The organism is Pseudomonas sp. KH_027, from assembly GCF_057838565.1.
This window is the reverse complement of sequence record NZ_CM174470.1, coordinates 4,195,048-4,306,289: the sequence shown is the minus strand read 5'-3', so window position 1 is coordinate 4,306,289 and position 111,242 is coordinate 4,195,048. Positions and strand designations below refer to the sequence as shown.

Annotated in this window: 114 protein-coding genes, 6 tRNA genes, 3 rRNA genes and 2 riboswitches (2 of these 125 only partly in view); of the genes, 95 read left to right on the top strand and 28 right to left on the bottom strand. The window is 60.8% G+C overall.

What is annotated here, in order from left to right:
* The 3 genes in view from AC3IYG_RS20220 to AC3IYG_RS20210 are tightly spaced (at most 1 nt apart) and all read left to right on the top strand, a layout consistent with a single transcriptional unit that may run on beyond the window.
* On the top strand, positions 1-848 hold the 3' portion of the coding sequence (locus tag AC3IYG_RS20220) for an aminoglycoside phosphotransferase family protein (RefSeq protein ID WP_489311263.1). It extends 178 nt beyond the left edge of the window; only the last 848 of its 1,026 coding nucleotides appear in the window; its start codon lies off the left edge, out of view; the stop codon is at positions 846-848.
* Entirely contained in the window at positions 845-1,516 is a 672-nt protein-coding gene (gene murU / locus AC3IYG_RS20215; RefSeq protein WP_489311262.1) for an N-acetylmuramate alpha-1-phosphate uridylyltransferase MurU, read from the top strand. The genes AC3IYG_RS20220 and murU overlap by 4 nt, the downstream gene beginning before the upstream one ends.
* A 1-nt stretch (position 1,517) precedes the next feature.
* Positions 1,518-2,285, top strand: a complete 768-nt coding sequence (locus tag AC3IYG_RS20210) for a TerB family tellurite resistance protein (RefSeq protein ID WP_489311261.1) — start codon at positions 1,518-1,520, stop codon at positions 2,283-2,285.
* Here the strand turns inward: AC3IYG_RS20210 and AC3IYG_RS20205 are convergent.
* Entirely contained in the window at positions 2,282-3,340 is a 1,059-nt protein-coding gene (locus AC3IYG_RS20205; RefSeq protein WP_489311260.1) for an alpha/beta hydrolase family protein, read from the bottom strand. The two genes, AC3IYG_RS20210 and AC3IYG_RS20205, sit on opposite strands and share 4 nt — an antisense overlap.
* Positions 3,341-3,527: 187 nt before the next feature.
* Here AC3IYG_RS20205 and AC3IYG_RS20200 point away from each other — a divergent pair, with 187 nt between their 5' ends.
* From AC3IYG_RS20200 to trpC, 12 genes are all read left to right on the top strand, one after another.
* Complete coding sequence (locus AC3IYG_RS20200) at positions 3,528-5,873, top strand: PAS domain-containing sensor histidine kinase (RefSeq protein WP_489313970.1); 2,346 nt, start codon at positions 3,528-3,530, stop codon at positions 5,871-5,873.
* 13 nt (positions 5,874-5,886) lie between these two features.
* Positions 5,887-6,516, top strand: a complete 630-nt coding sequence (locus AC3IYG_RS20195) for a response regulator (protein WP_489311259.1) — start codon at positions 5,887-5,889, stop codon at positions 6,514-6,516.
* A 342-nt stretch (positions 6,517-6,858) separates the two neighbouring features.
* Positions 6,859-7,971, top strand: coding sequence for an ABC transporter ATP-binding protein (locus AC3IYG_RS20190; RefSeq protein WP_489311258.1), 1,113 nt, complete (start codon positions 6,859-6,861; stop codon positions 7,969-7,971).
* Between the two features lie 43 nt (positions 7,972-8,014).
* On the top strand, positions 8,015-9,046 hold the full coding sequence (locus tag AC3IYG_RS20185; protein ID WP_489311257.1) for an ABC transporter substrate-binding protein: 1,032 nt from the start codon (positions 8,015-8,017) through the stop codon (positions 9,044-9,046).
* Between the two features lie 151 nt (positions 9,047-9,197).
* On the top strand, positions 9,198-10,445 hold the full coding sequence (locus tag AC3IYG_RS20180) for an ABC transporter permease (protein WP_489311256.1): 1,248 nt from the start codon (positions 9,198-9,200) through the stop codon (positions 10,443-10,445).
* Between the two features lie 25 nt (positions 10,446-10,470).
* Positions 10,471-11,301 carry an ABC transporter permease gene (locus AC3IYG_RS20175; RefSeq protein ID WP_489311255.1) on the top strand — a complete coding sequence of 277 codons (831 nt, stop codon included), beginning with the start codon at positions 10,471-10,473 and terminating at the stop codon, positions 11,299-11,301.
* A 119-nt stretch (positions 11,302-11,420) separates the two neighbouring features.
* Positions 11,421-12,095 (top strand): ribulose-phosphate 3-epimerase, encoded by a 675-nt coding sequence (rpe, locus tag AC3IYG_RS20170; protein ID WP_489311254.1) that lies wholly within the window; start codon positions 11,421-11,423, stop codon positions 12,093-12,095.
* Positions 12,092-12,940, top strand: a complete 849-nt coding sequence (locus AC3IYG_RS20165) for a phosphoglycolate phosphatase (RefSeq protein ID WP_489311253.1) — start codon at positions 12,092-12,094, stop codon at positions 12,938-12,940. The genes rpe and AC3IYG_RS20165 overlap by 4 nt, the downstream gene beginning before the upstream one ends.
* A 211-nt stretch (positions 12,941-13,151) precedes the next feature.
* Positions 13,152-14,639: an anthranilate synthase component I gene (gene trpE / locus AC3IYG_RS20160; RefSeq protein ID WP_489311252.1), complete on the top strand. Its 1,488-nt coding sequence runs from the start codon at positions 13,152-13,154 to the stop codon at positions 14,637-14,639.
* 11 nt (positions 14,640-14,650) lie between these two features.
* Positions 14,651-15,244 (top strand): aminodeoxychorismate/anthranilate synthase component II, encoded by a 594-nt coding sequence (locus AC3IYG_RS20155; protein ID WP_489311251.1) that lies wholly within the window; start codon positions 14,651-14,653, stop codon positions 15,242-15,244.
* Positions 15,244-16,290 (top strand): anthranilate phosphoribosyltransferase, encoded by a 1,047-nt coding sequence (gene trpD / locus AC3IYG_RS20150; protein ID WP_489311250.1) that lies wholly within the window; start codon positions 15,244-15,246, stop codon positions 16,288-16,290. Before AC3IYG_RS20155 ends, trpD begins: the two co-directional genes overlap by 1 nt.
* On the top strand, positions 16,287-17,123 hold the full coding sequence (trpC, locus tag AC3IYG_RS20145; protein ID WP_489311249.1) for an indole-3-glycerol phosphate synthase TrpC: 837 nt from the start codon (positions 16,287-16,289) through the stop codon (positions 17,121-17,123). The genes trpD and trpC overlap by 4 nt, the downstream gene beginning before the upstream one ends.
* 62 nt (positions 17,124-17,185) lie before the next feature.
* On the opposite strand, the gene crp is transcribed toward trpC, so the two are convergent.
* Positions 17,186-17,830, bottom strand: a complete 645-nt coding sequence (gene crp / locus AC3IYG_RS20140) for a cAMP-activated global transcriptional regulator CRP (RefSeq protein ID WP_489311248.1) — start codon at positions 17,828-17,830, stop codon at positions 17,186-17,188.
* A gap of 233 nt (positions 17,831-18,063) precedes the next feature.
* Here crp and AC3IYG_RS20135 point away from each other — a divergent pair, with 233 nt between their 5' ends.
* Positions 18,064-18,486, top strand: a complete 423-nt coding sequence (locus tag AC3IYG_RS20135) for an OsmC family protein (RefSeq protein ID WP_489311247.1) — start codon at positions 18,064-18,066, stop codon at positions 18,484-18,486.
* 244 nt (positions 18,487-18,730) lie between these two features.
* A complete protein-coding gene (speD, locus tag AC3IYG_RS20130) occupies positions 18,731-19,525 on the top strand; it encodes an adenosylmethionine decarboxylase (protein WP_489311246.1) in 795 nt (264 codons plus the stop codon).
* 70 nt (positions 19,526-19,595) lie between these two features.
* Here the strand turns inward: speD and coq7 are convergent, their stop codons facing one another.
* From coq7 to AC3IYG_RS20115, 3 genes are all read right to left on the bottom strand, one after another.
* Entirely contained in the window at positions 19,596-20,243 is a 648-nt protein-coding gene (coq7, locus tag AC3IYG_RS20125) for a 2-polyprenyl-3-methyl-6-methoxy-1,4-benzoquinone monooxygenase (protein ID WP_489311245.1), read from the bottom strand.
* 75 nt (positions 20,244-20,318) lie between these two features.
* Positions 20,319-21,131, bottom strand: a complete 813-nt coding sequence (locus AC3IYG_RS20120; protein ID WP_489311244.1) for a formylglycine-generating enzyme family protein — start codon at positions 21,129-21,131, stop codon at positions 20,319-20,321.
* Positions 21,131-21,469 carry a histidine triad nucleotide-binding protein gene (locus AC3IYG_RS20115; RefSeq protein WP_489311243.1) on the bottom strand — a complete coding sequence of 113 codons (339 nt, stop codon included), beginning with the start codon at positions 21,467-21,469 and terminating at the stop codon, positions 21,131-21,133. The genes AC3IYG_RS20120 and AC3IYG_RS20115 overlap by 1 nt, the downstream gene beginning before the upstream one ends.
* A gap of 79 nt (positions 21,470-21,548) precedes the next feature.
* On the opposite strand from AC3IYG_RS20115, the gene AC3IYG_RS20110 reads away from it, so the two are divergent.
* Positions 21,549-23,030 carry an AAA family ATPase gene (locus AC3IYG_RS20110; protein WP_489311242.1) on the top strand — a complete coding sequence of 494 codons (1,482 nt, stop codon included), beginning with the start codon at positions 21,549-21,551 and terminating at the stop codon, positions 23,028-23,030.
* Positions 23,031-23,178: 148 nt separating this feature from the next.
* Here AC3IYG_RS20110 and AC3IYG_RS20105 read toward each other — a convergent pair whose 3' ends face one another.
* The 5 genes from AC3IYG_RS20105 to hemJ all read right to left on the bottom strand — a co-directional run bounded on the left by AC3IYG_RS20105 (position 23,179) and on the right by hemJ (position 27,929).
* Positions 23,179-23,967: an SDR family NAD(P)-dependent oxidoreductase gene (locus AC3IYG_RS20105; RefSeq protein ID WP_489311241.1), complete on the bottom strand. Its 789-nt coding sequence runs from the start codon at positions 23,965-23,967 to the stop codon at positions 23,179-23,181.
* Between the two features lie 65 nt (positions 23,968-24,032).
* Positions 24,033-25,157, bottom strand: coding sequence for a DUF805 domain-containing protein (locus AC3IYG_RS20100; RefSeq protein ID WP_489311240.1), 1,125 nt, complete (start codon positions 25,155-25,157; stop codon positions 24,033-24,035).
* 87 nt (positions 25,158-25,244) lie between these two features.
* Positions 25,245-26,510, bottom strand: a complete 1,266-nt coding sequence (locus tag AC3IYG_RS20095) for an alanine racemase (protein WP_489311239.1) — start codon at positions 26,508-26,510, stop codon at positions 25,245-25,247.
* Positions 26,507-27,469 carry an NAD(P)H-dependent flavin oxidoreductase gene (locus AC3IYG_RS20090; RefSeq protein ID WP_489311238.1) on the bottom strand — a complete coding sequence of 321 codons (963 nt, stop codon included), beginning with the start codon at positions 27,467-27,469 and terminating at the stop codon, positions 26,507-26,509. The genes AC3IYG_RS20095 and AC3IYG_RS20090 overlap by 4 nt, the downstream gene beginning before the upstream one ends.
* A gap of 34 nt (positions 27,470-27,503) precedes the next feature.
* The gene (gene hemJ / locus AC3IYG_RS20085) at positions 27,504-27,929 is read right to left on the bottom strand and encodes a protoporphyrinogen oxidase HemJ (RefSeq protein WP_489311237.1); all 426 of its coding nucleotides are present in this window, start codon (positions 27,927-27,929) and stop codon (positions 27,504-27,506) included.
* Positions 27,930-28,061: 132 nt separating this feature from the next.
* On the opposite strand from hemJ, the gene argC reads away from it, so the two are divergent.
* Together argC and erpA are read left to right on the top strand one after the other, a co-directional pair.
* Positions 28,062-29,096: an N-acetyl-gamma-glutamyl-phosphate reductase gene (argC, locus tag AC3IYG_RS20080; RefSeq protein ID WP_489311236.1), complete on the top strand. Its 1,035-nt coding sequence runs from the start codon at positions 28,062-28,064 to the stop codon at positions 29,094-29,096.
* Positions 29,097-29,256: 160 nt separating this feature from the next.
* Positions 29,257-29,607, top strand: a complete 351-nt coding sequence (gene erpA / locus AC3IYG_RS20075; RefSeq protein ID WP_489311235.1) for an iron-sulfur cluster insertion protein ErpA — start codon at positions 29,257-29,259, stop codon at positions 29,605-29,607.
* Between the two features lie 72 nt (positions 29,608-29,679).
* On the opposite strand, the gene AC3IYG_RS20070 is transcribed toward erpA, so the two are convergent.
* Both AC3IYG_RS20070 and AC3IYG_RS20065 read right to left on the bottom strand, forming a co-directional pair.
* A complete protein-coding gene (locus tag AC3IYG_RS20070) occupies positions 29,680-30,771 on the bottom strand; it encodes an anhydro-N-acetylmuramic acid kinase (protein ID WP_489311234.1) in 1,092 nt (363 codons plus the stop codon).
* A 3-nt stretch (positions 30,772-30,774) separates the two neighbouring features.
* Positions 30,775-32,217, bottom strand: a complete 1,443-nt coding sequence (locus tag AC3IYG_RS20065) for a peptidoglycan DD-metalloendopeptidase family protein (protein WP_489311233.1) — start codon at positions 32,215-32,217, stop codon at positions 30,775-30,777.
* Between the two features lie 214 nt (positions 32,218-32,431).
* Here AC3IYG_RS20065 and tyrS point away from each other — a divergent pair, with 214 nt between their 5' ends.
* The 56 genes from tyrS to bfr all read left to right on the top strand — a co-directional run bounded on the left by tyrS (position 32,432) and on the right by bfr (position 76,485).
* Entirely contained in the window at positions 32,432-33,631 is a 1,200-nt protein-coding gene (gene tyrS / locus AC3IYG_RS20060; protein WP_489311232.1) for a tyrosine--tRNA ligase, read from the top strand.
* Positions 33,632-34,210: 579 nt separating this feature from the next.
* A 16S ribosomal RNA gene (locus AC3IYG_RS20055) occupies positions 34,211-35,749 on the top strand.
* Between the two features lie 128 nt (positions 35,750-35,877).
* Positions 35,878-35,954, top strand: a tRNA-Ile gene (locus tag AC3IYG_RS20050).
* Between the two features lie 23 nt (positions 35,955-35,977).
* Positions 35,978-36,053: transfer RNA gene (locus AC3IYG_RS20045), tRNA-Ala, on the top strand.
* 239 nt (positions 36,054-36,292) lie between these two features.
* Positions 36,293-39,182 (top strand): 23S ribosomal RNA (locus AC3IYG_RS20040).
* A gap of 133 nt (positions 39,183-39,315) precedes the next feature.
* Positions 39,316-39,431: ribosomal RNA gene (rrf, locus tag AC3IYG_RS20035) — 5S ribosomal RNA — on the top strand.
* Together the 16S, 23S and 5S rRNA genes with 2 tRNA genes alongside form the textbook arrangement of a ribosomal RNA operon.
* A gap of 178 nt (positions 39,432-39,609) precedes the next feature.
* Positions 39,610-40,572, top strand: coding sequence for a bifunctional biotin--[acetyl-CoA-carboxylase] ligase/biotin operon repressor BirA (gene birA / locus AC3IYG_RS20030; protein ID WP_489311231.1), 963 nt, complete (start codon positions 39,610-39,612; stop codon positions 40,570-40,572).
* Positions 40,562-41,311, top strand: a complete 750-nt coding sequence (locus AC3IYG_RS20025) for a pantothenate kinase (protein ID WP_489311230.1) — start codon at positions 40,562-40,564, stop codon at positions 41,309-41,311. The genes birA and AC3IYG_RS20025 overlap by 11 nt, the downstream gene beginning before the upstream one ends.
* Positions 41,312-41,318: 7 nt before the next feature.
* Entirely contained in the window at positions 41,319-41,999 is a 681-nt protein-coding gene (locus AC3IYG_RS20020) for an SPOR domain-containing protein (RefSeq protein ID WP_489311229.1), read from the top strand.
* A gap of 141 nt (positions 42,000-42,140) precedes the next feature.
* Positions 42,141-42,224: transfer RNA gene (locus AC3IYG_RS20015), tRNA-Tyr, on the top strand.
* A 25-nt stretch (positions 42,225-42,249) separates the two neighbouring features.
* A tRNA-Gly gene (locus AC3IYG_RS20010) sits at positions 42,250-42,323 on the top strand.
* A 25-nt stretch (positions 42,324-42,348) separates the two neighbouring features.
* Positions 42,349-42,424 (top strand) — tRNA-Thr (locus tag AC3IYG_RS20005).
* Between the two features lie 83 nt (positions 42,425-42,507).
* A complete protein-coding gene (tuf, locus tag AC3IYG_RS20000; protein ID WP_489311221.1) occupies positions 42,508-43,701 on the top strand; it encodes an elongation factor Tu in 1,194 nt (397 codons plus the stop codon).
* A gap of 52 nt (positions 43,702-43,753) precedes the next feature.
* Positions 43,754-43,829: transfer RNA gene (locus tag AC3IYG_RS19995), tRNA-Trp, on the top strand.
* 49 nt (positions 43,830-43,878) lie between these two features.
* Positions 43,879-44,247 (top strand): preprotein translocase subunit SecE, encoded by a 369-nt coding sequence (gene secE / locus AC3IYG_RS19990; protein WP_489311228.1) that lies wholly within the window; start codon positions 43,879-43,881, stop codon positions 44,245-44,247.
* Between the two features lie 9 nt (positions 44,248-44,256).
* Positions 44,257-44,790 carry a transcription termination/antitermination protein NusG gene (gene nusG / locus AC3IYG_RS19985; RefSeq protein WP_489311227.1) on the top strand — a complete coding sequence of 178 codons (534 nt, stop codon included), beginning with the start codon at positions 44,257-44,259 and terminating at the stop codon, positions 44,788-44,790.
* Positions 44,791-44,906: 116 nt separating this feature from the next.
* A complete protein-coding gene (gene rplK, locus AC3IYG_RS19980) occupies positions 44,907-45,338 on the top strand; it encodes a 50S ribosomal protein L11 (protein WP_119952563.1) in 432 nt (143 codons plus the stop codon).
* Positions 45,338-46,033: a 50S ribosomal protein L1 gene (gene rplA / locus AC3IYG_RS19975; protein WP_489311226.1), complete on the top strand. Its 696-nt coding sequence runs from the start codon at positions 45,338-45,340 to the stop codon at positions 46,031-46,033. Before rplK ends, rplA begins: the two co-directional genes overlap by 1 nt.
* A gap of 209 nt (positions 46,034-46,242) precedes the next feature.
* Positions 46,243-46,743, top strand: coding sequence for a 50S ribosomal protein L10 (gene rplJ, locus AC3IYG_RS19970; protein WP_137888643.1), 501 nt, complete (start codon positions 46,243-46,245; stop codon positions 46,741-46,743).
* Between the two features lie 78 nt (positions 46,744-46,821).
* On the top strand, positions 46,822-47,187 hold the full coding sequence (gene rplL / locus AC3IYG_RS19965; RefSeq protein WP_489311225.1) for a 50S ribosomal protein L7/L12: 366 nt from the start codon (positions 46,822-46,824) through the stop codon (positions 47,185-47,187).
* Positions 47,188-47,408: 221 nt separating this feature from the next.
* Positions 47,409-51,482, top strand: coding sequence for a DNA-directed RNA polymerase subunit beta (gene rpoB / locus AC3IYG_RS19960; RefSeq protein ID WP_489311224.1), 4,074 nt, complete (start codon positions 47,409-47,411; stop codon positions 51,480-51,482).
* Positions 51,483-51,546: 64 nt separating this feature from the next.
* Positions 51,547-55,740 carry a DNA-directed RNA polymerase subunit beta' gene (gene rpoC, locus AC3IYG_RS19955; RefSeq protein ID WP_489311223.1) on the top strand — a complete coding sequence of 1,398 codons (4,194 nt, stop codon included), beginning with the start codon at positions 51,547-51,549 and terminating at the stop codon, positions 55,738-55,740.
* A 193-nt stretch (positions 55,741-55,933) separates the two neighbouring features.
* Positions 55,934-56,305, top strand: a complete 372-nt coding sequence (rpsL, locus tag AC3IYG_RS19950; protein ID WP_003186084.1) for a 30S ribosomal protein S12 — start codon at positions 55,934-55,936, stop codon at positions 56,303-56,305.
* Between the two features lie 117 nt (positions 56,306-56,422).
* A complete protein-coding gene (gene rpsG / locus AC3IYG_RS19945) occupies positions 56,423-56,893 on the top strand; it encodes a 30S ribosomal protein S7 (protein ID WP_002555493.1) in 471 nt (156 codons plus the stop codon).
* Positions 56,894-56,923: 30 nt separating this feature from the next.
* Positions 56,924-59,026, top strand: coding sequence for an elongation factor G (gene fusA / locus AC3IYG_RS19940; protein ID WP_489311222.1), 2,103 nt, complete (start codon positions 56,924-56,926; stop codon positions 59,024-59,026).
* Positions 59,027-59,056: 30 nt separating this feature from the next.
* Entirely contained in the window at positions 59,057-60,250 is a 1,194-nt protein-coding gene (tuf, locus tag AC3IYG_RS19935) for an elongation factor Tu (RefSeq protein WP_489311221.1), read from the top strand.
* A gap of 139 nt (positions 60,251-60,389) precedes the next feature.
* Positions 60,390-60,701, top strand: coding sequence for a 30S ribosomal protein S10 (rpsJ, locus tag AC3IYG_RS19930; protein WP_003186070.1), 312 nt, complete (start codon positions 60,390-60,392; stop codon positions 60,699-60,701).
* Between the two features lie 83 nt (positions 60,702-60,784).
* On the top strand, positions 60,785-61,420 hold the full coding sequence (gene rplC, locus AC3IYG_RS19925) for a 50S ribosomal protein L3 (protein WP_122453851.1): 636 nt from the start codon (positions 60,785-60,787) through the stop codon (positions 61,418-61,420).
* Positions 61,421-61,432: 12 nt separating this feature from the next.
* Positions 61,433-62,035, top strand: coding sequence for a 50S ribosomal protein L4 (gene rplD, locus AC3IYG_RS19920; protein WP_137820055.1), 603 nt, complete (start codon positions 61,433-61,435; stop codon positions 62,033-62,035).
* Positions 62,032-62,331: a 50S ribosomal protein L23 gene (gene rplW / locus AC3IYG_RS19915; protein WP_002555488.1), complete on the top strand. Its 300-nt coding sequence runs from the start codon at positions 62,032-62,034 to the stop codon at positions 62,329-62,331. Before rplD ends, rplW begins: the two co-directional genes overlap by 4 nt.
* Positions 62,332-62,345: 14 nt before the next feature.
* Positions 62,346-63,170, top strand: coding sequence for a 50S ribosomal protein L2 (gene rplB, locus AC3IYG_RS19910; protein ID WP_489311220.1), 825 nt, complete (start codon positions 62,346-62,348; stop codon positions 63,168-63,170).
* Positions 63,171-63,186: 16 nt separating this feature from the next.
* Positions 63,187-63,462: a 30S ribosomal protein S19 gene (gene rpsS / locus AC3IYG_RS19905; RefSeq protein WP_003255482.1), complete on the top strand. Its 276-nt coding sequence runs from the start codon at positions 63,187-63,189 to the stop codon at positions 63,460-63,462.
* 13 nt (positions 63,463-63,475) lie between these two features.
* Positions 63,476-63,808, top strand: a complete 333-nt coding sequence (gene rplV / locus AC3IYG_RS19900; RefSeq protein WP_003210077.1) for a 50S ribosomal protein L22 — start codon at positions 63,476-63,478, stop codon at positions 63,806-63,808.
* Between the two features lie 13 nt (positions 63,809-63,821).
* Positions 63,822-64,508, top strand: coding sequence for a 30S ribosomal protein S3 (gene rpsC, locus AC3IYG_RS19895; RefSeq protein ID WP_027982006.1), 687 nt, complete (start codon positions 63,822-63,824; stop codon positions 64,506-64,508).
* Between the two features lie 12 nt (positions 64,509-64,520).
* The gene (rplP, locus tag AC3IYG_RS19890) at positions 64,521-64,934 is read left to right on the top strand and encodes a 50S ribosomal protein L16 (protein WP_110618209.1); all 414 of its coding nucleotides are present in this window, start codon (positions 64,521-64,523) and stop codon (positions 64,932-64,934) included.
* The gene (gene rpmC / locus AC3IYG_RS19885) at positions 64,934-65,125 is read left to right on the top strand and encodes a 50S ribosomal protein L29 (RefSeq protein ID WP_002555481.1); all 192 of its coding nucleotides are present in this window, start codon (positions 64,934-64,936) and stop codon (positions 65,123-65,125) included. The genes rplP and rpmC overlap by 1 nt, the downstream gene beginning before the upstream one ends.
* Positions 65,126-65,127: 2 nt before the next feature.
* Positions 65,128-65,394, top strand: a complete 267-nt coding sequence (gene rpsQ, locus AC3IYG_RS19880) for a 30S ribosomal protein S17 (protein WP_489311219.1) — start codon at positions 65,128-65,130, stop codon at positions 65,392-65,394.
* A 23-nt stretch (positions 65,395-65,417) separates the two neighbouring features.
* Positions 65,418-65,786: a 50S ribosomal protein L14 gene (gene rplN / locus AC3IYG_RS19875; protein ID WP_489311218.1), complete on the top strand. Its 369-nt coding sequence runs from the start codon at positions 65,418-65,420 to the stop codon at positions 65,784-65,786.
* 11 nt (positions 65,787-65,797) lie between these two features.
* On the top strand, positions 65,798-66,112 hold the full coding sequence (gene rplX, locus AC3IYG_RS19870) for a 50S ribosomal protein L24 (protein WP_119952550.1): 315 nt from the start codon (positions 65,798-65,800) through the stop codon (positions 66,110-66,112).
* 20 nt (positions 66,113-66,132) lie between these two features.
* On the top strand, positions 66,133-66,672 hold the full coding sequence (gene rplE, locus AC3IYG_RS19865) for a 50S ribosomal protein L5 (protein WP_119952549.1): 540 nt from the start codon (positions 66,133-66,135) through the stop codon (positions 66,670-66,672).
* A 13-nt stretch (positions 66,673-66,685) separates the two neighbouring features.
* Positions 66,686-66,991: a 30S ribosomal protein S14 gene (rpsN, locus tag AC3IYG_RS19860; protein ID WP_489311217.1), complete on the top strand. Its 306-nt coding sequence runs from the start codon at positions 66,686-66,688 to the stop codon at positions 66,989-66,991.
* 215 nt (positions 66,992-67,206) lie between these two features.
* A complete protein-coding gene (gene rpsH, locus AC3IYG_RS19855; RefSeq protein WP_119952547.1) occupies positions 67,207-67,599 on the top strand; it encodes a 30S ribosomal protein S8 in 393 nt (130 codons plus the stop codon).
* A gap of 12 nt (positions 67,600-67,611) precedes the next feature.
* On the top strand, positions 67,612-68,145 hold the full coding sequence (gene rplF, locus AC3IYG_RS19850) for a 50S ribosomal protein L6 (protein ID WP_489311216.1): 534 nt from the start codon (positions 67,612-67,614) through the stop codon (positions 68,143-68,145).
* A gap of 10 nt (positions 68,146-68,155) precedes the next feature.
* The gene (gene rplR / locus AC3IYG_RS19845) at positions 68,156-68,506 is read left to right on the top strand and encodes a 50S ribosomal protein L18 (protein ID WP_119952545.1); all 351 of its coding nucleotides are present in this window, start codon (positions 68,156-68,158) and stop codon (positions 68,504-68,506) included.
* Between the two features lie 3 nt (positions 68,507-68,509).
* The gene (gene rpsE, locus AC3IYG_RS19840) at positions 68,510-69,031 is read left to right on the top strand and encodes a 30S ribosomal protein S5 (protein WP_489311215.1); all 522 of its coding nucleotides are present in this window, start codon (positions 68,510-68,512) and stop codon (positions 69,029-69,031) included.
* 2 nt (positions 69,032-69,033) lie between these two features.
* A complete protein-coding gene (gene rpmD / locus AC3IYG_RS19835) occupies positions 69,034-69,210 on the top strand; it encodes a 50S ribosomal protein L30 (RefSeq protein ID WP_003186033.1) in 177 nt (58 codons plus the stop codon).
* Positions 69,211-69,213: 3 nt separating this feature from the next.
* Positions 69,214-69,648: a 50S ribosomal protein L15 gene (gene rplO, locus AC3IYG_RS19830; protein WP_119952542.1), complete on the top strand. Its 435-nt coding sequence runs from the start codon at positions 69,214-69,216 to the stop codon at positions 69,646-69,648.
* Positions 69,649-70,977, top strand: a complete 1,329-nt coding sequence (gene secY, locus AC3IYG_RS19825; protein WP_137888630.1) for a preprotein translocase subunit SecY — start codon at positions 69,649-69,651, stop codon at positions 70,975-70,977.
* Between the two features lie 28 nt (positions 70,978-71,005).
* On the top strand, positions 71,006-71,122 hold the full coding sequence (gene rpmJ, locus AC3IYG_RS19820) for a 50S ribosomal protein L36 (protein WP_002555468.1): 117 nt from the start codon (positions 71,006-71,008) through the stop codon (positions 71,120-71,122).
* Between the two features lie 131 nt (positions 71,123-71,253).
* Positions 71,254-71,610, top strand: coding sequence for a 30S ribosomal protein S13 (rpsM, locus tag AC3IYG_RS19815; RefSeq protein WP_108096520.1), 357 nt, complete (start codon positions 71,254-71,256; stop codon positions 71,608-71,610).
* Between the two features lie 30 nt (positions 71,611-71,640).
* Entirely contained in the window at positions 71,641-72,030 is a 390-nt protein-coding gene (rpsK, locus tag AC3IYG_RS19810; protein ID WP_002555466.1) for a 30S ribosomal protein S11, read from the top strand.
* A gap of 17 nt (positions 72,031-72,047) precedes the next feature.
* Entirely contained in the window at positions 72,048-72,668 is a 621-nt protein-coding gene (gene rpsD / locus AC3IYG_RS19805; protein WP_489311214.1) for a 30S ribosomal protein S4, read from the top strand.
* Positions 72,669-72,690: 22 nt separating this feature from the next.
* Positions 72,691-73,692: a DNA-directed RNA polymerase subunit alpha gene (locus tag AC3IYG_RS19800; protein ID WP_489311213.1), complete on the top strand. Its 1,002-nt coding sequence runs from the start codon at positions 72,691-72,693 to the stop codon at positions 73,690-73,692.
* A 42-nt stretch (positions 73,693-73,734) separates the two neighbouring features.
* Positions 73,735-74,121: a 50S ribosomal protein L17 gene (rplQ, locus tag AC3IYG_RS19795; RefSeq protein WP_489311212.1), complete on the top strand. Its 387-nt coding sequence runs from the start codon at positions 73,735-73,737 to the stop codon at positions 74,119-74,121.
* A gap of 289 nt (positions 74,122-74,410) precedes the next feature.
* A complete protein-coding gene (locus AC3IYG_RS19790) occupies positions 74,411-75,859 on the top strand; it encodes a catalase (RefSeq protein ID WP_489311211.1) in 1,449 nt (482 codons plus the stop codon).
* A gap of 161 nt (positions 75,860-76,020) precedes the next feature.
* Entirely contained in the window at positions 76,021-76,485 is a 465-nt protein-coding gene (gene bfr / locus AC3IYG_RS19785) for a bacterioferritin (protein ID WP_489311210.1), read from the top strand.
* Between the two features lie 63 nt (positions 76,486-76,548).
* Here bfr and uvrA read toward each other — a convergent pair whose 3' ends face one another.
* Positions 76,549-79,395, bottom strand: a complete 2,847-nt coding sequence (uvrA, locus tag AC3IYG_RS19780) for an excinuclease ABC subunit UvrA (protein ID WP_489311209.1) — start codon at positions 79,393-79,395, stop codon at positions 76,549-76,551.
* Positions 79,396-79,524: 129 nt separating this feature from the next.
* Here uvrA and AC3IYG_RS19775 point away from each other — a divergent pair, with 129 nt between their 5' ends.
* Genes AC3IYG_RS19775 through AC3IYG_RS19760 form a run of 4 tightly spaced genes read left to right on the top strand, consistent with a single transcriptional unit; the run spans position 79,525 to position 83,264 of the window.
* Positions 79,525-80,919, top strand: a complete 1,395-nt coding sequence (locus tag AC3IYG_RS19775; RefSeq protein WP_489311208.1) for an MFS transporter — start codon at positions 79,525-79,527, stop codon at positions 80,917-80,919.
* 9 nt (positions 80,920-80,928) lie between these two features.
* On the top strand, positions 80,929-81,432 hold the full coding sequence (locus AC3IYG_RS19770) for a single-stranded DNA-binding protein (RefSeq protein ID WP_489311207.1): 504 nt from the start codon (positions 80,929-80,931) through the stop codon (positions 81,430-81,432).
* Positions 81,433-81,454: 22 nt separating this feature from the next.
* Complete coding sequence (locus tag AC3IYG_RS19765) at positions 81,455-82,339, top strand: sugar nucleotide-binding protein (RefSeq protein WP_489311206.1); 885 nt, start codon at positions 81,455-81,457, stop codon at positions 82,337-82,339.
* Positions 82,332-83,264, top strand: coding sequence for an NAD-dependent epimerase/dehydratase family protein (locus AC3IYG_RS19760; RefSeq protein ID WP_489311205.1), 933 nt, complete (start codon positions 82,332-82,334; stop codon positions 83,262-83,264). Before AC3IYG_RS19765 ends, AC3IYG_RS19760 begins: the two co-directional genes overlap by 8 nt.
* Before the next feature lie 65 nt (positions 83,265-83,329).
* On the opposite strand, the gene AC3IYG_RS19755 is transcribed toward AC3IYG_RS19760, so the two are convergent.
* The 5 genes from AC3IYG_RS19755 to AC3IYG_RS19735 all read right to left on the bottom strand — a co-directional run bounded on the left by AC3IYG_RS19755 (position 83,330) and on the right by AC3IYG_RS19735 (position 87,465).
* A complete protein-coding gene (locus tag AC3IYG_RS19755; RefSeq protein ID WP_489311204.1) occupies positions 83,330-84,001 on the bottom strand; it encodes an OmpW/AlkL family protein in 672 nt (223 codons plus the stop codon).
* A 143-nt stretch (positions 84,002-84,144) separates the two neighbouring features.
* A complete protein-coding gene (locus AC3IYG_RS19750) occupies positions 84,145-84,774 on the bottom strand; it encodes a DUF3299 domain-containing protein (protein WP_489311203.1) in 630 nt (209 codons plus the stop codon).
* Between the two features lie 10 nt (positions 84,775-84,784).
* The gene (locus AC3IYG_RS19745) at positions 84,785-86,050 is read right to left on the bottom strand and encodes an ABC transporter permease (RefSeq protein ID WP_489311202.1); all 1,266 of its coding nucleotides are present in this window, start codon (positions 86,048-86,050) and stop codon (positions 84,785-84,787) included.
* Position 86,051: 1 nt separating this feature from the next.
* Positions 86,052-86,762, bottom strand: coding sequence for an ABC transporter ATP-binding protein (locus tag AC3IYG_RS19740; RefSeq protein ID WP_489311201.1), 711 nt, complete (start codon positions 86,760-86,762; stop codon positions 86,052-86,054).
* Positions 86,763-86,874: 112 nt separating this feature from the next.
* Positions 86,875-87,465 carry a DUF2796 domain-containing protein gene (locus AC3IYG_RS19735; protein ID WP_489311200.1) on the bottom strand — a complete coding sequence of 197 codons (591 nt, stop codon included), beginning with the start codon at positions 87,463-87,465 and terminating at the stop codon, positions 86,875-86,877.
* A 133-nt stretch (positions 87,466-87,598) separates the two neighbouring features.
* On the opposite strand from AC3IYG_RS19735, the gene AC3IYG_RS19730 reads away from it, so the two are divergent.
* Positions 87,599-87,937 carry a hypothetical protein gene (locus AC3IYG_RS19730; RefSeq protein WP_489311199.1) on the top strand — a complete coding sequence of 113 codons (339 nt, stop codon included), beginning with the start codon at positions 87,599-87,601 and terminating at the stop codon, positions 87,935-87,937.
* A gap of 29 nt (positions 87,938-87,966) precedes the next feature.
* Here the strand turns inward: AC3IYG_RS19730 and trxA are convergent, their stop codons facing one another.
* The 3 genes from trxA to AC3IYG_RS19715 form a co-directional block, all read right to left on the bottom strand.
* Complete coding sequence (gene trxA / locus AC3IYG_RS19725; RefSeq protein WP_489311198.1) at positions 87,967-88,839, bottom strand: thioredoxin; 873 nt, start codon at positions 88,837-88,839, stop codon at positions 87,967-87,969.
* A 99-nt stretch (positions 88,840-88,938) separates the two neighbouring features.
* Positions 88,939-89,595 (bottom strand): class I SAM-dependent methyltransferase, encoded by a 657-nt coding sequence (locus AC3IYG_RS19720; protein ID WP_489311197.1) that lies wholly within the window; start codon positions 89,593-89,595, stop codon positions 88,939-88,941.
* A complete protein-coding gene (locus AC3IYG_RS19715) occupies positions 89,592-90,035 on the bottom strand; it encodes a hypothetical protein (protein WP_489311196.1) in 444 nt (147 codons plus the stop codon). The genes AC3IYG_RS19720 and AC3IYG_RS19715 overlap by 4 nt, the downstream gene beginning before the upstream one ends.
* Positions 90,036-90,157: 122 nt before the next feature.
* Between AC3IYG_RS19715 and nrdR the strand changes: the two genes are divergently transcribed.
* The 13 genes from nrdR (at position 90,158) to AC3IYG_RS19650 (ending at position 99,973) form a co-directional block, all read left to right on the top strand.
* Positions 90,158-90,622 carry a transcriptional regulator NrdR gene (gene nrdR, locus AC3IYG_RS19710; RefSeq protein WP_489313969.1) on the top strand — a complete coding sequence of 155 codons (465 nt, stop codon included), beginning with the start codon at positions 90,158-90,160 and terminating at the stop codon, positions 90,620-90,622.
* Positions 90,623-90,624: 2 nt separating this feature from the next.
* On the top strand, positions 90,625-91,761 hold the full coding sequence (gene ribD / locus AC3IYG_RS19705; protein WP_489311195.1) for a bifunctional diaminohydroxyphosphoribosylaminopyrimidine deaminase/5-amino-6-(5-phosphoribosylamino)uracil reductase RibD: 1,137 nt from the start codon (positions 90,625-90,627) through the stop codon (positions 91,759-91,761).
* A gap of 56 nt (positions 91,762-91,817) precedes the next feature.
* A riboswitch (FMN riboswitch) is annotated at positions 91,818-91,973 on the top strand.
* 158 nt (positions 91,974-92,131) lie between these two features.
* Positions 92,132-92,794, top strand: a complete 663-nt coding sequence (locus tag AC3IYG_RS19700) for a riboflavin synthase (protein WP_489311194.1) — start codon at positions 92,132-92,134, stop codon at positions 92,792-92,794.
* Between the two features lie 16 nt (positions 92,795-92,810).
* Entirely contained in the window at positions 92,811-93,905 is a 1,095-nt protein-coding gene (gene ribBA / locus AC3IYG_RS19695; RefSeq protein ID WP_489311193.1) for a bifunctional 3,4-dihydroxy-2-butanone-4-phosphate synthase/GTP cyclohydrolase II, read from the top strand.
* A gap of 213 nt (positions 93,906-94,118) precedes the next feature.
* Complete coding sequence (ribH, locus tag AC3IYG_RS19690; protein ID WP_472523440.1) at positions 94,119-94,595, top strand: 6,7-dimethyl-8-ribityllumazine synthase; 477 nt, start codon at positions 94,119-94,121, stop codon at positions 94,593-94,595.
* Complete coding sequence (gene nusB / locus AC3IYG_RS19685; RefSeq protein WP_489311192.1) at positions 94,592-95,089, top strand: transcription antitermination factor NusB; 498 nt, start codon at positions 94,592-94,594, stop codon at positions 95,087-95,089. The genes ribH and nusB overlap by 4 nt, the downstream gene beginning before the upstream one ends.
* Before the next feature lie 18 nt (positions 95,090-95,107).
* Positions 95,108-96,070 (top strand): thiamine-phosphate kinase, encoded by a 963-nt coding sequence (gene thiL / locus AC3IYG_RS19680; protein WP_489332138.1) that lies wholly within the window; start codon positions 95,108-95,110, stop codon positions 96,068-96,070.
* The gene (locus AC3IYG_RS19675) at positions 96,067-96,585 is read left to right on the top strand and encodes a phosphatidylglycerophosphatase A family protein (RefSeq protein ID WP_489311190.1); all 519 of its coding nucleotides are present in this window, start codon (positions 96,067-96,069) and stop codon (positions 96,583-96,585) included. Before thiL ends, AC3IYG_RS19675 begins: the two co-directional genes overlap by 4 nt.
* A gap of 11 nt (positions 96,586-96,596) precedes the next feature.
* On the top strand, positions 96,597-97,322 hold the full coding sequence (locus AC3IYG_RS19670) for a substrate-binding periplasmic protein (protein WP_489311189.1): 726 nt from the start codon (positions 96,597-96,599) through the stop codon (positions 97,320-97,322).
* A gap of 17 nt (positions 97,323-97,339) precedes the next feature.
* Positions 97,340-98,002, top strand: a complete 663-nt coding sequence (locus AC3IYG_RS19665) for a TIGR02281 family clan AA aspartic protease (RefSeq protein ID WP_489311188.1) — start codon at positions 97,340-97,342, stop codon at positions 98,000-98,002.
* A gap of 140 nt (positions 98,003-98,142) precedes the next feature.
* Complete coding sequence (gene ribA / locus AC3IYG_RS19660) at positions 98,143-98,763, top strand: GTP cyclohydrolase II (RefSeq protein WP_489311187.1); 621 nt, start codon at positions 98,143-98,145, stop codon at positions 98,761-98,763.
* Entirely contained in the window at positions 98,760-99,176 is a 417-nt protein-coding gene (locus AC3IYG_RS19655; protein ID WP_489311186.1) for an MFS transporter, read from the top strand. The genes ribA and AC3IYG_RS19655 overlap by 4 nt, the downstream gene beginning before the upstream one ends.
* On the top strand, positions 99,176-99,973 hold the full coding sequence (locus AC3IYG_RS19650; RefSeq protein ID WP_489311185.1) for a cobalamin-binding protein: 798 nt from the start codon (positions 99,176-99,178) through the stop codon (positions 99,971-99,973). The genes AC3IYG_RS19655 and AC3IYG_RS19650 overlap by 1 nt, the downstream gene beginning before the upstream one ends.
* A gap of 23 nt (positions 99,974-99,996) precedes the next feature.
* Here AC3IYG_RS19650 and AC3IYG_RS19645 read toward each other — a convergent pair whose 3' ends face one another.
* The 5 genes from AC3IYG_RS19645 to AC3IYG_RS19625 all read right to left on the bottom strand — a co-directional run bounded on the left by AC3IYG_RS19645 (position 99,997) and on the right by AC3IYG_RS19625 (position 108,998).
* The gene (locus tag AC3IYG_RS19645; RefSeq protein WP_489311184.1) at positions 99,997-101,910 is read right to left on the bottom strand and encodes a TonB-dependent receptor domain-containing protein; all 1,914 of its coding nucleotides are present in this window, start codon (positions 101,908-101,910) and stop codon (positions 99,997-99,999) included.
* A gap of 103 nt (positions 101,911-102,013) precedes the next feature.
* Positions 102,014-102,242: riboswitch (cobalamin riboswitch) on the bottom strand.
* Between the two features lie 50 nt (positions 102,243-102,292).
* Positions 102,293-104,200 (bottom strand): 1-deoxy-D-xylulose-5-phosphate synthase, encoded by a 1,908-nt coding sequence (gene dxs, locus AC3IYG_RS19640; RefSeq protein ID WP_489311183.1) that lies wholly within the window; start codon positions 104,198-104,200, stop codon positions 102,293-102,295.
* A gap of 107 nt (positions 104,201-104,307) precedes the next feature.
* Entirely contained in the window at positions 104,308-105,261 is a 954-nt protein-coding gene (locus tag AC3IYG_RS19635) for an alpha/beta fold hydrolase (RefSeq protein WP_489311182.1), read from the bottom strand.
* A gap of 17 nt (positions 105,262-105,278) precedes the next feature.
* Complete coding sequence (locus AC3IYG_RS19630) at positions 105,279-108,563, bottom strand: carboxyl transferase domain-containing protein (protein ID WP_489311181.1); 3,285 nt, start codon at positions 108,561-108,563, stop codon at positions 105,279-105,281.
* 30 nt (positions 108,564-108,593) lie between these two features.
* Entirely contained in the window at positions 108,594-108,998 is a 405-nt protein-coding gene (locus AC3IYG_RS19625) for a globin family protein (RefSeq protein ID WP_489311180.1), read from the bottom strand.
* Between the two features lie 279 nt (positions 108,999-109,277).
* Here AC3IYG_RS19625 and AC3IYG_RS19620 point away from each other — a divergent pair, with 279 nt between their 5' ends.
* Positions 109,278-110,147 (top strand): phosphatase PAP2 family protein, encoded by an 870-nt coding sequence (locus AC3IYG_RS19620; RefSeq protein ID WP_489311179.1) that lies wholly within the window; start codon positions 109,278-109,280, stop codon positions 110,145-110,147.
* 52 nt (positions 110,148-110,199) lie between these two features.
* Here the strand turns inward: AC3IYG_RS19620 and ispA are convergent, their stop codons facing one another.
* Together ispA and AC3IYG_RS19610 are read right to left on the bottom strand one after the other, a co-directional pair.
* Positions 110,200-111,087, bottom strand: coding sequence for a (2E,6E)-farnesyl diphosphate synthase (gene ispA, locus AC3IYG_RS19615; RefSeq protein WP_489311178.1), 888 nt, complete (start codon positions 111,085-111,087; stop codon positions 110,200-110,202).
* On the bottom strand, positions 111,084-111,242 hold the 3' portion of the coding sequence (locus AC3IYG_RS19610; RefSeq protein WP_489311177.1) for an exodeoxyribonuclease VII small subunit. 84 nt of this gene lie beyond the right edge of the window; the window shows 159 of its 243 coding nt (coding positions 85-243); the start codon falls outside the window, past its right edge — the gene reads right to left on this strand; the stop codon is at positions 111,084-111,086. Before AC3IYG_RS19610 ends, ispA begins: the two co-directional genes overlap by 4 nt.

Sequence of the window (111,242 nt, the reverse complement as noted above, 5' to 3'; positions counted from 1 at the left end):
TCATGGATGCTCCGCCCCCCCAGGAAGATTGCCGGCCCTTCGTCAAGGTCGCCGGGATGTTGGCTGAGGCCGGAGTGAATGTGCCGCAAATCTTGGCAGCGGATCTGGAGCGGGGCTTTCTATTGCTTTCCGATCTGGGCCGGCAGACCTACCTCGAGGTGATCGACGAGCAGAACGCCGATGCCTTGTTCGCCGATGCGCTGCAGGCCTTGCTGGCATTCCAGCGCTTGCCGCTCGATGGGCAATTGCCGCATTACGACGATGCCTTGCTGCGCCGCGAGTTGCAGCTGTTTCCGGATTGGTACCTGCGCCGGCAGCTGGGCATCGAGCTGAGTGGCGAGCAACTGGCGGCCTGGCAACGGGTCTGCACGCTGTTGATCGACAGTGCCCTGGCCCAGCCCCAAGTGCTGGTGCACCGCGACTTCATGCCCCGCAACCTGATGGACAGCCAGCCCAATCCGGGGGTGCTGGATTTCCAGGATGCGGTCTACGGGCCGGTCACCTATGACGTCACCTGCCTGTTCAAGGATGCCTTCCTCAGTTGGCCGCAAGCACGGGTGCGTGGCTGGTTGACGGATTACTGGCAGCGGGCGGGTGCAGCCGGCATAGCGGTGCAGCCCGAGCTCGAGGACTTTCTGCGGGCCAGTGACCTGATGGGGGTGCAGCGCCACCTCAAGGTCATCGGCATCTTCGCGCGCATCTGCCACCGGGACGGCAAGCCGAAGTACCTCGGCGATGTGCCGCGCTTCTTCGCCTATATAGAAGCGGTGCTGGCGCGTCGGCCGGAGCTGGCCGAACTCGGTGAGCTGCTTGCCAGCCTGCCGCAGGCCGAGGTCGCACCGGCATGAAGGCGATGATCCTCGCCGCCGGCAAAGGCGAGCGCATGCGCCCCCTGACCTTGCACACGCCCAAGCCCCTGGTGCGGGTGGCGGGCGCGCCCCTGATCGAGTACCACCTGCGGGCGCTGGCGGCGGCGGGCGTGCGCGAAGTGGTGATCAACCATGCCTGGCTCGGCCAGCAGATCGAGGACCATCTGGGTGATGGCGCGCGGTTCGGCCTGAGCATCAGCTACTCGGCCGAAGGCGAACCGCTGGAGACCGGTGGGGGCATATTCCGTGCCTTGCCGTTGCTCGGCGAGGCGCCCTTTCTGGTGGTCAACGGCGATATCTGGACCGATTACGATTTCGCCGCGCTCCAGGAGCCCCGCGCGGGCTTGGCCCATCTGGTGCTAGTGGATAACCCCGCGCACCACGCGCGCGGGGATTTCTGTCTGGACGCCGGCCTGGTCAGCGATGCGCAGGAGGTTGTACCGAGCCTGACCTACAGCGGCATCGCGGTGCTCGATCCGGCGTTATTCGCGGACTGTCAGGCGGGCGCCTTCAAGTTGGCGCCGCTGCTGCGCCAGGCGATGGCGGCGGGCCAGGTCAGCGGCGAGTATTTCGCCGGCCGTTGGGTGGATGTCGGCACCCATGAGCGGCTGGCCGAAGCCGAGCGCATACTCGCGGCGCAGGGCTGAGATGCTCTGGCCCGCGACGCTATTGGGAGCGGCGGCAGGTCTGGCGTTGGCCAGCATCCCGGGTGCGCTGCTCGGCACCCTGCTCGGCCAAGTGCTGGATCGGCGCATGGGGCTGCAGGACTGGGCGAGCCTGCGTGAACGCCTGGGCGCCGCGCCCAGGCCGAGCGATGAATACCTGCTCTTTGTGTTGCTCGGCCGCCTGGCCAAGAGCGAAGGGCGGGTGTTGGAGGCGCATATCCAGTTGGCGCGGGCCGAGATGCGTCGCCTGCAACTGGATGAGGCGGGGCAGCGGCAGGCCATCGATGCCTTCAGTCGTGGCAAGGCCGGGCGCGAGGGGTTGCGTCTGCCGCTGCGCCAATTGCGCAGCCGCGACGCGCTCATTGAACCGCTGCTGCAGGCCTGCTGGAGGATGGCTTGGGCGGATGGCCGGGCGAGCGCACGCGAGCGCGAGCTGATTCTGTTATGGGGCAAGTGGCTGGGCTGGCGCGGCGATCGGGTTGCCGCGCTGGGTGTCGAATACGAGCCGCGCAAGGGGCGACTGCAGCAGAGCGCGGCGGCCTATCAGAATGCTTTGCGCTTGCTCGGTGTGACCGCCGAGAGCGAGCCGGCTGCGATCAAGCGTGCCTATCGACTGCTACTGAGCCGGCACCATCCGGACAAACTGCTCGGTGCCGGCGCCGATCCTGTGCGGGTCCGCGAAGCCACGGAAAAGACCCGCGAGTTGCACGGCGCTTACGGTTTGATTCGCGAGCGCCGGGGTTTCCGTTAGATGCCCGGCGAGGCCGGAGCGCTTTCTGCGGCAGGTGCTGCCGGGGTGGCCGGGCTGGGTTGAGCCGGCTGCGGCGCTGCGGCAATCAGGTGCAGGCTGAGCCAGCCGCGAATGCGCCGATAGAGCTGTTCCTGCTCCGTGGCGGGGTTGCCCGGCAGGGCTTTCATCGCCACTTGGATGTAGGCCGGATGTTTCTGCCGTTTGCCGGCCTGGGCGCGTTGGAGTGCAGCCGTGCGGTCGGCCGCCTGATCCTTGTAATAGAAGTCGCCGGTGGCCAGTTTCAGGCTGGGTACCAACTCTTCCAGCGCCGGGCTGAAGCCCGCCGGTATTTGCGCCGCCACCAGCAGCAGGTTCTGAATCGGCTCGGCCTGGTTTTCCGCCAGGTAGCGCGCGGCCCAGTAAGCGCCACTACCGTGGCCCAGCAGCACGATGGTCGTGGCTTTCTGTTGCTGTGCAAAGGCGATGCCGGCCTGGATGCGCGCCAGTACCCGTGCGGTATGGGCGCTGCGTTGTTCTTCGCGGACGGCACTGGGCTGGGGCGTTGCCGCCGCCGAAGTGGTGGTGACGGCCTCGGGCGCGGTTTCTGCACTGGGTTCTTGGCTGGCGGGCGCGGCGTCGCTGCTCGGTGCCGGCTCGACCGGGCGTAGCGGCGGTGCGTCGCCCTGCGGGTCGGGCAGGCTCAGGCTCAGGCTGTGCCAGCCGGCGTCCGGCAGTTTTTCGCGCAATGGGCCGATTGCCTTGGGCCAGTCGGCGCTTTCCGCATCGCCGGGAATGAGGATCACTGCACCACTCGGCTCGGCGGCATTGGCCGGCTTCCAGAGGGCGAGGAACTGCTCGTCGGCGGCGCTCAGTTGCTGTTGCTCTGCTGACGGCAGCTGTTGCTCGAGGGCGACCGCTTCCGCCTGGCTGCGTTCGTCGAGGGCGGGGCGCTCAGCGGCGTGTTCCGTGGTGGTCGCTGCGGGGGGCGGCGGATCGGCGGCCAACAGTGTCGGGGTATGGGGCAGCAAGAGCAGCAGGCACAGCGCAGGCAGTCGTGGGCGTTGCAGAGTGAGCATCGGAACAGTCCAGGCCAGAAGCGATGGCTGCAGCCTAATAGCTTGCCGGGCATTTGTCAGTCCGAGCCTTCGCCTGATCGGCCCGGGCTGGAGTAAGGTAGGGCCGTTGCGTTGGCTAACCGACCTGGGGCTGTGTGCTGTGCGCTGGATGATTCATGTACTGACTGTGTGCCTGCTGGCCTGTGCCATGCCGGTCTTGAGCGCCCCGGAGCCGACCTTCGCGACGGCGCTGGCGCTGAGTGAGCAGCAGCGCGCCTGGTTGGCGGAGCACCGGCAGTTGCGCGTCGGCGTGGTGCTGCAGGTGCCTTATGCGCAGTTCGATCGGCGCCAGCAGCAGCTCTCCGGGGTCAATGTCGAGCTGATGGGTTGGTTGGCGGCAGCGTTGCAGGTCGAGCTGATCTGGCAGCAGTATGCCGATCAGGCTGCGTTGGAGGACGCGGTGCGGGCCAAGCAGGTCGACCTGGCTCCCGGCTTGAGCCAGACCCCGGCGGGGCTGCGGCTGTGGTTGTATTCCGACCCTTATATGCGCGTGCCGCAGTTGCTCGTGGGCGTGCGCAATGGTGGCGCGGCGGTGGACCTGGAGCAGCTCGGCGCGCAAGACCCGGTCGCCGTGCGCATGCCCAGTGCGGTGGCCGATTACCTGCGCGGCACTTACGTCAATCTCAACCTGCAGGCGGTGGCCAGCGAGCGCCAGGCATTGCAGAACCTGCTCGGCCAGCAGGTCAAATATGCGGTGGTCGATGAGGCGCAGCTCAGCCGCCTGTCCCGTGAAAGCGAATTCGCCGAGCTCGCGGTGGTCGGCGATATCGGCTTGCCGCAACTCCTGCGCGTCGCCTCGCGGCGCGATTGGCCGCAGCTGTCGGGGATCATCGACAACGCGCTGCGGGTGATCTCGCCCAAGCAGATGGATCAGCTGCATGGCCGTTGGCTGCAGCTCAAGTACCCGCGGCTCGCCGAGTCGCCGGGCTTCTGGCAGAACCTCAGCGCGTTGTGCGCCGTGTTGCTGCTGGCGGCGGTGGCTTGCCTGTTCTGGTTGCGCCGCCAGGTGCGCACGCTGGAGCGCGGCTTGCTGGCGGCACGCCACGCGATCGAATTGCGCGAGGCGGCGGAAGAAGCGCTGCGCCTGACGCAATTCTCCATCGATCAGAGCACGGTCGGCATTCTCTGGGTCAACTGGGATAGCCATGTGCGCTACGCCAACCGGGCGGCGGAGCAGATGCTCGGCTACCTGCCGGGGGGCGTGGTCGATCGGCCGCTGGTCGAGTTCGAACCGAGCCTGGACATGGATCGCTGGCTGGCGCTGTGGAAGCGCGCGCGTTCCAGTGATGAGGGACCGCTGAGCTTCGAGACCAATTGTCGCCGCGCCGATGGCAGTGCGCTGCCGGCGGATGTATCGCTGAGTTTCCTGCGCTTTCGCCAGGCCGAGTACCTGGTGGTGTACATCACCGACGTCACCGAGCGTCGTCGAGCCCTGGCCGCCCTGCAGGAAAGCGAAGCGCGCCTGCAAGGCATCGCCGCCAACGTGCCTGGCCTGGTGTTTCGCCTGGAGCGCCCGCGCCCCGACGCGGCGGTGGATTTCGCTTTTATCAGCGAAGGCAGCGAAAGCCTGGTCGGCTATACCGCCAGCACGCTGCTGGCCGCGGACCGTGGCCTGCGCAGCCTGGTGCATGTGGACGACAAGGCCAGCTATCACCAGAGCCAGGACCTGGCGCTGGCCGGCGACAGCAACTGGCATTGGCAGGGCCGGATCCTGACCCGCGAAGGCGAACAACGCTGGGCGGATATCAAGGCCATCGCCCGGCGTCTGGAGGATGGGCTGGTGGTCTGGGACGGTATCGTCTGGGACATCAGCGACAACAAGCGCATCGAGCTGGAACTGGGCGAGTCGCGGGCGCAGTTGCGCGAGTTGTCGGCTCACCTGGAGAGCGTGCGCGAAGAGGAAAAAGCCCGCATCGCCCGCGAAGTGCATGACGAGTTGGGCCAAGTGTTGACCGTGCTCAAGCTGGAAACCTCGATGTGCGAGCTGGCCTATGCGGAGCTCGATCCCGGGCTGCAGGAACGCCTGAACAGCATGAAGCGCCTGATCGCCAACCTGTTCCAGCTGGTGCGCGATGTGGCCACCGCCCTGCGCCCGCCGATCCTCGACGCCGGTATCGGTTCGGCGATCGAGTGGCAGGCCCAGCGCTTCGAAGCGCGCACGCAGATTCCTTGCCTGGTGCAGGTGCCGGAGCACGTACCGGCGCTGGCGGATGCCAAGGCCATCGGCCTGTTCCGCATCCTTCAGGAGGCGCTGACCAACGTCATGCGCCATGCGCAGGCGCATACTGTCGAACTGTGCCTGGCGCTGGAGGAGGGCGCGTTGCGCCTGACGGTCAGCGATGACGGTTGTGGTTTCGTCCTCGCACCGGGCCGCTCCAGCTCCTTCGGCCTGGTCGGCATGCGTGAGCGCGTGCTGATGCTCGGCGGCAGCCTGACCCTCGACAGTCGGCTTGGCGAAGGCACCACCCTGAGCGTGCGCATCCCTCTGGACTAAAGGAGACACCGGCTTGATTCGTGTACTGGTTGCCGAAGATCACACCATCGTCCGTGAGGGCATCAAGCAGCTGATCGGCCTGGCCAAGGATCTCTGCGTGGTCGGCGAAGCCAGCAATGGCGAGCAGTTGCTCGAAGCCTTGCGGCAGATCGAGTGCGAGGTGGTGTTGCTGGATATCTCCATGCCCGGCGTCAATGGCCTGGAGGCGATTCCGCGGATTCGCGCCTTGCACAATGCGCCGGCGATTCTGGTGTTGTCGATGCACGACGAGGCGCAGATGGCGGCGCGGGCCTTGAAGGTCGGGGCGGCGGGTTACGCGACCAAGGACAGCGATCCGGCCTTGCTGCTCACGGCGATCCGCAAGGTCGCGGCAGGCGGGCGCTACATCGACCCGGAGCTGGCCGACCGGATGGTTTTCGAAGTTGGCCTGACCGATTCGCGGCCGCTGCATGCGCGGCTGTCCGAGCGCGAGTTCTCGGTGTTCGAGCGCCTGGTGCAAGGCGCCAACGTCAACGATATCGCCCAGCAACTGGCGCTCAGCAACAAGACCATCAGCACCCACAAAGCCCGCCTGATGCAGAAGTTGAACGCCAGCTCGGTGGCGGATCTGGTGCGCTATGCCATGGAGCACAAGCTGGTCTGATGCGCCAAGGCGTACTCGCGAAGCCGTACGCCAGGTCATGCCACGCAACGCAGCGCAGCGCCAGGTGGCGGGCTGTTCGCTGCGCTCCGGAGTCCGCCCTAGAGCATTCCCTGGCGCGGCTTCAGCCGCGACATATCCATTTGCGACTCCCCATTGCGTGGCGCCAGGCCCGGCTCGCGGACGCTGCCCGTCCATCCATATCTGTTCGCGCCGTGCGTGTAGGGCAATCCCTACACGCAGTCGTCCGCTGTTCTTATAGCAATCTCTCATACCCCCCGATTTGCGCTGTCTGCAGGCTTCTCTAGGCTTTAAGCACGGCATACAAAAATCAAAGGTGAGGTTATGGTCGAGACGCAAGCGAACGATGTACTGGTCAGCTTCCGTGGCGTGCAAAAGAGCTACGACGGCGAGAACCTCATCGTCAAAGACCTCAACCTGGACATTCGCAAAGGCGAATTCCTCACCCTGCTCGGGCCGTCCGGTTCCGGCAAAACCACCAGCCTGATGATGTTGGCTGGGTTCGAGACGCCCACCGCCGGGGAAATCCAGCTGGCCGGGCGCTCGATCAACAATGTGCCGCCGCACAAGCGCGACATCGGCATGGTCTTTCAGAATTACGCCTTGTTCCCGCACATGACCGTGGCGGAGAACCTGGCGTTTCCGCTGTCGGTGCGCGGCCTGAGCAAGACCGACATCAGCGAACGGGTCAAGCGCGCGCTGTCGATGGTGCAGCTCGACAGCTTCCGCAACCGCTACCCCGGCCAGCTGTCCGGCGGCCAACAGCAGCGCGTGGCGCTGGCCCGCGCGCTGGTGTTCGAGCCGCAACTGGTGCTGATGGACGAGCCGCTCGGCGCGCTGGACAAGCAGTTGCGCGAGCACATGCAGATGGAGATCAAACACCTGCACAAGCGCCTCGGCGTGACCGTGGTTTACGTCACCCACGACCAGGGCGAAGCGCTGACCATGTCCGATCGGGTGGCGGTGTTCCACCAGGGCGAGATCCAGCAGATCGCCTCTCCGCGTACCCTGTACGAAGAGCCGAAGAACACCTTCGTCGCCAACTTCATCGGCGAGAACAACCGCATCAACGGCCGCCTGCTCAGCCAGAGCGGCGAGCGCTGTGTGGTCGAGCTGGCGCGCGGTGAAAAGGTCGAGGCGCTGGCGGTCAATGTCGGCCAGATCGGCGACCCGGTGACCCTGTCGATCCGCCCGGAGCGGGTGCTGCTCAACGGCTCCAGCGAAACGTGCCGCAATCGCTTCTCCGGTCGCGTGGAGGAATTCATCTACCTGGGCGACCACGTGCGTGTGCGTCTTGAGGTGTGTGGCAAGGCCAATTTCTTCGTCAAGCAACCGATTGCCGAGCTGGATCCGGCCCTGGCGGTCGGTGACGTGGTGCCGCTCGGCTGGCAAGTCGAGCACGTCCGTGCGCTCGACCCGTTACTGGAAACCCTTTGATCGACCCGCGCTTTACCAACCCAGCACTGTGGAGAAAACAACAATGAATATCTCTGTAAAACTCACCGCCCTGGCTCTCGGGTTGGCATGCGCCGCTCAGGCCATGGCGGCCGACCTGACCGTGGTGTCCTTTGGCGGGGCGAACAAGAGCGCCCAGGTCAAAGCCTTCTACGCGCCCTGGGAGGCGGCCGGCAACGGCAAGATCATCGCCGGCGAATACAACGGTGAAATGGCCAAGGTCAAGGCCATGGTCGACACCAAGAGCGTGTCCTGGAACCTGGTCGAAGTGGAATCGCCGGAACTGGCTCGCGGTTGTGACGAAGGCCTGTTCGAAGAACTCGACCCGGCTCAGTTCGGCGATGCGGCCAATTTCGTGCCGGGCGCCATCCAGCCTTGCGGCGTGGGCTTCTTCGTCTGGTCCACGGTGCTGGCCTACAACGCCGACAAGCTGAAAAGCGCGCCGACCAGCTGGGCGGATTTCTGGGACACCGAGAAATTCCCCGGCAAGCGTGGCCTGCGTAAAGGTGCCAAATACACCCTGGAATTCGCCTTGATGGCCGACGGCGTGGCGCCGAAAGAGGTCTACACCGTACTGGCGACCAAGGAAGGCGTGGACCGTGCGTTCAAGAAGCTCGACCAGCTGAAGCCGAGCATCCAGTGGTGGGAGGCCGGCGCCCAGCCGCCGCAGTATCTCGCCTCCGGCGACGTGGTGATGAGCTCGGCCTACAACGGTCGCATCGCTGCGGTGCAGAAGGAAAGCAACCTGAAGGTGGTGTGGAACGGCGGCATCTATGACTTCGACGCCTGGGCTATCCCAAAAGGCGCGAAGGATTCGGCCGAAGCGCAGAAGTTCATCGCCTTCTCGGTCAAACCCGAGCAGCAGAAGATCTACTCGGAAAACATCGCCTACGGCCCGGCCAACAAGCAAGCCGTGCCGTTGCTGGACAAGGCGCTGTTGAAAGACATGCCGACCACGCCGGAAAACATCGAGAACCAGGTGGCCATGAACGTGACCTTCTGGGCTGACTACGGCGAGCAACTGGAGCAGCGCTTCAACTCCTGGGCGGCCAAGTAAGGCCAGTAGTCCCCTCTCCCGTTGGGGAGAGAGTTAGGGAGAGGGGGCTGTCACGCCCCCTCTCCCCCGGCCCCTCTCTCGCATGCGGGAGTGGGGAGTTCAAATGCTTTTGCTTTTGGCCGCGCCAGCGCGGCCTTTTCCGGAGTTCGCTATGGCCATCGCAGTGCCCTTGACCGAGGTCGCCGGCCCCACCCTGAAGCAACGTCTGGCGCGTGCCGAGCGGCTGAACCGCTTGAAAGCCCAGGCGCTGATTCTGCCGCTGGTGCTGTTTCTGTTGCTGATCTTCCTGGTGCCGATTGTCGCGCTGCTCTACAAAAGCGTCGGCAACAGCGAAGTGGTCGACACCTTGCCGCGCACCGTCGAGGCGGTCGCCAGCTGGGATGGCAAGGCCTTGCCTGGCGAGCCGGCCTACAAGGCGCTGAGCCTGGACCTGGCCGACGCCCGGAAGAACCAGACCCTGGGCGATCTGTCCAAACGGCTGAACATGGAATTGGCCGGCTACCGCAGCCTGATGTCGAAAACCGCTCGGGCGCTGCCGTTCAAGACCGAACCGACTTCCTATAAGGAGGCGCTGGAAGGCCTCGATGAACGCTGGGGCGACCCGGCCTATTGGCAGGCGATCCGCCGCAACACCAGTAGCGTGACTCCCTATTACCTGCTGGCGGCGGTCGATCATCGGATCGACGACCTCGGCGAACTGGCGCCGGCCACGCCGGATCAGGCGATTTACCTGGATATTTTCGCCCGCACTTTCTGGATGGGCCTGGTGATTACCGCCATCTGCCTGGTGCTGGCCTACCCGCTGGCCTATCTGCTGGCCAACCTGCCGTCGCGGCAGAGCAACCTGCTGATGATCCTGGTGCTGCTGCCATTCTGGACTTCGATCCTGGTGCGGGTGGCGGCCTGGATCGTGCTTCTGCAGTCCAGCGGTTTGATCAATGGCGTGCTGCTTGGCCTGGGGTTGATCGACAAGCCGCTGGAGCTGGTGTTCAACCGCACCGGGGTGTACATCTCGATGGTGCACATCATGCTGCCGTTCATGATCCTGCCGATCTACAGCGTGATGAAGGGCATCTCGCCGACCTACATGCGCGCGGCGATTTCCCTCGGTTGCCACCCGTTCGCCAGCTTCTGGCGGGTGTACTTCCCGCAGACCCTGGCCGGCGTCGGTGCCGGTTGCCTGTTGGTGTTCATCCTGGCGATTGGTTACTACATCACCCCGGCGCTGCTCGGCAGCCCGACCGATCAGATGGTCAGCTACTTCGTCGCGTTCTACACCAACACCAGCATCAACTGGGGCATGGCAACAGCCCTCGGTGGCCTGCTGCTCTTGGCCACCCTGGTGCTCTATGTGGTTTACAGCTGGCTGGTGGGCGCGAGCCGCCTGCGCCTGAGCTGAGCCGTCTGTCCAAGGAGAAGTCGAAATGCTCAGTCCTTACATGTCCCCCGTTGAACGCGTCTGGTTCTACACGCTGCGCATCATCAGCGGCCTGGTGTTGTTGTTCCTGATCCTGCCGGTGTTGGTGATCGTACCGCTGTCGTTCAATTCCGGCAGTTTCCTGGTCTACCCGCTGCAGGGCTTCTCGCTGCAGTGGTACCAGGACTTCTTCAACTCCGCCGAGTGGATGCGCTCGTTGAAGAACAGCATGATCGTCGCCCCGGCGGCGACCGTGCTGGCGATGGTGTTCGGCACCCTGGCGGCGATCGGCCTGACCCGCGGCGAGTTCCGGGGCAAGGCGCTGGTGATGAGTCTGGTGATTTCGCCGATGGTGGTGCCGGTGGTCATCGTCGGCGTGGCCAGTTACCTGTTCTTCGCGCCGCTGGGCCTGGGCAACAGCTACCTGTCGCTGATTTTGGTACATGCCGTGCTCGGTGTGCCGTTCGTGATCATCACCGTGTCGGCCACCTTGCAGGGCTTCAACTACAACCTGGTGCGGGCGGCCGCCAGCCTCGGCGCCTCGCCGCTGACGGCATTCTTCCGGGTGACCTTGCCGCTGATCGCACCCGGGGTGATTTCCGGCGCGCTGTTCGCCTTCGCCACCTCGTTCGATGAGGTGGTGGTGACGCTGTTCCTCGCCGGCCCCGAGCAAGCCACCTTGCCGCGGCAGATGTTCAGTGGCATCCGCGAAAACCTCAGCCCGACCATCGCCGCTGCGGCGACCTTGCTGATCGGCTTCTCCGTGGTGCTGTTGCTGACCCTGGAGTGGCTGCGCGGGCGCAGCGAGAAACTGCGTACCGCACCAAACGAGGGGTGATCGCTCTGTTGTAAGGACCTGCGACCAAAGTTGCAGGTCCTCCTCTGACACATGACAACCGCCAGATCAGCCGACTCGGCTACAATGCGCGCCACCGTGATTCTGCTCTGAGGTGCGCCATGCAGCCCTTCGCTATTGCTCCGTCGATTCTCTCCGCCGACTTCGCCCGCCTGGGCCAGGAAGTCGACAACGTCCTCGCCGCCGGCGCCGATATCGTGCATTTCGATGTCATGGACAACCATTACGTGCCCAACCTGACCATCGGCCCGATGGTTTGCGCGGCACTGCGCAAGTACGGCATCACGGCGCCGATCGACGTGCACCTGATGGTCTCGCCGGTCGACCGCATCATCGGCGACTTTATCGAGGCCGGTGCCAGCTACATCACCTTCCACCCGGAAGCCAGCGGCCATATCGACCGCTCGCTGCAGTTGATCAAGGACGGCGGCTGCAAGGCCGGCCTGGTGTTCAACCCGGCCACCTCGCTGGACAGTCTCAAGTACGTGATGGACAAGGTCGACATGATTCTGTTGATGAGCGTCAACCCGGGCTTCGGCGGGCAGACGTTCATTCCGGGCACCCTCGACAAGCTGCGCGAAGCGCGGGCATTGATCGAGGCCTCCGGCCGCGAGATCCGCCTGGAAATCGACGGTGGGGTGAACGTGAAGAACATCCGCGAAATCGCCGCCGCTGGCGCCGACACCTTTGTCGCCGGCTCCGCCATCTTCAATACCCCTGATTACGCCGCCGTGATCCAGCACATGCGCGAAGAACTGGCGCTCGCTCGCGGATGAGCGGTTTCGAGCGGGTGCTCTCCGGCCGTCTGCCGCATCTGGTGATGTTCGACCTGGACGGCACCCTGATCGACTCGGTGCCGGACCTGGCGGCCGCCATCGACCGGACACTGCTCAGCCTCGGCCGGCCGGTCGCCGGTATCGAGCGGGTGCGCAACTGGATCGGCAATGGTGCGCGGGTGTTGGTGCGCCGTGCCCTGGCTGGCGACATGCAACATGAAGCCGTGAGTGAAGCCGACACTGAGCAGGCGCTGGCTGTATTCATGGATGCCTACGCCGACAGCCATGCCCTGAGCGTGCTTTATCCCGGCGTGCGCGAAACGCTGAAATGGCTGAAGAGTCAGGGCGTCGAGATGGCGCTGATCACCAACAAGCCGGAGCGCTTCGTTGCGCCGCTGCTGGATGAAATGCGCATCGGCCGCTATTTCCGCTGGATCATTGGCGGCGATACCCTGCCGAAGCAGAAGCCTGATCCGATGGCCTTGCTGCAGGTGATGAGAATGGCCGAGGTCGGCGCGCAAAACGCGCTGTTCATCGGCGATTCGCGCAACGATGTGCTGGCCGCCAAGGCCGCTGGGGTGTCCTGCGTGGCCGTGAGTTACGGCTACAACCACGGCCGGCCCATCGCGGAGGAGTCGCCGGCGCTGGTGATCGACGATCTGCGCGAGTTGCTGCCTGGTTGCTTCGAGCCAGCCGCTGCGCTAACGTTGGCCGACACCCAATCCCCCCGCTCAAGAGACTCAATCGTGGTGGTCACCCGCAAACATTGGTTCGTCAAATCAGGGTTCGTGAAGTCCGGGATGAAAATCCTCAAGGCCTTGGCCCGCTGGCGTTGGCGCGCCTGATTCGATCCAGGCCGGTTCGCCGGTGCGTTTGCTTATTCGACCCAAACCTAATCTAAGCTCGTCGCGAGCGCAGGTCAGGCAAGGTGAAACAAGGCGAGGACACGGCGTTTACGCGTTGTAAATGAGCAGTCCGCCCCTGGTTTCAACGCCGCCTCACCCAGCACAGCAGATAGTAGATAGGTTTTTTACCCTCAAGCCACGAGGCTGATTCATGACCCGCGAAGAATTCCTGCGTTTAGCCGCTGCCGGCTATAACCGTATCCCGCTCGCCTGCGAAACCCTGGCCGATTTCGACACGCCGCTGTCGATTTATCTGAAGCTCGCCGACCAACCGAACTCCTACTTGCTCGAATCCGTCCAGGGCGGCGAGAAGTGGGGGCGTTATTCGATCATCGGCTTGCCGTGCCGCACCGTGATGCGTGTGCATGACCACCATGTCAGCGTCAGCCACGACGGTATCGAAATCGAGAGCCATGACTGCGAAGACCCGCTGGCCTTCGTCGAAACCTTCAAGGCCCGCTACAATGTGCCGACCATTGCCGGCCTGCCCCGTTTCAACGGCGGGCTGGTCGGCTACTTCGGCTATGACTGCGTGCGCTATGTCGAGAAGCGCCTGGGCAAGTGCCCGAACCCCGATCCGCTGGGCGTACCTGACATTCTGCTGATGGTCTCCGATGCCGTGGTGGTGTTCGACAACCTGGCCGGCAAGATGCACGCGATTGTGCTTGCTGACCCCGCCCAGGAACACGCCTACGAGCATGGTCTGGCGCGTCTGGAAGAGCTGCTGGAAAAACTCCGCCAGCCGATCACCCCGCGTCGCGGCCTGGACTTCACCAAGGAGTCGGGCGCCGAACCGTTGTTCCGCTCCAGCTTCACCCGTGAGGACTACGAGCGCTCGGTCGATACCATCAAGGAATACATCCTCGCCGGCGACTGCATGCAGGTGGTGCCATCGCAGCGCATGTCCATCGACTTCAAGGCGGCGCCGATCGATCTGTATCGCGCGTTGCGCTGCTTCAATCCGACGCCTTATATGTATTTCTTCAACTTCGGCGACTTCCATGTGGTCGGCTCCTCGCCCGAGGTGCTGGTGCGGGTCGAAGACAATCTGATCACCGTGCGGCCGATCGCCGGCACCCGCCCGCGTGGCGCCACCGAAGCGGCGGACCTGGCGTTGGAAGAAGACCTGCTATCCGATGACAAGGAAATCGCCGAGCACCTGATGCTGATCGACCTGGGCCGCAACGACACCGGCCGGGTTTCGGAAATCGGCTCGGTGAAACTGACCGAGAAGATGGTCATCGAGCGTTATTCCAACGTCATGCACATCGTCTCCAACGTCACCGGCCAGCTGAAAAGCGGGCTGACGGCGATGGATGCGTTGCGGGCGATTCTGCCGGCGGGCACCTTGTCCGGCGCGCCGAAGATCCGCGCGATGGAAATCATCGACGAGCTGGAGCCGGTCAAGCGCGGCGTCTATGGCGGTGCCGTGGGCTACCTGGCGTGGAACGGCAATATGGACACCGCGATTGCGATCCGCACCGCCGTGATTAAAGACGGTGAGCTGCATGTGCAGGCCGGCGGCGGCATCGTCGCCGACTCGGTGCCGGCGCTGGAGTGGGAAGAGACGCTGAACAAGCGCCGCGCGATGTTCCGTGCCGTGGCTTTAGCCGAACAAACCACCACGACCGACGCCTGAGGAGCCCTGCCATGCTGTTAATGATCGATAACTACGACTCTTTTACCTACAACGTCGTGCAATATTTCGGCGAGCTGGGTGCCGAGGTGAAGGTCATCCGCAACGACGAGCTGAGCGTTGCCGAAATCGAAGCGCTCAACCCCGAGCGCATTGTGGTCTCGCCCGGCCCTTGCACGCCGACCGAAGCCGGTGTGTCGTTGGCGGTGATCGAGCACTTCGCCGGCAAGCTGCCGATCCTCGGCGTGTGCCTGGGCCACCAGAGCATCGGCCAAGCCTTTGGCGGTGATGTGGTGCGCGCGCGCCAGGTGATGCACGGCAAGACCAGCCCGGTGCTCCATGAAAACCTCGGCGTCTTCAATGGCTTGAAAAACCCGCTGACGGTCACCCGCTACCATTCCCTGATCGTCAAGCGCGAAACCCTGCCGGACTGCCTGGAAGTGACCGCCTGGACCGCGCTGGAAGATGGCTCCGTGGACGAGATCATGGGCCTGCGGCATAAAACCTTGAACATCGAGGGGGTGCAATTCCACCCGGAATCTATCCTTTCCGAACAGGGCCACGAGTTGTTGGCCAATTTCCTCAAACAGACAGGCGGTGTGCGCTGATGGATATCAAAGGAGCCCTCAACCGGGTGGTCAGCCAGCTGAGCCTGAGCACCGAGGAAATGCAGGACGTCATGCGTGAAATCATGACCGGGCAGTGCACCGACGCGCAGATCGGTGCCTTCCTGATGGGCATGCGCATGAAGAGCGAGACCATCGACGAAATCACCGGTGCCGCCCAGGTCATGCGCGAGCTGGCCGCGCCGGTGCACATCAACGCCGAACGGCTGGTCGATACCTGCGGCACCGGTGGCGACGGCATGAACATTTTCAACGTCTCGACGGCGGCGGCCTTCGTGGTCGCGGCGGCGGGCGGCAATGTGGCCAAGCATGGCAACCGCGCGGTCTCCGGCAAGAGCGGTAGCGCCGACCTGCTCGAAGCCGCCGGGGTGTACCTGAACCTCACGCCGGATCAGGTGGCCCGTTGTGTCGAGACGGTGGGCGTCGGCTTCATGTTCGCGCCGGCCCATCACGGTGCGATGAAGCATGCGATCGGCCCGCGCCGTGAGCTGGGCCTGCGCACCCTGTTCAACATGCTCGGGCCGATGACCAACCCGGCTGCGGTAAAGCACCAGGTGATCGGCGTGTTCAGCCAGGCGCTGTGCCGGCCGATGGCCGAAGTGCTGCAGCGCCTGGGTAGCGAGCATGTGCTGGTGGTGCATGCGCAGGATGGGCTCGACGAAATCAGCCTGGCGGCGCCGACCTTCGTCGCGGAACTGCACAAGAGTGTGATCAGCGAATACCGCATCCAGCCGGAAGACTTCGACATCAAGAGCCAGAGCCTGATCGGCCTGACGGTGGAGACACCGCAAGCCTCGCTGGAGCTGATCCGCGATGCCCTCGGCCGGCGCAAGACCGAGAACGGCCAGAAAGCCGCCGAGATGATTGTCCTCAATGCCGGCGCCGCGCTCTATGCTGCGGATCACGCCAGCAGCCTGAAGGAAGGCATGCACCTGGCGCACGATGCGCTGCACACCGGGCTGGCCCGTGAAAAGCTGGAAGAGTTGGTGTCCTTGACCGCCGTATTCCGCCAGGAGAATGAAGCGTGAGCGTGCCCACCGTGTTGGAAAATATCCTCGCGCGCAAAGCCGAGGAGGTCGCTGCCCGGCGGGCGCTGGTCAGCCTGGCTGAGCTCGAGCGCGAAGCGCGCGCGGCCGATGCGCCGCGTGGTTTTGCCGCGGCCATGCTGGCTTGCGCCAAGCGTAAGGAGCCGGCGGTGATCGCCGAGGTGAAGAAGGCCTCGCCGAGCAAGGGCGTGTTGCGTGAACACTTCGTGCCGGCCGAAATCGCCAAGAGTTACGAAGCCGGCGGTGCGGCCTGCCTGTCGGTGCTGACCGACGTGGACTTCTTCCAGGGCGACGATCGTTACCTGCAGCAGGCGCGAGCGGCCTGCGGCCTGCCGGTGATCCGCAAGGACTTCATGATCGATCCGTATCAGATCGTCGAGGCGCGCGCCTTGGGCGCCGACTGCGTGCTGTTGATCGTTTCGGCGCTGGATGATGGGCGCATGGCGGAACTGGCGGCGGTGGCGAAGGCTTTTGGCCTCGATGTGCTGGTCGAGGTGCACGACGGTGCCGAGCTGGAGCGGGCACTGAAGACCCTCGACACGCCGTTGATCGGCATCAACAACCGCAACCTGCATACCTTCGAAGTCAGCCTGGAAACCACCCTCGACCTGCTGCCGCGGATTCCGCGCGAGCGTATGGTGGTGACCGAAAGCGGGATCATGAACCGTGCGGACGTTGAGCTGATGGAAATCAGCGGGGTCTACGGTTTCCTGGTCGGCGAAGCCTTCATGCGCGCGGAGAATCCTGGCGCCGAGCTGCAGCGCTTGTTCTTCCCTGAGCGCGGTCGCGTGATCGCCAGCCCGGACGTCGATTGAACGGCAAGTCGCAGGCATAAAAAAACCGGCGGGCTGCCGGTTTTTTATGCCTGCGATTCAGCTCAGCGGGTGCCGAACACCACCATGGTTTTGCCTTTGACGTGGACCAGCCCTTGCTCTTCCAGAGCCTTGAGCACGCGACCGACCATTTCCCGCGAGCAGCCGACGATGCGGCCGATTTCCTGGCGGGTGATCTTGATCTGCATACCGTCCGGATGGGTCATCGCATCGGGTTGCTTGCACAGATCCAGCAGGGTGCGGGCGACGCGCCCGGTGACGTCGAGAAAGGCCAGGTCGCCGACCTTGCGCGTGGTATTGCGTAGACGTTCGGCCATCTGGCTGCCGAGGGCGTAGAGGATGTCCGGGTCTTGCTGGGTCAGTTCGCGAAACTTGGCGTAGCTCAGCTCGGCCACTTCGCATTCGGTCTTCGCCCGTACCCAGGCACTGCGTTCTTTCTCGGCACCGTCTTTTTCGAACAGGCCCATCTCGCCGAAAAAATCCCCGGAGTTGAGGTAGGCGATGATCATTTCGCGGCCATCGTCATCCTCGATCAGGATGGTGACCGAGCCTTTGACGATGAAGAACAGGGTTTCACCGCGATCACCGGCGTAGATGATGGTGCTTTTGGCGGTGTAGCGACGGCGATGACAATGAGCGAGAAGCTTGTCGAGATTTTTGATTTTAGGTGTAAGTGTTATCGCTACCATGCCAAGCCCCGAAAAAATAAATGTAAGCCGTTGTCTAGCAGACGATTTTTTATAAGTTATCCAACCAAGTGTGCCAGTAATCCGACGCCAGCTTAACAGACAGGTATGACCGCTGATCGGTTTTGCGACGTGGCTAACATCTGCGCCATGACTATCAGGCGCTCTGTTGTGACTAAGTCCGTCTATGGCGCTGTGATAAGCTCGCCGTTCTTTTTATCAGTGGAGTCGTGGCAATGAAAGCGCGGATTCAGTGGGCTGGCGAAGCCCTCTTTATTGGTGAGTCGGGCAGCGGCCACGCCGTGGTGATGGATGGCCCGCCGGAGAGCGGCGGACGTAACCTCGGCGTGCGTCCGATGGAGATGCTGCTGATCGGCCTGGGTGGCTGCACCAACTTCGATGTGGTCAGCATCCTGAAGAAATCCCGCCAGCCGGTGGAAAGCTGCGAAGCCTTTCTCGAGGCCGAACGGGCCAGCGAAGAGCCGAAGGTGTTCACCAAGATCCATGTGCATTTCGTGGTCAAGGGCCGCGGCCTGAAAGAGGCGCAGGTGAAGCGTGCGGTCGAGTTGTCGGCAGAGAAGTACTGCTCGGCGTCGATCATGCTCGGCCGTGGCGGCGTGGAGATCACCCATGATTACGAGATCATCGAACTCGGCTGAGTAGCGACTGACGAGCGACATCCGAACATCACAAAAGTGGCGCACACTCTGGCAGCAGGTTGCTGACCTCTGCATAATGGCGCCCCTTTTTCAGAGGCCTGGGGCGATTGCCCAGGCCTCGGCCAGACAACCAAAATCGCCATCGCGAAGAGGTGTTAACCGTCCTACGCAGACGCGTCGTTCGCATCTGACGGGCATGCTCGATCACGCGGCGGTGCCGCATAGCTAAAGAGAGTTACCTACGGTGAAAAGCAAACTCAAGCTCCACGGGTTCAACAACCTGACGAAGACCTTGAGCTTCAACATCTATGACATCTGCTACGCGGAAACGCCGGAAGACCAGCAGGCCTACGTCCAGTACATCAATACCGAGTACGACGCCGAGCGCCTGACGCAGATACTCACCGATGTTGTCGACATTATCGGCGCCAATATCCTCAATATCGCCCGCCAGGATTACGACCCACAAGGTGCCAGCGTGACCATTCTGATCTCCGAGCAGCCGGTCACCCCGACCGACAGCCAGATCGAAGAGTCGCCCGGTCCGCTGCCGGAAACCATTCTGGCGCACCTGGATAAAAGCCATATCACCGTGCATACCTACCCGGAAATCCATCCGGTGGACGGCATCGCGACCTTCCGCGTGGATATCGACGTGTCCACGTGCGGGGTGATCTCACCGCTCAAGGCGCTGAACTACCTGATCCACCAGTTCGACTCGGACATCGTCACGGTCGACTACCGGGTGCGCGGATTCACCCGTGACGTGGAAGGCAAGAAGCACTTCATCGATCACGAGATCAACTCGATCCAGAACTACCTGTCCGATGACACGCAGGCGGCCTATCAAATGACCGACGTCAACGTGTACCAGGAGAACCTGTTCCACACCAAAATGCTGCTCAAGGAGTTCGAGCTGGATAACTATCTGTTCGGCGATGCCACGCAGAATCTCTCCAGCGCGCAACGCGAGCTGGTGACGACGCGGGTCAAGCACGAAATGCTGGAGATCTTCTGCGCGCGCAACATGCCGAGCTGAGTTCTTGCAGCAATAAAAAAGGGCCGCTGATTCAGCGGCCCTTTTTTATTGTCCAGCGCTTGTGCCTGGCTCAGATCCGATAGGTGCTCTTGGTCATGACCTTGGACAGCAGGCTCATGCCGAACTTGACCGGCGCCGGGAAACGAAAGCCGCCGGCTTCGAGGGCGCTGGCGGCGTGTTGCGCTTCATCGCTGAGCATTTGCTCAAGAATGGCACGGGACTTTTCATCTTCGATCGGCAGTTGGGTCAGGTGCTCGTCCAGGTGCTTGCACACCTGGTCTTCGGTTGCGGCGACAAAGCCCAGGCTGACGCGGTCGCTGATCAGCCCGGCGACTGCGCCGACGCCAAAGGACAACCCATAGAACAAGGGGTTGAGCACGCTGGTGTGACTGCCCAACTGGTGGATGCGCTGCTCGCACCAGGCCAGGTGGTCGACTTCCTCATCGGCCGCGTGTTCCATGGCGACGCGCACCTGCGGCAGCTTGGCGGTCAGCGCCTGGCCCTGGTACAGCGCCTGGGCACAGACTTCGCCGGTATGGTTGATGCGCATCAGGCCGGCGACATGCCGGGCGTCTTCGGCATTCAGCTCGACTTCGGGCTGTACCAGGGCCGGTGACGGGCGGTACGGCTGGCCGCTGAAGGGCAGCAGGGTGCGCAGCGCCGCATCGGCTTGCAGCAGCAGGCGGTCGACGGGAGAGTAGTGGCGTTCGGTAGCCATAAAGGCGCCTCCGGAAAAGTCTACGCCGGCAGTTTACTCCAATCCTCCGGAGCGGTCTTGACCGCTATCAAGTGCTCATGGCAGCTCGCGCAGCACCCGAAAGCCCATGGCGTAGTCTTTGTACTGGGGTTGCTTGAGGTCGCGCAGGCTACTGCGTAAATAGGCCGGGCCGCTGTTCCAGGCACCGCCACGGACCACTCGCGGGCTTTGTTCCAGTGCCGTGGCCGTGCGCTGTTCGCTGCCGTCGAAGGGCGTGACGAAGCGCGAGGCCGTCCACTCCCAGACATTCCCGGCGGTGTCGTACAGGCCAAAGGCGTTGGCGGCGAACTGGCCAACCTGGGCGGTCTTGTATTGAATGCTGCGCGGTGCACCGCAGCCACGGCAATGGGCGCGCGGCTGGTTCTCCGGGCTGTCCAACTGTTCGCCCCACCAGTAGTAGTGGGGGCTGCCGGCACGGGCGGCATATTCCCATTCCACTTCGGTGGGCAGGCGGTAGCGCTGGCCGCTGACCTTGGACAGCCACTGGCAGTAGCTCTGGGCGTCGAACCAGGAGACATGGATCACCGGGCGTTGATCGGACAGGCCCCAGCCTTCGTTGTCCGGCAATGGCTTGCCGGTGGCGCGGGCATAGCGCTGCCAGTCGGCGAAGGTCAGCTCGTAGCGGCCGATGGCGAAGGGTTCGGGGATTTCGCTGGGTTGCGTTGGGCGCTCGTTGTAGTTGCCGCGCCCACTGCTGTCGCCAAGCAGGAAGCGCCCCGGCGGGATCACGACCAGTCGCGGGCCTTGGCTGTTGTCGGCAAGGGCATCGCTAAAGGTTTCGCCGGCCTGGTACGCGCAGGCCGGCAGTGATAGCAGGGTGCTCAGTGAGAGGGTTAGAAACCGTCGCATCAGCCCGGCGGCCAGGTCATCTGGCGTTGCCCGAGCACATGCATGTGAATGTGGTAAACGGTTTGTCCGCCTTGCTCGTTGCAGTTCATCACCACGCGAAAACCTTCTTCGCAGCCCTGCTCTTTGGCCAGACGTTGAGCAGTCAGCAGAATATGGCCGACCAGGGTTTTATCCTCTTCCCTCAGTTCGTTGAGGGTGCGGATGTGTTTTTTCGGGATCACTAGGAAATGCACGGGAGCCTGCGGGCCGATATCGTGAAAGGCCAGCACCTGGTCATCCTCATAAAGCTTGCGCGCGGGGATATCCCCGGCGACGATCTTGCAGAACAGACAGTCCACGGACAGCGCTCCGGCTCATGATAAGAAGCCCGAGTTTAACGGCGGGTGCTCAGCCCGGCCAGCCTCAGAAGGATGCGGTGTGAAAAACGATATTCATGATCTGGGCCTGGTGCTCGATTCCAAGGTCAAGTTGGTGGTGATCGAGTCCTGGGACGAGGCGCGGGTGCTGGAGATGCTCACTGGCCTGGCGGTCAAGCGCGGACTTGGCCTCTACACCTGGGCCATTACCGAAGGCATGCAGCGTCTGGGCTTCGGTGCCGGGCCGGATGGCGAGCAGCCGAGCACCGAGGCGGAGGCGGCGCTCAAGCTGATCAAGCACGACCCGCAGCCGAACCTCTACGTGCTTTGCGACCTGCACCCGTTCCTGGTGGATAACCCCAAGCTGGTGCGCCTGCTCAAGGAAATCGCCATGGCCGAGGCGCAGCACAAGCCGACCGTGGTGCTCGTTTCCCATGCGCTGAAATTGCCCGCGGAAGTGCAGCGCTATGCCGCGCGATTCAGCCTGGCATTGCCGGCGGAAGATGAGTTGTTGGCGATCGTGCGTGAGGAAGCGACGCGTTGGAGCGAGCGTAATCGCGGCGCCCGGGTGCGCACCGACAACCGCACGCTACAGCAGGTGGTGAAAAACCTGCGCGGCATGAGCCATGCGGAAGCGCGGGCTCTGGCGCGTGGGGTGATTTGCGACGATGGCGCGATCACCCAGGAAGATTTGCCGGAGTTGAACAAGACCAAGTTCCAGTTGCTCGACCTGGAAGGTGTGCTCAGCTTCGAGTACGACACCGCGCGCTTCGCCGAAGTGGGCGGGCTGAGTAACCTCAAGCGCTGGTTGGCCGAGCGGCAGGAGATATTTCTCGAGGGCAAGGGTGCCGATCTGCCCAAAGGCATGCTGCTGGTGGGTGTGCAGGGCGGCGGTAAAAGCCTGGCGGCGAAAGCGGTGGCCGGGTTGTGGGGTTTGCCGTTGCTGCGCCTGGATTTCGCCTGCCTGTACAACAAGTTCTTCGGTGAGACCGAGCGCAATCTGCGCGAAGCCCTCAAACTGGCGGAGCAGATGGCGCCCTGTGTGTTGTGGATGGATGAAGTGGAGAAGGGCCTGGCCAGCGGCGAGCAGGACGGCGGCGTCAGCCAGCGGGTGCTCGGCACGCTGCTGACCTGGATGGCCGAGCGCAAGGCGCCGGTGTTCATGGTGGCGACCGCGAATGCCATCGACCGGCTGCCGCCGGAGCTGGTGCGCAAGGGGCGCTTCGACGAGCTGTTCTTCGTCGATCTGCCGGATGCCACGGTGCGGGCGGAGATTTTCCGTATCCACCTGACACGCCGCGAACTGGAGCCCGCAGGCTTCGATCTGGCGCAATTGGCCGGGGCCAGCGAAGGGTTTTCCGGGGCGGAAATCGAGCAGGTGGTGGTCAGTGCCTTGTATGCCGGGCAAGCCCGGCAGCAGTCGGTGGATCAGGCGTTGCTGATGCAGAACATTAAAAGCACCGCGCCGCTGTCAGTGATCATGGCTGAGGACCTGCAGGCGCTGCGGGCCTGGGCCAATGGGCGGACGGTGCCCGCCGGTTAAAATCGACGCTGGGTTGCGGATTGCCTTGCTGTAGGGCGGCCTCTGAGCGCAGCCGCAGCCCGCAACGGTCGGTGTTATTGGCGATGGCTCGCCGCCTGCTTTGCGAGTGCGCCTGCGGTGATGCCCGCGTCCCGTTTCTGGCTATTGATCAGTGGTGGGCGAATCGCTTGTTGATCGCCGCCCCAAGCGTGCGCACCAGCCAGCGCGGCGCCAGGCGCGGGCTGAATGCCAGCAGTCGGTTGCGCCAGCCGGGAATGATGATCGCGCGATTCTTTTCCAACGCCTTGACGGTGTAGAGCGCCAGTTCTTCGGCGCCCATCATCAGCTTGCTACCCTCGAGTCTGCTGACATCCATCTGTGCGCCGCGAAAGAAGGCGGTGCGCGTGGGGCCGGGGCAAAGTACCGAAACCCGGATGCCGCGGCTCTTCAACTCCACCCGCAGGCCTTCGGAGAAGTGCAGGACATAGGCCTTGCTGGCGTAGTAGTTGCTCATCCAGGCGCCAGGTTGGAAGGCTACGGTGGAGGCGACGTTGAGGATTTGCCCGCCGCCTTGCTGTGCCATGGCATTGCCCAAGGCATGGCAGAGGCGGCTGAGGGCCAGAATGTTGACCTCGATCAATTGCTGCTCGCGGCCCCAATCCTGATCGAGGAACGAGCCGGATGTGCCGATGCCGGCATTGTTGACCAGCAGGTCGATCTGCCGCTCGCCCTGTTCCAGCTCATGCAGCAGGCCGGTGAGCTGCATCGGCTCACTCAGGTCGCAGACCCGGAATAGCACCTCGACGCCGAAGCGTTGTGTCAGCTCGCAGGCGATGCTTTCCAGGGCGTCACGCTGACGGGCCACCAGAATCAAGCTGCGGCCGCGGCGCGCCAAGGCTTCTGCCAGGGCCAGGCCGATGCCGCTGGAGGCGCCGGTAATCAGGGCGTAACGGGGCATGCGGACTCTCCGTGAGCGAGCCGGCCTGGGGTAGCGCCGGTCGTGTCGGTTGCCAGAACAGGCGCTTACTCTTCGGCGGACTCGCTTGCCGCGCCGGCGGCTGCATCCGCCGCTGCTTCTGCCGGTTCCACTGCGTCGCTGTACTCACTGTAGTCCTCGACGGCGTCGGAGGATGATTCGCTGTAGCTGTCGGGCAGGCCGAGTTCACCGCCCAGCTCGCTGAACAGGCCAAGGCCACCGACAAAAAGTGCGATCAGCAGGGCCGCAATCGGCAGCAACCAGAACGCGGCCAGGACTTTGACGGCCGTGCTGTTCGCCGGTTGCGGCGGGCCGAAGCGGTTGGCGCCGCTACTGCCGGGAACCACCATCAGCAGCAGGGAGAACACGCCGCCGATAATCGGCACGAGGCTGAGCAGCAGGAGCCAGCCCGACCAGCCGATATCGTGCAGACGCTGCACGCTCATCTGTACCGCAACCACCAGCATGCCGATGGTCACGATCGCGACCAGCACGCCACCGATGATCTCGGACATGGCAAAGCCCATGGCGGCGATGGCGAACAGCGCGACAGCGCCCAAGGTCAACACCAGGTACCAGGCCAGATAACGCAGACGACCGATGCGGCCATCGGTGGTGAAGACATTCAGCTCGCCAAACTCCGGCAGTGTTTCGCCAACCTGCGCCTGTGGCGTGGCATAGGGCGAAGCGGTGGGTGCGCTGGCCATGTTGGTCGCCGGTTGTGGCGGGGTACTGGTTTCAGGTTGGGCCGTGGCGATTTCGGCCAGTTGCGCCTGACGGGCCAGGTATTTTTCGATGACGATGCCGCAGGCGCTGCATTCAGCCGACTTGGGCTGCTCGTGGCCGCACTTGGGGCAGCTCATCTGCGTGCTCTGCGCGACGACATCCGATTCGCTGCGGCGGTGGTCATCGGTTTCCACCAGGCTCAGGCTGGCGGCCAGGTCGGGCTGCATGCTGACCTTGGCACCGGCATTCTGGAGTGCCGCCAGGTACTTGCTCGCGTCGTTCTCCGTCAGGTCGCGCTTGAGCGCCACGGCACTACCGGAAAACAACCCGTCGATCTTGGTGCGATCGCTCTTGAACAGACGGGCAAGGTTGTCCTTGACGGTGTCGAGAGGCACCTCGGGCATCAGTTCGCCGGTGAAAACGATCTTGAATCGGGCATCGGTCATGCGGGCTTCCTTGTCAGCGACAGAGATAAGGTCGGGCACAGCGTAATAGGCGCGCAGGCCGCGATACAAGCTGCCTGCAGCAGAAATTCAACCCATGGTGTGCGGCAGCCAACGCCCGACCAGGCGATTGTGCCGTAACAGACGCAGTTCGCTGAAATCGTCGAGCAGGCCTTCTGTCAGTTGCGGGCGCAGAAATACCCAGTCGTCGACCGCCAGATCGGTCCCTGTCGAACCGATCAGCCGTTCCTGATTGGCGCTGCGACCGTATAAGGCATCGTAACTCAGCCCGGCTGGCGATACCGGCTCGGCCGGCCAGCGCCCGCCGTATACGTAGTAGGCGCGCTGACGGTTGCGGTTCCAGCGTTGCAGGGCGCCCTGCGCGCCAGCCAGGTAAGGCAGCGCGCCATTCTGTACTTTCAGCACCGGTGTGGCGATCCACAGCGCGGGTTGGTAGGCGGCCAGCAGGTCGCTGTCGAACTCGCTGGGTTTGAGCAGTGCCGAGCCGACGGCGACCTCATTCAGTGGCGTATCGCCCCCGGCATGCAAGGCATAGGTCAGACTACCTGCCCCGTTGAGCAGCGGCTGCGCCGGCCAGAGGCTGGTGAAGCGCTGTGCGGCGGCAACAAAGCGGCGATAGCGCGCATTGCTCTCGGCGAATGCCCGCTCGCGGCCAAGCCAGAAGGGGGCGTGGGCGACCTGCGCGTCATACCCCATCAAGCCGCGCAGTTGCAGCGGCGCCTGGCTGTCGCGCAGCCAGCTCAAGGCCTGGCCCAGGGCGGACGGATCGGCAAAACCGCCACGGGCCAGGCCGACGTCGATCTCCAGGGCAATTTGCAGCGGCTGTTTGAGCGCGCGCGCCAGCTCGGCGTATTCGCTCAGGCGCAAGGGGCTGTCGATTAACCAGGTCACTTGGCGAGCGGGGTCGAAGCCTGATTGGGGCGCCAGCTGTTGATAGAAGGCCAGTGCCGCGCGGCTGGGCAGGGGTTTGCCCAGCAGCAGGTCGGCATCGGGGAACGTCCGCGCCAGTTGGTTCAGTTGGGGTTGGTGGAAGACCATGAAGCGCTGGGTAGCGAGCTTGTGTGCAAGGTATTCGAGCAGGCCGTCGGCGGCCAATGATTTGGCCACCAGGCGCAGGGGTAACTTACTGCCCAGGCGTCGGGCGAGCAGTTCGGCGTTGCTGTCCAGCCGCTCCAGGTCGACGATCAGCAAGGGCCGGCCGCCGCCTTCGAGTTTGAGCTGGCTGTTCAGCTGGGCGAAGTAATGGTCGTAGGGCCGGCCATTATCGTTTGGCCGCACCGCCCACAGCCCCAGCAAACCCAGCGCTCCGAGGCCGAGCAGACGGCGACGGTTCATCGCGGCCAGCGTTGGCCAAGTTGGGAGGCGCGCGCCTGGGCGGCGCGGTATTCGGCGTCGAGCCTGCTCACCAGCTCCGCCACGCTTGGCAGGTCGCGGATATTGCCGACTCCCTGGCCGGCCGACCACACGGTTTTCCAGGCCTTGGCTTCGTCGCTGATCGGTTTGAGTTTCTCGCCGTAGTTGACCTCGCCCTTGTCCTGCAGGCGCGCCAGGTCATAGCCGCCCTGTTCCAGGCTCTGGCGCATGAAGCTGGCCGGCACCCCGGAAACGGCCGGGGTGTGCACGATGTCGGCGGCTTTGGCGTCGAGGATCATCTGCTTGTAGGCCTGTGGGGCGTCATTTTCCTGGGTGGCGATAAAGCGCGTACCGAGGTAAGCCAGGTCGGCGCCGAGCAGCTGTGCGGCGAGGATTTCGTGGCCATGATTGAGGCAGCCGGCCAGCAGCAGGGTCTTGTCGAAGAACTGGCGGATCTCGGCGATCAGCGCGAACGGGCTCCAGGTGCCGGCGTGTCCGCCGGCGCCGGCAGCCACGGCGATCAACCCGTCGACACCGGCTTCGGCGGCCTTCTCGGCATGCCGGCGGGTGGTGACGTCATGGAAGACCAGGCCGCCGTAGCTGTGCACGGCATCGACGAGTTCCTTTACCGCGCCGAGGCTGGTGATCACGATCGGGACTTGCTGTTCGACGCAGATGGCCAGGTCGGCCTGTAGGCGCGGGTTGCTTTGATGGACGATGAGGTTCACCGCATAGGGCGCCGAGTCCGCCTGCAGCCCGGCCTTGATCTCTTCCAGCCAGCCTTCGAAGCCGCTGCTCTCGCGTTGGTTCAGCGCCGGAAAGCTGCCGACTATGCCGCTCTGGCAGCAGGCGAGGACCAATTGCGGGTTGGAGACCAGAAACATCGGCGCGGCGACCACCGGCAAACGCAGGCGTTGGTCGAGCAGGGCAGGCAGGGACATGGTCTTACCTCATGCGATTGTTGAGTGGGCAGGATCAGAACGGCCGCACGACCACCAGAATCACGATGGCGAGCAGCAACAGGACCGGGGCTTCATTGAACCAGCGATAGAACACATGGCTGCGGTTCTGCTCGCCGCGCGCGAAGCGTTTGAGCATGGCGCCGCAGACGTGGTGATAACCGATCAGCAGCAGCACCAGGCTCAGCTTGGCATGCAGCCAGCCCTGGCTCAGCAAGCCGGGGTTGAGCGCCAGCAACCAGATACCGAAGGCGAGGGTGGCAAGCATCGATGGCTGCATGATGCCGCGGTAGAGCTTGCGCTCCATCACGCAGAAGCGCTCGCGGCTGATGCTGTCCTCGCTCATGGCGTGGTAGACGAACAAGCGTGGCAAATAGAACAAGGCGGCGAACCAGCAGACCATGGCGATGATGTGCAGGGCCTTAATCCATAGATAGAGCATCTGGAGTTTCCAAACAGAACGTGGCTCGATAGTAGTGGCTGTTATGCCCGTACGTCACCATGACGGTTGGCCCATGGCCGATGCGGCCTTATCATCGGCAGCTTTCCAGTGGCTTTTTGCAGGGGGCAAGTGATGGTCAAGGTCGGTATCGTCGGCGGCACGGGCTACACCGGGGTCGAGTTGCTGCGTCTGTTGGCTCAGCATCCGCAGGCTGAGGTGGTGGTGATTACCTCCCGTTCCGAGGCCGGGATGAAGGTCGATGAGATGTACCCGAACCTGCGCGGCCACTACGATTCGCTGGCCTTCAGCGTGCCGGACACGCAAACCCTGGCGGCCTGCGATGTGGTGTTTTTCGCCACCCCCCATGGCGTCGCCCATGCGCTGGCGGGCGAGTTGCTGGCCGCCGGCACCAAGGTGATTGACCTGTCCGCTGACTTCCGCCTGCAGGATGCCGATGAGTGGGCGCAGTGGTACGGTCAGCCGCACGGCGCGCCCGAGTTGCTCAAGGAAGCGGTCTACGGCCTGCCGGAGGTGAATCGCGAGCAGATCAAGCAGGCGCGCCTGATCGCCGTGCCCGGCTGCTACCCGACTGCGACCCAGTTGGGTTTCCTGCCGTTGCTGGAGGCCGGCCTGGCTGATGCCTCGCGCCTGATTGCCGACTGCAAGTCCGGTATCAGTGGCGCCGGCCGGGGCGCAAGCGTGGGGTCGCTGTACAGTGAAACGTCCGAGAGCTTCAAGGCTTATGCGGTCAAAGGCCACCGGCACTTGCCGGAGATCCGCCAGGGCCTGCGTCGCGCCGCCGGCGGTGAAGTCGGCCTGACCTTTGTCCCACACCTGACGCCCATGATTCGCGGCATCCATTCCACGCTCTATGCGACTGTGGCGGACAGGTCGGTGGATCTGCAGGCGCTGTTCGAGCAGCGTTATGCCGATGAGCCTTTCGTCGATGTGATGCCGGCCGGCAGCCATCCGGAGACCCGCAGCGTGCGCGGCGCCAACGTCTGCCGGATTGCCCTGCATCGGCCGCAGGGCGGCGATCTGGTGGTGGTGCTGTCGGTGATCGACAACCTGGTCAAGGGGGCATCCGGCCAGGCCGTGCAGAACATGAACATCCTGTTCGGGCTGGATGAGCGTCTCGGTCTGTCCCACGCCGCCTTGCTGCCCTGAGGCGGGCCGCATAGGTACTACCTGCGGCGTGGCCCGACCAAGGTGGCGGGGTTGTCGGTTTGCTTGGAAACTGCGCAATAGTTGACCGTTTTCCTGGGGGAAGCGGATAATGCGGCGTCCCAACGTATTTGTGACGGCTTAAAGCCGGGAGATAGGCAGCATGAGCGTCGAAACCTTCACACCCACACCCTTGCAGTTCACGCAGGGTGCGGCGAGCAAGGTCAAGAACCTGGTCGATGAAGAAGGCAATCCACGCCTGAAATTGCGTGTGTTCGTCACGGGTGGCGGTTGCTCGGGTTTCCAGTACGGCTTCACCTTCGATGAAGAAGTGGCCGATGATGACACCATCGTCGAGCGCGAAGGCGTGAGCCTGGTGGTCGATCCGATGAGCTTCCAGTACCTGGCGGGCGCGGAAGTGGATTACCAGGAAGGTCTGGAAGGTTCGCGTTTCGTGATCAAGAATCCGAATGCGACCACCACCTGCGGTTGTGGCTCGTCCTTCTCGATTTAAACGCGTGCTGTATCGAAAACGCCGCGCCTTGTGCGCGGCGTTTTCGATACAGCACTGTGGAGAACGGCTCCGTCAGGCCGGATAAATCGCGCCCAGCACACGCAGCCCGCTCGCACCGGTAACGCTTGGGCGGTTGGCTGGGATGCTTTCCAGGCAGCAATGGGCGAGCCAGGCGAATGCCATGGCCTCGACCCAGTCCGGCGGTACGCCGTAGTCGGCGCTGCTGCTCACCGCGCAGGTTGGCAGCAGGTTGGCCAGGCGCGCCATCAGTGCGCTGTTATGGGCGCCACCGCCACATACCAGCAGCTGCTCGGTGCCGTGCTGCGCGGCTTTCAGCGCCTCGGTGATGCTCAGTGCGGTCATTTCCAGCAGCGTGGCTTGTACATCCTCGAGCGCGACGGCTGGCAGGTTCGCCAGGTGCAGGTCCAGCCAGCTCAGGTTGAACAGCTCGCGGCCGGTACTTTTCGGCCCTTGGGTCTGGAAGAACGGATCGCTGAGCAATGCCTGCAGCAGTACCTGCGCGATTTGGCCGCTGGCAGCCCAGGCGCCGTCGCGGTCGAAGCTATGGCCCAGCTGGCGCTGAATCCAGGCATCGAGCAGCACATTGCCGGGGCCGCAGTCGAAGCCGCGTACCGGCTGATCGGGTTCGAGCAGGCTGAGATTGCTGAAGCCACCGATATTGAGAACCGCTCGCCGGCTGCGGCCGTCATCGAACAATGCTTGATGGAAGGCCGGCACCAGCGGTGCGCCTTGACCGCCGGCCGCCACGTCGCGGCGGCGGAAGTCGCTGACCACGCAGATGCCCGTGAGCTCGGCGAGCAGTGCCGGGTTACCGATCTGGATGCTGAAGCCACGTGCCGGCTCATGGCGCACGGTCTGACCGTGACTGCCTATGGCGCGGATATCGCCGGGCTGCAGGCTGGCCTGCTCGAGTAGGGTCTTGATGCCTTGCGCAGCAAGGTGAACCCAGTGCTGCTCGGCGATGGCGGCACGCGCCAGTTCGTCCGGGCCCGATGCGCACAAGGCGAGCAGCTCGGCGCGCAGGTCGGTGGGCATCGGCAGGTAATGGGTTGCGAGCAGGGTGGGCTGTTCGTTCTGCTCGATCAGGGCGATGTCCAGGCCGTCCAGGCTGGTGCCGGACATTACCCCTAAATAGCGCGGCATCACTTAGCGTTTGTTGAGCGCTAGCATGGTGGCTTTTTCCTGGTCCATGCGCGCCATCATCGGTTTGCTCATTTGCAGGAAACGCTGTTTTTCACTGCGCGAGATCGGGTCGGCCATGGCTGTTTTCTGGCTCAGCGGGTCGACGTGCACGCCTTTGACCTGGAACTCATAGTGCAGATGCGGTCCGGTGGAAAGGCCGGTGGTACCGATGTAGCCGATAACCTGGCCTTGCTTGACGTTCACTCCGGTACGCACGCCTTTGGCAAAACCCTGCATGTGTCCATACAGGGTGCGATAGCTATTGCCGTGCTGGATGATCACCGCATTGCCGTAGCCGCCACGGCGACCGGCAAGCAGTACCTTGCCATCACCGGCAGCTTTGATTGGCGTACCGCGCGGCGCGGCGTAGTCGACGCCTTTGTGCGCGCGAATCTTGTTCAGAATGGGGTGGCGCCGGCCCATGGAGAAGCGCGAGCTGATGCGGGCGAAATCCACGGGTGTGCGGATAAAGGCCTTGCGCATGCTGTTGCCGTCGGCGGTGTAATAGCTGGTTGAGCCTTGTTTGTTGGTGTAACGCACGGCAGTGAAGGGTTTGCCGCGGTTGGTGAAGCGTGCGGCGATAATATTGCCGGTGCCGACCTGCTTGCCATTGACGACCTTCTCTTCGTAGATCACCTCGAACTCGTCGCCTGCGCGAATGTCTTGGGCGAAGTCGATGTCGTAGCCAAAGACGTTGGCCAGATCCATGGTCAGGTTATGCGACATGCCGGCGCGTTTGGCCGACAGAAACAGCGAGCTGTCGATCACGCCGTGGGCGTAGGCATTGCGCAGTGTCGGCTTGGTCAGGTCGCGCTTGAAGGCAAACCCCGTATCCGTCTTCGCCAGGCTGATGCTTTCCAGGTCGCTCACCTTGCTCTGCAGGCTTTCCAGCGTGCCCTCAGGTGTAAGCTTGACCTCCAGAGTCTGGCCAACCTTGAGCCGACCAAATTGCTTGGCATCCTTGCTGCTGTTGAGTACGTCATGCAGGTCGGTGGCGGACAAGCCGGCCTTGGCGAACAGCGTGGACAAGGTGTCGCCATTGGCAACGGTCATTGTCTTGTGGCTTGGGTCGGCTGGCGGGGTATTGGTAACGCTAAGGGCTGTTGCTTTGTCGTCCTTGTCAGCGTCTTTTGCTGCGCTGTTCTGGTTGTCGCTGGAGCTGTCGATCGCCGCAAATGGCGATGAGCCCTGCTCTGCGCGAGTGGTCTGCGATCGGAGATCGTCTTTTTCTTGCAGAAGCTGCTCGGAGCCGCCGTCGAGCTCCAGGCTGAGGTGGGTCTTCTTTGCTTCTACTTCGCGTGATGGGAATACCAATAAGGCCAAGCTGAGCAGCGCCGCGATCCCGCTTGCCGCCAGTAGGTGGCTTTTGGGATACGGCGGCGGTGCTTTCGGAATTGTCTGGGTCATAGGGTGATTTTGACTTTGAAAAAATATGAATAGAAGAGATGAAGAAAATGATGAATATGGACTAACTGTATAAAATATAACCAAAAGCCGTATGAGGCAAGCTTGGCTGCCAGGCATTCGTCTGGAGGGCGGGTGTGGCGGGGCAAAACTTGTAATTAGTGCGTGATCTTGTATGGTTGGTTCCCTTCGAATTTTAGGTGGTAATGGGGCTGTTATGAAGTCGGTTGAAGAGCAGCTGGCGCTGATCAAGCGCGGCGCGGAAGAGGTTTTGGTCGAGGCTGAACTGGTCGAAAAACTAAAGCGCGGCCAGCCGCTTCGCATTAAGGCTGGTTTCGATCCGACCGCTCCGGATCTGCACCTGGGGCATACCGTGCTTATTAATAAGCTGCGGCAGTTCCAGGAGCTTGGTCATCAGGTTATTTTCCTGATTGGCGACTTCACCGGCTTGATTGGTGATCCGAGTGGGAAAAGCGCTACCCGGCCACCGTTGAGCCGTGAACAGGTGTTGGCCAACGCCGAAACTTACAAGGCGCAGGTCTTCAAGATTCTTGATCCGGCCAAGACCGAGGTGGCGTTCAACTCCACCTGGATGGATCAACTGACGCCAGCGGACTTCATTCGCCTGGCCTCGCAGTACACCGTGGCGCGCATGCTCGAGCGTGACGACTTCAGTAAGCGCTACTCGGCCAATCAGTCGATCGCCATCCATGAGTTCCTTTACCCGTTGGTGCAAGGGTATGACTCGGTGGCGTTGCGTGCGGATGTCGAGCTCGGCGGCACCGATCAGAAGTTCAACCTGCTGATGGGGCGCGAACTGCAGCGCTCTTATGGTCAGGAGGCCCAGGTCATTCTCACCATGCCGCTGCTCGAAGGCTTGGATGGTGTGAAGAAGATGTCCAAGTCGCTGGGTAACTATGTAGGTATCCAGGAAGCTCCGGGCGTCATGTACAACAAGCTGGTCTCCATTCCGGATGCCTTGATGTGGCGTTACTTCGAGCTGCTCAGTTTTCGCTCCATGGTGGAAATTGAGGCGTTCAAGGCGGATGTCGAGCGTGGCGCCAATCCGCGGGATATCAAGATCAAGCTGGCTGAAGAGATCGTCGCGCGCTTTCATGGCGAAGAGGCTGCGGCCGGCGCGCATCGTTCGGCGGGTAACCGCATGAAAGAGGGTGAGTTGCCGGAAGATATTCCGGACGTCGAACTGATCTCGGTTGAAGACCTACCGATTGCATCTCTCCTTAATAAGGCCGGGCTGGTGAAGAACGCCGCCGGCGCGCGTGATCTGCTCAGCTCGGGTGGTGTGCGTATAGATGGCGAGGTGGTGGATCGCACCTTTATCTTTACGCTGGGTTCGGTGCATGTCTGCCAGGCCGGCAAGAAGGCTTTTGCACGGGTTACGTTAAAAGCTGAATAAAGGTTTCAATAAGCGCTTGACGGTTAATTTGCTGGGCCTATAATGCGCACCTCTTACGGCGCAAGCCTCTCGGAAAACTTCTTAGATAACAAGAAGTTAGCTTTAAAAGAGGGGTTGCAAAGCGGTGAAAACCGCGTAGAATGCGCCGGGCTGACAAGGTGGTGGTTGAGCCTTGTTGGTGGGTCTCCTGGAGGGATCGAAAGCGGTTGAACGAGGTGGTTGACAGCGGTTTGAAACGCTGTAGAATTCGCCTCCCGCTGACGAGAAGCTCCGGTTGATCGTAAGCGCAAGTGGTTGAAGTTGATCAAGAAATTTTGAAACTTCGTTGAAATAACCGCTTGACAGATTGAGAGGCTGCTGTAGAATGCGCGCCTCGGTTGAGACGAAAGACTTAACCAACTGTTCTTTAACAACTGAATCAAGCAATTCGTGTGGGTGCTTGTGAGGTAAGACTGATAGTCAACTGATTATCAGCGTCACAAGTAACTCTTCGTGAATTCAAAGAGTTTAGCTTTTTAAATAAAGCAATTTGCGATTGCTGAGCCAAGTTTAGGGTTTTCTCAAAACCCAAAGATGTTTGAACTGAAGAGTTTGATCATGGCTCAGATTGAACGCTGGCGGCAGGCCTAACACATGCAAGTCGAGCGGCAGCACGGGTACTTGTACCTGGTGGCGAGCGGCGGACGGGTGAGTAATGCCTAGGAATCTGCCTAGTAGTGGGGGATAACGTTCGGAAACGGACGCTAATACCGCATACGTCCTACGGGAGAAAGTGGGGGATCTTCGGACCTCACGCTATTAGATGAGCCTAGGTCGGATTAGCTAGTTGGTAGGGTAAAGGCCTACCAAGGCGACGATCCGTAACTGGTCTGAGAGGATGATCAGTCACACTGGAACTGAGACACGGTCCAGACTCCTACGGGAGGCAGCAGTGGGGAATATTGGACAATGGGCGAAAGCCTGATCCAGCCATGCCGCGTGTGTGAAGAAGGTCTTCGGATTGTAAAGCACTTTAAGTTGGGAGGAAGGGCAGTAAGCTAATATCTTGCTGTTTTGACGTTACCGACAGAATAAGCACCGGCTAACTCTGTGCCAGCAGCCGCGGTAATACAGAGGGTGCAAGCGTTAATCGGAATTACTGGGCGTAAAGCGCGCGTAGGTGGTTGGTTAAGTTGAATGTGAAATCCCCGGGCTCAACCTGGGAACTGCATCCAAAACTGGCCAGCTAGAGTATGGTAGAGGGTGGTGGAATTTCCTGTGTAGCGGTGAAATGCGTAGATATAGGAAGGAACACCAGTGGCGAAGGCGACCACCTGGACTGATACTGACACTGAGGTGCGAAAGCGTGGGGAGCAAACAGGATTAGATACCCTGGTAGTCCACGCCGTAAACGATGTCGACTAGCCGTTGGGAGCCTTGAGCTCTTAGTGGCGCAGCTAACGCATTAAGTCGACCGCCTGGGGAGTACGGCCGCAAGGTTAAAACTCAAATGAATTGACGGGGGCCCGCACAAGCGGTGGAGCATGTGGTTTAATTCGAAGCAACGCGAAGAACCTTACCTGGCCTTGACATGTCGAGAATTCTGCAGAGATGCGGAAGTGCCTTCGGGAACTCGAACACAGGTGCTGCATGGCTGTCGTCAGCTCGTGTCGTGAGATGTTGGGTTAAGTCCCGTAACGAGCGCAACCCTTGTCCTTAGTTACCAGCACGTTATGGTGGGCACTCTAAGGAGACTGCCGGTGACAAACCGGAGGAAGGTGGGGATGACGTCAAGTCATCATGGCCCTTACGGCCAGGGCTACACACGTGCTACAATGGTCGGTACAAAGGGTTGCCAAGCCGCGAGGTGGAGCTAATCCCATAAAACCGATCGTAGTCCGGATCGCAGTCTGCAACTCGACTGCGTGAAGTCGGAATCGCTAGTAATCGTGAATCAGAATGTCACGGTGAATACGTTCCCGGGCCTTGTACACACCGCCCGTCACACCATGGGAGTGGGTTGCACCAGAAGTAGCTAGTCTAACCGCAAGGGGGACGGTTACCACGGTGTGATTCATGACTGGGGTGAAGTCGTAACAAGGTAGCCGTAGGGGAACCTGCGGCTGGATCACCTCCTTAATCGACGACATCAGCTTCCTTATAAGCTCCCACACGAATTGCTTGATTCATTGCGAAAGACGATTGGGTCGTCCCTGCTGGAAGGGGAGGATCAGGTAAGAGTTGTCAGCCTAGTAGCCCGAACAATTGGGTCTGTAGCTCAGTTGGTTAGAGCGCACCCCTGATAAGGGTGAGGTCGGCAGTTCGAATCTGCCCAGACCCACCAATTGTTGTGGAAAAGCCTCAGTAGGGGCCATAGCTCAGCTGGGAGAGCGCCTGCCTTGCACGCAGGAGGTCAACGGTTCGATCCCGTTTGGCTCCACCACGACGACTTGCTTGAGAGAGTTCAGAATTGAGTATTCGCCGCGAGGTTGGAATATTGAATTCTGGTCTTTGACTAGAAAGTATTAATCGTTCTTTAAAAATTTGGGTATGTGATAGAAAGAATAGACTGGTCACCCTTTTCACTGGGGTGTGATCAGGCTAAGGTAAAATTTGCGAGTTTATTGCGAATTTTCGGCGAATGTCGTCTTCATAGTATAACCAGATTGCTTGGGGTTATATGGTCAAGTGAAGAAGCGCATACGGTGGATGCCTTGGCAGTCAGAGGCGATGAAAGACGTGGTAGCCTGCGATAAGTTTCGGGGAGTCGGCAAACAGACATTGATCCGGAAATTTCTGAATGGGGGAACCCACCTAACATAAGTTAGGTATCTTGCGCTGAATACATAGGCGTAAGAAGCGAACCCGGGGAACTGAAACATCTAAGTACCCGGAGGAAAAGAAATCAACCGAGATTCCCTTAGTAGTGGCGAGCGAACGGGGACTAGCCCTTAAGTGGCTTTGAGATTAGCGGAACGCTCTGGAAAGTGCGGCCATAGTGGGTGATAGCCCTGTACGCGAAAATCTCTTAGTCATGAAATCGAGTAGGACGGAGCACGAGAAACTTTGTCTGAATATGGGGGGACCATCCTCCAAGGCTAAATACTACTGACTGACCGATAGTGAACTAGTACCGTGAGGGAAAGGCGAAAAGAACCCCGGAGAGGGGAGTGAAATAGATCCTGAAACCGTATGCGTACAAGCAGTGGGAGCCCACTTTGTTGGGTGACTGCGTACCTTTTGTATAATGGGTCAGCGACTTATTTTCAGTGGCGAGCTTAACCGAATAGGGGAGGCGTAGCGAAAGCGAGTCTTAATAGGGCGTTTAGTCGCTGGGAATAGACCCGAAACCGGGCGATCTATCCATGGGCAGGTTGAAGGTTGGGTAACACTAACTGGAGGACCGAACCGACTACCGTTGAAAAGTTAGCGGATGACCTGTGGATCGGAGTGAAAGGCTAATCAAGCTCGGAGATAGCTGGTTCTCCTCGAAAGCTATTTAGGTAGCGCCTCGTGTATCACTGTTGGGGGTAGAGCACTGTTTCGGCTAGGGGGTCATCCCGACTTACCAAACCGATGCAAACTCCGAATACCAACAAGTGCGAGCACGGGAGACACACGGCGGGTGCTAACGTCCGTCGTGAAAAGGGAAACAACCCAGACCGTCAGCTAAGGTCCCAAAGTTCTAGTTAAGTGGGAAACGATGTGGGAAGGCTTAGACAGCTAGGAGGTTGGCTTAGAAGCAGCCACCCTTTAAAGAAAGCGTAATAGCTCACTAGTCGAGTCGGCCTGCGCGGAAGATTTAACGGGGCTCAAACTAGACACCGAAGCTACGGGTATCACTTAGGTGATGCGGTAGAGGAGCGTTCTGTAAGCCTGTGAAGGTGAGTTGAGAAGCTTGCTGGAGGTATCAGAAGTGCGAATGCTGACATGAGTAACGACAATGGGTGTGAAAAACACCCACGCCGAAAGACCAAGGTTTCCTGCGCAACGTTAATCGACGCAGGGTTAGTCGGTCCCTAAGGCGAGGCTGAAAAGCGTAGTCGATGGAAAACAGGTTAATATTCCTGTACTTCTAGTTATTGCGATGGGGGGACGGAGAAGGCTAGGCCAGCTTGGCGTTGGTTGTCCAAGTTTAAGGTTGTAGGCTGACTGCTTAGGTAAATCCGGGCGGTTAAGGCTGAGAACTGATGACGAGTGCTCATTAGAGCGCGAAGTGGTTGATGCCATGCTTCCAAGAAAAGCCTCTAAGCTTCAGATAACTAGGAACCGTACCCCAAACCGACACAGGTGGTTGGGTAGAGAATACCAAGGCGCTTGAGAGAACTCGGGTGAAGGAACTAGGCAAAATGGCACCGTAACTTCGGGAGAAGGTGCGCCGGTGAGGGTGAAGGACTTGCTCCGTAAGCTCATGCCGGTCGAAGATACCAGGCCGCTGCGACTGTTTATTAAAAACACAGCACTCTGCAAACACGAAAGTGGACGTATAGGGTGTGACGCCTGCCCGGTGCCGGAAGGTTAATTGATGGGGTTAGCTAACGCGAAGCTCTTGATCGAAGCCCCGGTAAACGGCGGCCGTAACTATAACGGTCCTAAGGTAGCGAAATTCCTTGTCGGGTAAGTTCCGACCTGCACGAATGGCGTAACGATGGCGGCGCTGTCTCCACCCGAGACTCAGTGAAATTGAAATCGCTGTGAAGATGCAGTGTATCCGCGGCTAGACGGAAAGACCCCGTGAACCTTTACTATAGCTTTGCACTGGACTTTGAATTTGCTTGTGTAGGATAGGTGGGAGGCTTTGAAGCGTGGACGCCAGTCTGCGTGGAGCCAACCTTGAAATACCACCCTGGCAACTTTGAGGTTCTAACTCAGGTCCGTTATCCGGATCGAGGACAGTGTATGGTGGGTAGTTTGACTGGGGCGGTCTCCTCCTAAAGAGTAACGGAGGAGTACGAAGGTGCGCTCAGACCGGTCGGAAATCGGTCGTAGAGTATAAAGGCAAAAGCGCGCTTGACTGCGAGACAGACACGTCGAGCAGGTACGAAAGTAGGTCTTAGTGATCCGGTGGTTCTGTATGGAAGGGCCATCGCTCAACGGATAAAAGGTACTCCGGGGATAACAGGCTGATACCGCCCAAGAGTTCATATCGACGGCGGTGTTTGGCACCTCGATGTCGGCTCATCACATCCTGGGGCTGAAGCCGGTCCCAAGGGTATGGCTGTTCGCCATTTAAAGTGGTACGCGAGCTGGGTTTAGAACGTCGTGAGACAGTTCGGTCCCTATCTGCCGTGGACGTTTGAGATTTGAGAGGGGCTGCTCCTAGTACGAGAGGACCGGAGTGGACGAACCTCTGGTGTTCCGGTTGTCACGCCAGTGGCATCGCCGGGTAGCTATGTTCGGAATAGATAACCGCTGAAAGCATCTAAGCGGGAAACTAGCCTCAAGATGAGATCTCACTGGAACCTTGAGTTCCCTAAAGGGCCGTCGAAGACTACGACGTTGATAGGTGGGGTGTGTAAGCGCTGTGAGGCGTTGAGCTAACCCATACTAATTGCCCGTGAGGCTTGACCATATAACACCCAAGCAATTTGCTTAGGCAAATTGATGAGTGTGAAGACGATACCGAAAGTTCGTCGAACTCGCGAAATACGATCTATCACAGACCCAATTTGGAGTAGCGCGAAAGCGACACTCCACCCGAATTGCTTGACGACCATAGAGCGTTGGAACCACCTGATCCCATCCCGAACTCAGTAGTGAAACGACGCATCGCCGATGGTAGTGTGGGGTCTCCCCATGTGAGAGTAGGTCATCGTCAAGCTTAAATTCCAAACCCCCCATCCGCGCAAGCGGGTGGGGGGTTTGTCTTTGCGCCGGAAAAAGCCCAGGGGCTGCTGCCGTGGCAGGCGGTCGTGTCGAATGAAAACCAAGCGGGAGCTTTCTATGCAACTGAGGTGTGCGTCGATATGATGCCTGCCTCTTTGTGAGGCGATATCTGCATGCTGAGATTGTTGAGGCTTTTACAGGATGGGCGTTTCCATTCCGGCCAGGTGCTCGGGACTGCCCTAGGGATCAGCCGGAGCGCTGTGTGGAAGCAACTGCAGCAATTGGAAGTTGAGTTGAATGTGCCTATTCATAAAGTGCGCGGCCGAGGTTATCGATTGGCTAGCCCTTTGATGTTGCTCAGTGCCGAACATCTGACGGTGCCGGGCGAACCGCCGCGCTGGCCGGCAATGCTTGTCGAGTCGACTGACTCGACAAACGCCGAGGCGTTGAGGTTTCTGGAGTGCGGCACGCAAGCGCCATTCCTCGTGTTGGCCGAGCGTCAGACGGCAGGGCGTGGTCGGCGCGGCCGCAAGTGGGTAAGTCCATTTGCCGAGAATATTTATTACAGTTTGGTACTGCGCATTGAGGGTGGGGCTCGCCAGTTGGAGGGGCTCAGCCTGGTGGTCGGTCTTGCAGTGATGCAGGCTCTGCGAAGTGTGGGCGTGGCTGATGTGGGGCTGAAGTGGCCAAATGATCTTTTGGTCTCCGGTCGCAAGATCGCCGGGATTCTGTTGGAGCTGTCGGGCGATCCGGCGGATGTCTGTCACGTGGTCATAGGTATTGGGATCAATGTGAACATGCAAGCTTCCGATGAGGCGATCGATCAGCCCTGGACCTCGGTGCGGATTCAGGTCGGAGAGTTGATGGATCGCAACTTCTTGATCCGCCAGTTGAACGAGCGCTTGAGCGAGTACCTGAAAAAGCACCGCGAGCAGGGTTTTGTGGCGCTGCAAGCCGAATGGGAGGCTGCACATCTGTGGCAGGGGCGACCGGTATTTCTGACTGCTGGATCGCAGCAGATTGAAGGTGTTGTGCTCGGCATCGATCGTCAGGGGGCTTTGCGCCTGCTGGTCGATGGCGTCGAGCGGCAATACAGTGGTGGTGAGCTCAGTTTGAGGCTGCGTAATGATTCTTGAGCTTGACTGCGGTAATAGCTTTATCAAATGGCGGGTGCTGGCGGGTGCTGGCGGTGCGGCGCGGTCTGGTGGCGTCGTCGACTCCTCGGAGCAGTTGCTCTCGGCGCTGCAGCTTGTTCCCGATCTTGCGTTGCGGTATTGCCGTTTGGTCAGTGTGCGCAGTGATGATGAGACGGCGCAGCTCGTAGATCTCCTGGCTCAGCGTTTTGGTATCGCGACGTGTCGCGCGCGCTCCGCGGCCATGGCGGCAGGTGTGCGCAATGGCTACAGCGACTATGAGCGACTTGGACTCGATCGTTGGCTGGCGGTGCTGGCGGCTTATCATCTGGCGGGTCGGGCGTGCCTGGTTCTCGATTTGGGAACGGCAGTCACCTCTGATTTCGTGATGGCGGATGGCGAGCATCTGGGTGGCTTTATCTGCCCGGGCGTGCCACTTATGCGTAACCAGCTGAGAACGCATACTCGGCGCATTCGTTACGATGATGTCGCGGCCGAACAAGCCCTGCATGCACTGAGTCCTGGGCGCTCGACCGTCGAGGCGGTGGAGCGTGGATGCTCGCTGATGTTGCGTGGTTTCGTGCATACGCAGCTCGAGCTGGCAAAAAACTACTGGGGTGACGATTTCCAGGTGTTCCTGACTGGGGGTGACGCGGAGTTGGTGAAAGAGATTCTGCCTGCTGCGCGCGTGATGCCCGATCTGATTTTCATTGGCTTGGCGATTGCCTGTCCGTTGCCCTGAGGTTTCTATGCGTTGGCTGTTTCTGCTCTTGCTGGTACTCAATCTTTTCTATTACGTCTGGCACCAGCAGCAGGCTCCTTTACGTGCAAAGGAAGTGGCTCCGCTCTCGCTTTATCAGGGCTCGCGCCAGGATATTCGCCTGCTCAGTGAGTCGAGTGATGTTCAGGTCAGGCGGGAGCAGCCGGTCACGCCGGTGCCGGCAGTGTCAGAGGTTTGTCTGTTTCTGGGTGGGTTCGAGCGCGAGGACGCTGCTCGGGTCGTGGAGCAGCGCCTGCTCAGTCTGGACATCCAGTCTCAGGTAAAAGCCGTCGATGCGCCGGCGGGGCTGGACTACTGGGTGTACCTGGCGCCTCTTGCCTCCCGGCAGGCTTCATTGCGGCAACTGAAGGAATTGCAGGCGCGAAAAATCGACAGCTACATCATTACGCAGGGGGATTTGTCCAATGGCATCTCGCTGGGCATGTTTCCGCGCGAGGAGTCCGCTGAAAGCGTCATGCAACGCCTGCGTGAGGTAGGGTATGAGCCGTTGCTGCGTGAGTTGCCGCGCGCTCATCGCGATTTCTGGGTACGTATTGCGCCTGAGAGTCGGCGTCTTGCCGACGATGCGCTACTGCTGACCCTGGCGCAGGACTTCAGTGGCTTGCAGCATCAATTAATGCCGTGCGAAAGCGTTGCATCGCCTCGTTAGTTTGAATAGAATGGCGCCCGCTTTGCAGGGTTGCTTTCTGAGCAAGTCTGAAAAGTTGCTGTCGAAGAAGCTAACCTCAAGTTTTTTATGAGGAAATGCTTGACAGTAGGGTGGCATGCGAAGAGAATGCCGCCTCACTTTGGAGGGGTTCCCGAGTGGCCAAAGGGATCAGACTGTAAATCTGACACGCGAGTTTCGAAGGTTCGAATCCTTCCCCCTCCACCAAATTTAAGCGTGAGCTGCAAGCTCCGCGGGTATAGTTCAACGGTAGAACCTCAGCCTTCCAAGCTGATGGTGCGGGTTCGATTCCCGCTACCCGCTCCAGGTTTGTTGTTCGTGCAAAGTGTTCGCTCATGTAGCTCAGCTGGTAGAGCACACCCTTGGTAAGGGTGAGGTCAGCGGTTCGATTCCGCTCATGAGCTCCATTCTATGAAGGCAGATATGCAGATATCTGCCTTTGTTTTAATGGTGGCGTGACTAGCTCAATTTATCGATGGGAGACGGTCTGATGGCTAAAGAAAAGTTTGAACGGAATAAGCCGCACCTCAACGTCGGCACCATTGGTCACGTTGACCATGGTAAAACGACTCTGACTGCTGCTCTGACCAAAGTTTGCGCTGAAGCCTTCGGTGGTTCCGCGCGTGACTTCGCCCAGATCGACAACGCGCCGGAAGAAAAAGCTCGTGGTATCACGATCAACACTTCCCACGTTGAATACGATTCGGCTATCCGTCACTACGCACACGTTGACTGCCCGGGCCACGCTGACTATGTGAAAAACATGATCACTGGTGCTGCGCAGATGGACGGCGCGATCCTGGTTTGCTCGGCCGCCGATGGTCCGATGCCGCAAACCCGTGAGCACATCCTGCTGTCCCGTCAGGTAGGCGTTCCGTACATCGTGGTCTTCCTGAACAAGGCTGACATGGTGGACGACGCTGAGCTGCTGGAGCTGGTAGAGATGGAAGTGCGTGACCTGCTCAGCACTTACGACTTCCCGGGCGACGACACTCCGATCGTGATCGGTTCCGCGCTGATGGCGTTGAACGGTCAAGACGACAACGAGATGGGCGTTTCTGCCGTGCGCAAGCTGGTTGAAACCCTCGACACCTACATCCCGCAACCTGAGCGTGCAATCGACAAGCCGTTCCTGATGCCGATCGAAGACGTGTTCTCCATCTCCGGTCGCGGCACCGTGGTAACCGGTCGTGTTGAGCGTGGCATCGTCAAGATCCAGGAAGAAGTGGAAATTGTTGGTATCCGTGATACCACCAAGACCATCTGCACTGGCGTTGAGATGTTCCGCAAGCTGCTGGACGAAGGCCGTGCTGGTGAGAACGTTGGCGTACTGCTGCGTGGCACCAAGCGTGATGACGTTGAGCGTGGTCAGGTACTGGCCAAGCCGGGCACCATCAAGCCGCACACCAAGTTCGAAGGCGAAGTTTACATTCTGAGCAAAGAAGAAGGCGGCCGTCATACTCCGTTCTTCAAAGGCTACCGTCCGCAGTTCTACTTCCGTACAACTGACGTAACCGGTAACTGCGAACTGCCAGAAGGCGTTGAAATGGTAATGCCGGGCGACAACATCAAAATGGTTGTCACCCTGATTGCCCCGATCGCGATGGAAGACGGTCTGCGTTTCGCCATCCGTGAAGGCGGTCGTACCGTCGGCGCTGGTGTAGTAGCCAAAATCATCGAGTAATCGTTGATCTACCCCCTTCAGGCCGGCATAATGGTCGGCCTGATTTTGTTTTAGGTCAGTAGCTCAATTGGCAGAGCGACGGTCTCCAAAACCGTAGGTTGGGGGTTCGATTCCCTCCTGACCTGCCAGTTTTACACAGTAGTTAAAACTGGCACGTCTTTCACAGGATCCTCGTAAATGACTGTTAAGGCTGAAGCCAAAGATTCTCGCTTTGATCTGCTTAAGTGGCTTGTGGTTGCTGCTTTAGTGGTGGTTGGCGTGGTCGGCAATCAGCTCTTCTCTGGTGAGCCGATTCTGTATCGCGTACTGGCTCTGTTGGTGCTTGCGGCGGTTGCTGCATTTGTAGGGCTGCAGACCAGCAAGGGTCAAGCATTTTTCGGGCTTGCTAAAGAAGCTCGTGTTGAAATTCGAAAAGTCGTTTGGCCGACTCGCCAGGAAACCACGCAGACCACGTTGATCGTTGTGGCTGTTGTTTTGGTGATGGCGTTGGTGCTCTGGGGGCTCGATTCCCTGTTGGGCTGGCTTGTTTCCTTGATTGTTGGTTGAAGGTGTCCCGTGGCTAAGCGTTGGTATGTTGTGCATGCTTACTCGGGTTACGAGAAGCATGTCATGCGCTCCCTGGTTGAGCGCGTCAAGCTGGCCGGCATGGAAGATGGGTTCGGCGAAATTCTGGTCCCCACTGAGGAAGTGGTGGAGATGCGTAATGGCCAGAAGCGCAAAAGCGAACGCAAATTCTTTCCGGGCTATGTTCTGGTGCAGATGGACATGAACGAAGGGACTTGGCACTTGGTCAAGGATACCCCTCGCGTCATGGGCTTTATTGGCGGTACTGCTGATAAGCCTGCGCCGATCACTGATAAAGAGGCTGATGCAATTCTGCGTCGCGTCGCTGACGGTAGCGACAAGCCGAAGCCGAAAACGCTGTTCGAGCCGGGTGAGATGGTCCGTGTCGTTGACGGTCCTTTCGCTGACTTCAGTGGTGTGGTCGAAGAAGTGAATTATGAAAAAAGCCGGATTCAAGTGGCAGTGACCATTTTTGGTCGCTCGACGCCGGTTGAGTTGGAGTTCAGTCAGGTCGAGAAGGCGTAACTGACAAAGCATCCCGTACCCCGCAGTCATAGGCTGTGGGGTTTTGTCGTCACTGGGATAAACACGCAAGTAACCGGGGAGCCGCAAGGCGCTAGAACCCGTAATTGGAGTAGCTCATGGCTAAGAAGATAACGGCTTATATCAAGCTGCAAGTAAAGGCTGCACAGGCTAACCCGTCGCCACCCGTTGGCCCGGCACTGGGTCAGCACGGCGTGAACATCATGGAATTCTGCAAGGCGTTCAACGCCAAGACCCAGGGCATGGAACCTGGTCTGCCGACTCCAGTGATCATCACTGTGTACAGCGACCGCAGCTTTACTTTTGAAACCAAAAGCACCCCGGCTTCGGTTCTGCTGAAGAAGGCTGCTGGCCTGACCAGCGGTTCGGCTCGTCCGAACACCGTTAAGGTTGGCACCGTGACTCGTGCACAGCTGGAAGAGATCGCCAAGACCAAGTCTGCCGATCTGACTGCAGCTGATATGGATGCGGCCGTGCGTACTATCGCCGGCTCCGCTCGTAGCATGGGCCTCAACGTGGAGGGTGTGTAATGGCTAAGCTGACCAAGCGCCAAAAGGCTATTGCTTCCAAAGTCGAAGCTGGCAAGTTCTACAACTTCGAAGAAGCGGCTGCTCTGCTGACCGAACTGTCCACTGTCAAATTCAGCGAATCCGTTGACGTTGCCGTGAACCTCGGCGTTGATCCGCGTAAATCCGACCAGGTCGTCCGTAGCGCTACCGTGCTGCCGCACGGTACTGGTAAGACTGTTCGCGTTGCTGTGTTCACCCAAGGCCCGGCCGCTGAAGCTGCTCTGGCTGCCGGCGCCGATCGCGTGGGCATGGATGACCTGGCTGCCGAAATGAAAGGCGGCGACCTGAACTATGACGTGGTCATTGCTTCCCCGGACGCAATGCGCGTTGTCGGTCAGTTGGGTCAAATCCTCGGCCCGCGCGGCCTGATGCCTAACCCGAAAGTCGGCACCGTGACTCCTGACGTGGCTACCGCGGTGAAAAATGCGAAGGCCGGTCAGGTTCGTTATCGCACCGACAAGAACGGCATCATCCACACCTCCGTTGGCAAGGTCGGCTTCGACGCCGTCAAGCTGAAGGAAAACGTGGAAGCCCTGATCGCCGATCTGAAGCGCATCAAGCCGGCTTCGTCGAAAGGCATCTACGTCAAGCGCGTGACCCTGAGCACCACCATGGGTCCAGGCCTGGTCATCGACCAAGGCTCGCTCGACGCTTAAGCCGTTGTGAATGAACAGGGTTGGCGGGAGCGATCTCGCCAGCTTGCAAAATTGGGGTCCCTGCCTGGCGGGGGCTATCCAAGACCGTAGGCGACGCAAGTCTTAAACCTTAAGCCTACGCAGATGGTGCTCCCGATTCCTTACCGAATCAGACACCAAACGACATCCGGCCTCGGTTGGATGAAACGGTAACAAGCAGGAGTTAACCCGTGGCAATTAAACTCGAAGACAAGAAGGCCATCGTCGCTGAAGTCAACGAGGCTGCCAAAGCCGCTCTGTCCGCTGTCGTGGCTGATGCCCGTGGTGTGACAGTAAGCGCAATGACCGGACTCCGTAAAGAGGCCCGCGAAGCTGGCGTATACGTGCGTGTTGTACGTAATACCCTGCTGCGCCGCGCTGTTGAAGGCACTCAATATGACGTGCTCAACGACGTGTTCAAAGGCCCGACCCTGATTGCGTTCTCCACTGAACACGCGGGCGCTGCTGCCCGACTGTTCAAGGAATTCGCCAAGGGTCAGGACAAGTTCGAGATCAAGGCAGCTGCGTTCGAGGGCAAGTTCCTCGCAGCTAATCAGATCGACGTACTGGCAACTCTGCCGACCTACGACGAAGCCATTTCTCAGCTGATGAGCGTGATTCAAGGCGCTACCAGCAAGTTGGCTCGTACTCTGGCGGCCGTTCGCGACCAGAAAGAAGCTGCCGCCGCTTAAGGCCAAGCAAATTCTTTCAAGTTTATTTGTTTATTTCGATGGCCGCGAAGGCTGTCCCCCAATACAGGAATTAGAGTCATGGCTCTGTCTAACGAAGACATCATCGAAGCAATCGGCCAGAAAACCGTTCTGGAAGTTGTTGAACTGATCAAAGCAATGGAAGAGAAGTTCGGCGTTACCGCTGCTGCTGCTTCCGCTGGCCCAGCTGTAGCTGCTGCCGTTGCTGAAGAACAAACTGAATTCAACGTCATGCTGCTTGAAGCTGGCGAGAAGAAAGTTAACGTGATCAAGGTCGTTCGCGAACTGACCGGTCTGGGCCTGAAAGAAGCTAAAGCCGTTGTTGACAGCGCTCCTGGCATTGTCAAAGAAGGCGTGTCGAAAGACGAAGCTGAAGCTGCCAAGAAAGCCCTGGAAGAAGCAGGCGCCAAAGTCGAGCTCAAGTAAGCGACGACCTTGCGTCTACAGCCTAAGCGTTAAGCGAACGGCTGATGGCTGGTGGCTTTTGCCACCGGCCTTTTTCCGTTATAGGCCGCCTTCGACGGTTGGCCTTTAACCGAAGCGGTAACCACCCTGTGCGGTGGCGCAAACCAAAGGGTTTGCAAGATTTTCTGGCTGCTCCCGTCGGGAGGAGCCAAATAAGCAGGTGACCAAGCTGGGGAACGCTGATGGCTTACTCATATACTGAGAAAAAACGTATCCGCAAGGACTTTAGCAAGTTGCCGGATGTCATGGATGTGCCGTATCTCCTGGCCATCCAGCTGGATTCGTATCGCGAATTCCTGCAGGCGGGAGCGACGAAAGATCAGTTCCGCGACATCGGCCTGCATGCGGCCTTCAAGTCCGTTTTCCCGATTATCAGCTATTCCGGCAATGCTGCTCTGGAGTATGTCGGTTATCGCTTGGGCGAACCGGCATTTGACGTGAAAGAGTGCGTGCTGCGTGGCGTGACATTCGCCGTGCCGCTGCGGGTAAAAGTCCGTCTGATCATTTTCGATAAGGAATCGTCGAATAAAGCGATCAAGGACATTAAAGAGCAAGAAGTCTACATGGGGGAAATCCCCCTGATGACCGAGAACGGTACCTTCGTTATCAACGGTACCGAGCGTGTCATCGTTTCCCAGTTGCACCGCTCCCCAGGCGTGTTCTTCGACCACGACCGTGGCAAGACCCACAGCTCCGGTAAGTTGCTGTACTCCGCGCGGATCATTCCTTACCGCGGTTCGTGGTTGGACTTCGAGTTCGACCCGAAAGACGCGGTGTTCGTTCGTATCGACCGTCGTCGCAAGCTGCCGGCATCGGTTCTGCTGCGTGCGCTGGGTTACACCACCGAGCAAGTGCTCGACGCGTTCTATACGACCAACGTATTCCACGTGAAGGGCGAGAGCCTCAGCCTGGAGCTGGTTCCGCAGCGTCTGCGTGGTGAAATTGCCGTCCTCGACATCAAGGACGAGAAGGGCAAGGTCATCGTTGAGCAGGGGCGCCGTATTACCGCGCGCCATATCAACCAGTTGGAAAAAGCCGGCATCAAAGAGCTGGAAGTTCCGCTGGACTACGTGATCGGCCGCACCAGCGCCAAGGCGATCGTGCACCCGGCCACTGGTGAGATCCTCGCCGAGTGCAATACCGAGCTGAACACCGAGATCCTGGCAAAAATCGCCAAGGCTCAGGTTGTGCGCATCGAAACGTTGTACACCAACGACATCGATTGCGGCCCGTTCATCTCCGATACCCTGAAAATCGACTCCACTACCAATCAGTTGGAAGCGCTGGTCGAGATCTACCGCATGATGCGTCCCGGCGAGCCGCCGACCAAGGATGCTGCCGAAACCCTGTTCAACAACCTGTTCTTCAGCGCCGAGCGTTACGACCTCTCCGCCGTTGGCCGGATGAAGTTCAACCGTCGTATCGGTCGTACCGAGATCGAAGGTTCGGGCGTGTTGAGCAAGGAAGATATCGTCGAGGTTCTGAAGACCCTGGTCGATATCCGTAACGGCAAAGGCATCGTCGACGACATCGACCACCTGGGTAACCGTCGTGTTCGCTGCGTAGGCGAAATGGCCGAGAACCAGTTCCGCGTTGGCCTGGTGCGTGTTGAGCGTGCGGTCAAAGAGCGTCTGTCGATGGCCGAAAGCGAAGGCCTGATGCCGCAAGACCTGATCAACGCCAAGCCGGTTGCGGCGGCGGTGAAAGAGTTCTTCGGTTCCAGCCAGCTCTCGCAGTTCATGGACCAGAACAACCCGCTCTCCGAGATCACCCACAAGCGCCGTGTTTCGGCTCTTGGCCCGGGCGGTCTGACCCGTGAGCGCGCAGGCTTCGAAGTTCGTGACGTACACCCGACGCACTACGGTCGCGTATGCCCGATCGAAACGCCGGAAGGTCCGAATATCGGTCTGATCAACTCCCTGGCGGCCTATGCCCGCACTAACCAGTACGGCTTCCTGGAAAGCCCGTACCGTGTAGTGAAGGACACCCTGGTCACTGACGAAATCGTGTTCCTCTCGGCGATCGAAGAGGCGGATCACGTGATCGCTCAGGCATCGGCAACGATGAACCAGAAAGGTCAGCTGGTCGACGAACTGGTAGCCGTACGTCACCTGAACGAGTTCACCGTCAAGGTGCCGGAAGACGTCACGCTGATGGACGTTTCGCCGAAGCAGGTTGTGTCCGTCGCCGCTTCGCTGATCCCGTTCCTCGAGCATGACGACGCCAACCGTGCGTTGATGGGTTCGAACATGCAGCGTCAGGCTGTACCGACTCTGCGTTCCGATAAGCCGCTGGTCGGCACCGGGATGGAGCGTAACGTAGCGCGCGACTCGGGCGTTTGCGTCGTGGCTCGTCGCGGCGGCGTGATCGACTCGGTCGATGCCAGCCGTATCGTGGTGCGTGTGGCGGATGATGAAGTTGAAACCGGCGAAGCTGGTGTCGACATCTACAACCTGACCAAATACACCCGTTCGAACCAGAACACCTGCATCAACCAGCGTCCGCTGGTGAGCAAAGGTGACAAGGTCGAGCGTAGCGACATCCTGGCTGACGGCCCGTCCACCGATATGGGTGAGCTGGCGCTGGGCCAGAACATGCGCATCGCGTTCATGGCCTGGAACGGTTACAACTTCGAAGACTCCATCCTCCTCTCGGAGCGTGTGGTTCAGGAAGACCGCTTCACCACGATCCACATCCAGGAACTGACCTGTGTGGCGCGTGACACCAAGCTCGGGCCAGAAGAGATCACTTCGGACATTCCGAACGTGGGCGAAGCTGCGCTGAACAAGCTGGACGAAGCCGGCATCGTTTACGTAGGTGCTGAAGTTGGCGCTGGCGACATTCTGGTCGGTAAGGTCACCCCGAAAGGCGAGACCCAGCTGACTCCGGAAGAGAAGCTGCTGCGTGCCATCTTCGGTGAAAAAGCGTCCGACGTTAAAGACACCTCCCTGCGCGTGCCGACTGGCACCAAGGGTACGGTCATCGACGTGCAGGTCTTCACCCGTGACGGCGTTGAGCGCGATGCGCGCGCGCTGTCGATCGAGAAGATGCAGCTCGACGAGATCCGTAAGGATCTGAACGAAGAGTTCCGTATCGTTGAAGGTGCAACCTTCGAACGTCTGCGCTCCGCCCTGGTCGGCAAGAAGGCCGAAGGTGGTGCGGGCCTGAAGAAAGGCGCCGAGATCACCGACGAGTTCCTCGACGGCCTCGAGCGTGGTCAGTGGTTCAAGCTGCGCATGGCTGAAGATGCTCTGAACGAGCAGCTTGAGAAGGCGCAGGCTTACATCATCGACCGTCGCCAGATGCTCGACGACAAGTTCGAAGACAAGAAGCGCAAGCTGCAGCAGGGCGATGACCTGGCTCCGGGCGTACTGAAGATCGTCAAGGTTTACCTGGCAATCCGTCGTCGCATCCAGCCGGGCGACAAGATGGCCGGTCGTCACGGTAACAAGGGTGTGGTCTCGGTGATCATGCCGGTCGAAGACATGCCGCACGATGCCCATGGCACCCCGGTCGACATCGTCCTCAACCCGTTGGGCGTACCTTCGCGTATGAACGTCGGTCAGATCCTTGAAACCCACCTGGGCCTCGCGGCCAAAGGCCTGGGCGAGAAGATCAACCGCATGCTCGAAGAGCAGCGCAAGGTCGCCGATCTGCGCAAGTTCCTGCACCAGATCTACAACGAGATCGGTGGCCGTCAGGAAACGCTGGCAGACCTCACCGACCAGGAAATCCTGGATCTGGCGAAGAACCTGCGTGGCGGTGTGCCGATGGCGACTCCGGTGTTTGACGGCGCCAAGGAAAGCGAAATCAAGGCCATGCTGAAACTGGCAGATCTGCCGGAAAGCGGCCAGATGCAGCTGTTCGATGGTCGTACCGGCAACAAGTTCGAGCGTCCGGTGACCGTTGGTTACATGTACATGCTGAAACTGAACCACCTGGTGGACGACAAGATGCACGCGCGTTCCACGGGTTCCTACAGCCTGGTTACCCAGCAGCCGCTGGGTGGTAAGGCGCAGTTCGGTGGTCAGCGCTTCGGGGAGATGGAAGTGTGGGCGTTGGAAGCATATGGCGCCGCGTACACCCTGCAGGAAATGCTGACCGTTAAGTCGGATGACGTGAACGGCCGTACCAAGATGTACAAAAACATCGTGGACGGCGATCACCGTATGGAGCCGGGCATGCCCGAGTCTTTCAACGTGTTGATCAAAGAAATCCGTTCGCTCGGTATCGATATCGATCTGGAAACCGAATAACACGTGACGCGCATCGGGAGCGGGGCTGTTTAGCCCGCTCCTTGCTCCGCCAGGAGGAAAGGCCTTGAAAGACCTACTGAATTTGCTGAAAAACCAGGGTCAAGTCGAAGAGTTCGATGCCATCCGTATTGGGTTGGCCTCGCCAGAGATGATCCGTTCGTGGTCGTTCGGTGAAGTTAAAAAGCCGGAAACCATCAACTACCGTACGTTCAAACCCGAGCGTGACGGCCTGTTCTGCGCCAAGATCTTTGGCCCAGTCAAAGACTACGAGTGCCTGTGCGGCAAGTACAAGCGCCTCAAGCACCGCGGCGTGATCTGCGAGAAGTGCGGCGTTGAAGTGGCCTTGGCCAAGGTTCGTCGTGAGCGCATGGCGCACATCGAACTGGCATCGCCGGTTGCCCACATCTGGTTCCTCAAGTCGCTGCCGAGCCGTATCGGCCTGCTGCTGGACATGACCCTGCGTGATATCGAACGCGTTCTCTATTTCGAGAGCTATGTCGTTATCGATCCGGGCATGACCACTCTGGAAAAAGGCCAGTTGCTGAACGACGAGCAGTACTTCGAAGCCATCGAAGAGTTCGGTGACGACTTCGACGCCCGCATGGGTGCCGAGGCTGTGCGCGAGTTGCTCAGCGCTATCGATCTGGAGCACGAGACTGCCCGCCTGCGTGAAGAAATTCCGCAGACCAACTCGGAAACCAAGATCAAGAAGCTGTCCAAGCGCCTGAAGCTGATGGAGGCCTTCCAGGGCTCCGGCAACCATCCTGAGTGGATGGTGCTGACCGTTCTGCCGGTTCTGCCGCCAGATCTGCGTCCGTTGGTTCCGTTGGATGGCGGTCGTTTCGCGACCTCTGACCTGAACGATCTGTATCGTCGGGTGATCAACCGTAACAACCGTCTGAAGCGCCTGCTCGACCTGTCCGCACCGGACATCATCGTGCGCAACGAAAAGCGCATGCTGCAGGAAGCGGTCGACGCCCTGCTCGACAACGGCCGTCGCGGTCGTGCCATCACTGGCTCGAACAAGCGTCCGCTGAAGTCCTTGGCTGACATGATCAAGGGTAAGCAAGGTCGTTTCCGTCAGAACTTGCTCGGTAAGCGCGTGGACTACTCCGGTCGTTCGGTAATTACCGTGGGCCCGACCCTGCGTCTGCACCAGTGCGGTCTGCCAAAGAAAATGGCCCTCGAGCTGTTCAAACCGTTCATTTTCGGCAAGTTGGAAATGCGTGGCCTGGCCACCACCATCAAGGCCGCGAAGAAGATGGTCGAGCGCGAGCTGCCGGAAGTGTGGGACGTTCTCGCTGAAGTGATTCGCGAACACCCCGTACTGCTCAACCGTGCACCGACCCTGCACCGTCTGGGTATCCAGGCGTTTGAACCGGTTCTGATCGAAGGTAAGGCGATTCAGCTGCACCCGCTGGTCTGCGCCGCGTACAACGCCGACTTCGACGGCGACCAAATGGCCGTGCACGTACCGCTGACGCTGGAAGCCCAGCTCGAAGCGCGCGCGTTGATGATGTCGACCAACAACATCCTGTCGCCAGCCAACGGTGAGCCAATCATCGTGCCGTCGCAGGACGTGGTATTGGGTCTGTACTACATGACCCGTGAAGCGATCAACGCCAAGGGCGAAGGCCGCGTATTCGCTGACCTGCAGGAAGTCGACCGGGTATTCCGTGGCGGCGAGGCAGCGCTGCACGCCAAGGTCAAAGTGCGTATCAACGAGGTCATCAAAGACCGCGATGGCAGCATCACCAAGAACACCCGTATCGTCGACACCACTGTCGGCCGTGCGCTGCTGTTCCAGGTGGTTCCGGAAGGCCTGTCGTATGACGTGGTCAACCTGCCGATGAAGAAGAAGGCGATCTCCAAGCTGATCAACCAGTGCTACCGCACCTGTGGCTTGAAAGACACCGTGATCTTCGCTGACCAACTGATGTACACCGGCTTCGCCTACTCGACGATCTCCGGCGTTTCCATCGGCGTGAATGACTTCGTCATTCCGGATGAGAAGGCGCGCATCATCGATGCGGCCACCGAAGAGGTTAAGGAAATCGAAAGCCAGTACGCCTCCGGCCTGGTAACCCAGGGCGAGAAGTACAACAAGGTGATCGACCTCTGGTCCAAGGCCAACGACGAAGTGTCGAAGGCGATGATGGCGAACCTCTCGAAAGAGAAGGTCATCGACCGTCATGGCAAGGAAGTCGATCAGGAGTCCTTCAACTCCATGTACATGATGGCCGACTCGGGTGCGCGGGGTTCTGCTGCGCAGATCCGTCAGCTCGCCGGTATGCGGGGCCTGATGGCCAAGCCGGACGGCTCGATCATCGAGACGCCGATCACCGCGAACTTCCGCGAAGGTCTGTCGGTACTGCAGTACTTCATCTCGACGCACGGTGCGCGTAAAGGTCTGGCGGATACCGCGTTGAAAACCGCGAACTCCGGTTACCTGACCCGTCGTCTGGTGGACGTTGCGCAGGACTTGGTAGTGACCGCGATCGATTGCGGTACCGAACACGGCTTGCTGATGACGCCGCACATTGAAGGCGGCGACGTGGTCGAGCCGCTGGGCGAGCGCGTATTGGGTCGAGTGATCGCCCGTGACGTGTTCAAGCCTGGCTCCGAAGAGGTGCTGGTTCCGGCCGGTACGTTGGTCGATGAGCAGTGGGTCGAGTTCATCGAGCTGAACAGCATCGACGAAGTGATCGTGCGTTCGCCGATCAGCTGTGAAACCCGCTACGGCATCTGCGCCAAGTGCTACGGTCGCGACCTGGCCCGTGGTCACCAGATCAACATCGGTGAAGCGGTCGGCGTAATCGCTGCTCAGTCGATTGGTGAGCCGGGTACCCAGCTGACCATGCGTACGTTCCACATCGGTGGTGCGGCAAGCCGGACTTCGGCTGCCGACAGCGTCCAGGTGAAGAACGGCGGTACTGTTCGTCTGCACAACCTGAAGCACGTCGAGCGTCTGGACGGCAACCTGGTGGCGGTATCCCGCTCCGGTGAACTGGCCATCGCGGATGACTTCGGTCGTGAGCGCGAGCGTTACAAGCTGCCGTACGGTGCCGTGATTTCGGTGAAGGAAGGCGACAAAGTGGATGCCGGCGCGATCGTCGCCAAATGGGATCCGCACACCCACCCGATCGTTACCGAAATGAAAGGTACCGTGACCTATGTGGGCATGGAAGAAGGCATCACCATCAAGCGTCAGACCGACGAATTGACCGGTATGACCAACATCGAAGTGCTTGATGCCAAAGACCGTCCAGCGGCTGGCAAGGACATCCGTCCGGCCGTGAAGATGGTCGGTGTCGATGGCAAGGATCTGCTGTTGCCGGGTACCGACGTACCGGCTCAGTACTTCCTGCCGGCTAACGCCTTGGTCGGCGTGGCGGATGGCGTGCAAGTGGGTATCGGTGATGTTATCGCCCGTATCCCGCAAGAAACCTCCAAGACCCGTGACATCACCGGTGGTCTGCCGCGCGTTGCCGACTTGTTCGAAGCGCGTCGCCCGAAAGAGGCCTCGATTCTGGCCGAAATCAGCGGCACCATCGCCTTCGGTAAAGAGACCAAGGGCAAGCGCCGTCTGGTTATCACGCCGAACGATGGCAGCGATCCGTACGAGGAGCTGATTCCGAAGTGGCGTCACCTGAACGTCTTCGAAGGCGAACAAGTGAACCGCGGCGAAGTCATCTCCGACGGCCCGAGCGATCCGCACGATATCCTGCGTTTGCTGGGTGTCAGCGCACTGGCCAAGTACATCGTCAACGAGATCCAGGATGTTTACCGCCTGCAGGGCGTGAAGATCAACGACAAGCACATCGAGACCATCCTGCGTCAGATGCTGCGTAAAGTTGAGATCACCGAATCCGGTGATTCCAGCTTCATCAAGGGCGACCAGATGGAGTTGACTCACGTACTGGTAGAGAACGAGCGTCTGAGCGCGGATGAGAAATTCATCTCCAAGTTCGACCGCGTTCTGCTGGGTATCACCAAGGCTTCGCTGTCCACCGAGTCGTTCATCTCTGCGGCCTCCTTCCAGGAGACCACCCGCGTCCTCACTGAGGCAGCGGTTACTGGCAAGCGTGACTTCCTGCGCGGCCTGAAAGAGAACGTGGTGGTGGGTCGTCTGATCCCGGCCGGTACTGGTTTGGCTTACCACAGTGAGCGCAAGCGTCGTCGTGAAGCCGGCAAGCCGGTTCAGGTCAGCGCGAGCGAAGCTGAAGCCCAGCTGTCCGAAGCGTTGAACAACCTGTAATCGATACGGGTTGTAATTGAGAGCGAGGCCCGATGCGGTGTTCAGTGATGAACAGCTCATCGGGCCTCGTCTTGACTGGGTGCTAGAACCTCTTTAGACTCTTGTACCCCTAAATTTGGCGGGGCTTTTATCCTGTCATTTTTTGTTTGTGTTGAAAGACAATAGCGTCGAAAGACAACAGTGGAGCTAGTAGATGGCAACTATCAACCAGCTGGTACGTCAGCCGCGTAAGCGTATCGTCGAGAAATCCGACGTGCCTGCGCTGCAGAACTGCCCGCAACGTCGTGGCGTATGCACTCGCGTGTATACCACTACGCCGAAAAAACCTAACTCGGCACTGCGTAAAGTATGCCGCGTGCGTCTGACCAACGGTTTCGAGGTTTCCTCGTACATCGGCGGTGAAGGCCACAACCTGCAAGAGCACAGCGTGGTGCTGATCCGCGGCGGTCGTGTAAAAGACTTGCCAGGTGTTCGTTACCACACCGTTCGCGGCTCCTTGGATACTTCCGGCGTTAAAGGCCGTAACCAGGGTCGTTCGAAGTACGGTACCAAGCGTCCGAAGTAATCGGCGCTTGAACTGAATTGCAGATTTCTATTTTTCTGAGTCGATAAGAGTAAGGTCGGGCGTAACCAGACGGTTATGGTCCCGGGCTAACCTGAAGACCGTTTGAGGGCTTATCAAATGCCAAGAAGACGTGTAGCAGCCAAGCGCGAAGTGCTTGACGATCCAAAATACGGCAGCCAAATCCTGGCCAAGTTCATGAACCACGTGATGGAAAGCGGCAAAAAAGCCGTTGCCGAGCGTATCGTTTATGGCGCGCTGGAAAAGGTTAAAGAACGCAAGAACAGCGATCCCCTGGAAATCTTCGAGAAAGCTCTCGACGCCATCGCTCCGCTGGTCGAAGTGAAGTCGCGCCGTGTAGGCGGTGCTACTTACCAGGTTCCGGTCGAAGTTCGTCCGTCCCGTCGTAACGCCCTGGCCATGCGCTGGTTGGTGGATTTCGCCCGTAAGCGTGGCGAGAAATCCATGGCCCTGCGTTTGGCTGGTGAGTTGCTGGATGCCGCTGAAGGCAAAGGTGCTGCTGTTAAGAAGCGTGAAGACGTGCACCGCATGGCAGAAGCCAACAAGGCCTTCTCGCACTACCGCTTCTAAATTCGGCGCTTCTAAATTTGCGAGGGCTTTATGGCTCGTACTACACCGATTAACCGCTACCGCAACATCGGTATCGTCGCGCACGTGGATGCTGGCAAGACCACCACGACGGAGCGGGTTCTGTTCTACACGGGCGTCAACCACAAAATGGGCGAGGTGCATGATGGCGCCGCGACCATGGACTGGATGGTGCAGGAGCAGGAGCGTGGTATCACTATCACCTCCGCTGCGACTACTGCGTTCTGGGCTGGCTCTTCCAAGCAGTTCGACCGCTACCGTTTCAACATCATCGACACCCCCGGGCACGTTGACTTCACCATCGAAGTAGAGCGCTCCTTGCGCGTACTCGACGGCGCGGTCGTGGTGTTCTGCGGCACGTCCGGTGTTGAGCCGCAGTCCGAAACCGTATGGCGTCAAGCCAACAAGTACGGTGTTCCCCGTCTTGTCTACGTGAACAAGATGGACCGCGCTGGCGCCAACTTCCTGCGCGTCATCGGTCAGATCAAAGAGCGTCTGGGTCACACGCCGGTGCCAATCCAATTGGCTATCGGTTCCGAGGATAACTTCGCGGGTCAGATCGATCTGATCAAGATGAAGGCTATCTACTGGAATGACGAAGACCAGGGTATGACCTTCCGCGAGGAAGAGATCCCGGCTGAGCTTCAGGGTCTGGCTGAAGAGTGGCGCAGCAACATGGTCGAGGCAGCTGCCGAGGCCAATGAAGAGTTCATGAACAAGTACCTCGAAGGTGAAGAACTCACCATCGAAGAAATCAAGGCTGGTCTGCGTCAGCGCACTATCGCTGGCGAAATCGTTCCGGCTGTTTGTGGTTCTTCGTTCAAGAACAAGGGTGTTCCTCTGGTTCTCGACGCCGTTATCGATTACCTGCCTGCTCCGGTTGATATTCCGGCGATCAAGGGTACCGATCCGGATGACGAAACCGTCGATATGGAGCGTCATGCCGATGACAGCGAGCCGTTCTCGGCCCTGGCATTCAAGATCGCTACCGATCCGTTCGTGGGTACCCTGACTTTTGCGCGCGTTTACTCGGGCGTATTGAGCTCTGGCGATGCCGTCAGCAACTCGGTCAAAGGCAAGAAAGAGCGCGTTGGTCGTATGGTGCAAATGCATGCGAACACCCGTGAGGAAATCAAGGAAGTGCGCGCTGGCGACATCGCGGCACTGATCGGCATGAAGGACGTCACCACCGGTGACACCCTGTGCTCCCTTGAGAAGCCGATCATCCTGGTTCGTATGGACTTCCCGGAGCCGGTTATCTCGGTTGCCGTTGAGCCGAAGACCAAGGTCGACCAGGAAAAAATGGGTATCGCGCTGGGCAAGCTTGCTCAGGAAGACCCGTCTTTCCGCGTCAAGACCGACGAAGAGACTGGTCAGACGATCATCTCGGGTATGGGTGAATTGCACCTGGACATCCTCGTCGACCGCATGAAGCGCGAGTTCGGTGTGGAAGCTAACATCGGTAAGCCGCAGGTTGCTTACCGTGAGACCATTCGCAACAAATGCGAAATCGAAGGCAAGTTCGTGCGTCAATCCGGTGGTCGTGGCCAGTTTGGTCATTGCTGGATTCGCTTCGAGCCGGCTGACGAAGGTCAGGAAGGTCTGCAATTCGTCAACGAAGTAGTGGGTGGTGTGGTTCCGAAGGAATACATCCCGGCTATTCAGAAGGGTATCGAAGAGCAGATGAAAAACGGCGTTGTTGCCGGTTATCCGCTCATCGGCCTGAAAGCTGCGGTCTTCGATGGTTCTTACCATGATGTCGACTCTAACGAGATGGCATTCAAGATCGCTGCTTCCATGGCGACCAAGCAGCTGGCCCAAAAGGGCGGCGCTGTACTGCTTGAGCCGATCATGAAAGTGGAAGTGGTAACACCAGAAGACTACATGGGTGACGTGATGGGCGACCTGAACCGTCGTCGTGGTCTGATCCAGGGTATGGAAGATACGGTTGCCGGCAAAGTGATTCGTGCCGAGGTTCCGTTGGGTGAGATGTTCGGTTATGCGACCGACGTCCGCTCCATGTCTCAGGGTCGCGCCAGCTACTCCATGGAATTCTCGAAGTACTCAGAAGCTCCGTCGAACATCGCCGAAGCTATCGTCAAGAAACAAGGCTGATCCAGCCCTTTAGGCAAGAGGTTTACTGTCGTGGCTAAAGAAAAATTTGAACGTAACAAACCGCACTTGAACGTTGGCACCATTGGTCACGTAGACCATGGCAAGACAACTTTGACTGCTGCTCTGACCAAAGTTTGCGCTGAAGCCTTCGGTGGTTCCGCGCGTGACTTCGCCCAGATCGACAACGCGCCGGAAGAAAAAGCTCGTGGTATCACGATCAACACTTCCCACGTTGAATACGATTCGGCTATCCGTCACTACGCACACGTTGACTGCCCGGGCCACGCTGACTATGTGAAAAACATGATCACTGGTGCTGCGCAGATGGACGGCGCGATCCTGGTTTGCTCGGCCGCCGATGGTCCGATGCCGCAAACCCGTGAGCACATCCTGCTGTCCCGTCAGGTAGGCGTTCCGTACATCGTGGTCTTCCTGAACAAGGCTGACATGGTGGACGACGCTGAGCTGCTGGAACTGGTAGAGATGGAAGTGCGTGACCTGCTCAGCACTTACGACTTCCCGGGCGACGACACTCCGATCGTGATCGGTTCCGCGCTGATGGCGTTGAACGGTCAAGACGACAACGAGATGGGCGTTTCTGCCGTGCGCAAGCTGGTTGAAACCCTCGACACCTACATCCCGCAACCTGAGCGTGCAATCGACAAGCCGTTCCTGATGCCGATCGAGGACGTGTTCTCCATCTCCGGTCGCGGCACCGTGGTAACCGGTCGTGTTGAGCGTGGCATCGTCAAGATCCAGGAAGAAGTGGAAATTGTTGGTATCCGTGATACCACCAAGACCATCTGCACTGGTGTTGAGATGTTCCGCAAGCTGCTGGACGAAGGCCGTGCTGGTGAGAACGTTGGCGTACTGCTGCGTGGCACCAAGCGTGATGACGTTGAGCGTGGTCAGGTACTGGCCAAGCCGGGCACCATCAAGCCGCACACCAAGTTCGAAGGCGAAGTTTACATTCTGAGCAAAGAAGAAGGCGGCCGTCATACTCCGTTCTTCAAGGGCTACCGTCCGCAGTTCTACTTCCGTACAACTGACGTAACCGGTAACTGCGAACTGCCAGAAGGCGTTGAAATGGTAATGCCGGGCGACAACATCAAAATGGTTGTCACCCTGATTGCCCCGATCGCGATGGAAGACGGTCTGCGTTTCGCCATCCGTGAAGGCGGTCGTACCGTCGGCGCTGGTGTAGTAGCCAAAATCATCGAGTAATCGTTGATTCTTGAAAAAGCCCCCGCTTGCGGGGGCTTTTTTATTGAGTTGACACCCAGAGGGGGCGTCTATAGAATTGCGCCTCCTTTTAACGGGCGTATTGCGCCCGTTGGGAATAGCTACTGGGAGTCTGAGGTCAATGCAAAATCAACAAATCCGGATACGGTTGAAGGCTTTTGATCATCGCCTGATCGACCAATCCACCCAGGAAATCGTGGAAACCGCGAAACGTACTGGTGCTCAAGTGCGTGGTCCGATTCCTCTGCCTACTCGCAAAGAGCGGTTCACTGTTCTGGTTTCCCCGCACGTCAACAAAGACGCGCGTGACCAGTACGAGATCCGTACTCACAAGCGCGTTCTGGACATCGTCCAGCCAACGGATAAAACCGTTGACGCTCTTATGAAGCTCGACCTTGCGGCTGGCGTGGAAGTGCAGATCAGCCTCGGCTAAGACCTTCTGGTCTAAGTCGTGTAACGCTCTGAAATGGGCGGCCATAGCGGGTGAAAGCCCCGTACACTCATGAGGTTTACAACATGACTATTGGTGTAGTCGGTCGTAAATGCGGTATGACCCGTATTTTCACCGAAGAAGGTGTCTCCATTCCGGTTACGGTCATTGAGATCGAGCCGAATCGCGTCACCCAGTTCAAAACCGAAGAAAGCGATGGCTATCGTGCAGTGCAGGTCACTGTCGGTGAGCGTCGTGCTTCGCGCGTGACTGCTGCTCAAGCAGGCCACTTCGCTAAAGCAAACGTAGCTGCCGGTCGCGGCGTCTGGGAATTCCGTCTTGAAGAAGGCGAGTACCAGGCTGGCGATCTGATCAATGCAGAAATTTTCCAAGCAGGTCAGCTGGTGGATGTCACCGGTCAGTCCAAGGGTAAAGGCTTCGCCGGTACCATCAAGCGCTGGAACTTCCGCGGTCAAGATAACACCCACGGTAACTCCGTCTCCCACCGCGTCCCTGGCTCCATCGGCCAGTGCCAGACTCCTGGTCGTGTATTCAAGGGCAAAAAAATGTCCGGTCATATGGGCGCTGAGCGCGTGACCGTGCAGTCCCTGGAAGTTGTGCGCGTCGACGCTGAACGCAATCTGCTGCTGGTCAAGGGCGCTGTGCCTGGCGCTACCGGCGGCAACCTGGTTGTGCGTCCGGCAGCCAAGGCTCGCGGTTAAGGGGAAGCTGACATGCAATTAAATGTAAATGACGCTCAGGCGATCGAAGTTTCCGAAGCAACCTTCGGCGGCGAATTCAACGAGACGCTGGTACACCAGGCAGTCGTAGCCTACATGGCTGGCGGTCGTCAGGGCAGCAAGCAGCAAAAGACTCGTTCCGACGTTTCCGGTGGCGGTAAGCGCCCGTGGCGTCAGAAGGGTACTGGCCGTGCTCGTGCCGGTACTATCCGTAGCCCAATCTGGCGTGGCGGCGGTACCACTTTCGCAGCGCGTCCGCAGGATCACTCGCAGAAGCTGAACAAGAAGATGTACCGCGCAGCACTGCGCTCCATCCTTGCTGAGCTGGTGCGCACTGATCGTCTGGTTGTGGTTCAAGACTTCGCTGTCGAAGCACCGAAAACCAAAGATCTGCTGAACAAGCTGAATGGCATGGGTCTGACAGACGTTCTGATCGTGTCCGATGCTGTTGATCAGAATCTGTACCTGGCTGCTCGCAACCTGCCGCACGTTGATGTGCGTGATGTACAGGGTTCCGATCCGGTCAGTCTGATCGCATACGACAAAGTGTTGATCACTGTGTCGGCCGTGAAGAAATTCGAGGAGCTGCTGGGATGAACCAGGAACGCGTATTTAAAGTGCTACTTGGCCCGCACGTCTCTGAGAAAGCCACGGTTTTGGCTGACAAAAAAGGCCAGTTCGTTTTCAAGGTTGCTACCGATGCAACCAAGCTGGAAATCAAGAAGGCCGTCGAAAGCCTGTTCAGCGTGAAAGTAGAGCGTGTGACTACCCTGAATGTTCTGGGTAAAAGCAAGCGTACTGCTCGCGGTCTGGGCAAGCGTAACGACTGGAAGAAGGCAGTTATCTCCCTTCAGCCGGGCCAAGATCTCGACTTCAGCAGCAGTGCTGAGTAAGGAAGGGGTGCATCATGGCAATCGTTAAATGCAAACCGACTTCCGCTGGCCGCCGTTTTGTGGTCAAGGTGGTCAACCAGGAGCTGCACAAAGGCGCTCCTCACGCACCGCTGCTCGAGAAAAAGTCGAAGTCTGGTGGTCGTAACAACAATGGCCGTATTACCACGCGTCACATCGGTGGTGGTCATAAGCAGCATTACCGTCTGGTCGATTTCCGTCGCAACGACAAAGATGGCATTCCAGCCACTGTCGAGCGCATTGAATATGACCCGAACCGTACCGCGCACATCGCTCTGTTGATGTACGCAGACGGCGAGCGCCGTTACATCATCGCCCCTAAAGGCGTGAGTGCTGGCGACCAGTTGATCGCAGGTGCTCTGGCGCCGATCAAGCCGGGCAATGCTCTGCAACTGCGTAACATGCCGGTCGGTAGCACCGTGCATGGCGTTGAACTGAAGCCGGGTAAAGGTGCTCAGATCGCTCGTTCCGCTGGCGCTTCGGCTCAGCTGATCGCTCGTGAAGGCGCGTACGTGACCCTGCGTCTGCGTTCCGGTGAAATGCGTAAAGTGCTGGCCGAATGCCGCGCGACCCTGGGCGAAGTCTCGAACTCCGAGCACAGCCTGCGTTCGCTGGGTAAAGCTGGTGCCAAACGCTGGCGTGGCGTTCGCCCGACCGTTCGTGGTGTTGCCATGAACCCAGTCGACCACCCACATGGTGGTGGTGAAGGTCGTACCTCTGGTGGTCGTCATCCGGTGTCTCCATGGGGCTTCCCGACTAAGGGCGCGAAGACTCGTGGTAACAAGCGCACCGATAAAATGATCGTCCGTCGTCGCAAGTAAATAGAGGGATACGACAGTGCCACGTTCTCTGAAAAAAGGTCCTTTTATCGATCTTCACCTACTGAAGAAGGTCGAAGTGGCGGTGGAAAAGAACGATCGCAAGCCGGTGAAAACCTGGTCGCGCCGTTCCATGATCCTGCCACAAATGGTCGGTCTGACCATCGCTGTACACAACGGTCGCCAGCACGTCCCCGTTCTCGTGAACGAAGACATGGTCGGCCACAAACTGGGCGAGTTCGCCGGTACCCGCACTTATCGTGGGCACGTGGCTGACAAGAAAGCCAAGCGTTAAGGGGTAAGGAACGATGGAAGTAGCCGCTAAGTTGTCGGGCGCTCGAATCTCCGCCCAGAAAGCCCGCTTGGTCGCCGACCAGATCCGCGGGAAGAAGGTGGGCGAAGCGCTCAACCTGTTGGCTTTCAGCAGTAAGAAAGCCGCCGAGATCATCAAGAAAGTGCTGGAGTCGGCTGTAGCCAACGCCGAGCACAACGAAGGCGCAGACGTTGATGACCTTAAGGTCAGCACCGTTTTCGTCAACGAAGGGCGTTCGCTGAAGCGCATCATGCCGCGTGCCAAAGGCCGCGCTGATCGCATCGTCAAGCGGTCTTGCCATATCACTGTCAAGGTTGCTGACAAGTAACGGAGTCGAAGAGATGGGTCAGAAAGTACATCCCATTGGCATTCGCCTGGGTATCGTCAAGGAACACACCTCCGTCTGGTATGCAGACGGCCGGACTTATGCGGACTACTTGTTCGCTGATCTGAAGGTGCGTGAGTATCTCCAAGACAAATTAAAAAGCGCGTCCGTCAGCCGTATCGATATTCATCGTCCGGCTCAAACAGCACGTATCACCATCCACACCGCTCGTCCCGGCATCGTGATCGGCAAGAAAGGTGAGGATGTTGAGAAGCTGCGTCAGGACCTGACCAAGCAAATGGGTGTGCCTGTGCACATCAATATCGAAGAGATCCGCAAGCCGGAGCTCGACGGTATGCTGGTTGCGCAGAGCGTAGCTCAGCAGCTGGAGCGTCGTGTGATGTTCCGTCGCGCTATGAAACGCGCTGTACAGAACGCCATGCGCATTGGTGCCAAGGGCATCAAAATCCAAGTGAGCGGTCGTTTGGGCGGTGCAGAAATTGCCCGTACCGAGTGGTATCGCGAAGGTCGTGTGCCGTTGCACACCCTGCGTGCCGATATCGACTATGCCACGTACGAAGCGCACACCACTTATGGTGTGATCGGTGTCAAGGTTTGGATCTTCAAAGGCGAAGTAATTGGTGGTCGCCAGGAAGAACTGAAACCACAAGCACCTGCGCCTCGTAAAAAAGCCGCTAAGTAAGGGGTACGCCAAATGTTGCAACCAAAGCGTACGAAGTTCCGCAAGCAGATGACAGGCCACAACCGTGGCTTGGCGCAACGCGGTAGCAAAGTCAGCTTCGGCGAGTTCGCCCTGAAGTCTGTTGCCCGCGGTCGTCTCACCGCCCGTCAGATCGAGTCCGCTCGTCGTGCTCTGACTCGTCACGTTAAGCGTGGCGGGAAAATCTGGATTCGCGTGTTCCCTGACAAACCGGTCACCAAGAAGCCTCTCGAAGTGCGGATGGGTAAAGGTAAGGGTAGCGTTGAGTATTGGGTTGCCCAGATTCAGCCAGGCAAAGTCCTGTATGAAATCGAGGGTGTTTCCGAAGAGCTGGCGCGTGAGGCTTTCGCCCTGGCTGCTGCAAAGCTGCCGCTCGCCACCTCCTTTGTTAAGCGGACGGTGATGTGATGAAAGCGAATGAACTTCGTGAAAAATCAGCACAGCAGCTGAACGAGCAACTGCTCGGCCTGCTGCGCGACCAGTTCAATCTGCGTATGCAGAAAGCAACTGGCCAGTTGGGGCAGTCTCACCTGCTCTCGCAAGTTAAGCGTGACATCGCTCGCGTGAAGACTGTGCTCAACCAGCAGGCAGGTAAGTAATCATGGCTGAAGCCGAAAAAACCGTCCGTACGCTGACTGGCCGTGTGGTCAGCGACAAGATGGACAAGACCATCACCGTTCTGATCGAGCGCCGCGTTAAGCACCCGATCTACGGTAAATACGTGAAGCGTTCGACCAAGCTGCACGCCCACGACGAAACCAATCAATGCCACATCGGCGACAAGGTCACTATTCGTGAAACTCGTCCGATGGCCAAGACCAAAACTTGGGCACTGGTTGAAGTTCTCGAACGCGCAGTGGAAGTCTAAGGACTAGGGGTCGGAGAAATTATATGATTCAGACTCAATCCATGCTCGATGTAGCCGACAACAGTGGCGCTCGCCGAGTGATGTGCATCAAGGTGTTGGGCGGTTCGCACCGTCGTTATGCTGGCATCGGCGACATCATCAAAGTTACCGTGAAGGAAGCAATTCCGCGCGGTAAGGTCAAAAAAGGCCAGGTGATGACTGCTGTTGTCGTTCGCACTCGCCACGGTGTCCGTCGTCCAGACGGCTCCATCATTCGTTTTGATGGCAACGCTGCGGTCATGCTGAACAACAAGCAAGAGCCGATCGGCACCCGTATCTTCGGGCCCGTGACCCGTGAGCTTCGTTCCGAGAAGTTCATGAAGATCGTCTCGCTCGCCCCTGAAGTGCTGTAAGGAGATCCGACATGCAAAAGATTCGTCGTGACGACGAGATCATCGTGATCGCCGGCAAAGACAAAGGTAAGCGTGGCAAGGTGCTCAAGGTTCTCGCTGACGACCGTCTGGTCGTTGGTGGGATCAACCTGGTGAAGCGCCATACCAAGCCGAACCCGATGTCGGGCGTTCAAGGCGGTATCGTCGAAAAAGAGGCGCCGCTGCACGCCTCTAACGTCGCCATTTTCAATGGTGAAACCAGCAAGGCTGACCGCGTTGGTTTCAAAGTAGAAGACGGTAAAAAAATTCGTGTCTTCAAGTCGACCCAAAAAGCGGTTGATGCTTGAACACTGCTAGGTAGAAGACCATGGCACGACTAAAAGAGATTTACCGGAAGGAAATCGCTCCGAAGCTTAAGGAAGAACTCAAGCTTTCGAACGTGATGGAAGTTCCGCGCGTTACCAAAATCACCCTGAACATGGGTCTTGGCGAAGCGATCGGTGACAAGAAAATCATCGAGCACGCTGTAGCGGATTTGGAAAAAATCACCGGTCAGAAAGTCATCGTGACTTACGCTCGGAAATCCATCGCGGGCTTCAAAGTCCGTGAGGGCTGGCCGATCGGCGTTAAAGTTACCTTGCGTCGCGATCGTATGTACGAATTCCTGGATCGTCTGCTTTCGATCTCCCTGCCGCGCGTGCGTGACTTCCGCGGCCTGAATGCCAAGTCCTTCGATGGTCGTGGCAACTACAGCATGGGCGTTAAAGAGCAGATCATTTTCCCGGAAATCGATTACGACAAGATCGATGCTCTGCGCGGTCTGGACATCACCCTGACCACCACTGCTCGTACGGATGATGAAGGTCGCGCCTTGCTGCGTGCTTTCAACTTCCCGTTCCGCAACTGATCGGAGTAGGAACATGGCCAAGACAAGCATGAAGAACCGTGAGCTGAAGCGTCAGCAAACGGTAGCTAAGTACGCCAAAAAGCGTGCTGAGCTGAAAGCTACCATCGTTAATCCGAACACCAGTCCGGAAGCCCGTTGGGAAGCGCAGATCGCTCTGCAAAAGCAGCCACGTGACGCCAGCGCTTCGCGCCTGCGTAACCGCTGCCGCCTCACTGGTCGTCCGCACGGCGTGTACCGCAAGTTCGGCCTCGGCCGTAACAAGCTGCGCGAAGCTGCCATGCGCGGTGACGTACCAGGTCTGGTGAAAGCCAGCTGGTAAGCGGTCTGTCAGGATTCGCGGCTGTCCGGTCTGCAGGGGTCGGGCGGTTGCGTTGAGCGATATTGAATCAAGCCCCTTTTGGGGCTTGATTCATTTTTAAGCAGTGTCTAGAATGATCGGCTCGCCTGAGCCTGGGTTTTTGATTTGCCCAGAGATTTTCTAGCGACTGTAGTAGCCGCAAGGCTAATTCTTTTTGTATCAGGAGCGTCTAGCCCATGAGTATGCAGGACCCGTTAGCGGACATGCTAACTCGTATCCGTAATGCCCAGATGGCTGAAAAGTCCGTCGTCAGCATGCCTTCCTCCACGTTGAAGGTTGCTGTAGCCAAAGTCCTCAAGGACGAAGGTTACATTGCGGGTTTTCAGATCAGCAGCGATATCAAGCCGTTGCTATCCATCGAGCTGAAATATTTCGAAGGCCGTCCGGTCATCGAAGAAGTGAAGCGCGTCAGCCGTCCAGGCCTGCGCCAGTACAAGTCCGTCGATGATCTGCCGAAAGTTCGTGGCGGTCTTGGCGTATCCATCGTCTCCACCAACAAAGGTGTGATGACGGATCGTGCTGCGCGCGCTGCCGGTGTCGGCGGTGAAGTGCTTTGCACTGTGTTCTAAGGGGGGATAAGCATGTCTCGCGTTGCTAAGAACCCCGTTAAGCTGCCAGCTGGTGTTGAGATCAAACTCGCCGGCCAACAGCTTTCGGTGAAGGGTGCTAAAGGCGCTCTAGAACTGAACGTTCATTCGTCCGTTGAAGTGGTTGAAGAGGCTGGTGAGCTGCGTTTTGCTGCTCGCAATGGCGATCAACAAACACGCGCAATGGCCGGTACCACCCGTGCGTTGGTTAACAACATGGTGATCGGCGTCAGCCAAGGCTTCGAGCGCAAGCTTCAGCTGGTTGGTGTTGGTTACAAAGCACAGGCAAAAGGCGAAGTGCTGTCCCTGGCGCTGGGCTTCTCGCATCCGGTGGAATACGAACTTCCGCAAGGCGTCACCGCCGAAACCCCCAGCCAGACCGATATCCTGATCAGGGGCATCGACAAGCAGCTGGTTGGTCAAGTGGCCGCTGAGATCCGCGACTTCCGTCCGCCAGAGCCGTACAAAGGCAAAGGTGTGCGTTACGCAGACGAAGTCGTCCGCCGTAAAGAAGCCAAGAAGAAGTAGGGCATAGCAAATGACCGACAAAAAAGTTACTCGACTGCGTCGCGCTCGCAAAGCACGCCTGAAAATGCACGAGCTAGAAGCCGTGCGTCTCTGCGTGTATCGCTCTTCGCAGCACATTTACGCCCAGGTCATCTCGGCCGACGGCAGCAAAGTCCTGGCAAGCGCCTCGACTTTGGACAAGGATCTGCGTGATGGTGCCACCGGCAACATCGATGCGGCCACGAAAGTAGGTCAGCTGGTTGCTGAGCGTGCGAAAGCCGCTGGCGTCACTCAGGTGGCATTCGACCGTTCTGGCTTCAAGTACCACGGCCGTGTTAAGGCACTGGCTGATGCTGCTCGTGAAGGCGGGCTGGAGTTCTAAGTTATGGCAAATAACGATCAAAGACGTGACAGCCGCGACAATGGCAGCGACGAAGGCTACATCGAGAAGCTGGTTCAGGTTAACCGCGTTGCCAAGACCGTCAAAGGCGGCCGTATCTTCACTTTCACCGCGTTGACCGTGGTAGGTGATGGTAAGGGTCGTGTTGGTTTCGGTCGTGGCAAGTCCCGCGAAGTGCCGGCCGCTATCCAGAAGGCTATGGAAGCTGCCCGTCGCAACATGATTCAGGTGGACCTCAATGGCACCACGCTGCAGTACGCGATGAAGTCTGCCCATGGCGCCTCCAAGGTGTACATGCAGCCTGCTTCTGAAGGTACCGGTATCATCGCGGGCGGCGCTATGCGTGCCGTTCTCGAAGTTGCTGGCGTGCAGAACGTGTTGGCCAAGTGCTACGGCTCGACTAACCCGGTAAACGTGGTTCACGCCACTTTCAAGGGTTTGAAGGCTATGCAATCTCCTGAGTCTATTGCTGCCAAGCGCGGCAAGAGCGTTAAGGAGATCTTCTGATCATGGCTACCGTTAAAGTAACGCTGATCAAAAGCATGACCGGCCGTATCCCCAACCACAAACTCTGTGTGAAGGGTCTGGGTCTGCGTCGCATCGGTCACACTGTAGAAGTCCTGGATACTCCTGAGAATCGCGGGATGATCAACAAGGCTTACTACATGCTGCGAGTTGAGGGTTAACACATGTACCTGAACGATCTGAGTCCTGCGCCGGGTTCCCGTCGCGAGAAGCACCGTCCGGGCCGTGGTATCGGTAGCGGTTTGGGTAAGACTGGTGGCCGCGGCCACAAAGGTCAGACCTCCCGCTCCGGTGGCACCATTGCCCCGGGCTTTGAAGGCGGTCAACAGCCGCTGCATCGCCGTCTGCCGAAGTTCGGCTTCGTCTCCCTGAAGGCTATGGATCGCGCCGAAGTGCGTACCTCCGAGCTGAATAAAGTGGAAGGCGATGTTGTAACTCTGCAGTCTCTGAAGGATGCCAATCTGATTAATCAACACGTACAGCGCGTGAAAGTCATGCTGTCCGGTGAGATTACTCGTGCGGTAACCCTCAAAGGTATCGCCGCCACCAAGGGTGCGCGCGCGGCTATCGAAGCAGCTGGCGGCAAGTTCGAGGACTAAATGGCTAAGCAAGGTGCTCTCTCAGCGCTCAGCAATGGCGGGTTATCCGAGCTCTGGGCTCGTTTGCGCTTCCTCCTTATGGCGATCATCGTCTATCGGGTAGGTGCGCACATCCCAGTTCCAGGTATCAATCCGGACCGGCTGGCAGACCTGTTTCGACAGAATGAGGGGACCATTCTTAGCTTGTTCAACATGTTTTCCGGCGGCGCGCTGGAGCGTATGAGCATCTTTGCGCTGGGGATCATGCCGTACATCTCGGCATCGATCATCATGCAGCTCATGACCGCTGTCAGCCCGCAGCTGGAGCAGTTGAAGAAGGAAGGTGAGTCTGGCCGTCGCAAGATTAGCCAGTACACCCGCTACGGCACCTTGATCTTGGCATTTGTACAGGCGACCGGCATGTCCGTTGGCCTGGCTGGGCAGGGTGTGGCGTTCTCGGTTGATTTCGGCTTTCACTTCGTAGCTGTCACCACCTTCGTGGCCGGTGCCATGTTCATGATGTGGTTGGGCGAGCAGATCACTGAGCGAGGCGTCGGTAACGGCATTTCGATGCTGATTTTTGCAGGCATCGTGGCCGGTTTGCCGAGTGCTGTCGGGCAGTCTTTCGAGTCTGCACGTCAGGGCGATATCAATATTTTCGCTCTGGTCGCCATTGGTTTGCTGGCGGTAGCGATCATCGGTTTCGTGGTGTTCATTGAGCGTGGCCAGCGTCGCATTGCGGTGCACTACGCCAAGCGTCAGCAGGGCCGCAAGGTCTTCGCTGCGCAGACCAGCCACTTGCCGTTGAAGGTGAACATGGCCGGTGTTATTCCGGCTATTTTCGCCAGTAGCCTTCTGTTGTTCCCGGCTTCGCTGGGTGCCTGGTTCGGTCAGTCCGAGGGTATGGGCTGGCTTCAGGATATTTCACAGGCTATCGCTCCTGGTCAGCCGTTGAACATTTTGCTGTTTAGTGCAGGGATCGTTTTCTTCTGCTTCTTCTACACAGCGCTGATGTTCAATCCGAAAGACGTAGCGGAAAACCTGAAGAAGTCTGGTGCCTTTATTCCTGGCATCCGTCCGGGCGAGCAGTCCGCGCGCTATATCGATGGCGTGTTGACTCGTTTGACCATGTTCGGTGCTTTGTACATGACGGCCGTTTGTTTGCTGCCCCAGTTCCTGGTGGTGGCTGCCAACGTACCGTTCTACCTTGGCGGGACCTCGTTGCTGATCGTGGTCGTGGTTGTTATGGACTTCATGTCCCAAGTACAATCGCACCTCGTTTCACACCAGTACGAATCCCTGATGAAGAAAGCCAACCTGAAGGGCTACGGCAGCGGCATGCTCCGCTGAAGTGTCCATAAGGTTCGAGGAGTTGGTGATGAAAGTTCGTGCATCGGTGAAAAAGCTGTGCCGTAACTGCAAAATTATTCGCCGTGAAGGTGTCGTGCGAGTGATCTGCAGTGCTGAACCGCGTCACAAGCAGCGCCAAGGCTGAGTGTGATCAAGAGCTGTAAGCCCGGCAGCTAGTGCGCTGCCGGGTTGCTTATTTGTTATTACAGCGTTAATATCTCGCGCCCTTTTCTTGGCTTCCCGGGCGTAGGTAGCTGTCAATTGGAGTCTCACTGAATGGCCCGTATTGCAGGCGTCAACATTCCAGATAACAAGCATACTGTTATCTCGCTGACCTACATCTTCGGTGTTGGTCGCACTACTGCGCAGAAAATTTGCGCAACCACCGGGGTTAACCCGGCGGCAAAGATTAAAGATCTGAGCGATGAGCAGATTGAGCTCTTGCGTGGCGAAGTTGCGAAGGTAAACACCGAAGGTGACCTTCGTCGTGAAGTCAACATGAAAATCAAGCGCTTGATGGACCTGGGTTGCTACCGCGGCCTGCGCCATCGCCGCGGCCTTCCGGTCCGTGGTCAGCGTACCAAGACCAACGCACGTACCCGTAAGGGTCCGCGTAAGCCGATCCGCAAGTAATCGCACCCGCGAATCGACAGGAATCTAGTCATGGCAAAACCTGCTGCTCGTCCTCGTAAAAAAGTAAAAAAGACAGTGGTTGATGGCATCGCCCACATCCACGCGTCTTTCAACAACACCATTGTGACCATTACCGATCGTCAAGGTAACGCCCTGTCCTGGGCTACCTCTGGTGGCTCGGGTTTCCGCGGTTCACGCAAGTCCACCCCGTTCGCTGCTCAAGTAGCCGCAGAGCGTGCTGGTCAAGCTGCGCTGGAATACGGCCTGAAGAACCTCGACGTAAACGTCAAGGGTCCCGGTCCGGGTCGTGAGTCCGCTGTCCGTGCATTGAACGGCTGCGGTTACAAGATCGCCAGCATCACCGACGTGACGCCAATCCCGCATAACGGGTGCCGTCCGCCGAAGAAGCGTCGCGTGTAATCAGGAGACAGTAGAAAATGGCTCGTTACATTGGTCCCAAATGCAAACTGTCCCGTCGTGAAGGCACTGACCTCTTTCTGAAGAGCGGTGTCCGCGCTATCGAATCGAAGTGCAACATCGAGGCAGCCCCTGGTATCCACGGTCAACGTCGTGGTCGCCAATCCGATTACGGTACTCAACTGCGTGAAAAGCAGAAAGTCCGTCGTATCTACGGCGTGCTTGAGCGCCAGTTCAGCGGTTACTACAAGGAAGCTGCCGGCAAGAAAGGCGCTACCGGCGAGAACCTGCTGCAACTGCTCGAGTGCCGTCTGGATAACGTCGTATACCGTATGGGCTTCGGCGCTACCCGTGCCGAGTCCCGTCAGCTGGTTTCGCATAAAGCGATCAGCATCAACGGTAAAACCGTAAACGTACCGTCCTACCAGGTTCGTGCTGGTGACGTGGTTGCGGTTCGCGAGAAATCGAAGAATCAGCTGCGCATTGTTCAAGCTCTTGAGCTGTGTGCCCAGCGTGGCCGCGTTGAGTGGGTCGAAGTGGATACTGAGAAGAAAACTGGCGTGTTTAAAAGCGTGCCGGCTCGCAGTGACCTCTCCGCCGACATCAACGAAAGCCTGATTGTCGAGCTCTACTCCAAGTAAGGGCTAGAAAATAGGTGCATCCATGCAGATTTCGGTAAATGAGTTCCTGACCCCCCGCCATATCGATGTGCAGGTGGTCAGTCCGACCCGCGCCAAGATCACTCTCGAGCCTCTCGAGCGTGGTTTTGGCCATACCCTGGGCAACGCACTGCGTCGTATTTTGTTGTCCTCCATGCCTGGCTGTGCAGTAGTCGAGGCCGAGATTGACGGTGTACTCCATGAGTACAGCGCCATTGAAGGTGTACAGGAAGACGTTATTGAAATCCTGCTCAACCTCAAAGGTCTGGCTATCAAGCTGCACGGTCGTGACGAAGTGACTCTGACACTGGCGAAGAAGGGCTCGGGCGTAGTTACCGCTGCCGATATTCAGCTGGATCATGATGTCGAGATCGTCAATGGTGACCACGTTATTGCCAACTTGGCTTCTAACGGCGCATTGAACATGAGACTCACTGTTGCACGTGGTCGCGGCTATGAGCCGGCTGACTCGCGTCAGAGTGATGAGGACGAAAGCCGCAGCATTGGTCGCTTGCAGCTTGACTCCACTTTCAGCCCGGTACGCCGTGTGGCGTACGTGGTTGAGAACGCTCGTGTTGAACAGCGCACTAACCTCGACAAGCTGGTTATTGACCTGGAAACCAACGGTACCCTGGATCCGGAAGAGGCTATCCGCCGTGCCGCGACCATTCTGCAACAGCAGTTGGCCGCGTTCGTCGACCTCAAAGGTGACAGTGAGCCCGTGGTGATCGAGCAGGAAGACGAGATCGATCCGATCCTGCTGCGTCCGGTTGACGACCTGGAACTGACTGTGCGTTCGGCCAACTGCCTCAAGGCGGAGAACATCTACTACATCGGCGACCTGATTCAGCGCACCGAAGTAGAGTTGTTGAAGACTCCTAACCTGGGCAAGAAGTCCCTGACTGAGATCAAGGACGTCCTGGCCTCCCGTGGTCTGTCCCTCGGCATGCGCCTCGACAACTGGCCGCCGGCAAGTCTTAAGAAAGACGACAAGGCGACTGCCTGATCGTCGTAATCACCGAACGTTGTGTTTGGTAAGGAATGAACCATGCGTCATCGTAAAAGTGGTCGTCACCTGAGCCGCACCAGCTCGCACCGCAAGGCCATGTTCCAAAACATGGCGGTGTCGCTGTTCGAGCACGAGCTGATCAAAACTACACTGCCGAAAGCTAAAGAACTGCGCCGCGTTGCTGAGCCGCTGATCACTTTGGCCAAGACAGACAGCCTGGCTAACCGCCGCCTGGCCTTCGACCGTACTCGTTCGAAAGCCATCGTTGGTAAGCTCTTCAACGACCTGGGCAAGCGCTACGCGACCCGTGAGGGTGGCTACCTGCGCATCCTCAAGTGCGGCTTCCGCGCTGGCGACAATGCTCCAATGGCTTATGTTGAGCTGGTCGACCGTCCGGTCGGCGGCGCAGTAGAAGCTGCTGAGTAAGTCGTAGGTTGTAGAAAAACCGGGCCATTGGCCCGGTTTTTTTATGGGCGGAAAAAACTGCCTGTCGACTGCAGTTTTCAGCCATCAGGTATGTTCATTGGCTCGATTGGCGTCAGAGCGGAGCGGGATAGCGAGGTGCCGCTTAGCACGGGTGTTGCTTGCTGGGGCGCTAAAAAGAATAAAGCTATCGGTGGCTTATAGTTAATAAATTGGCTCTCTTTTTAGCTCGGGTCTAGCCTACATACATCGCCGGACAGCGCCGGTCGTTTCACTGATGAGGAGAGCCAGGATGAGCCAGAAGCCGATTCTAACAACCGCTAGCGGCAGCCCCGTTGCCGATAACCAGAATTCTCGTTCCGCAGGCCCGCGCGGCCCACTGCTGCTGGATGATTTCCATCTGGTGGAAAAGCTCGCGCATTTCAATCGTGAGGTCATACCTGAGCGCCGCGTGCATGCCAAGGGTTCTGGTGCTTACGGTACGTTCACCGTCACCCGCGATATCACCCCATACACGTATGCCAAGCTGTTCGAGTCAGTGGGCAAGCAGACGCCGGTATTCCTGCGTTTCTCCACGGTTGGCGGTGAGCGTGGCTCGGCGGATACCGAGCGCGATCCGCGTGGCTTCGCATTGAAGTTCTATACCGAGGAGGGCAACTGGGATGTGGTCGGGAACAACACGCCGGTGTTCTTCATTCGTGACCCTCTGAAGTTTCCGGACTTCATCCATACGCAGAAGCGCCTGCCGCAAAGCAACCTGAAAAGTCCGCAGATGATGTGGGATTTCTGGTCGCTGTCGCCTGAGTCCCTGCACCAGGTCACCGTCCTGTTTTCTGACCGTGGCATTCCGGACGGTTACCGTCACATGCACGGCTTTGGCAGTCACACCTTCAGCCTGATCAATGGCAAGGGCGAGCGGCACTGGGTCAAGTGGCACTACAAGACCAAGCAGGGCATCAAGAACCTGGCGCCAGCTGATGCGGCGCGTCTGGCCGGTACTGATCCTGACTATGCCCAGCGCGACCTGTTCGGTGCGATCGAGCGTGGCGACTTTCCTAAGTGGCGCGTGTGCATTCAGGTGATGAGTGAAGCCCAGGCTGCCGTGCACCCTGAAAACCCCTTCGATGTGACCAAGACTTGGTCGCAGAAGCAGTACCCGCTGATCGAAGTGGGCGAGTTGGAGCTCAATCGCAATCCGCAGAACTATTTTGCCGAGGTCGAGCAGGCGGCATTCGCGCCGAGTAGCATCGTTCCGGGGATCGGTTTGTCGCCGGACAAAATGCTGCAGGGCCGTGTGTTCGCTTATGCTGATGCGCACCGCTATCGCGTTGGGACCAATCACCAGCAGCTGCCGGTGAATGCGCCGAAGTGCCCGTATCACACCTATCAGCGTGATGGTTCGATGCGTTTTGATGGCAATGGCGGAGCAGCGCCGAACTACGAGCCAAACAGCTATGCCGATGCGCCCAAGCAAGCACCTGAGTATCGTGAGCCGGCGCTGGCCTTGAGTGGTGAGGCGGATCGCTTCGATCACCGTGTCGATACGGACTACTACAGTCAGGCGGGTGCGCTGTTCCGCTTGATGGACGAGGATCAGAAAGCGTTGTTGATCAACAATATCGCTGGCGCGATGGGCAGTGTCAGCCGTGATGTTCAGTTGCGTCAGATCGAGCATTTCCTCAAAGCCGATCCGGCCTATGGCGAGGGCGTCGCGAAGGCTTTGGGTGTCAACCTGAGCTGAGCCAGGCCCGCTACTACAAGACCGCCCTTCCAGTGAGGGGCGGTTTTTTCTGCGCATGAATTTTGCGCCGCGCAGCACTGCAAGCCAATGCGCGGCAAAGGCAGTGACCTGCCAGGGTTGTTCGGTCAAACTTGGCGTTTTGATCAGGGAGCAACGGGTGGATGAAAGGGCATCTGGAAGTCATCGATTACCTCAACACCTTGCTGGCGGGTGAGCTGGCGGCTCGCGACCAGTACTTCATCCATTCGCGGATGTACGAAGACTGGGGTTTCGGCAAGCTCTACGAGCGCCTCAACCACGAGATGGAGGAAGAGACGCAGCATGCCGATGCGTTGATCCGCCGCATTCTGATGCTCGAAGGCATGCCACGCATGCAGCCGGACGCTATTGACCGTGGCAACACGGTGCCGGAGATGCTGGCCAGCGACTTGCGCCTGGAATACAAGGTGCGTGCCGCGCTGTGCAAGGGCATCGAGCTCTGTGAGCGACACAAGGACTTCATCACGCGCGATATCCTCCGCGTGCAGTTGGCCGACACCGAGGAAGACCATGCCTACTGGCTCGAGCAGCAGCTCGGACGGATCAAGCGGGTGGGGCTGGAAAACTACCTGCAGTCGCAGTTCTGAGCTATTTGAGCGAGCAATAAAAAGCCCTGGCGCCGAATTGGCCGCCGGGGCTTTTTTTTGTCCTCAGGCCCTGTCGCGTTCCAGCAAGGGTTTGAGGAAAAAGCCGGTGTGCGATTGCGGCATTTCGGCCACTTCTTCCGGCGTACCGCAGGCAATGATCTGGCCGCCGCGAGAACCGCCTTCGGGCCCGAGGTCCACCAGCCAGTCAGCGGTCTTGATCACGTCAAGGTTGTGCTCGATCACCACCACGGTGTTGCCATGGTCGCGCAGGCGGTGCAACACATCGAGCAGTTGCTGGATGTCGGCGAAGTGCAGGCCGGTGGTCGGCTCGTCGAGGATATACAGGGTCTTGCCGGTATCGCGCTTGGACAGCTCGCGGGACAGCTTGACCCGCTGTGCTTCGCCACCTGAGAGCGTGGTGGCGGACTGGCCGAGCTTGATATACGACAGCCCGACGTCGACCAGCGTCTGCAGCTTGCGCGACAGGGCCGGCACGGCGTCGAAGAACGGCCGCGCTTCTTCGATGGTCATTTCCAGCACTTCGTGGATGCTCTTGCCCTTGTACTTGATCTCCAGGGTTTCGCGGTTGTAGCGCTTGCTCTTGCACACGTCGCAGGGCACGTAGATGTCCGGCAGAAAGTGCATTTCCACTTTGATCAGGCCGTCGCCCTGGCAAGCCTCGCAGCGCCCGCCCTTGACGTTGAAGGAGAAGCGCCCGGGGCCATAGCCGCGTGAGCGCGATTCCGGCACGCCGGCGAACAGCTCGCGGATCGGGGTGAACAAGCCGGTGTAGGTCGCCGGGTTCGAGCGCGGCGTGCGACCGATCGGGCTCTGGTCGATATCGACGACTTTATCCAGGTGCTGCAAGCCGTCGCAGCTGTCATGGGCGGAGGCTTCCAGCGTCGTCGCGCCGTTCAGGGCGGTGGCGCTGAGCGGGTAAAGGGTGTTGTTGATCAGCGTCGACTTGCCTGAGCCGGACACTCCGGTCACGCAGGTCAGCAGGCCAATCGGAATCTCCAGGTCGACATTGCGCAGGTTGTTGCCGCGTGCGCCCTTGAGCTTCAGCGAGAGCTTTTTATCGCGCTCGGTGCGCTTGGCTGGCACGGGGATCTTTACCCGTCCGGAGAGGTATTTGCCGGTCAGCGAGTCGGGATGGGCCATCACCTCGGCGGCGGTGCCTTCGGCGACGATGCGACCGCCATGCACGCCCGCGCCAGGGCCGATATCGACCACGTAGTCGGCCATGCGGATGGCGTCCTCGTCGTGTTCGACCACGATCACCGTGTTGCCGATGTCGCGCAGGTGCCGCAGGGTGCCGAGCAGGCGCTCGTTGTCGCGCTGGTGCAGGCCAATGGACGGCTCGTCGAGGATGTACATGACGCCCACCAGGCCGGCACCGATCTGGCTGGCCAGGCGAATGCGCTGCGCTTCGCCGCCCGACAGCGTATCGGCGCTGCGGTCGAGGGTCAGGTAGTCGAGGCCGACGTTGACCAGGAACTGCAGGCGCTCACGAATTTCCTTGAGGATCTTCTCGGCGATCTCGCCGCGGCGGCCGGTCAGGCTCAGGCTGGCGAAATACTCGGTGGCGTCGCCAATCGGCAGGCCGGTGACGGCCGGCAGGGTACGTTCGCCCACCCATACATGCCGCGCCTCGCGGCGCAGGCGGGTGCCACGGCAATCCGGGCAGGGTTGGGTGCTGAGGAACTTGGCCAGCTCCTCGCGCACCGTGGTCGATTCGGTTTCGCGGTAACGACGCTCCAGGTTCGGCACGATGCCTTCGAACGGGTGGGCGCGTTTGACGATGTCACCGCGGTCATTCAGGTAGCGGAAGTCGACGTTGGCGCTACCACTGCCATGCAGGATGACTTTCTGCTGTTCGGCGCTGAGGTCGTCGAACGGCACCTCGAGGCTGAAGCCGTAGTGCGTGGCCAGCGAACCGAGCATCTGGAAATAATAGACGTTGCGCCGGTCCCAGCCGCGAATCGCGCCTTCGGCCAGGGTCAGCTCACCGTTGACCAAGCGTTTGATATCGAAGAACTGCTTTACGCCCAGGCCGTCGCAGGTCGGGCAGGCGCCGGCCGGGTTGTTGAAGGAGAACAGCTTGGGCTCCAACTCGCTGATCGAGTGGCCACATACCGGGCAGGCGAAGCGCGCGGAGAAGATCATCTCTTCGCCTTCTTCACCCTGCTCGTCATCAGGGAGGGGCGCGACGAAGGCCAGGCCATCGGCCAGCTTGAGGGCTGTCTCGAAAGACTCGGCCAGGCGCTGTTGCAAGTCGCTGCGGGCCTTGAAGCGGTCGACTACGGCGTCGATCGAGTGTTTTTTCTGTTTGTCGAGCTTGGGCAGTTCGTCCAGTTCATGGAGCTTGCCGTTGACCCGCACGCGGACGAAGCCTTGCGCCCGCAACTCGTCGAAGACCGCCAGATGCTCGCCTTTGCGCTCGCGCACGATCGGCGCCAGCAGCATCAGTTTGCGTCCTTCCGGCAGCGCCAGGACCTGGTCGACCATCTGGCTGACGGTCTGCGCTTCCAGCGGCAGATCGTGGTCCGGGCAGCGTGGAATACCGACGCGGGCATAGAGCAGGCGCAGGTAGTCGTAGATTTCGGTGATGGTGCCGACGGTGGAGCGCGGGTTGTGCGAGGTGGATTTCTGCTCGATGGAAATCGCTGGCGACAGACCCTCGATAGTGTCGACGTCGGGCTTTTCCATCATCGACAGGAACTGCCGGGCGTAGGCCGACAGCGATTCCACATAGCGCCGCTGGCCCTCGGCGTAGAGGGTGTCGAAGGCCAGCGACGACTTGCCTGAGCCGGACAGCCCGGTGATCACGATCAATTTATCGCGCGGCAGGGTCAGGTCGATGTTCTTCAGGTTGTGGGTTCGTGCCCCACGAATCAGGATCTTGTCCACTGCGGCCTCGCATGGCGGGCGAAAACCAGTGAGTATACGGCCCTCGGCGAGCCAGCGGCAAAGCGTCGCGCCCGTGCGGGGGTGAGACGAGGCTGGTAGAATCGCTGCGCATTTTCAAGAGGTTCTTCCATGCACGATCCGTACAGCGAGCGCATGAGTGGTAGCGAGACCCGCGCGGCAAGTGGGCTGGCCCTGGTGTTCGCGTTCCGTATGCTCGGTATGTTCATGGTGCTGCCGGTGCTGGCCACCTATGGCATGGACCTGGCGGGCGCCACGCCGGTGTTGATCGGGCTGGCCATCGGCGCTTATGGCCTGACGCAGGCATTCCTGCAAATTCCCTTCGGGATGATTTCCGACCGCATTGGCCGGCGCCCGGTGATCTATCTCGGTCTGTTGATTTTTGCCGCCGGCAGCCTGCTGGCGGCGAATGCCGATTCCATTTGGGGCGTGATCGCCGGGCGTGTGTTGCAAGGCGCCGGGGCGATCTCGGCGGCGGTGATGGCGCTGCTCTCTGACCTTACCCGCGAGCAGCACCGGACCAAGGCCATGGCCATGATCGGCATGAGCATTGGCCTGTCGTTCGCGGTGGCGATGGTGGTCGGTCCGCTATTGACCCGCGCTTTCGGGCTTTCCGGGTTGTTTCTGGCCACGGCGGCCATGGCCCTGGTGGGGATCGCGATCATTGCCTGGCTGGTGCCGCGCTCGGTCGGACCCTTGCATCATCGTGAATCCGGCGTGGTGCGCGACGCTCTGGGTGTGACGCTGCGGCATCCAGACCTGCTGCGCCTGGATCTCGGAATCTTTGTGCTGCACGCGATCCTGATGGCCAGTTTCGTCGCCTTGCCGCTGGCGCTGGTGCAGAAGGCCGGGTTGCCCAAGGAAGAGCACTGGTGGGTGTACCTGACCGCGTTACTGGTCAGTTTTTTCGCCATGATCCCGTTCATCATTTATGGCGAGAAAAAACGCCAGATGAAGCGCGTCCTGCTGGGGGCGGTCACCGTACTGCTGCTGTGCGAGTTGTTCTTCTGGCTGTTCGGCGGCAGCCTGCGGGCGTTGGTGCTGGGGACAGTGGTGTTTTTCACCGCGTTCAACCTGCTGGAGGCCTCGCTGCCATCGCTGATCAGCAAAGTCTCGCCGGCGGGAGGTAAAGGCACGGCGATGGGGGTTTACTCCACCAGCCAGTTCCTCGGCGCGGCGCTGGGCGGCATTCTCGGTGGCTGGCTGTTTCAGTATGGCGGGCTGGGTGTGGTGTTCCTTGGTTGCGCTGCGCTCTGCGCGCTCTGGTTGGCCTTTGCTGTTACTATGAACGAGCCTCCGTATGTCACGAGCCTGCGCTTGCCATTGTCATCCGCTGCGGTGGGTGATACGGGTCTGGTTCAGCGTTTGCTGGCCGTGGCCGGAGTAACGGATGCTGTGGTGGTGGCCGACGAGGCTGCCATCTATATCAAATTGGATACCGAACAATTGGATCGCACGTCCCTTGAGCGCCTGATCGAAGCGGCGCCGGCACGTGCTGAAACCTAGGAGAACGTTATGGCCCGTGGGGTTAACAAAGTCATCTTGGTCGGAACCTGTGGCCAAGACCCGGAAACACGCTACATGCCGAACGGCAATGCGGTCACCAATCTGAGCCTGGCTACCAGCGAGCAGTGGACTGACAAGCAGAGCGGGCAGAAAGTCGAAAAGACCGAATGGCACCGCGTAGCGCTGTTCGGCAAAGTCGCCGAAATTGCCGGTGAGTACCTGCGCAAAGGTTCCCAGGTCTACATCGAAGGCAAGTTGCAGACCCGCGAGTGGGAAAAAGACGGCGTCAAGCGTTACACCACCGAGATCGTGGTCGACATCAACGGCACCATGCAGTTGCTCGGCGGTCGTCCGGACAGCGGTGCTGGTGATTCCGCGCCGCGTCAGCAGCGCCCGCAGCCACAGCGCGAACCGCAGCAGCAGGCGCCACGTGAGTCGCGTCCGGCACCGCAGCAGCCTGCTGCCCAGCCGGCACCGAATTACGACAGCTTCGACGACGACATCCCGTTCTGATCGACTGAGCCAGCCTGACCTTATGCGTATGCGCCTGATGCTGCTGGGCGGTGGTAATGCTCTTGGGCAGGCGCTGATTCGCCTGGGCGCTGAGGAGGACATTGGCTTCCTCGCGCCGCGCCCGCCGGAAGGTGGTTGGGATACCGCCAGCCTGACCCTGCTGCTCGATGAAACGCGCCCTGATGCGGTGATCAACCTCGCCTACTACTTCGACTGGTTCCAGGCCGAAGGCGTCAGCGAGGAGCGTTTCGTCGCCCAGGAACGGGCTGTCGAGCGTTTGGCCGAACTGTGCCAGCACCACGATATTCGTCTGCTGCAACCGTCCAGCTACCGGGTGTTCGACGGCTCACGCGCCACCGCCTACAGCGAGAAGGAAGAGCAGATTCCGCTCGGGCTGCGTGGCCAGGCGCTGTGGCGGATCGAGCAGAGTGTCCGGGCGGCCTGCCCGCGGCATGTGCTGGTGCGCTTTGGCTGGTTGCTCGACGACAGCGCCGATGGCCTGCTCGGGCGCTTTCTCAGTCGTGCCGAGCAGGATGCCGAGTTGTTTCTGGCGGATGACCGGCGCGGCAACCCGACTCCGGTCGATGATGCGGCGCGGGTGATTATCGCCATATTGAAGCAGCTGGACTGCCTGTCACCGCTGTGGGGCACCTACCACTACGGCGGTTATGAGGCGACCACATCCTTGAGTCTCGGGCAGGCCATCCTGACCGAGGCCCGTGCCTTCCGTCGTTTGCGTGTGCAGGAAATCAGCCCGCAGGCCCATGCGGCGCGCCCGGACGCCGCCGATGAGCCGCAGCATGCGGTGCTGGCCTGCAAGAAGATTCTGCACACCTTCGGCATCAAGCCGCGCGCCTGGCGGGCTGGGCTGCCGAGCCTTCTGGATCGATATTATCGCCATGTCTGATTCTTCCCCTGTATTGGTCACTGGCGGCGCCGGTTTCATCGGTTCGCACCTGGTCGATGCGCTGCTCGCCAAGGGTTATGCCGTGCGCGTGCTGGATAATCTGTCGACGGGCAAGCCGGGTAACCTGCCACTGACGAGCCCGAAGCTGGAGTTGATCGTCGGTGACGTCGCCGATGCCGCACAGATGCTGCGTGCGGTTGCCGGCTGCCAGGCGGTGGTGCATCTGGCCGCGGTGGCTTCGGTGCAGGCCTCGGTGGACGACCCGGTCAGCACCCACCAGAGCAATTTCGTCGGCACCCTGAATGTCTGCGAGGCGATGCGCCAACATGGCATCAAGCGCGTGTTGTTCGCCTCCAGCGCGGCGGTGTACGGCAACAATGGCGAAGGTTTGGCGATCGATGAAGACACACCGAAAGCACCGCTGACGCCTTATGCGGTGGACAAGCTGGGCAGCGAGCAGTACCTGGATTTTTACCGCCGTCAGCATGGCCTGGAACCGGCGATCTTTCGGTTCTTCAATATCTTCGGCCCACGCCAGGACCCGTCTTCGCCTTATTCCGGGGTGATCAGCATCTTTATCCAACGCGCGCAGCAGGGTTTGCCGATCACGGTGTTTGGCGATGGCGAGCAGACACGCGACTTCGTCTATGTCGGCGATCTGGTGGCGCTGCTGCTGCGGGCGTTGGAGTCGCCAACGGCCGAGGTCGGTGCGTCGAACGTCGGCTTGAACCGTGCCACCAGCCTCAACCAGTTGCTGGCCGAGATCGCCACGCTGCTCGGCGGCTTGCCGCCAGTGACCCATGCAGCGGCCCGGGCCGGGGATATTCGGCATTCGCGGGCGAACAACCAGCGCCTGCTTAGCCGCTACGGCCTACCCGAACCGACGCCGATGGCCCGGGGGCTGGCACAGTTGCTGGGGCAATAAGCGTTCGGCAGAAATGAAAAAGGCGCCAATCGGCGCCTTTTTGCTGGGCGGTTTTCGGGCCGTGCTTAGAACTTGTAGCCTAGGCCGACCATGTACACCCAGGGGTCGACATCCACGTCGACCTTGACCCTGCCGACCCCAGCCAGGTCGGTGCTGGCCTGGGTGTCGATGTCCATGTACCAGACCGCGGCGTTGAGCATCACATGTTCGGTCAGCATGTAGTCCATGCCGGCCTCCAGGGCTAAGCCCCAGGAGTTGTCCAGGTCGAGGTTGCTGAAGCCCTGGTTCTTGCGCTCGCCGCTCAGGCTCTCATCGAAGAACAGGGTGTAGTTGAGCCCTGCGCCGACATAGGGCTGGAAGGCCGAGCTGGATGCCAGCGGGTAGTACTGTAGGTTAAGGGTCGGTGGTAGTTGCTTGATGTCGGCCAGCTTGCCATCCAGGCCGCCGAGCCCTTTGAGGCCGACGCTGTGCTGGAAGGGCGTGGCGGCGATCAGCTCGATGCCAACGTGGTCGCTGAGCATGTAGGTGCCGGTCAGCCCTAGTTGGGTATCGCTGTCCAGGGTGGCCTTGGTGCCGGAAATCTTGCTGCCGGCAATTGACAGGTTCGAGCTGTCTTCATGCGGGTCGACGGTGGCGGCGCCGGCGCGAACGATGATGTCGCCGGCCTGGTGGGCCATGGCCAAGGGGCTGGCCATGGCCAGGGTCAGCAGCGACGCGGTGAGCAGAGAGGTGTGCATGGAGGGCTCCATCAATTGAACGTGTGTTGGCTGAGTTCAATGTTAAGGAGCGTGGAGCGACGCTTATTGATCCAGCTCAATGCTTGCCGCATAAGGCTGGCGATCTGTGCGAAGAATCACCTGAGGCGCATGCTTGAGTGGGTTCAGCTGTCCGGCAGCTCATAGATGTAGATCTTGCTGGCCTCCATCTGGTAGCCGGCCTCCGCCAATTCGCTGCTGCTGGCTTGGACTTTCAGCGGGCCTTCGATCCAGAACGGTTGATACAGTGCATCCATCAACACGCCCAGTTCGCTGGTGACGTGAACGATCTGGTTGGACGGCGGTGGTGGCACGTGGATGCAGGCGCCGAAGTAGGGGACCAGCAGAAACTCGGTCACGCGGCCCTCTTCCGTGACATCCAGTGGCACGATGTAGCCGGGTAGCTTTACCTGCAAGCCATTCAGGCCATTGACCACCGGTGCGGCTGGCGACTGCTGGGTCGCCGCCGGAGCCGTCTCCGCTGCCAGCGCATCGGCCAGTTGCGTGAGGTCGTGGAGTGGCGCTTGCGGCTGGCTGACTGCCGGTGCATCCGCCGGAATCAACTCGGACCAGGTCAGCTCGCGCACCTGCGCCGCGCCGACGTGAAGGGGCAGGAGCGGGATGGCCAGCAGCGCAAGGGTGAGTACCTTGGCACACAGGTTTCGGGCAAATCCTGGCGGCGTCTTTTGCCGCCAGGCAGCGTTGCCACGCTGCGCCAAACGTAAGAGTCGAGGTACTAGCGAGCGGCGCAACATCGAGAGATCCTCATAAGCGTATGTTCAGGCCATCGGCCAGCGACTGCCGATAGGCGCGCCAGGCGGGCACGCAGCCCATCAGCAGGGCGGCCGCCAGAATAGCGCCGAGCAATGTCCACTCATAGCGGCTTGGCAGTGCCAGCGGCAGATACAAGCCGTAATTGGTCTGCACATAACCTTGGGCGCCCGCGATGCCGAGGTACAGCAGCAGCGTGCCGAGCAACACGCCGGCGCCTGCCAGGGCAAAGGCTTCCAGCACCAGCAGGCTGGCGATATGCCAGGGCCGCGCGCCGACCGAACGCAGGATCGCCATTTCGCGGCGGCGCTCGTTGAGGCTGGTCAAAATGGCCGTGAGCATGCCGATCAGGCCGGTGATGACCACGAACAGCGAAACCACGAACAAAGCCTTCTCCGCCGTGCCCATCAAGCTCCACAGTTCTTGCAGGGCCACCCCGGGCAGGATCGCCAGCAAGGGCTCGCCACGGAATTCGTTGATCTCGCGTTGCACGGTGAAGGTGGCGATCTTGCTGTTCAGCCCGAGCATGAAGGCGGTGATGGCCTGCGGCGTCAGGTCCAGGTTGCGCGCCTGCTCGGCGCTGATCCGCCCGGCGCCGCGTGCCGGCACGCCTTCCTTCCAGTCGATATGCAACGCCTGCATGCCACCCAGGCTGATATGCAGAGTGCGGTCGACCGGGGTGCCGGTGCGTTGCAGGATGCCGACCACGGTAAAAGGCTTGTCGTCGTGCTTGACCAGGCTGACGGTCGCTACGCCGTGGGCCAGGACGATGTGCTCAGCGAGTTGGTACTTGAGCGCGTCGGCCACTTCGGCGCCGAGCACCACCTCGAAGGGGTCGCTCTCGAACGCCCGGCCTTGCGCCAGTCGCAGGGCCTGGCCGCGGCCATAGTGGTAGTGCTCGAAGTAGGCCGCGCTGGTGCCCATTACCCGATAACCGCGATGGGAGTCGCCGAGGGACAGTGGGATGGCCCACTTCACCCGCTGGCTGCGGGCGAAATGCTCGAAGCTGTCCCAGCGGATATTGTTGGTGGCGTTGCCGATGCGGAACACCGAGTACAGCAGCAGGTTGATCGAGCCCGAACGGGCGCCGACGATCAGGTCGGTGCCGCTGATGGTGCTGGCGAAGCTGGCGCGCGCTTCGCTGCGCACCCGTTCGACGGCCAGCAACAGGCAGACCGAGAGCGCGATGGCGAATACGGTGAGCAGGGCGGTGAAGCGGCGATTGGCCAGGCTGGCCATGGCCAGACGGAACAGATACATCTCAGGTCTCCACGGGCTTGGCGGCTCGATTGAGCTCGGACAAGGACAGGCTGCGATCGAACAGCGGCGCCAGGCTCTGGTCGTGGCTGACGAACAGCAGGCTGGAGCCGGCCGCGCGGCATTCGGCGAACAGCAGTTGCAGGAAGGCTTCGCGGGCATCGGTGTCCAGGGCCGAGGTCGGCTCGTCGGCGATCACCAGTTCCGGTTGGCCGATCAGCGCGCGAGCGGCGGCTACTCGCTGCTGCTGGCCAATGGACAGTTCATCGGCGCGTCGCGCCAGCAGGTTCGGGTCCAGCAAGCCCAAGTGCGCGAGCAGGGTTGCCGCGGCTTTATCGACACTGCCATGACGCTGCTTGGCGCGTTGGGCGCGGAGTGTGGAGAAGTGGCAGGGCAACTCGACGTTTTCGCGTACCGAGAGAAACGGCAGCAGGTTGAACTGCTGAAAGATGTAGCCGGTGTGATCGACCCGGAAGTGGTCGCGGGCGCTGGCCGACAGGCTGCTCAGCTGCTGCCCGAGCAGCTGGATGCTGCCACGGTTGGGCGTCTGCACGCCGCCGAGCAGGCCGAGCAGGGTGGTCTTGCCGCTGCCACTGGGGCCCTTGAGAAACAGGGTTTCCCCGGGCTCCAGGCGGAATGCCGGGATATCCAGCAGCTCCGGCTGGCCTGGCCAGGCAAAGCTGAGATCGGAAAGCGCTATCAGTGCTGGGGTCATAAGTAAGCGACCAGGTTGCCCTGGTCGATCTGCTGGAGTAAGGCGCCAGGTGGTAGGGAAACGCAGCGCAGGCATGACGATGTGGCGCGTTCAGATTAAAAGAGAGCCGCGATTAAAAACTCAAGGTCGGGTTTTTCGCGCTGGCTTCGACGCCCTGCTGGCCCTGCGGGCCGATCAGTTGTACCTGAATCTTGTGGGTCGCTGGGAAGCGTTTGAAGAATTCGCCAAGGTCGAGGGTTTTCAGCGCCGCCGGCTGGTTGCAGGCGAGCTGGTAGTGCATGTGGATCTCGCTGTGCTGTTCAGGCTCGTGCTCCGCGGCTTTACCTTTGCCGTGTTCGTCATGTGCGGCGGCCGGTTTGTCGCTGAACAGCGGGCTTTCCAGCTCCAGCCTGGTCACGGAGCACGCGGCGGCGGAGGGCAGGCTGAACAGGCTCAGCGGCTTTTCCAGCTCTGCTCGAGCCGCCGCGACTTTGGCACGGTCGGCTGCGGTTGTGGGCGCATGTTCAAAGCCGAGCAGGTTCATCGCCGGGCTTTCCAGCTCCAGTTCCAGAGTGTTGCCATCCAATGCGGCATTCAACTGGGCGACGCCATGCTCATGGGTGCTCAGGCTGGCGTGTTCCCCATGTTCGTGTTCATCGCCCTGAGCATAAGCGTTGACCAGCGGCAGCAGGGCGAAAGGCAGGGCGAGCAGCAGGCGGCGCATGGGTGTTCTCCGGGGCGGGCAGAGCGGAAGATTGATGTTGTTACGTTATAACAACTTTTGCGCGCTGGCTAGTGTGCTTGGCGGGGTGTGGCAGGCGTGGGAGCATGGTGGCAGTGAACGTGAGGATTATTCCATGCTGCGCATCCGCGGGCGGATCGGTGAATGGCCGGTCGATTTGACGCTGGAACTGGAAGACGAGGACTGGGCGCGCCTGGCGGCACAGTTGCCGAGCAAGGCCGCAGCCGTTGCGCCACCTGCCGCGCCGACGGCAAAAGGCGATGAGCTGTGGCCGATCGCGCAGGAGTTGCTGCGCAAGGCCGGGCGGATGGAGGGGCCGGATCTGCTGGCTGAACTGCAGGCGCTGACCGGCAGTGCCGTGGCCGGCAAACGCCTGCTGGTGCAACTGCGCCATTGCCCGCAGGTGCAACTGGAAAGCAGCGTGGACCTGCAGGTCTATCGCTGGGTCGGCTAGGGCGCCTGGGTCCTGCGCCCGTCAGTGACTCAATACAACGCCTGGTAGAGCTTGCGCCGGTAGGTGGCGACCAGTGGGTGGTCATTGCCCAGCAGGTCGAATACCTGCAGTAAGGTCTTGTGCGCCAGCCCCTCTGCGTAGCTGCGGTTGCGGACGAACAGGCGCAGCAAGCCGTCGAGTGCCGGCTCGTATTGCTGGCGGGCCAGTTGCTGCACCGCCAGTTGATACAGTGCTTCATCGTCTTCGGGGTTCTGCGCCAGGCGGGTTTTCAGGCTGGCGACTTCCGGCAGGTCGGCGGCTTGGCGCAGGAAGGTCAGTTGCGCGCGGGCGCTGGCCAGGGCCGGTTTGTGCGCATCGCCTTTCACCGCGCCCAGCACTGTTTCCGCTTCGGCCAACTCGCCACGCTCGGCCAGGCAGCGGGCATACAGAATCAGCGCGGCGGGGTTTTCGCTGTCCTCGCTCAGCAACTGCTTCAGCAGGCTTTCAGCGTCGCCGATACGGCCCTCGGCGAATAGCGCCTGGGCGCTTTCCAGTGGGTCGGCGGCGACTGCCGGCGGTGCCTGGACATGTGGTTCGAGGATCGTGCGGATCGCCGACTCCGGCTGGGCGCCGGTGAAGCCATCGACCGGCTGACCATCCTTGAACAGCACCACGGTCGGTAGGCTGCGGATGCCGAAGCGGGCGACGACATCGGGTTCGAGATCGCAATTGAGCTTGGCCAGCAGCAGTTCGCCGCGATAGCCCTCGGTGATCTGCGCCAACAGCGGCATCAACGCCTTGCAGGGCGCGCACCACTCGGCCCAGAAGTCCACCAGCACCGGCTTGTGGAAGGAGTTCTGGATCACCAACTGGTCGAAGCTGGCGGTGCTGACGTCGAAGATATAGGGCGTGTCCTGGCTCATTGGAATTCTCGAAAGCGCGGGAAAGGTGGCGCACTAAGGGCGCACACGCATGAATGCCTGCAACTATAAGTGCGGATTGGTCGGCGCGAAAGCCAGGGATCAGCCGCGGGTGGCGTGATACAGGCTGACGTGGCGGAACTCGGCGGGCTCCGCCAGGTCCGGCCAGGTGCAGGCTTCGATGATGTCCAGGCGTCGGTACAGCGGGTGCTGGAAGTCGCGTACCCGCGAGTCGGCCACCAGGGCCTGCTGGCCGCGGGTCAGGAACTGATCCAGCAGCGGCAGGTTGGCGCGGTCGTAGAGCACGTCGGCGACGATGATCAGGTCGAAGCGGTCGGCCTCGGCGAAGAAGTCCGGCGAATAGCCCAGCTGCACGCCATTGAGTTCGGCATTCGCCCGGCAGGCGGCGATGGCCAGCGGGTCAAGGTCGCAGGCCACCACTTCGGCGGCGCCGGCCTTGGCCGCGGCGATGGCGGCGACGCCGGAGCCGGCGCCGAAATCCAGCACGCGCTTACCGCTTACCCATTCCGGGTGTGCGGCCAGCCAGCGCGCCAGCACCAGGCCGCTGGCCCAGCAAAAACTCCAGTACGGCGGCTCTTCGAGGATACGCTGGGTTTCCTCGGGGCTGAAGGCGCGATCCATGTTGGCGGCGTCTATCAGCCAGAGTTTCAGCTCGGTACCCGGCAAGGTTTCTGCGACCAGTTGGGCATCGCCGAGCAGTTCGCTGAGGGCCGCTTGCAGTGCGCCGGGAGCCTTCATGGCGCGGCGTCGAAGCGCAGCTCGCCAAGCGCCTGGCTGGTGGCGGCCTGGAGGCGGAGCGGGCGCAGGCGCAGGATCAGCTGAGCCGAGCGGCTGACCCGGCCGTGCAGTTCGACACGCGCACCGGGAGGAACGGATTCGGGGTTGAAGCGCAGGCGAAAGGGCAGCGTCGCACCATTGCCGATCAGCGAGATATTGCCGAGCAGGCGCTGTGGGCGGTCATGCTCGTCGATCACCAACAGCGCCAGTTCCACATCGCTGCCGACTGGGACACCGAGCAGGCTGCCGCTCAGTTCGCGCAGGTTGCTTGGCAGCGGCGCGGGCGCAGGCGCGGTGGCCGCCTTTGGTGTGGTTGGCGCTGGCGCGGGGGCGGGCGGCGCACTGCTGCAGGCGGCGAGCAGGCCGAGGGCGATGATGAGAGCAAGCGGGCGCAGCAGCATGGAGGGTTCCGTCACGACATGAGCATTAAAGTGCGGGCGCCTATATACCGCAAAGCGCACGGCTTGTCTTGCCAGTGGGATGCGCTACCATGGGCTTCCCTTTCTCTGTTGCCTGCCATCCTATGCACTGTCCCTTCTGCGGCGCCAATGACACCAAGGTGATTGACTCGCGTTTGGTCGCCGAGGGCGAGCAGGTGCGCCGCCGGCGCGAGTGCCTGGCCTGCGAAGAGCGTTTCACCACCTTCGAAACCGCCGAACTGGTGATGCCGCGCCTGATCAAGCAGGATGGCAGCCGCCAGCCCTTCGATGAAGACAAGCTGCGCGCCGGCATGCAGCGTGCGCTGGAAAAACGCCCGGTCAGCATCGAGCGGCTGGAAGCGGCGATCGCCCATATCAAGCACAAACTGCGCGCCACCGGCGAGCGCGAAATCAAGTCGCGGGTGCTCGGCGAGCTGGTGATGGGTGAGCTGCAGAAGCTCGATGAAGTCGCCTATATCCGCTTCGCTTCGGTGTATCGGCGCTTTCAGGATCTCAACGAGTTCCGCGAGGAAATCGATCGCCTCTCCCGTGAGCCGGTGCAAGACTGAACATGCCGACTTCCGAACAGGCGGCTTTCGACCCCGCATTCATGGCGCGCGCCCTGGAACTGGCCCGCAAGGGCCTGTATTCCACCCATCCGAACCCGCGGGTCGGTTGCGTCATCGTGCAGGGCGGGCAGATCGTTGGCGAAGGCTGGCATGCGCGTGCCGGTGAACCGCACGCCGAAGTGCATGCCTTGCGCCAGGCCGGCGCTCGGGCCCGTGGCGCCACCGCCTATGTCACCCTGGAACCCTGCAGCCACCACGGTCGCACGCCGCCCTGCGCTGAGGCCCTGGTGGATGCCGGAGTCGTTCGGGTGGTGGCGGCCATGCAGGACCCTAATCCGCAAGTCTCCGGGCGCGGCTTGCTGCGCTTGATGCAGGCCGGTATCGCGGTGCAGAGCGGCGTGCTGGAAAACGAAGCGCGGGCGCTGAATGCCGGCTTCATCAAGCGCATGGAGCAGGGCCTGCCGTTCGTGCGGGTGAAGCTGGCGATGAGCCTGGATGGGCGCACCGCCATGGCCAGCGGCGAAAGCCAGTGGATCACCGGCCCCGCCGCCCGCGCCGCGGTGCAGCGCCTGCGGGCCCGCGCCAGCGTGGTCATGACCGGGGCCGATACGGTCTTGGCCGATGCCGCGCGCTTGACGGTGCGCCCCGATGAGTTGGGTTTGAATGCGGAATTGACCGCCCTGGCAATCACCCGTCCGCCGCTGCGGGTGCTGGTCGACGGGCGCCTGCGGGTGCCGCTGACGGCGCCGTTCTACCAGGCCGGTGCAGCCTTGGTGGCGACCTGCGCGGCGGCCGCGGCGCGTGATCGCTTCCTCGAAGAAGGCCACGAACTGCTGGCGATACCGGGCAGCGATGGCCATGTCGACCTGCGCAAGCTGCTCACCGAGCTGGCGGCGCGTGGCGCCAACGAAGTGCTGGTGGAGGCTGGCCCGCGCTTGGCCGGGGCGTTCGCCCGGCAAGGGTTGGTGGATGAATACCAGTTGTTCGTTGCCGCCAAGTTTCTCGGCTCCAGTGCGCGGCCGCTGCTGGATCTGCCCTTGGCGCGGATGGCCGAGGCGACGCCGTTGAAAATCACCGAGATGCGTGCGGTCGGTGACGACTGGCGGATCATCGCCGTGCCGCAGGGTAAAACGGTCTAGGGATGCGCGAAGCCCGCGACTGTGGTAAAAACGCCACCCAGCCATGCAGATGGCTGTAACGTTCTCAGGGCGGGGTGCGATTCCCCACCGGCGGTAATGGCGCGCAATGCGTCTAGCCCGCGAGCGCTTGCCGGGTCAACGCCTGGCAAGGTCAGCAGACCCGGTGTGATTCCGGGGCCGACGGTCATAGTCCGGATAAAGAGAGAGCGGGATTGCCTGCCTGGGCGCCGTTTCTGTGCGCTTGCGAAATCCCCTTCGATCCGACACGCCCTGTTTTTCATAAACAGGAGTTCGTAGTGATGTCTTATTCTGTGCAAATGGTCCGCGCCGCGCTGGCGCAGCGTGGCCTGAAGCCGACCGCGGAGGTCTCATGTTCACCGGCATAATCGAAGCCCTCGGCACCATCCGCGCGCTCAGCCCGAAAGGCGGCGATGTGCGCGTCTATGTCGAGACCGGCAAGCTGGATCTGGGCGACGTCAAACTCGGTGACAGCATTGCGGTGAACGGCGTGTGCCTGACGGCGGTGGAGCTGCCGGGCGATGGCTTCTGGGCCGATGTCAGCCGCGAAACCCTGGCCTGCAGCGCGTTCATCGACCTCAAGGCTGGCAGCAAGGTCAACCTGGAAAAGGCCTTGACCCCGAGTAGCCGCCTGGGTGGCCATCTGGTCAGCGGGCATGTCGATGGCGTCGGCGAAGTCGTGTCCCGCGAGGACAACGCTCGCGCCGTGCAGTTTCGTATTCGCGCGCCGCGCGAGCTGGCCAAGTACATCGCGCTCAAGGGCTCGATCACCGTCGACGGCACCAGCCTGACGGTGAACGGCGTGAATGGCGCCGAGTTCGAACTGACCATCGTGCCGCACACCCTGGGTGAAACCATCATGGCCGACTACCGGCCCGGGCGGCAGGTCAACCTCGAAGTGGATCTGCTGGCGCGTTACCTGGAGCGCCTGCTGCTCGGCGACAAGGCCGCAGAACCCAAGGCCTCTGGCCTGACCGAAAGCTTCCTGGCCGAAAACGGCTACCTCAAACATTGAATCGAAGGGACGCCCCATGGCTCTCAATAGCATTGAAGAACTGGTCGAAGACATCCGTCAGGGCAAGATGGTCATCCTCATGGATGACGAGGATCGCGAGAACGAAGGCGATCTGATCATCGCCTCCGAGTGCGTCAAGGCGGAACACATCAATTTCATGGCCAAGCACGCGCGCGGTTTGATCTGCATGCCGATGAGCCGCGAGCGCTGCGAGTTGCTCAAATTGCCGTTGATGGCGCCACGCAATGGTTCGGGTTTCGGTACCAAGTTCACTGTTTCCATCGAAGCGGCCGAAGGGGTGACCACCGGGATTTCCGCTGCCGACCGCGCGCGCACCGTGCAAGCCGCTGCGGCGCCGGGCGCCAAAGCCGATGACATCGTCAGCCCCGGGCATATCTTCCCGTTGATGGCGCAGCCGGGCGGCGTGCTGGCGCGTGCCGGGCACACCGAGGCGGCCTGTGACCTGGCGCGGATGGGCGGTTTCGAGCCGTCCGGGGTGATCTGCGAAATCATGAACGACGACGGCACCATGTCCCGGCGCGCCGAGCTCGAGGCGTTCGCCGCTGAGCACGGGATCAAGATCGGCACCATCGCCGACCTGATTCACTACCGCCTGATCCACGAACGCACCGTTGAGCGCATCGCCGAGCAGCCGCTGGACAGCGAACTGGGGCACTTCAACTTGGTCACCTACCGTGACTCGGTGGAAAACGATGTGCACATGGCGCTGACCCTGGGCAAGATCTGCCCGGAAGAGCCGACCCTGGTGCGGGTGCACAACATGGAGCCGCTGCGCGACCTGTTCATGGTCAAGCAACCGGGCCGCTGGAGCCTGCGGGCCGCCATGGCCAAGGTGGCGGAAGCCGGCAGCGGCGTGGTGCTGCTGTTGGGTAATCCGCTGACCGGCCCGGACTTGCTGGCGCACCTGGAGCGGCAGTTGGGCGGCGAGCAGAAGATCACCAGCCCGACCACCTACAGCACCGTGGGGGCCGGTTCGCAGATTCTGCGCGACCTCGGCGTGCGCAAGATGCGCTTGATGAGTTCGCCGATGAAGTTCAACGCGATATCCGGTTTCGACCTGGAGGTAGTAGAATATCTGCCCTCTGAATAAAGGCCGCGTGAAAATTACTGCGCATCGGTGATGCTGCGTTAAAAACAGGCTCGGAATGCTCATTGACTGCAGTCAACGCCGCTTCCTCGCCTGTTTTTGCCTTGCCTGACCTTCGCTCGCACGTTTCACACAGCCTGTTAACAGCCCGATGGGACGCGGATTCGCGCCCAGGTTTTTTCAATATAGATTTGCTCTTTCACGACGAGAACGCCCATGACCCTGAAGACCATCGAAGGTACTTTCATCGCCCCCAAAGGCCGCTATGCCCTGGTGGTCGGCCGCTTCAACAGTTTCGTGGTTGAGAGCCTGGTGAGCGGCGCTGTCGACGCGCTGGTGCGTCACGGCGTAAGCGAAAACGACATCACCATCATCCGCGCGCCGGGTGCCTTCGAGATTCCACTGGTTGCCCAGAAAGTCGCCCAGCGCAGCGAGTACGCAGCGATCATCGCCTTGGGCGCGGTCATTCGTGGCGGCACCCCGCACTTCGAATACGTTGCCGGTGAATGCACCAAGGGCCTGGCCCAAGTGTCCATGGAGTTCGGCGTGCCGGTGGCATTCGGCGTCTTGACCGTCGATTCCATTGAGCAGGCCATCGAGCGTTCCGGCACCAAGGCCGGCAACAAAGGCGCTGAAGCCGCGCTCTCCGCTCTGGAAATGGTCAGCCTGCTGGCGCAGTTGGAGGCCAAGTGATTAACGACGAAGACGACACCTTCAACCCGCCCGCCGAAAAAGGCCCGAACGCGCCCACCGGCAAGATCGCCGCGCGCCGGCTGGCCCGCAGCCTGGCCATGCAGGCGCTGTATCAGTGGCATCTGGCCGGTCAGGCGATCAATGAAATCGAGGCGCAGTTTCGCGTCGATAACGATTTCAGTTCGGTCGATGGTGCGTATTTCCGTGAAATCCTCCACGGCGTACCGGCGCACAAGACCGAAATCGACGAGGCCTTCGCGCCTTGCCTCGATCGTCCGTTGGAGGAACTCGACCCGGTCGAACTGGCGATTCTGCGCCTGTCGACCTTCGAGCTGCTCAAGCGCGTGGACGTACCGTATCGCGTGGTGATCAACGAAGGCATCGAGCTGGCCAAGGTGTTCGGCGCCACCGACGGGCACAAGTTCGTCAATGGCGTGCTGGACAAGTTGGCGCCGCGCCTGCGCGAAGCTGAAGTCCGCGCCAACAAGCGCTGACCGCGCTCAGCCTGCCGCGTGGGTGAATTCGAACTGATCCGCCAGTACTTCGCCGCCGCGCCCTGTGCGCAGGCTGGCGAAGGCGTGGTGCAGGGTATCGGCGATGACTGTTCGCTGCTGGCCGTGCCGGCGGGCGAACAGTTGGCGATCTCCACTGACACCCTGGTTGCCGGGGTGCATTTCCCCGATCCCTGCGATCCTTTCCTCTTGGGCCAACGGGCCCTGGCGGTCGCGGCCAGCGATCTGGCGGCGATGGGCGCCAACCCGGTCGGTTTCACCCTGGCCTTGACCTTGCCGCACGCCGAACCCGCCTGGCTGGAGGGTTTTGCCCGCGGGCTCGACCGCATGGCGCAAGGCTGCGGCCTGACGCTGATCGGTGGCGATACCACGCGCGGCCCGCTGAGTCTGACCCTGACCGTGTTCGGTCGGGTGCCGGCCGGCCAGGCGCTGACGCGCCAGGGTGCCCGGCCTGGCGATCTGCTTTGTGTCGGCGGGCCGCTGGGCGATGCGGCGGCGGCTTTGCCGCTGGTGCTCGGACAGCGGCAGGCCGCAGAGGATGTCGCCACGCCGCTGCTGGCGCGTTACTGGTCGCCGCAGCCGCAGTTCGGCCTGGGGCTGGCCTTGCGCGGCAAGGCCACGGCGGCGCTGGATATTTCCGACGGCCTGTTGGCGGATTGTGGGCATATCGCCGCGGCTTCCGGCGTCGCGTTGCGCATCGAGCGCGACAGGTTGCCGTTGTCGTCAGCGCTGCAGACATGGCTTGATGTGGATGCCGGCTGGCAGTGTGCGCTGAGTGGCGGCGATGACTACATTCTGGCGTTCACCTTGCCGGCAGAGCATCTTTCGGGTTTGCAGGCGGCTTGGCCGATTCATGTGCTCGGGCGCGTCGATGCCGGGTCGGGAGTGCTGCTTGTGGATTCGGCGGGGCAGACCATTGCGCAGGCGGCGCGTGGCTATCAACACTTTGGGGGCAAAGGGTGAGTGATTCAAGCAACGCGCCGGTAAGTGCGGCGCCGCCTTCGGTGTGGCGCAATCCCTGGCATTTCCTCGCCTTCGGCTTCGGCTCCGGCACCCTGCCGAAAGCACCGGGCACCTGGGGTTCATTGGTGGCGCTGCCCTTTATCCCGCTGTGGCAGATGCTGCCGGACTGGGGTTATTGGCTGATGCTCGGGGTCACCATGCTGTTCGGCTTCTGGCTGTGCGGTAAGGTCGCCGATGACTTGCGCGTGCATGATCATGAAGGCATTGTCTGGGACGAAATGGTCGGCATGTGGATCACCCTCTGGCTGGTGCCGGAAGGGTGGCAATGGTTGCTGCTAGGCTTTCTGGTGTTTCGCTTCTTCGACATCATCAAACCCTGGCCGATTCACTGGATCGATCGGCATGTGCATGGCGGCGTCGGCATCATGCTCGATGACGTGTTGGCCGGGGTCTTCGCCTGGCTGGCGATGCAACTGGCGGTCTGGGGCTGGGTCTGGTTCCAGGGCGTAGCCTGAGGGAATGGCTTATGCGTGGCTTGTGGTTAGGACTACTGCTCTGCGCTCAGGGGGTATTTGCGGCGGCGCCTGAGCCCGTTGTGCCCGGTGCGATTCGCCTGGCCAGCGAGGTATGGGTTGGTCATACCGAGGCCGACGGTAAAGGCTTGGCCTGGGACGTGCTGCGTGCGGTGTTCGAGCCCGCCGGGGTCAAGTTGCAGATCCGCAGCGTGCCCTATACCCGTTCGATCGGCCTGGTGCAGCGTGGCGAGGCAGATGCCTGGGTCGGCTCTTACCTGGACGAGATCCAGGAGGGCGTGTTCTACCCGCGCTGGCACTATGACGCCGATCAGATCAGCGCTCTCGGCCGCGCCGACAGCCCGGAGGTCAACCTGAAGACGCTCGGGAGCTTTCGTCTGGCCTGGGTGCGCGGCTATGCCTACCAGAAATATTTGCCGAACTTGACCAACTTCCAGGAAATTTATCGCCGCGACGGTATTCTCTCGATGCTGGCTCAGGAGCACATGGATTTCTATATCGATGCGCGCACCGAGGTGGATGATGTGCTCGGCGAGACGAACGACACGTCGGCCTACCGGATCACCGATCTCACCCGCCTGCCGCTCTACCTGGGTTTTGCCGATACCGCGAGTGGCCACGCGCTAGCCGCGCTGTTCGATCGGCGCATGGGCGAGTTGGTAAGAACTGGCAGCCTGCGCGCGCTGTATGCTCGCTGGCAGCAACCCTATCCCTTTTGATTAAGACGAGTAGCTCGATGCGTCGCCTGAACCTGTTTGGTGCTGTTGTGTTGCTGGCCGTCGCCAATTTGCTTGCTGCCAGTGCGCTCTGGGCCGCGCCGCAGGTGCAGGTGGTCGGCCTGTTTCCGGGTGCGGCGGTGCTGAATGTCGATGGCCAGCGCAAGCTGGTGAAAGTCGGCCAGGCCGGTCCGGGTGGTGTGGTGGTGGTCAGCGCCGACAGCCGGGGTGCGGTACTGCGTGTGGATGGCGTGGAGCGCACCTATAGCCTCAGTCGCGAGTACAGCGCAGGCTTTGCCGTGCCGACCAAAACCCAGTTGAGCATCGCCAAGGGAGTCGGCGGGCATTACTGGGCGGCCGGCTCGGTCGATGGCCATCCGGTGCAGTTTCTCGTCGATACCGGCGCCACCTCGATTGCGCTGAACGATGCTCAGGCCAGACTGCTGGGGATCGATTATCGAGTGGAGGGGCGGCCAACGGTGGTCAGCACCGCGAGCGGCACGGCCAAGGCCTGGCGTATTACCCTCAAGCGGGTCAAGGTCGGTGGCCTGGAAGTGCTCGGCGTCGAGGCCGTGGTGCTGGAGGGGGCGGCACCCACCGAGGCACTGCTGGGCATGAGCTTTCTCAGTCGCGTGAGCTGGCGCGAGGAGCAGGGCGTGCTGGTGCTGGAGTCCAAACTGTAAGCCAGAAGCGTCGCGGTGGTTCTAAAGATCGAACCGATTGATCTTTATGGCCAGCTATTCAGACTGACTCGCCGGCGGATGCTGCTGTTACAATGCCGCCCCTTGCGAATTTACCGCCCTCTCACCTACAGGAGCATCCGGTGCCTGTCGTATTCGTCGCCGCCTCCCAACTGCCCACCCCTTTTGCCGTGTTCACCATGCATGGTTTTCTCGAGGAGGCCACCGGGCGTGAACATGTAGCGCTGACCCTTGGCGACGTGGCCGATGGCGCGCCGGTACTCGGGCGGCTGCACTCCGAGTGCCTGACCGGCGATGCCTTGTTCAGCCTGCGCTGCGATTGCGGTTTTCAGTTGGAGGCCGCCCTGCGCGCCATCGCCAAAGAAGGCCGCGGCGTGCTGCTCTACCTGCGCCAGGAAGGCCGTGGAATTGGCTTGCTGAACAAAATCCGCGCCTATGAATTGCAGGATGGCGGCGCCGATACCGTCGAAGCCAACGAACGCCTGGGTTTTGGTGCCGATCAGCGCGACTATGGTATCTGCCTGCCGATGCTCGAACACTTGGGCATTGGCTCGCTGAAGCTGATGACCAACAATCCGCGCAAGCTGAAAGCCTTGGCCGGCATGGGTATTCCGGTCTCCGAGCGCATGCCGCTGCAGATCGAGCACAATCCGCACAACAAGCACTACCTCGCGACCAAGGCCGGCAAGCTCGGCCACCTGCTGGGCAACCAGCACCAGGGCGAGGCCGAGGAGAACCTGTGACCCGCGCGCAAGTGCGACGGCGGCTGGCGCTGCTCTGGTGGCGCCAGGTCGGCCTGGCTCTGGCGCCGCTGTTCGTGCTCAACCTGTTGTTCGGCACCGGCAAGACGCCCTCGGGGCTGGCGATGCCCTTGTTCATTGCCGGGCTGGCGTCAATGTTCGTCAGTCTGCCGCTGTTCAGTGCCTACAAGCGCGTGCTGATCGCCACCGAAAAAGCCCTGGATACGCCCGCTGAGCCCGCGGCCTGGCTGGAGCTGGAGGATTGCCGGCGGCTGGCGTTTCTCGGTGCCGGCTTGCCGGCCTGGATTGCCGCCATTGCGCTATTCGCCGGCCTGGAGGCGATCCCGCTGATCCTGCTGGCGCTGTCCAGCCTGGTGCTGCTGTACCTTTACCGCATCCCTCGCCAACTCGGCTGATGGCCCGCCTGCTCGCCTGTCTAGTGCTTGTGCTGGCCTGGCCGGCGGTGGCGTACGAGCGGGTGGTCAGCCTGGCGCCGTCCCTGAGTGAACTCATGCTGGAGCTGGATGCCGGCGAGCTGCTGGTCGGCGTGCTGGACGGTGGCGAGCGCCCGGCCGCGCTGGCGCACCTGCCCTCGGTCGGGCGCTATGGCCAACTCGAGCTGGAAAACCTGCTGGCGCTCAAGCCCGACCTGGTGCTGCTCTGGCCGGACAGCATCAGCGCCAGCCAGCGCGAGCAACTCGAGCGCTTTGCTATTCCCATCTATGTGGCCGAACCTCGCGGTCTCGATCAGTTGGCCGAGCAGTTCAGCACGCTCGGCCTGCGCATTGGCCGTGCCGAGCGTGGCCGGCAACTGGCCGCGGACTTCCGTCAGGGGCTCGCCGAGCTGCGCCAGCGCTACCGGCGCGAGCCGCCGTTGCGGGTGTTCTACCAGGTGTGGAACGCGCCGCTGTACACCGTTGGCGGTACGCAGATCATCAGTGCCGCGCTGCAGGTCTGCGGCGCGCAGAATATCTTCAGCGATCTGACTCTGCCGGCACCGCAGGTGAGTGTCGAGGCCGTGCTGGCCCGCGATCCGCAGGTGATCATCGCCGGTAGCGACGCCGAGCTGGCGCAGTGGAAGCGCTGGCCGCAACTCGCCGCGGTGCGCGATGGTCGGTTGTGGACAGTGCCGGACAAAGGCCTGGAGCGCCCCAGCTTCCAGATGCTGGAGGCCACCCGCCAGCTATGCGAGGTGCTGGCGCGAGTGCGCTGAGGCGATAGGGGCGGCCCGATTGCTTACAGGTCTGGTGTCCAGGTGATCCCCAGCAGCAGTGCTCGGCCCTCTTCCTGATAGGCGTAGTTCACTCGCTGGTAGGCATAGAGCGTGCGACTGTAATCCTTGTCCAGGACATTGCTCAGTTTCAGATCCAGCGTCACTTCGTCACTGGCGTGCCAGCTGCTGCGCAGCCCGAGCAGGCCGTAGCCGGAGATACGCTGCAGGTTATCGATGTCATCGTAGCTAGAGCTAACGACCTGCCATGTGGCACCGAAACCATAGGCACCGAGCTGGCGGTCCATATCCAGGTTCAGCGTGCGCCGAGCTTGGCGCGGCAGGGTATGCCCACTTGCCGTGTCGCGTGGGTCGAGCAGGCTGGCATTGACCGAGGTGCGCCAGCCCAACACATCCCGTTCGAGGCTGAGCTCCAGCCCTTGCAGGCGCGCAGTGTTGAGGTTGACCGCGCGGTAGATGAAGTTGACCGGGTCGTAGAGCTCGGTGCTGATCAGGTCGCGTACCTCGTTGCGATAGGCCGCCAGGCTCCAGCGTGTTTGCCAGTGCTCGCCCCGCAGCTGCACCTCGTAGTTGCGTGAATGTTCGGGCTCGAGATCTGGATTGCCGATGTAGCCATTGCCGTCGTCGGGCCAGTACAACTCGTTGAAGGTCGGCGCGCGGAATCCTTCGCTGTAGGAGGCGATCAAGTCGATGGCGGTGTCAGCCAGGGGGACGGTCACCGCCGTATTCCAGCTGTTCTGGTTGCCGAACTGCTGGTTCTGATCATGACGCATACCCAGCTCCGTGGAGAACAACTCGCCCTGGAAGCGGTGTTGGATGAATGCCGCTTGGTTCCAGCGGCTTTGCTGGTCGTAAGGGGTGGAGCTGTGCAGTTGGTCCTCATACCAATCGGCACCGAGCAGCAGGCTGTGGCTGTCGCTCAGTTGCAGGGTGTTTAGCCAGTTCGCAGCGTCGCGATAGGTGTTGAACACGCTGTGTTCATCGCTCAGCTTGTCTTGGCTATGTTGACGATTTTCGCTGTGGCCCAGCTCCAGGCGGCTGTTCCAGGCATCGCTGAGTTGCACATCGACGTAACCGGAAGCGGCGCTCAGCGTGAAGTCGCTGTAAGGCTGCTGTGGAAAACTCTCAAAGGTGGCCATGTCGAAGCGGCCAAATGGGTTGTCGAATTCGTTGCGGCCTCGTTGGTCCAGTACGCTGAGCCCGGTTTCGAGTTCCTCGCTGAATTGGTGGCTGAGGTTGAGGCTCAGCGCCTTGTTGCGATAGGCGTCGTGGTCCGCGTCGGAGTCGAAGGAGAGCCCTGTGCGGTCGATGCCAGCGGTTTCGTCGAGGCTGGTGTTGAGGCTGAAGCGGGTCTGTTGATCGCCACCGCTAAGCCCAAGGCTGCGTTCCCAGGTGTTGTTGCTGCCAGCACCCAGATGCAGGCGCGGCTGCAGGCCTTGCTCGCCGCGGCGGGTAAAAATCTGGATCACCCCGCCAATGGCGTCGCTGCCATACAGCGCGGAGCGTGAGCCGCGCACAACTTCCACACGTTCGATCTGCTCAACGCTGAGGTATTGCAGGCTGGCACCACCATCGGATGCCGAGCCGATGCGTTGACCATCTACCAGCACCAGGCTTTGTGTATTGCTCGTGCCACGGATAAAGACTGAGGCATTGCTGCCGCGCCCGCCGTTCTGCACGACTTGCACGCCGGGTGCGCGGGCCAGAAGCTCAGTGACCGAACTGGGTTGCAGGCGATCAATATCTTCGCGGGTGAAAACGCTGGTTGCCGCAGTGGTGTCGGCCAGCGGTTCGGGCACGCGCCCGGAGGTGATCACCATGGCCGGGAGTTTCAGCGTATCGCTAGGTTTGCTGGGGGCATCGGCCTGACTGAGCGGTGGCAGGAACACTGCAGCCAGGGCGAAACGGGACAACTTCATCGATCAATCCTCAAAAGAGCGGAATACTTTTGAGAAGGGCAGGGACAAGCGCGGGAGCCGGGCAAAGGGCCGTCGGCGCTTGACGGTGATGCCCTCCGCAACACCAGTCGAATCCGCACAGGCCGGTCTCCGGGCTCTCGACTGGAAGAAGGCTCTTCCCGACCCGAGCGCCTTCCCAGGAAAACCCAGTGGCATTGATCGGGCTAGCAGCGCGTGGGCTGCGGTCGATTACCGTTGCGGGGGCAGCGCCGGGATGGCTCGTGAGACGAGCGCACCGGCTTCCCGTTTAACGTTGTTCGTACGAACAGCGCACCTTGGCGGAAAATAGAACGCGCGCACCTTAGTGCGCGCGGGGTATGGATTCAAGCGAAAGCTGAGAGGCTTAGCTTGAGCCGCGCTCAAGTTGCGCCAGACGCATGCGTACCGAGGCTTCGATGCCGGCGGCATCCAGGCCGCATTCGGCGAGCATGGCCGCCGGTTTGGCGTGCTCGACGTAATAATCGGGCAAGCCCAGGTGCAGGATTGGCGTGAGCAGGTTCTCGCGGGCGAGGAATTCGCTGACGGCGGAACCGGCGCCGCCCATCACCGAGTTCTCCTCGATGCTCACCAGCAGTTCGTGGCTGGCCGCCAGTTGGCGCACCAGGGCTTCGTCCAGCGGTTTGACGAAGCGCATGTCGACCACCGTGGCATCCAGGTTGGCGCCGACCATCAGGGCGTCGGCCAACTGCACGCCGAACGCCAGCAAAGCAACTTTTTGCCCTTGGCGACGAACTACCCCTTTGCCAATTTCCACCGGCACCAGCGCCTGTTCGATCACGGCATTCGGGCCGCTACCGCGGGGGTAACGCACGGCCGCCGGGCCATTGAACAGGTAGCCGGTGGTGAGCATCTTGCGCAGTTCGTTCTCGTCGCTCGGGGTCATCACCAGGATGCCGGGGATGCAGCGCAGGTAGGAGAGGTCGAAGCTGCCGGCGTGGGTCGGGCCGTCTTCGCCGACCAGGCCGGCGCGGTCGATGGCGAACAGCACGTCGAGGTGCTGCACGGCAACATCGTGAATCAGTTGGTCATAGCCGCGCTGGAGGAAGGTCGAATAGATCGCCACCACCGGCTTGGCGCCTTCGCAGGCCATGCCGGCGGCGAGGGTGACGGCGTGCTGCTCGGCAATCGCCACATCGAAGTAGCGCTGTGGGAAGCGCTCGCTGAAGGTCACCAGATCCGAGCCTTCCTTCATCGCCGGGGTGATGCCGGTGAGGCGCGGGTCGGTCTCGGCCATGTCGCACAGCCACTGGCCGAACACGGCGGAATATTTCGGCCCGCTGGCCTGCTTGGGCGCCGAGACGGGCGGGTTGATCGGCTCCAGCTTGGTGATGGCGTGATAGCCGATCGGGTCCAGCTCGGCCGGGGCGAAGCCCTTGCCCTTTTTGGTGATCACATGCAGGAACTGCGGGCCTTCCAGGTCGCGCATATTGCGCAGCGTGGTGATCAAGGTCGGCAGGTCGTGGCCGTCGATCGGGCCGATGTAGTTCCAGCCCAGTTCCTCGAACAGGGTGCCGGGCACCAGCATGCCTTTGGCGTGTTCTTCGGTCTTGCGTGCAATCTCCCAGGCGCCGGGCAGGCGTGACAGCACTTTCTTGCTGCCCTCGCGCATGCTCGCGTAGGTGCGGCTGGAGAGGAGCTTTGCCAGGTAATTGGACAGACCGCCGACATTGCGCGAGATCGACATGTCGTTGTCGTTGAGCACCACCAGCATGTTGGCCTTGACGTCCGAGGCGTGGTTCAGCGCTTCGAAGGCCATGCCCGCGGTCAGCGCGCCGTCACCGATGACGGCCACCGATTTGCGTTTGCTGCCCTGCAACTGAGCGGCGATGGCCATGCCCAGCGCGGCGCTGATCGAGGTGCTGGAGTGGCCGACGCCGAAGGTGTCGTACGCGCTCTCGCTGCGCCGGGGGAAGGCGGCGATGCCGTCCTTCTGCCGCAGCGTGGTCATCTGCTGGCGGCGGCCGGTGAGGATCTTGTGCGGGTAGGCCTGATGGCCGACATCCCAGACCAGGCGGTCTTCCGGAGTATCGAAAACGTAGTGCAGGGCGATGGTCAGCTCGACCACGCCGAGGCCGGCACCGAAATGCCCGCCGGTCTGCCCGACGGTGTAGAGCAGTTCTTGGCGCAGTTCGTCGGCGAGCGTTTCCAGCTCCGCCTCGCCCAGGCGACGCAGCCCGGCCGGCGTCTCTGCGGTGTCGAGCAGCGGCGTTGCGGGGCGTTCGCGGGGGATCTCGTGAAACGTCGTGGGCATCAGGCAGATCGTTATAGGTATAAAAGATGCGGCAGTTTACCTGATGCGCGACAAGCTGCCCAAGCGGGGTGATCGACAGACGCTGCGGTTACCGTTGCAGCGCCTTTTCAGGCTGGATAGTGGCGGCTGAGGAAGTCCAGCAACAGGCTGTTTACCGGCGCGGCTTGTTCGCTCTGAATCCAGTGGCCGCAGTCTGCCAGCACATGCTGCTCGAGGTTCGGCACCAGATCGACCATGCGCTTGAGGGTGTAAGCCTCCAGTTTGCCGACCGGGTCGTCTTCGCCGAGCAGGAACAGTGTGGGTTGCTGCACCTCGAGCCCGGCGAGTGATTCGGTGCTTTGCCAGTTGTGGGTGAAATTGCGGTACCAGTTCAAGGGCCCGCGAAAGCCGCGTTCGGCGAAGGTACTCAGGTACACGGCGAAGTCCGCTTCGCTGCACCAGGCGGGAAACGCTTGTGGTTCGGGCAGGCCGTCGAGCAGGCGGGCGTCGGCCGGTTGGTCCCGTAGCAGGGTCTCGCCCAGGCCGCCGAGCAGCAGGCGCAGGCTGCGTTCGATGTTCGCATCGAGCTCGGCTTCGGCCACCCCCGGCTCCTGAAAGTACAGGATGTAGTTGAATCGGCCGGCGTTGGCCTCGCGCATGATATCGATGGCCGGGCGCTTGGGGCGGCCACCGAAAGGCACCGACATGGCGCCCAGCACCTTGACGCGTTGCGGTTCGAGCAGGCCCAGGTGCCAGGCCAGCGGTGCGCCCCAGTCATGACCGACGACACAGGCTTGATCCTGGCCAAGAGCATCCATGGCGGCCTGGATATCCGCGCACAGGGTCAACAGCGCATAAGCTTGCGGCTCGTTGGGGGCGCTGCTCTGGCCATAGCCGCGCATCTCCGGCGCGTATACCCGGTAGCCGGCCAGCGCCAGGGCGGTGATCTGTTTGCGCCATGAGTACCAGCACTCGGGGAAACCGTGCAGCAGCCACACTGGGCGCCCCTGCTCGGGGCCTGCGCTATACAGGCTCAAGGTGATGCCGTTGACGGTCAGCAACTGATGTTCGAATGCGTGCATGTAAAACTCCTCCGGGCTTACCAGGTATCGACGAACGGCCGCTTCTTGCCTTCACGCTTGGCCGGCCGTGGCGCGGCATTGAGACCGCGCAGCAACCAGCTACGGGTTTCCAGCGGATCGATCACCGCGTCGATTTCCAGAAAGCTGGCCATATTGATGCCCTTGCCGCTCTCGTAGGCCTTGGCGACCAGCTTGTCGAACAGCTGCTGGCGCGCCGCCGGGTCTTCCTGGGCCGCCAGCTCCTTGGCAAAGCCCAGGCGCACCGCACCCTCCAGACCCATGGCACCGAACTCGGCACTGGGCCAGGCGATGGTGAACAGCGGCGAATGGAAACTGCCGGCCGCCATGGCCTGGGCGCCGAGACCGTAGCCCTTGCGCAGCACCACGGTGAAGAACGGCACGCTCAGGCTGGCGGCGGCGACGAACATGCGCGACACGTGGCGCACCGTGGCCTGCTTTTCCGCCTCCGGGCCGACCATGAAGCCGGGGGTATCGCAGAGCGACAGCAGCGGGATATCGAAGGCATCGCACAGCTGCATGAAGCGCGCGGCTTTGTCGCCGGCCACCGCATCGATGGCGCCGCCCAGGTGCGCGGGGTTGTTGGCGAGCAGGCCGAACGGCTGGCCCTCGATACGGATAAAAGCCGTGATCAGCCCCGGCGCGAACTGGCGGCGCAGCTCCAGCACGCTGCCGCTGTCGGCCAGGGTTTCGATCACTTGACGAATGTCATACACACGCAGGCGGTTTTCCGGAATCAACTGGCGCAGCTCGCGCTGGTCGGCGCACTGCCAGTCCGTCAGCGGGCCCTGGAAGTAGCTCAGGTATTGCTTGGCCACGCGCACGGCGGCGGCTTCGTCCGCCACCTGCACATCGATCACGCCATTGGGGCCTTGCACGCTGATCGGGCCGACCTGTTCCGGGGTGAAGCTGCCAAGGCCACCGCCTTCGATCATCGCCGGGCCGGCCATGCCGATGCTGGCGTTCTCGGTGGCGATGATCACGTCGCAGCAGCCGAGCAGGGCGGCGTTGCCGGCGAAGCAGCGCCCGGACACTACGCCCACCAGCGGCACCAGGCCGGAGAGCTTGGCCATGCCGATAAAGGTGTGGCAATCCAGCCCGGCGACGCCGACGAAATCGCTGTCGCCGGGGCGGCCACCGCCACCCTCGGCAAACAGCACCAGCGGCAGGCGCCATTGTTCGGCCAGCTGCAGCATGCGGTCGGTTTTCTTGTGGTTCATCACGCCCTGGGTGCCGGCGAATACCGTGTAGTCGTAACCGATGGCCATGCAGCGGGCCTGCTCGGCGCCGAATTGTGCGGCGTTGACCGTGCCGATACCGCTGATCAATCCATCGGCGGGGCTTTGCTGGATCAGCTCCTCCACCGAGTTACGCCGTCTGCGCGCAGCGAGCGCGAGGGCACCGTATTCGATAAAGCTGCCGTCATCCAGCAGGTCGGCGAGGTTTTCGCGGGTGCTGCGTTGGCCGGTCTTGCGTCGCTTGGCCAGCGCGTCCGGGCGGCGTTCGTCGCGGGTCAGGGCGTTGCGTTCGAGCACTTGCGCGAGGTCGGCGCGGATGTAGTCGAGGTCGATGCTTTCCTCGTTCTGCTCGGCGTAATGGCTGACCTCGGTCGGCTCGATAAATAGCAGAGGCTGGCCGGCGAGCAGGCTGGCCCCGGGGTTGGCCACCAGTGCGCGGACGATGCCGCTGTGGCTCGCCTTGACCACGAACTCCATCTTCATCGCTTCGAGCACGGCGATGCTCTGGCCGACAGCCACGCTGGCGCCAGGTTGTACCTCGAGGCTGATCAGCACGCCGGCAGTCGGCGCTTCCAGGGCCAGGCAGCCGATGGGTGCCTGCACGACGTGCAGGCTGTTTTGCGTTGTCGCGCCGGCTTGCGGGAAGAACAGGTGGGGGTGAGCCTGTTCTTGCGCGGCCAGCAGCGGGCCGATCTGTTCCTCGACGAAACGGGTGGTGACGTCGTTGCAGGCGAGCTGCGGTTGGCGCAGCAGGTTTTGCAGAAAGTGGATATTGCTCGCCACCCCTTCCAGACGGAACTCGCAGAGGGCGCGGTAGGCGCGGCGCAGCACGCCGGGGAAGTCATCGGTGGCGTGGACGATCAGTTTGGCCAGCAGCGAGTCATAGCTGCTGCTGGCGGCGTAGCCGGCATAACCGCAGCCATCGACACGGATGCCCGCGCCGCTGGGCGGCTCGTAGGCACTGAGCACGCCGGCTGCCGGTTGCACGCTGCCGTCGGCGGCCATGCTTTCCAGGTTGATCCGCAGTTGCACGGCAAAGCCACGCGGTGCGGGAATCTGCCCTTGTTGCAGGCCCAGTTCGGCGAGGCTGGCGCCAGCGGCGACGCGCAGTTGCGCCTGCACCAGGTCGATGCCGGTCACTGCCTCGGTCACCGTGTGCTCGACCTGCAGGCGCGGGTTGGCTTCCATGAAGACGAAGTCGCCGTTGTCCGCGTCGACGAGAAACTCGAAGGTGCCCAGCGTCTGGTAGTTGACGGCCGCCGCCAGTTGCAACGCGGCCTGGAGGATGGCATCGCGCAGCGCCGTGGGCAGGTTGGGGCTGGGGGCTATTTCCACCAGCTTCTGGTTGCGCCGTTGCAGGGTGCAGTCGCGTTCCCACAGGTGGCTGACTTCCTGACCATCGCCAATGACCTGCACTTCGATGTGCCGGGCATTGCGGATCAGCCGTTCGACATACAGGTCACCCTTGCCGAACGCCGCCGTGGCTTCCGACTGGCAGCGCGCATAGGCTTCGGCCACTTCCTCGGCGCTATGTACCGCGCGCATACCACGCCCGCCACCGCCGGCCAGCGCTTTGATCATCATCGCGCCGCCAGTGCCGAGATCCCTGAAGAAGGCCTGGGCTTCGGCCAGACTGGTCGGTTGGTTAGTCCCGGCGGCCAGCGGCACGCCACAGCACAGGGCCAGGGCGCGGGCCTGGGTTTTGTCACCGAACTGCTCCAGCACGCTGGCGCTCGGGCCGACGAAGCACAGGCCGGCGGCCTGGCAGCGGCGGGCGAACTCGGCGTTTTCGGCGAGGAAACCATAGCCGGGGTGTACCGCATCGCAACCCTGGGCCAGGGCGGCGGCGATCAGCTGGTCCATGTCCAGGTAGGCGCGAACCCCGCGACCGCGCAGCGCGACAGCCACGTCGGACTTGCGGCAGTGCAATGCGCTCGCGTCGTCTTCGGCGTAGACCGCCACACTGCGGATATTCAACTCAGCGGCGGCGCGGGCGATGCGGATGGCGATTTCGCCGCGGTTGGCAATCAGCAGGGCTTGGAACATGGCTCGACTCATTTGAGGAAGTGAGAGGGGTTAAAGCGCTGGTGCTTGGATGTCTTTCTGCAGGTTGATCAGGGTGTTCGCCAAGTGCTCGTACGCGCAGCGCCAGGCCTGCAGGGCCGCTTCAGAAACGGCCTCGGTTCCGAGCGCCTGGCGAAATGCCGAGAAGAGTGCGGCGGCCACCATGTCGAAATGCGCTTCCTGCAGGTCGATTCGATGGTGCATCTGGGCAATCCTGGGTGCGTGTTCGAGGAAGGGTTCAAGGTTGCCGATGCTGGCTGCATAGCTGGCCACAATGCCGGCCAAGGGCGGCAACCCGGCCCGGTGCAATATTGCATAGGCCGGTTTGTGGTCGTTGGACAGCTTTTCGTAGACCAGCCGGTTTATTTCCTGTGACTTTTCCCTGATCGCGCCTGCGGTTTGCTTGATCAACTGCACTGCCGTGTCATCGATAGCCATGTGCGTTCCTTGCTGCTGGATTAGCAGGCTTCGGATGGACGCCTGCTGTGCTTTTGCATACCGCTTGGGTCTAGCTTAGGCAGCCTGCGCCGCGCAGTGGAAGCTTGCTGCTCGGGGCGAATGCCGGGCCACATGTCGCGCTGATAATGCCGAGTGGGACTGATCAGCTTGCAAAGTGGTACGTCGGTGCATTAGAAGTGGCGGCCACTGCTCACACATGCTCCATAACCCGCGGTTGCAACCGCCTAAGGCCTTGCGATGTTCGACCTGCTCCACAGCCTCGACTGGGTGCTGCCCCTGCGCAGCGAGTGGCTGACGCCGCTGATGCGCTTCTTCACGTTGCTCGGCTATGAAAAATTCATCCTGTTCTTTTTGCCGCTGGGCTATTGGGCCTGGAGCAAGTCGGTATTCATGCGCCTGTTCGTGCTGGTGGCGATCACGGCGGTGTTGAATGCCTATCTGAAGGACTTCTGGCAGGACCCGCGCCCGGACCTGGCCCTGCGCATGGATCAGGCGGTGGGCGACAGCTTCGGCATGCCCAGCGGTCATGCGCAGATCGCCGTGGTGTTGTGGCTGTGGCTGGCCTACGAAGTGCGTCGGCCCTGGTTCTGGCTGCTGAGCGGGGTGGTGGTGACGGGGATTATCTTCAGCCGGCTCTACCTCGGCGCCCATGATGTTGAAGACGTGCTGGTGGGCGCGCTGCTTGGCGGCGTGACCCTGCTGCTGTTCGCCCAGGTCAAGGACTGGCACTGGTGGCGGCAGGCCCATGGCTTTTGGCACCTGGGGTTGATCACGCTGGTGGCGCTGCTCTGCTACTTCACCTGGCAGGGGCTGGCGCCGAGCTATGTGCCGCTGCTCGCGGGTTTGCTGGTCGGAGTGTTGTTCGGTTACCGGCAGGTGGGGTTTGTCGCGCCTGCCTTGTGGTGGCAGCGGGCGCTGGCGGCGGCGTTGGGCGCATTGGCATTTATCGGCTTGCAGGCGCTGCTCACATGGCTGGGCCCGCAGCTGGCGCTGCAACCGCTGCTCTGGCAGGGCATCCGCGGCTTGGCCATGGGCCTGTTCGTGGCGGCGCTGATGCCGCTGCTGCTGCTCCGGCTGCGCCTGTTGCCGGCGCGCGAAGCGCTTTAGGTTGGGCTGGAGATAAAAAGCGCCGGGCAATGCCCGGCGTTTTTATGCGCGCTTAGTTGCGTCGTTCGACGATGTAGCGTGCCAGTTCGCGCAGCGGTTCGGCGGCGCTGTCAAAGGGCCGCAGGGCATGCAGGGCCTGGTCGCGCAGTTCCAGGGCATAGGCCTTGGCGGCTTCCAGCCCGAGCAGGGCCGGGTAGGTCGGTTTGTCGCGGGCGATATCGGCACCTTGGCGTTTGCCCAGGGTGGCGGTATCGCTTTCCACGTCGAGGATGTCGTCCTGCACCTGGAATGCCAGGCCGATCGCCTGGGCGTAGTACTGCAAGGCTCTCAGCGTGCGTTCATCGGCGTTGCCACTGGCCAGGGCGCCAAGGCGCACGCTGGCTTCGATCAGCGCGCCGGTCTTGTGCCGGTGCATGATTTCCAGTGCCTGTTGGTCGAGCTTGCGGCCCACCGAGCCGAGGTCGATGGCCTGGCCGCCGACCATTCCGGCGGGCCCGGCGGCGCTGGCCAGGCTGCTGATCATGTTCAGGCGCAGCTCGGCGTCCTGGGGGTTGCGCCGTGGGTCGGCGAGCACTTCGAAGGCCAGGCTCTGCAGGCCGTCACCGGCGAGGATCGCGCTGGCTTCATCGAACGCCTTGTGGGTGGTCGGCTGGCCGCGACGCAGGTCGTCGTCATCCATCGCCGGCAGGTCGTCATGCACCAGCGAGTAGGCGTGGATCAGCTCGACTGCGCAGGCTGCGGCGTCGGCGCGGTCGATATCGCCGTCCAGCGCTTCGCAGGCGGCGTACACCAGCAGCGGGCGCACGCGCTTGCCGCCGTTGATCACGCTGTAACGCATGGCCTGGTAAAGCGGCGCCAGTTCGCTGCGCGGCGCTACGAAGAGGCCTTCTAATACCGAGTCGATGCGGGTCTGACAGCTTTTCTGGTAGGCCGCGATCATGCCGACGGGTCCGCGTCGAAGGGGGCTTCCTCCAGCTCGCCGTCGCGCTCGAGGAGGATCTGCACCTTTTGCTCGGCCTGGGCGAGTGCCGTCTGGCAGTCGCGGGTCAGGCGGATGCCCTGCTCGAAGGCGGACAGCGAATCTTCCAGCGACAG

Bases quoted from the DNA above. Each gene is read 5' to 3' on its own strand.
- AC3IYG_RS19750 (WP_489311203.1), bottom strand. From the start codon at position 84,774: ATGTTGCGCCGCTCGCTAGTACCTCGACTCTTACGTTTGGCGCAGCGT.
- AC3IYG_RS19715 (WP_489311196.1), bottom strand. From the start codon at position 90,035: ATGCTGCTGCGCCCGCTTGCTCTCATCATCGCCCTCGGCCTGCTCGCC.
- trpE (WP_489311252.1), top strand. From the start codon at position 13,152: ATGACCCGCGAAGAATTCCTGCGTTTAGCCGCTGCCGGCTATAACCGT.
- AC3IYG_RS19630 (WP_489311181.1), bottom strand. From the start codon at position 108,563: ATGTTCCAAGCCCTGCTGATTGCCAACCGCGGCGAAATCGCCATCCGC.
- murU (WP_489311262.1), top strand. From the start codon at position 845: ATGAAGGCGATGATCCTCGCCGCCGGCAAAGGCGAGCGCATGCGCCCC.
- AC3IYG_RS19635 (WP_489311182.1), bottom strand. From the start codon at position 105,261: ATGCACGCATTCGAACATCAGTTGCTGACCGTCAACGGCATCACCTTG.
- rplC (WP_122453851.1), top strand. From the start codon at position 60,785: ATGACTATTGGTGTAGTCGGTCGTAAATGCGGTATGACCCGTATTTTC.
- AC3IYG_RS20175 (WP_489311255.1), top strand. From the start codon at position 10,471: ATGCTCAGTCCTTACATGTCCCCCGTTGAACGCGTCTGGTTCTACACG.
- AC3IYG_RS19775 (WP_489311208.1), top strand. From the start codon at position 79,525: ATGCACGATCCGTACAGCGAGCGCATGAGTGGTAGCGAGACCCGCGCG.
- fusA (WP_489311222.1), top strand. From the start codon at position 56,924: ATGGCTCGTACTACACCGATTAACCGCTACCGCAACATCGGTATCGTC.
- rpsL (WP_003186084.1), top strand. From the start codon at position 55,934: ATGGCAACTATCAACCAGCTGGTACGTCAGCCGCGTAAGCGTATCGTC.
- AC3IYG_RS19700 (WP_489311194.1), top strand. From the start codon at position 92,132: ATGTTCACCGGCATAATCGAAGCCCTCGGCACCATCCGCGCGCTCAGC.
- rplA (WP_489311226.1), top strand. From the start codon at position 45,338: ATGGCTAAGCTGACCAAGCGCCAAAAGGCTATTGCTTCCAAAGTCGAA.
- AC3IYG_RS20200 (WP_489313970.1), top strand. From the start codon at position 3,528: ATGCCGGTCTTGAGCGCCCCGGAGCCGACCTTCGCGACGGCGCTGGCG.
- ribD (WP_489311195.1), top strand. From the start codon at position 90,625: ATGCCGACTTCCGAACAGGCGGCTTTCGACCCCGCATTCATGGCGCGC.
- rpsJ (WP_003186070.1), top strand. From the start codon at position 60,390: ATGCAAAATCAACAAATCCGGATACGGTTGAAGGCTTTTGATCATCGC.
- rplV (WP_003210077.1), top strand. From the start codon at position 63,476: ATGGAAGTAGCCGCTAAGTTGTCGGGCGCTCGAATCTCCGCCCAGAAA.
- rplP (WP_110618209.1), top strand. From the start codon at position 64,521: ATGTTGCAACCAAAGCGTACGAAGTTCCGCAAGCAGATGACAGGCCAC.
- coq7 (WP_489311245.1), bottom strand. From the start codon at position 20,243: ATGGCTACCGAACGCCACTACTCTCCCGTCGACCGCCTGCTGCTGCAA.
- rpmD (WP_003186033.1), top strand. From the start codon at position 69,034: ATGGCTACCGTTAAAGTAACGCTGATCAAAAGCATGACCGGCCGTATC.
- rpoB (WP_489311224.1), top strand. From the start codon at position 47,409: ATGGCTTACTCATATACTGAGAAAAAACGTATCCGCAAGGACTTTAGC.
- rpsM (WP_108096520.1), top strand. From the start codon at position 71,254: ATGGCCCGTATTGCAGGCGTCAACATTCCAGATAACAAGCATACTGTT.
- AC3IYG_RS20185 (WP_489311257.1), top strand. From the start codon at position 8,015: ATGAATATCTCTGTAAAACTCACCGCCCTGGCTCTCGGGTTGGCATGC.
- AC3IYG_RS20020 (WP_489311229.1), top strand. From the start codon at position 41,319: ATGCGTTGGCTGTTTCTGCTCTTGCTGGTACTCAATCTTTTCTATTAC.
- AC3IYG_RS19670 (WP_489311189.1), top strand. From the start codon at position 96,597: ATGCGTGGCTTGTGGTTAGGACTACTGCTCTGCGCTCAGGGGGTATTT.
- AC3IYG_RS20180 (WP_489311256.1), top strand. From the start codon at position 9,198: ATGGCCATCGCAGTGCCCTTGACCGAGGTCGCCGGCCCCACCCTGAAG.
- tyrS (WP_489311232.1), top strand. From the start codon at position 32,432: ATGAAGTCGGTTGAAGAGCAGCTGGCGCTGATCAAGCGCGGCGCGGAA.
- dxs (WP_489311183.1), bottom strand. From the start codon at position 104,200: ATGCCCACGACGTTTCACGAGATCCCCCGCGAACGCCCCGCAACGCCG.
- rpsK (WP_002555466.1), top strand. From the start codon at position 71,641: ATGGCAAAACCTGCTGCTCGTCCTCGTAAAAAAGTAAAAAAGACAGTG.
- trxA (WP_489311198.1), bottom strand. From the start codon at position 88,839: ATGAGCCAGGACACGCCCTATATCTTCGACGTCAGCACCGCCAGCTTC.
- AC3IYG_RS20065 (WP_489311233.1), bottom strand. From the start codon at position 32,217: ATGACCCAGACAATTCCGAAAGCACCGCCGCCGTATCCCAAAAGCCAC.
- rpsD (WP_489311214.1), top strand. From the start codon at position 72,048: ATGGCTCGTTACATTGGTCCCAAATGCAAACTGTCCCGTCGTGAAGGC.
- rpmC (WP_002555481.1), top strand. From the start codon at position 64,934: ATGAAAGCGAATGAACTTCGTGAAAAATCAGCACAGCAGCTGAACGAG.
- AC3IYG_RS20070 (WP_489311234.1), bottom strand. From the start codon at position 30,771: ATGCCGCGCTATTTAGGGGTAATGTCCGGCACCAGCCTGGACGGCCTG.
- rpsN (WP_489311217.1), top strand. From the start codon at position 66,686: ATGGCCAAGACAAGCATGAAGAACCGTGAGCTGAAGCGTCAGCAAACG.
- AC3IYG_RS19760 (WP_489311205.1), top strand. From the start codon at position 82,332: ATGTCTGATTCTTCCCCTGTATTGGTCACTGGCGGCGCCGGTTTCATC.
- crp (WP_489311248.1), bottom strand. From the start codon at position 17,830: ATGGTAGCGATAACACTTACACCTAAAATCAAAAATCTCGACAAGCTT.
- AC3IYG_RS20105 (WP_489311241.1), bottom strand. From the start codon at position 23,967: ATGCCCCGTTACGCCCTGATTACCGGCGCCTCCAGCGGCATCGGCCTG.
- rpsH (WP_119952547.1), top strand. From the start codon at position 67,207: ATGAGTATGCAGGACCCGTTAGCGGACATGCTAACTCGTATCCGTAAT.
- AC3IYG_RS20095 (WP_489311239.1), bottom strand. From the start codon at position 26,510: ATGAACCGTCGCCGTCTGCTCGGCCTCGGAGCGCTGGGTTTGCTGGGG.
- AC3IYG_RS20155 (WP_489311251.1), top strand. From the start codon at position 14,651: ATGCTGTTAATGATCGATAACTACGACTCTTTTACCTACAACGTCGTG.
- AC3IYG_RS20025 (WP_489311230.1), top strand. From the start codon at position 40,562: ATGATTCTTGAGCTTGACTGCGGTAATAGCTTTATCAAATGGCGGGTG.
- tuf (WP_489311221.1), top strand. From the start codon at position 42,508: ATGGCTAAAGAAAAGTTTGAACGGAATAAGCCGCACCTCAACGTCGGC.
- rpe (WP_489311254.1), top strand. From the start codon at position 11,421: ATGCAGCCCTTCGCTATTGCTCCGTCGATTCTCTCCGCCGACTTCGCC.
- rpsG (WP_002555493.1), top strand. From the start codon at position 56,423: ATGCCAAGAAGACGTGTAGCAGCCAAGCGCGAAGTGCTTGACGATCCA.
- bfr (WP_489311210.1), top strand. From the start codon at position 76,021: ATGAAAGGGCATCTGGAAGTCATCGATTACCTCAACACCTTGCTGGCG.
- AC3IYG_RS20090 (WP_489311238.1), bottom strand. From the start codon at position 27,469: ATGTCCCTGCCTGCCCTGCTCGACCAACGCCTGCGTTTGCCGGTGGTC.
- AC3IYG_RS20190 (WP_489311258.1), top strand. From the start codon at position 6,859: ATGGTCGAGACGCAAGCGAACGATGTACTGGTCAGCTTCCGTGGCGTG.
- rplD (WP_137820055.1), top strand. From the start codon at position 61,433: ATGCAATTAAATGTAAATGACGCTCAGGCGATCGAAGTTTCCGAAGCA.
- rpsE (WP_489311215.1), top strand. From the start codon at position 68,510: ATGGCAAATAACGATCAAAGACGTGACAGCCGCGACAATGGCAGCGAC.
- rplL (WP_489311225.1), top strand. From the start codon at position 46,822: ATGGCTCTGTCTAACGAAGACATCATCGAAGCAATCGGCCAGAAAACC.
- AC3IYG_RS20135 (WP_489311247.1), top strand. From the start codon at position 18,064: ATGAAAGCGCGGATTCAGTGGGCTGGCGAAGCCCTCTTTATTGGTGAG.
- AC3IYG_RS19770 (WP_489311207.1), top strand. From the start codon at position 80,929: ATGGCCCGTGGGGTTAACAAAGTCATCTTGGTCGGAACCTGTGGCCAA.
- AC3IYG_RS19720 (WP_489311197.1), bottom strand. From the start codon at position 89,595: ATGAAGGCTCCCGGCGCACTGCAAGCGGCCCTCAGCGAACTGCTCGGC.
- argC (WP_489311236.1), top strand. From the start codon at position 28,062: ATGGTCAAGGTCGGTATCGTCGGCGGCACGGGCTACACCGGGGTCGAG.
- rplW (WP_002555488.1), top strand. From the start codon at position 62,032: ATGAACCAGGAACGCGTATTTAAAGTGCTACTTGGCCCGCACGTCTCT.
- AC3IYG_RS20205 (WP_489311260.1), bottom strand. From the start codon at position 3,340: ATGCTCACTCTGCAACGCCCACGACTGCCTGCGCTGTGCCTGCTGCTC.
- rplX (WP_119952550.1), top strand. From the start codon at position 65,798: ATGCAAAAGATTCGTCGTGACGACGAGATCATCGTGATCGCCGGCAAA.
- AC3IYG_RS19755 (WP_489311204.1), bottom strand. From the start codon at position 84,001: ATGCACACCTCTCTGCTCACCGCGTCGCTGCTGACCCTGGCCATGGCC.
- AC3IYG_RS20100 (WP_489311240.1), bottom strand. From the start codon at position 25,157: ATGACCGATGCCCGATTCAAGATCGTTTTCACCGGCGAACTGATGCCC.
- AC3IYG_RS20120 (WP_489311244.1), bottom strand. From the start codon at position 21,131: ATGCGACGGTTTCTAACCCTCTCACTGAGCACCCTGCTATCACTGCCG.
- rplF (WP_489311216.1), top strand. From the start codon at position 67,612: ATGTCTCGCGTTGCTAAGAACCCCGTTAAGCTGCCAGCTGGTGTTGAG.
- rpsC (WP_027982006.1), top strand. From the start codon at position 63,822: ATGGGTCAGAAAGTACATCCCATTGGCATTCGCCTGGGTATCGTCAAG.
- ribH (WP_472523440.1), top strand. From the start codon at position 94,119: ATGACCCTGAAGACCATCGAAGGTACTTTCATCGCCCCCAAAGGCCGC.
- secE (WP_489311228.1), top strand. From the start codon at position 43,879: ATGACTGTTAAGGCTGAAGCCAAAGATTCTCGCTTTGATCTGCTTAAG.
- AC3IYG_RS19735 (WP_489311200.1), bottom strand. From the start codon at position 87,465: ATGCGCCGCCTGCTGCTCGCCCTGCCTTTCGCCCTGCTGCCGCTGGTC.
- rpsQ (WP_489311219.1), top strand. From the start codon at position 65,128: ATGGCTGAAGCCGAAAAAACCGTCCGTACGCTGACTGGCCGTGTGGTC.
- rplO (WP_119952542.1), top strand. From the start codon at position 69,214: ATGTACCTGAACGATCTGAGTCCTGCGCCGGGTTCCCGTCGCGAGAAG.
- AC3IYG_RS19665 (WP_489311188.1), top strand. From the start codon at position 97,340: ATGCGTCGCCTGAACCTGTTTGGTGCTGTTGTGTTGCTGGCCGTCGCC.
- nrdR (WP_489313969.1), top strand. From the start codon at position 90,158: ATGCACTGTCCCTTCTGCGGCGCCAATGACACCAAGGTGATTGACTCG.
- AC3IYG_RS19800 (WP_489311213.1), top strand. From the start codon at position 72,691: ATGCAGATTTCGGTAAATGAGTTCCTGACCCCCCGCCATATCGATGTG.
- ribBA (WP_489311193.1), top strand. From the start codon at position 92,811: ATGGCTCTCAATAGCATTGAAGAACTGGTCGAAGACATCCGTCAGGGC.
- rplN (WP_489311218.1), top strand. From the start codon at position 65,418: ATGATTCAGACTCAATCCATGCTCGATGTAGCCGACAACAGTGGCGCT.
- trpD (WP_489311250.1), top strand. From the start codon at position 15,244: ATGGATATCAAAGGAGCCCTCAACCGGGTGGTCAGCCAGCTGAGCCTG.
- AC3IYG_RS19620 (WP_489311179.1), top strand. From the start codon at position 109,278: ATGTTCGACCTGCTCCACAGCCTCGACTGGGTGCTGCCCCTGCGCAGC.
- AC3IYG_RS19765 (WP_489311206.1), top strand. From the start codon at position 81,455: ATGCGTATGCGCCTGATGCTGCTGGGCGGTGGTAATGCTCTTGGGCAG.
- rplQ (WP_489311212.1), top strand. From the start codon at position 73,735: ATGCGTCATCGTAAAAGTGGTCGTCACCTGAGCCGCACCAGCTCGCAC.
- rplE (WP_119952549.1), top strand. From the start codon at position 66,133: ATGGCACGACTAAAAGAGATTTACCGGAAGGAAATCGCTCCGAAGCTT.
- AC3IYG_RS20165 (WP_489311253.1), top strand. From the start codon at position 12,092: ATGAGCGGTTTCGAGCGGGTGCTCTCCGGCCGTCTGCCGCATCTGGTG.
- erpA (WP_489311235.1), top strand. From the start codon at position 29,257: ATGAGCGTCGAAACCTTCACACCCACACCCTTGCAGTTCACGCAGGGT.
- AC3IYG_RS19650 (WP_489311185.1), top strand. From the start codon at position 99,176: ATGGCCCGCCTGCTCGCCTGTCTAGTGCTTGTGCTGGCCTGGCCGGCG.
- rplR (WP_119952545.1), top strand. From the start codon at position 68,156: ATGACCGACAAAAAAGTTACTCGACTGCGTCGCGCTCGCAAAGCACGC.
- AC3IYG_RS19790 (WP_489311211.1), top strand. From the start codon at position 74,411: ATGAGCCAGAAGCCGATTCTAACAACCGCTAGCGGCAGCCCCGTTGCC.
- birA (WP_489311231.1), top strand. From the start codon at position 39,610: ATGCTGAGATTGTTGAGGCTTTTACAGGATGGGCGTTTCCATTCCGGC.
- hemJ (WP_489311237.1), bottom strand. From the start codon at position 27,929: ATGCTCTATCTATGGATTAAGGCCCTGCACATCATCGCCATGGTCTGC.
- rplK (WP_119952563.1), top strand. From the start codon at position 44,907: ATGGCTAAGAAGATAACGGCTTATATCAAGCTGCAAGTAAAGGCTGCA.
- AC3IYG_RS19745 (WP_489311202.1), bottom strand. From the start codon at position 86,050: ATGTATCTGTTCCGTCTGGCCATGGCCAGCCTGGCCAATCGCCGCTTC.
- AC3IYG_RS19740 (WP_489311201.1), bottom strand. From the start codon at position 86,762: ATGACCCCAGCACTGATAGCGCTTTCCGATCTCAGCTTTGCCTGGCCA.
- AC3IYG_RS19730 (WP_489311199.1), top strand. From the start codon at position 87,599: ATGCTGCGCATCCGCGGGCGGATCGGTGAATGGCCGGTCGATTTGACG.
- rplB (WP_489311220.1), top strand. From the start codon at position 62,346: ATGGCAATCGTTAAATGCAAACCGACTTCCGCTGGCCGCCGTTTTGTG.
- AC3IYG_RS19645 (WP_489311184.1), bottom strand. From the start codon at position 101,910: ATGAAGTTGTCCCGTTTCGCCCTGGCTGCAGTGTTCCTGCCACCGCTC.
- AC3IYG_RS20210 (WP_489311261.1), top strand. From the start codon at position 1,518: ATGCTCTGGCCCGCGACGCTATTGGGAGCGGCGGCAGGTCTGGCGTTG.
- secY (WP_137888630.1), top strand. From the start codon at position 69,649: ATGGCTAAGCAAGGTGCTCTCTCAGCGCTCAGCAATGGCGGGTTATCC.
- ispA (WP_489311178.1), bottom strand. From the start codon at position 111,087: ATGATCGCGGCCTACCAGAAAAGCTGTCAGACCCGCATCGACTCGGTA.
- rpmJ (WP_002555468.1), top strand. From the start codon at position 71,006: ATGAAAGTTCGTGCATCGGTGAAAAAGCTGTGCCGTAACTGCAAAATT.